The organism is Acinetobacter sp. AR2-3 (assembly GCF_001878775.1).
In the GTDB taxonomy this organism is placed as follows: Bacteria; Pseudomonadota; Gammaproteobacteria; order Pseudomonadales; family Moraxellaceae; genus Acinetobacter; species Acinetobacter lwoffii_D.
The window spans coordinates 1-102,724 of record NZ_MJIQ01000045.1; the positions used below are offsets into that span (position 1 = coordinate 1).

Here is a 102,724-nt window from a genome sequence, read left to right on the forward strand (position 1 = left end):
CTGGCGACAATAGCAAGAGTGAACCACCTGATCCCTTCCCGAACTCAGAAGTGAAACCTCTTAGCGCTGATGGTAGTGTGGGGTTACCCATGTGAGAGTAAGTCATCGCCAGCTCATTATTCGAAATCCCCCTCCGCCAAGGCAGAGGGGGATTTTTTTATGCGTGGAATTTAGTTAAATAAATGTTATTTATGTGCTATTTCGACTGAAACATCACATAAAAATAAAATTGAGAGGCGTATACTGAACCGGTCTATGGAGCGGATATGTCCTCAAATTCATCTTCAAGCCATATTGAATATGGCTCTTCTGCTTTTAAAGCAGTGCTTTTTTCCTTATTCCTTGCTGGCTTTGCCATTTTTTCATCACTGTATTGCGTACAGCCGATGATGCCGATTCTGGCTGATTATTTCCAGGTCAGCCCGACTCAAAGCAGTTTCCCTTTATCTTTTTCTACCATTGCCTTGGCAGTTGGTCTTATTTTTACTGGGCTGATCTCGGACCGATTTGGTCGTAAGCCGATTATGGTCTGGTCTCTATTTTCAGTCTCAGTATTATTACTATTAAGTGCAATATTGCCGATCTGGTCCGTGTTTCTGACCACACGAGTAATGATTGGATTGACAGTCAGTGGTGTCGCTGCGGTCGCGATGACTTATATCGGGGAAGAAATTGCAGAAAAAGATATCGGTTTTGCCATGGGCTTATATATTTCTGGCACAGCGATAGGTGGTATGGGAGGGCGTTTAATTGCCGGAGTTTTAGTTGATTTTATCTCTTGGCAATCTGCTACTTTGTTGATTGGTATTTTAAATCTCTGTATTGCAGGCTTATTTTATTACCTATTACCCGCTTCGCAACATTTTAAAGCCTATCCAATCAAGCTCAATCGTTTTAAAAACTCATTTAGACACAATCTCGCTGATCCGAAACTTCGGGTTTTATTCCTGCAAGGTTTTATCTTGATGGGCTGCTTTGTCTCGGTATTTAATTATCTGAGTTATCGCTTGATCCAAGCGCCATTTGAGTTATCTCATGTCTGGATTGGCGTGATTTCAATTACTTATTTGGCTGGTATTTATAGCTCCCCTCGAGCAGCACATTGGGGACGGCATTATGGCAAATTCAATATATTGGCAGCCATGATCCTGATGATGCTTGTGGGCTTGGCGCTGATGCTGATCAATCAGTTGGTTATTGTTTTTATCGGATTGCTGATTTTTACTTTTTCTTTTTTCGCTGCCCATTCGACTGCCAGTAGCTGGGTGTCGATCCAGTCCTTACAGTATCGGGCAGTCGGTTCGTCGCTGTATTTATTTTGCTATTACCTGGGTTCAAGTGTGTGGGGGAGCTCAAGCGGATTGGTGTGGGAGAACTATGGCTGGATAGGATTAACTGTGTTTATTGCCGCATTATTATTGACTGGTTTGTCATTTAGTTTAAAACTCCGTTCAAATTAGAGATTATTTCCAAGCTTTTCTCCTCATAAATAAAATAAATTTCTTTTTTGATATATTTAAACTTTAGATTCAAGTGATAAATAAAGCGTGATTCAGTTAGTCTCTGATTTTGTATAAATTATAATCAAGCAAGCTAGACCTGATTCATGGTAAAATAATCGGCTTTCATCTTTGATCTTATTTTTAGATCTCCTATCATCTGCCAGCCGAGAATTGCTAGCCATGTCTACTGCTTATACCATGCAGACTGCGCCAAAAGCGTTGTTTGATTACGACAAATATTGGGCGTCTTGTTTTGACCCTGCGCCATTTTTGCCGATGTCACGCGAGGAAATGGATCAACTCGGCTGGGACAGCTGTGATTTTATTTTAGTTTGTGGTGATGCTTATATCGATCATCCATCTTTCTGTTCAGGCATTATTGGCCGTACCCTGGAAGCACAAGGCTTCCGTGTCGGTATTATTGCACAGCCAGACTGGACCAGCGTGGATGCGTTCCGCGTTTTGGGTAAACCAAATATTGCCTGGGGTGTAACAGCAGGGAATATGGATTCCATGATCAACCGTTATACGGCTGACCGTAAAATCCGTTCTGATGATGCCTATTCACCAGACAATCAGCCAAACAAACGTCCAGACCGTGCGGCAACTGTGTATTGCCAGCGTGTTCGTGAAGCTTATCCGGATGTACCAGTATTGCTCGGCGGTATTGAAGCGTCGTTACGTCGTATTGCACATTATGATTACTGGTCAGACAAAGTCCGTCGTTCAGTCTTGATGGATTCAAAAGCCGATCTTTTAATGTACGGTAATGGCGAACGCTCAATCACTGAAATCATGCATCGCTTGGCGCGTGGCGAGAAAATTCACGAGATTACTGATGTTCGCGGTACAGCGTTTATTGTGAATAAACACAACCGTGCCTCTAAAGCCAAGTTTGTGGAAATTGCATCGAATGATGTCGATGCCATTGGCCGTGTTGATCCAATTATTAACCCGTATGTCATGACTGAAGATATCGAGGGTTGTGAGATTGAACAAGGCAAGGATTCTAGCCAGTACCAAGGTTTTCAAAAAGAACATGTCGCTAACCCGATTGTGCGAGCAGGGGATGACTTAGATCCTGATACACAAATTGTGCAACTGCAACCGGCTTCTAAAGCGATTAAACATAAGTTACCGCCGCGCGAATTGGCCGTAATTCGTTTGCCTGCTTTTGAAGAAGTGGCTGCAGATCCAGTGCTCTACGCACATGCCAACCGTATTCTGCATCTGGAAACCAATCCGGGGAATGCGCGTGCCATGGTGCAAAAGCATGGTGAACGTGATGTCTGGTTGAATGCACCGCCAATTCCGTTGACTACCGAAGAAATGGACTATGTGTTTGACCTGCCTTATGCACGTCTGCCGCATCCTGCTTATGGCAATGCACGTTTCCCGGCATTCGACATGATCAAGTTCTCTGTGAATATCATGCGTGGCTGTTTCGGTGGTTGTACCTTCTGTTCAATTACGGAACATGAAGGTCGTATTATTCAGAACCGTTCTGAAGAATCGATTCTGCGTGAAGTGGAAAAAATCCGTGATACCGCACCGGGCTTCACGGGTATTATCTCGGACTTGGGTGGCCCAACAGCCAATATGTATCGTTTGGCCTGTAAAGATCCTGAGATTGAAAAGAACTGTCGTAAACCGTCATGTGTATTCCCGGGCGTTTGTCAGAATTTGCATACGGATCATGCTCCATTGACGCAGTTATACCGTAAAGCGCGTTCTTTACCAGGCATTAAAAAGATTCTGATTGGTTCAGGCCTACGTTATGACCTTGCGGTTTTAAACCCTGAATATGTCAAAGAACTTGTCACCCATCATGTCGGTGGTTACTTAAAAATTGCGCCTGAACATACCGAAAAAGGCCCACTCAATAAAATGATGAAGCCGGGTATTGGGACTTATGACCGCTTCAAGCAAATGTTTGATCGTTATAGTAAGGAAGCAGGCAAGGAACAATACTTAATTCCTTACTTCATCGCGGCGCATCCGGGAACTACCGATTACGACATGATGAATTTGGCGATTTGGTTGAAGAAGAATGGTTTCCGTGCCGATCAGGTACAGACCTTCTATCCTTCACCAATGGCGACTGCAACTACCATGTACTACACTGGTAAAAACCCGCTGGCGAAAGTGGCGCGTTATACTGAAAATGTCGACATTGTGAAAGGTGAGAAGCGTCGTCGTTTGCACAAAGCTTTCTTGCGTTATCATGATTCAAACAACTGGCCGTTATTGCGTGAAGCCCTGAAAGAAATGGGTCGTCAGGATTTGATTGGTAACTCGAAACAGCATTTAATTCCGACTTATCAGCCTGTAGGCAGTGCAGACGGTCAGTATCAATCGGCGCGTAAGAAGAATTCGACGGTTGCCGGTGATTCGCAAAAACGTACCGGTGAGCAAGGGAATCGTAGCAAGGCTGCACAAGCTCAGTCACGTCCTTCAAATACCAAGAAACGTCCTGAGCGTGGTCAAATTCTGACCCAGCACACTGGTTTACCACCACGTGAAACGGGTGATGCCAAAAAACCGTTTGGTGGGCCAAAGCCTAAAGCGAAGCCCAAATCACGTGCATAATTAAGTTAATAAAAAGACACTTCGGTGTCTTTTTTTAGCTCTTGGGTAAAGTAACGTAGCCTGAGCTTGTGCGTTGAAAGTGTAAAAGAATATATTATTTGGACTAAGTTCTTTAAAAAAGTGATATAAAAATAACACTTTGTCGGAATTGTCCTACAGTTGGGCAGATATGTATTGCGATCAATTCCATGGATGTTTTAGAGTGCATTATCAGTACTTTAAATCCACTTTCATTGGCATCCAGAGAGATGTCACTTTAGGTAACACAGAATCCAGTTTTGATACCAGTTGTATGGGTATTTAAACAGATTGGTTGTTAGCTCTATTTAAAATAAAGCGTGGGTTTATACTGCACAACAATAAAACAAAAATGATTATAAGAATGCAAGGATTCAGGCATGACCACCTATATTATGATTGGGAGTTTCCTGCTCTTCTGTGTCGTGCTCATGGCATGGAAAAAGCTCGGAAATAATTCCAAACCACAAGACAGCGCGTTAAAGCAGCGTGCTATTTTTAACCTGAATGAGCAATTGACCTTCACTCGCCTGAGAGAAGTCTTACCTGAATACATTATTCTGGCACATGTTTCCTATGATGCCTTAATAACGACTAAATTTAACCGGACTCGGCATAAGTACCGTAACCTGACTGCAGATTTTGTCATTCTGGATCAGCAGCATCAGATTCTAGCCGTGGTAGGAGTGGATGATCCCTTAATCTTAAAGCGTCCCCAGCAGACGGGTTTTCAGGATGCATTACTAACCATGGCCGGTTATCGGGTGATTCGTTACGATGATGTGCCGGAATATTATCAGTTGCGCCAGGACTTCTTGCAGGAGCAAGCGCAAATGCAGAAAATGCCCAAATATACAGTTAGCAATGATCTGAAAAAATATTATTTATATTCGGATTTAGAGCGCAGTAAAATCAAAGCTGTGGGCTAAAACAAAAAAGCATGCCAGAAGCATGCTTTTTTTATGAGTATCGATCTTGAAACATTATTCTGGTTTAACCGCCACGACAGTCAGTTCGACCAATACCCGTGGATCATAGAGTTTTGCTTCTACACAGGTACGAGGCAGCGCTTCGATATCAGCGACCCAGGCATCCCAGACTTCATTGAAGGCTGCATAATCCTTCTCAATATCTTTCAAATAGATGGTTACCGACATGATGTGACTTTTGTCTGTGCCGGCATCTGCCAGAAACTGGTCAATAATATCTAAAGTCTGTTGGGTTTGCCCTTTAATATCCAGTTCAACATCTGTGGCCAGCTGGCCGGCAAGATGCACCAGATTACCGGCAATAGCAATTTCCGAAAAGCGTTTCGATACGTGTAAACGTTCAACTGTCATGTTGTTCATCCTGAGTTTTGGGCATCAGGGCTGCGACCAGTGCAGTCAGCAGACAACCCACCGCCAGATAGATGGCTACATAATGCCATGAACCATCCGCCCAAATCACCAGTGCCGCTGCAATAAATGGGGTAAAACCACCCCCAATGATGCTCGCCACCTGATAGCCAACTCCGGCACCGCTGTAGCGGTATTCTGTGCCAAACAGGGAGGTGAAAATCGGTTGATGGACACTGACCACCATATCGTGTGCGACGTTCGCCAGTAAAATTGCCCCGACAATGATCATCCAGGTGTTTTGTGCATCGAGCGCCATAAAAAATGGAAAGGCTGAAAGCGCACCAATCAAACCGCCCCAGACACACATTTTCTGATGATTGAATTTATCCGCCAGCCAGGCAAAGAAGGGAATACTGAAACAGCTGATGGCACCGACCATCAGCGTGATATTCAGGAAGAACTGTTTGTCCATGCCTAGGTTGCTGGTGGAATAGTTCAGGGCGAAATTGGTGACCAGATACATGGTCAGCAATTCAGTCAAACGTAAGGCAAGAATATAAAAGAAAGCTTTTGGATGTTTGCTGATCGCCTGCAAGATCGGCAGTTTTTCTGGTTGATGATCAGCTTTCACCACCTTTTCCACAAACTCTTGCGATTCATCCTGATCACGTCGGATCCACATCGCTACAGCTAACAGTACGATGCTGGCCAGAAAGGGAATACGCCATGCCCAGTCCGCAAAAGCCTGTTCGCCTAGGGTCGCAATAATAATGGAGACTGCACCAGTGGCCAATACCAGGCCAACACCATAGCCGACCTGAACCCCGCTGCTATAAAAGGCTTTTTTACCCTTGGGTGCATTTTCAACTGCCATCAGAGCTGCGCCGCCCCATTCACCACCCACGGCAAAGCCTTGCAAGGCACGGCAAAACACCAACAGCACCGGAGCCCACCAGCCAATTGCTTCAAAATTTGGCAGCAGACCAATCCCGACCGTGGAAATTCCCATCAGGATTACCGTAAGTACCAGCATTTTTTTACGGCCGAGCTTGTCACCAAAGTGACCAAATACCACACCACCTAAAGGACGAAACAGGAAGCCGACCCCAAAGGTGGCCAGAGCCGCAAGGGTACCCATGTTCTCGCCAATACTGGGGAAAAACTGATCTTTAAAAATTAAGGCTGCAACAATGCCATAAAGGAGAAAATCATACCAATCGACAACAGCACCAACAAAACTAGATAGCGCAGCTTTACGTGCGCGTTGTTCTTGAACAACAGAAGAATTTACAGAAGACATGCAGGAGGGGATTCCATGAGTTACATCAGAGTTGCCCTGCAATATTCGGATTTGATCGTCACGCTAATCACAGGACATCATGCTGAAAGTAAAGGTGATTTTCAGCATCTCGGCACATACATGGATAATGCATTGCGCAGATAGAGTACTCTAAAAAATCAAAATGTAAAAACAAAGTTGCCGTATTTTTAAACTGATGCCTAAAACATGATCAAAAAAGGTTTAGAGTAGCAATAACTGGGTTTCAGTTTCGGGGACGCTGAGCTGATACACGCCGACGCCGATCAGCCGAAATTGCATCTGCGGAGCAATATGCAGGTCGTCGAGCAGTAAGTCCAAGGCTTGGGCTAATTCCTGTGGGCTACGCAGCACCTGTTTAAAACTTTTACTGTGTTGCATCACCTGAAAATTCTTGAGTTTTAATTTGACCGTAACGCCGCGAGCAGAAAGCTGTTTCTTTTGCAGGCTTTGCCATACTTGTCCAAGTAAAGGCTCCCAATAGGGGCGACATTGGTTCAGATGCAGGTCATCATCAAAAGTGGTTTCTTTGGAAATTTGCTGGCGTTCCCGTTCCACTTCGACCGGTCGTTCATCAATGCCTTGAGCATACAAAAATAGCCGCCGGCCATATTTGCCAAAATGTTGAATTAGTAAGGCTTCATCGATTTGCTGTAAATCGCCTAAAGTTTCTAGATTCAGGCTTTTCAGTTTTTCCTGAGTGACTTTACCGACGCCGGGAATTTTTTTCAGTGGCAGATCCTGGATAAAACGCTGTACCTGCGAAGGTTTAATCACACAGATCCCATTCGGTTTGTGCCAGTCCGAAGCAATTTTAGCGAGAAACTTGTTGGGCGCTACACCAGCAGAAGCGGTTAATCCGGTGGCTTGAAAAATATCCTCACGAATTCGCATGGCGACTTCGGTAGCACTGGGAATCTGCTGTAAATTTTCTGTGACATCCAGAAAGGCTTCATCTAGAGACAGTGGCTCAATCAGGGAAGTATATTGCTGGAAGATCTGATGAATTTGTGCCGATACCTGCCGGTATTTGGCAAAATCTGGCTCAATCACGATAACTTGAGGACACAGTTTGCGCGCCTGCCCCATGGACATGGCAGAACGCAGGCCATAAACCCGTGCCGGATAGGAGGCAGCCGCGACCACCGCCCGAGGATGATGCGAGGCTATCACCACAGGTAAGTCTTTCAGTTCTGGACGTTCACGCAGCTCAACCGAGGCATAAAACGCATCCATATCGATATGAATAATTTTGCGCATGTACGCTATCTTAAGGGGCTTTAATCGGATTGGGAAGCGAAGGCTGAGTTGAGTAAATAGGGCTGCGGTTCGCTGAGCAGGACGACTTTTGTCCCTTGTCTCTCGGCAGCCTGAATCAGAAGTTGCAAACTTTTTGGGGTGTCATCGGCAAGACGGGGTAAAAATTGCAGCGGCTGGTTTAAAGGCTGAAAAAAATCATCCCAATGCACCGGAATCACCACTTTGGGCTTGAGCAGGTTCAGGGTTTCAGCCAGATATTGCTGCTGATAGGCATCGGATTGTCTGGAAAGCTGGGCAATGCCTAAAAACAGGGTATCGACTTTCAGATGCTGCAATTGCTCTGGAATAAATCTGGTACTGGCCTTGACCAGAATCTTATGTCCTGCATGCTCAATCAGGTAATCGAAACTGCCACCTTCCTTAAATTCGGAAAATTTAGCTGGCAGAGCTAAAGGTTGGAGTAACTCTTCGCCTAAATTATCATTTACCGCTGTGGGCGGAGTATGTTGTGAGGGAATTGCCGTGATCTGGAAATGCCCCCATTGCTGTAGTTGCCAAGGTTTAACTGACTGTAATTGCTGTGGAGTAACTTTGGGATTTGCTCGGGCGATATTCAGGGTGCTCGGCGAACCGACGACAGCAGTTTCGGGAAGCATTTCCAGTAAGGCCGGTACATCCAGAACATGGTCATAATGCGAGTGACTGACCAGAATGGCTCGGGTTCGGCTCAATTCATGGTGCTTCACCAGTTGCTCTAGGAGCGCTCTATCACTTTGAATAGGGCGGCTAAGCACTTGCCACAAAGATGGCCGGCTAAAGAAACCATCGATCAGGATCTGATCGTGGCCATCATCGAGTAACAGAGTGGACACACCAAAAAATTTGACTGTAAGCTCGTGAACGGATGTACCGGTTTGCGGCTGCCAGGCTTTAAAGTCACTAACCTTGCCCGAAGCTTGCAACAGATAAGCCAGCATACCCGCGACGAGCAGGAGTAGAATCACCAGACCGAGTAAAACGCCTTTTATCCATTTCAATCTTTTTATTTCCTTGTTGTTTTTATAAAGAACTTGTTTTCAGGCGATCAGCTTTATTTTGCTTGATTCTCAGATGAAGGTACTACAATCGCATTCTTTTTGAGAAAATCCAGCCATTGCTGTTCTGAGCCATAAAAAACATTCAGGTCTACCGGTGTGGTAATACCGGGAATTTTCCCCTGACTGGTATGTTGCCAAAACGTCCATTTAGGCTGATCTTTTAAATCAGGCAGACCTTTGTATTCACGTACCCAGAGTGGTACGTTAGGAAAGTGTCCTGCCAGTACAATATTATAAAAAGCTTTAGAAATATAGAAAATCGGCTGCTTGCCATAATGCTTTTTCAGGGCATCGTGCATCACCTGAATTTCGTTTAAAAGCTGCTCTTTAGAATAGGTATTGATGCATTTGCTGTCATATTCCAGATCAATCACTGGCGGTAAGGCATCCGGTTTATTGGGTACGGAGTCAATAAAATTCTGGGCTTGAATGCTGCCATCGCGGCAGAGGCGGTAGAAATGATAGGCACCGACCAGAAAGCCGCGTTCACGTGCTTTTAACCAGTTTTTCTGAAATTTGGTATCTTTAAAATCACCGCCTTCAGTGGCTTTCAGATAAACAAAATGGTATTTTTCAGGCGAAATCTGCTGCCACTGAATCTCTTTTTGATGATGCGATACATCAAAACCTTGGATTGGGTAATCGGCAGCATGGGCAGAGGGTGCTTTCATCAGGCAGAAATAGACCATAGCGCTAGCGATCACAGTGATCAGCACGCCAAGCCCAATCAAGAGCGATTTATTAACTCTGTTCGGAGCCTGATTTTTTTGCATCTTCAGTCCTTGCCTATATGTGATTTAGCCTAAAACTTACAATCAGCCCAAAGTGAATATATCGCATCAAACCGGGGTATTTTTAGGAATATGCCAGAAAATATAGGCCGCAATAATATTGATACAGCCTAAACAGATCAGTGACACATGAAAAGCAGCCACCAGATTGTCAGCGCCATAATAGGCACTCAGCATGTTCACCAGTGTCCCTGCCAGCGCCACTCCGATACTCATTGACAGCATCATGATCATCGACAGGAAACTGTTGCCGCTACTGGCATCCTGCTGGCTTAAATCCTTTAAGGTCAGGGTATTCATCGACACGAATTGCAGTGAATTTAAAATGCCGAAGATAAAGAAATGAATCGCGCGGAGCCAGATTGGGGTTTCCGCCGTGGTCAGGGCAAAACTGGCAATACATAGACCCACCAGCAAAGTATTGACCAGCAATACCCGGCGATAGCCAAAACGCTGAATGATGTTGCGGATAATCGGTTTGGAGGCCAGCGAACCGAGCACAGTCGGAATCATCAATAAACCGGTAATAAAAGGTTCAAAACCGAAAGCCACCTGTAACATCAGCGGCAGTAAAAATGGAATCGAGTTGCCGCCGAGACGGGCAAAAAAATTACCCAAAATACCAATCGCATAAATTTTATTTTTAAACAGCCGGCTGCGAAATAGGGCATTGCTATGCGTATGTGAATGATAGGCATAAATCAGGGTGGCCAATAAACCGGCTAGAATCAGGCTCAGGCTCCACCACAGCGAGTTTTTTGGACTGGCAAAATTTTCAATTCCCAGACAGAGGCCCACCATCGCCACCACCAGCAAGATAAAGCCCCAATAATCAAAACGGGCGACTGTAGGTTCAAGTACATTCGGCATGGCCTTAAAGGTAATCAGTGCGCCCAGCAAACCAATCGGTAGATTGATCAGGAAAATCCAGTGCCAGGACAGATATTCCACCATCCAGCCACCTAAAGTCGGGCCAATCAACGGACCAATCAGGCCGGCCAGACTCATCAGACTCATGGCGGCCAGAAACTGGGTACGGGGAATGATCTTCAGCATGGCCAAACGGCCGACCGGCAGCAATAGTGCACCACCGATCCCTTGAAAGATCCGGTACACCAATAATTCATTCAGGCTACTTGACCAGGCACAGCCCAAAGAGGCCAAAGAGAAAATAATAATTGCAGCAAAATAGGTATTTCTGACCCCGAACCGGTCTGCCAGCCAGCCACTTAAGGGAATGCAGGCCGCCACAGACAGCACATAAGCCACAACCACACTGTGCATGCGTAGCGGATCTTCCTGCAAATTTTGGGCAATTGCAGGTAGGGCGGTATTAATAATGGTGGTGTCCAGCCCCTGCATAAAAAAGCCAATCGAGACCAACAAGACCAGCAGTCTGAACTCGGGATCTAAGGCTTGATGCGTAGGCGTGGCATTCATAATTCTGGAAAACTGAAAATTTTGAATAGTTTAAAGGAATCAGCCGAGTCTGTCGTATATAAAGCGTGTCAACTTTTATGCGGTGTTGTGTCAAGGAACTGCAACCGATCTGTCATGGCACTGCAATGCTCTGGTTATAAATTGGTCACGAATTCTTCATGATAGATCAACAAAAAAATGAAATTAAAATTAAAGTCATTGATAGTGGCCATGCTGGCTGTGGGGATGGTGGCATGTGGAAGTGAGAATGAAAATGAAACTCCTGTTCCAATCGTTGAGGCTACACCGAACTCGATCGAATTAAGCAAATTAGCCGCTTATGAATCGGGTGTGTTTGCGCAAAGTGCAGCAGAAATTCCGGCCTTTGATGCAGAGAGTCAACGCCTATTCGTGGTCAATGCCAAAGAAGGCGTATTGGATGTACTGGATTTAAGTCAACCTGATCAGCCAAAAAAAATAACCTCTATCACGGTCGATGACATTGCGCCAGAGGCTGAGGTCAACAGTGTCGCGGTACACAATGGCATTGTCGCCATTGCGATTCAGGCTGCTGTGAAAACTGACCCGGGCTATATTGCTTTATATCAGGCCAAAGACTTGACTAAGCTGGCCCACGTACAGGTGGGTGCCTTACCGGACATGCTGACTTTCACACCGGATGGTCAAACTTTGCTGGTGGCCAATGAAGGCGAGCCTTCTGATGATTATCAGGTTGATCCAGAAGGTTCAGTGTCTGTCATTAGTCTGGCCAATTTAAAAGCCCCGATCATTCGTACAGCAGACTTTAAGGCCTTGAATGGACGGGAAGCAGCATTGCGTGAACAGGACGTCCGCATTTTCGGACCAAAGGCCAGCGCAGCTCAGGATTTTGAACCTGAGTACATCACTGTTTCGAAAGATGGAAAAACCGCCTGGGTTGCCTTACAGGAAAATAATGCCTTGGCCAAAATTGATGTGGCTTCTGCCAAGGTGCTCGCTGTTTATCCATTTGGCTTTAAAGATCATGGCATAAATGGTCATGGTATGGATATCAGCGATGCGGATGGTATCGACGGTAAAGGCAAAATCAATATTCAAACTTGGGCCAATGTCCGTGGCTTATATATGCCAGATGCGATTGCAAGTTTCGAGGTCGCGGGCAAAACCTATATTGTGTCTGCCAATGAAGGCGATGCCCGTGCCTGGGGTGAAAACAATCCTGCATATTTCAATAACGATACCAGCCAGGGCTTTGTAGAAGAATGGCGGGTGAAACACTTGGTCCATACCAAAGGTTTTGACCGCCGTCTGGGTGATGATTTGCCAGCTCATCTTCGGGTATTGGCCAAAGGTGCAGAACTTAATCCGGCTAACTTTGCCTACTGCGGTGCTATTGCAGGGGATGCCAAAGACTGCCGTGAAGATCATCTACTGGGCCGTTTAAATATTAGTTGGACTGAAGGCTATCAAAAAAATGCCGATGGTACAGCCAAACTGAATGAACGGGACAATCTGGTCTATGATCATTTATATAGCTTTGGTACCCGCTCGGTCAGTATCTGGGTGGAAAATGATCAGCAGACCGGTTTGGATTTGGTATGGGATTCGGGCGATCAATTTGAGCAGTATATTGCCAAACATCATCCTGAAATTTTCAACTTTAATCATGAAGAAGCCGGACTGGATAATCGCAGTGACAATAAAGGACCGGAACCTGAAGGGGTGACCTTGGGGCAGATTGGCCAAAAAACCTTTGCCTTTATTGGTCTGGAGCGTGTCGGTGGCATCATGGTCTATGATGTGTCTACACCTGCATCACCAGTCTTCGTGCAATATATTAATTCACGTGATTTTAAAGCGACCACAGCGCAGATTGAAATGGGACAAGCTGGTGATTTAGGACCGGAAGGTTTGGTATTTATCCCCGCCAAAGACTCCCCGAATAAGAAACCACTCTTGATGGTCGGCCATGAAGTCAGTGGGAGCACCACGATTTATCAAGTAAATCTCAAGTAACCAAAAGCTTTTAGATTCAGGGCACTTCGGTGCTCTTTTTTGTAAGGTGACCGTATATATGACAGTCTTGTCATTAAAATGAAATAAAACCGTCATAATCTTGGGCCAACTTTTCAGCAGTGCTGAAATCTCCTCGCGTATAGGTTTGTTTTTATGACAATCGAGATTTTGATGGTGATCGGCTTCTGTTTGGCCGCTTACTCTATTGTCGGAAATGATGTACCTCAAACCCTAGGGACATTTATTTCTTCGAATTCACATCGCCCATGGTGGGTGTTGTGGATTTATATCAGCTCAATTTTAATTGTCGTATTGGTCTATGGTTGGTATGCATCTGGGGTGGGTGATGCCTCATACGGTCGTTTAGAAACGATTCCTTTCCCTGAAGGTGGTATTACCTGGCTGTATATTGTGCCGCCAATTCTCCTGTTAATACTGACCAAATACGGGATTCCAGTCAGTACCACCTTCCTGGTGCTTACGATTTTCTCTCCTGCAAGCTTAGGCTCGATGATGGTCAAATCGATGATGGGCTATGCCGTCGCCTTTATTGTAGCGATTGTCATCTATCGTTTTGTGGTCAAGCAGCTGGCACGCCATTTTGCCAAGACACGTCATCAGGAACACTCCAAGGTCTGGATGGGCTTGCAGTGGGTCTCTACCGGTTTCCTGTGGAGTCAATGGTTGATTCAGGATCTGGCTAACATCTTCGTGTATGTGCCACGTCAGGTGCCGTTTGAATTCCTGATGTTTGCGATTACGGTATTCGTGGTCTTGCTGGGTGTGATTCTGTATCAACGTGGCGGGGCTATCCAGAACATTGTTGACACCAAAACCGGTGTGACCGACATTCGTGCTGCAACGATTATCGACTTCATGTATGCCATTATCCTGTTAGTTTTTAAAGAGTGGAGCAACATTCCAATGAGTACCACCTGGGTATTCCTGGGATTACTCGCAGGTCGTGAATTTGCCATGTCGATGATTCTGGATGAAGTCAACAAACATCGTACTTCACGTAATGTCAGTGCAGATGCCATGAAACTGATGTTCGGTCTGGCCATGTCGGTCATTCTGGCAACAACTTTGCCGATGTTTTATGACTTTGTGACGAATTATGGTCAATAAGTCCTGATATTAAAAATCCAATAAAAAAGCGAGCCAGGTGCTCGCTTTTTTCTTAATTGGAACGGTTTAAACCACAAATCTTTGCGGATGGCCTAAATTGGTTAAAGTTGTATAAATTTCTTCTTCGTGTTCGCAAATGATCAGTTTGGCGCGATGCTGTGGCGGTAAAAAACCATCTTCAACGGCGCGGTCCAGCTGCGCAATCAAGGCATCATAGAAGCCATTCACGTTATACAGCATCATCGGTTTCTGGTGCTGGTTTAGCTGACCCCAAGTGGCAATTTCCAGAATTTCCTCAAACGTGCCCAGTCCACCTGGCAAGGCCACAAAGGCACAGGCCCGCTCGGCCATCATAGCCTTGCGTTGATGCATGCTGGTCACCACATGTAATTCGGTGAGCTGGTTATGGGCAATTTCATAATCCAGCATAAATTCAGGAATCACCCCTACAGCTTCACCGCCATGCTGGATCATGGCATCCGCGACCTGTCCCATCAAGCCAATACTGGCGCCACCGTAAACCAGCCCGAAACCATGTTCTGCCAGTCCTTGCGAGAGATGAATGGCTTTTTCTAAATAAACCGGTTTGTTGCCTGCACGTGAACCACAATAGAGAGCCACTAGAGGGCGTGTTGTTTTTGGGGAGTTTTCTTTAAAATAATCTGTCATTTGAATTACGCTTTGCATTTATTTTCTTCACCTTATCATTTTTCTTTCTTGTGACTATAGCTTAATTAATAAATATGACAATTCTGTGAGCAGGGACATTTTCACTGCAATAGGGCTCAGCAAAATTCATCGATAAACAGCTATGAAAACAGGTGAATTTCAAATTGATCTTGATATACTGAAAATTGGTTTCACAACAATAGAACGACGATGGGTAGTGGTAGTTGGCCGTTTAACTTTATAAATCTACGCCAAATAATTGATCTTATTCAATATAAAAAATTCTGTTTTGCTGTGTCACAGCGTCAGGTGATTCCATGCTGCAGTCCTGAGCTTCAGGAGCCAAGCGTATGATCTTTGAATGGATGTCAGACCCTTCAGCCTGGGTCGGTTTACTCACGTTGATTGTTCTTGAGATTGTACTCGGGATCGACAATCTGGTTTTCATTGCTATTTTGGCGGAGAAACTGCCACCAGAACAACGTAATACGGCGCGGATTGTCGGCTTGATGCTGGCCCTGCTGATGCGTTTGATCTTACTGGCCTCGATTGCCTGGGTAGTGACCCTCACTGATCCACTATTCCACATCTTTGATCATGCTTTCTCGGGCCGCGATCTGATTCTATTGTTTGGTGGGGTGTTCCTGCTGTTTAAAGGCACCATGGAACTGCATGAGCGTCTGGAAGCCAAACCCGTCATCAAAGAAGAAAATCCGGTCCATGCGGTATTCTGGATGGTGATTGTCCAGATCGTGGTGCTGGACGCCGTATTCTCATTAGACAGCGTGATTACTGCGGTTGGTATGGTCAAAGACCTGTCAGTGATGATGATTGCCGTGATTATTGCCATCGGGATTATGCTCTGGGCATCCAAAGCTCTGATGGATTTCGTCAACAGACATCCGACCGTGGTGATTCTGTGTCTGGGCTTCCTGATGATGATCGGCTTCTCGCTGGTGGTCGAAGGCTTCGGTTTCCATATTCCGAAAGGTTACCTGTATGCTGCAATTGGCTTCTCGGTGATTGTCGAATTTATTAACCAGACCATGAAACGCAATCAGGAAAAAATGGTGACCACCACCGACATGCGCTACCGTACTGCTTCTGCCGTAATGCGGATGCTGGGTGGTAAACCTGCTCAGGACAATGATTCTTCTGAGCCGGAAGATGTTCTGGCGACACGTGCCTTTGCTGATGAAGTCTTTAATGATGATAACGGTATCTATCACAGTGTCATGGTGCAGGGAGTTTTGGGTCTGTCTGAACGTCCGGTCAAGTCGGTGATGACGCCGCGTCCCGAACTGGAATGGATCGATCTGGACAATGATGCCGACAGCATCAAAGCACAATTGTTGCAGATGAGCCACTCGCGTCTGATCATCGCTCGCGGCGAACTGGACAATATTGCCGGTGTGGTGCTGACCCATAAAGTCCTGAATGAATATATTGAAACTGGGGTGCTGGACTTTGAAAAGCATTTACGTGAGCCAGTCATCGTGCATGAAAATGCTCAGGTACTGATGGTGATGGATCAATTGCGTCAAGCGCCCTTACAGATGGCAATTGTGCTGAATGAATATGGCTCAATTGAAGGGATTGCCACCCCAATTGATATTCTTGAAGCAATTGCCGGTGAATTTCCAGATGAAGATGAGCTGCAAGTGGCAGCAGAAAGTCTGGATGATGGCAGCCTGATTCTGGACGGTTCCACCGATATTCGTCACGTTTCCTTGCTGCTGGATCGTGATCTGGTCAATGAAACTGAAGAATATTCGACTTTATCTGGTTATGTATTGTTCCATATGGCACGTTTACCACATAGCGGTGAAAAGTTTGAAGCAGATGGGCATATCTTTGAGGTCGTGACGATGGACGGTCATAAGATCGATAAAGTGCATATCATTCCGCAGCTTCCTGCACAGGACTAGATTCTAGCCAATGTTTGGCCTGTAAAGTTTGCTAAAATAGCCCGCATTGTCGGGCTATTTTTATGGAACTGAAATGTCAGAAGCATGTCCATGTGGACAAGGCGAATATCACAGTTGTTGTCAGCCACTGCATGTAGGGCAAAAGGTCGCAGAGACTGCACAGCAACTCATGCGTTCCCGTTACAGTGCCTTCGCCAAGCATGAAATCGATTACATCAAAACCACGACTGCGCTGGGTCAGCAACAAGCGCTGGACCTGCAGGCAATTAGTGAATGGAGTAAAGCCAATCAATGGTTAAAGCTTGAAATTGTTCAAGCCAATGAAAAACTAGATAAAAATCATGCCTTGGTCGAGTTTAAGGCACATTATCATGATGGCAAGCAGGCACAGGTGCATCATGAAGCTTCGCATTTTGTGAAGTTTGAAGGTCGCTGGTATTTTCTGGATCCGACTACAGACCATAACATCACCATGAAACAGGCCTGCATTTGTGGTTCGGGGAAAAAATTTAAGCAATGTTGTGCCGGATTCTTATAACTTTCACACAGATTTAGCTTAGAATAGCCGCCATCTCATAGCCTCAGGTGGAAGCAGGGCGATGTTACTGACCGTCATCTATATTATTGCAATTACCGCTGAAGCCATGACCGGGGCACTGTCCGCTGGCCGGCGCAGCATGGACTGGTTTGGCGTGATGATTATTGCCTGTGTCACGGCACTGGGCGGTGGTTCGGTCCGTGATGTTCTGCTCGGACATTATCCCTTGACTTGGGTCAAACATCCCGAATATCTGGTGCTGACCTGTTGCGCCGCCTTCGTCACCATCCTGATTGCCAAATGGATGCGACAGTTACGTAATGTCTTCCTAGTACTGGATGCCTTGGGGCTCATTGGCTTTACCATTATTGGCTGTCAGATTGCCCTGGAAATGGGACATGGTTTTGTGGTCAGCGCCGTTGCGGGTGTCTTGACCGGTGTGTCTGGCGGGATTTTGCGTGATATTTTATGTAATGACGTACCGCTGGTGTTCCGCCGTGAACTGTATGCCAGTATTGCCTTTGTTTCAGTGATCTTTTACTGGCTCTGTAGTCACTACGGCTTGTCGCAGGATCTGACCATTCTGTCTACCCTGATCTTTGGTTTTAGCTTACGTCTGATCGCCATCTATTTTGGTCTGGAAATGCCAAAATTCATTTATAAAGATGATGATGAGCACTCGGCATCTTCCAAAGACGAATCTTAATTTTTAAATGTATGAAGTGCGGCAATAAAAATAGCCGCATTCAACTCAATTCGTAGTATAAAAAATATAAAGCAGCCCACCTGTTGAGAAAGCAGCATCTCCCGTTCCACCTGATCAGAGATTTTTGTTATGGATTTAGTTTCTCGCATACAACGCTTACCGATTGGTAGGTTTCACTACACCTTGCTGGTGGTGATTGGACTGGGCTGGATGTTTGATGCGATGGATACCGGATTGATTTCCTTTATCCTGGCCAAAATGGCTGAAGACTGGCAGATGACTGCCGATCAAAAAAGCTGGGTGGTGTCGATCGGTTTTGTCGGCATGGCGATCGGGGCGATTTTTTCAGGTGGCCTAGCAGACCGTTTTGGCCGAAAAACAGTCTTTGCTGCGACCCTGGTCATTTATAGCCTAGCCACGGCAGCCTGCGCTTTTGCACCGAATCTAACCTGGTTGCTGGTATTCCGTTTTATCGTTGGTTTAGGCTTGGGTGGTCAGTTGCCGGTGGCTGTGACGCTGGTCAGTGAATATATTCCTGCGCATGTACGTGGCCGTTTTATTGTCTTGCTGGAAAGTTTCTGGGGATTGGGCTGGCTGGTCGCGGCGCTAGTATCGCGCTTTATCATTCCTGATTTTGGCTGGCAAACCGCTTTTATGATTGGTGGCCTGCCTGCGCTGTATGCCATCGTGATCTGGAAAATGATACCAGAATCTATTCCCTTCCTGATTAACCGTGGCCGTGTAGAGGAAGCTTCGGCACTGGTGAAAAAGATTGAAGCGAAATGTGGTGTTCAAGTCTATGAAATCTTTGAAGTGAAACCGGTTGCAGAGAAGCAGCATATTTCATTTGCACAGTTATGGTCGGGTATCTTTGCGCGCCGTACGCTCATGCTCTGGCTGATCTGGTTCGGTATTATTTTTTCCTATTATGGCATCTTTACCTGGTTGCCAAGCTTACTGGTCAAAGAAGGCTATAGCATCGTACAGTCATTTGAATATGTACTGATTATGATTCTGGCGCAGTTGCCCGGTTATCTGGTGGCGGCATGGTTGGTCGAAAAGCTGGGTCGTAAGCCGACCTTGGCCGGCTTTATTGGCATGTGCGCGATCTCGGCCTATTTCTTTGGTCAGTCGGGTAGTGTTACTGAAATCGTGATTTGGGGCTGTCTAATGTCCTTCTTTAATCTGGGCGCCTGGGGTGTGCTCTATACTTATACGCCGGAACAATATCCGACCAATATCCGTGCCTTTGGTTCAGGCTGGGCGGGCGCAGTGGGCCGTATTGGCGGTATCGCGGCACCTTTTGCCGTAACACACCTGATGGGCATGCCCAATGGTTTTAGTTATGTCTTCACCATGTTTACTGCGGTTCTGATTGCTGTCGCGATTGTGATTCTGGTCTTGGGTGAAGAAACCAAAGGCAAGACCCTGGAATCGATGGGCTTATAAAGGGAATGATTTTTTAGTTGCTTAGAGTCTATAAAGTGGATATTTTTAGGCCATAAGACACAAATTGTCGCGCTGAGCCATTTGATGCCCTTGTGTCATCTACAGCCACGACTTAGCATAAGAAACATTGATACAAAAACGAATTATTTAGGACTATAGGTTGTTATGACAAGCCTTGCGCATCATGCGACAGAAAACCGCTCCGTAGCAGAATTTACCGAACAAGCTTATCTGAATTACGCCATGTACGTGATTATGGATCGGGCACTCCCTCATATTAGCGATGGCCTGAAACCGGTACAGCGCCGGATTGTCTATGCCATGAGTGAGCTGGGCCTGAAATGGACCAGCAAACCGAAGAAATCGGCACGTACGGTCGGTGACGTACTCGGTAAATATCATCCACATGGCGACTCGGCCTGCTATGAAGCCATGGTGCTGATGGCACAGCCCTTTAGTTATCGTTACCCGTTTATTGAAGGGCAGGGCAACTGGGGATCACCGGATGATCCGAAGTCTTTCGCGGCCATGCGTTATACCGAAGCCAAGCTTTCCCAGTACAGCGAACTGTTGCTGTCTGAACTGGGACAAGGCACCTGTGAATGGCAGGACAACTTTGACGGTTCCATGAAAGAACCGGTGAACTTGCCAGCACGTGTACCGAATATCTTGCTGAATGGGACCACTGGCATTGCAGTTGGTATGGCCACAGACATTCCACCGCATAACCTGCGTGAAGTGGTCAAAGGGACCATTGCGCTGATTCGCAATCCGAACCTGACCGATGAAAAAATCGCAGAATATATTCCTGCGCCAGATTTGCCGACCAAAGCCGAAATTATCACCCCGCCTGCTGAACTGTTAAAAATCCAGACCACAGGGCGTGGCAGCTACCGCATGCGTGCGGTCTATAGCGTCGATAAAAACGAAATTATTATCACTGAATTGCCATATCAGGTCTCAGGCTCCAAAATCATCACCCAGATTGCCGATCAGATGCAGGCCAAAAAACTGCCACTGGTCAGTGATGTACGGGATGAATCGGATCATGCCAATCCAACCCGTTTAGTCATTGTTCTGCGTTCGAATCGTATTGATGCCGAATCGGTGATGAGTCACTTGTTTGCCACCACCGATCTGGAATCCAGTTATCGTGTCAATATGAACATGATTGGTGCCGATGGCCGTCCACAGGTGAAATCAATTCGTCGTATTTTGCTGGAATGGATTGAAATCCGTAAAACCACGGTAACACGCCGTCTGCAATATCATCTGAACAAGATCGAAAAACGCCTACATATTCTCGGCGGTCTAATCATTGCTTATCTGAATATTGATGAAGTGATTCAGATTATCCGTGAAGAAGATCAGCCAAAACCAGTTTTAATGCAGCGTTTTAATATTGACGAGATTCAGGCCGAAGCGATTCTGGAACTGAAATTGCGTCATTTGGCCAAGCTTGAAGAAATGGAAATGCGCCGTGAGCAGGAAGAACTGGAAGCAAAAGCGGCAGTAATTCGTGAACAACTGGCCAATCCAGAATCTTTAAAAAGCCTGATCATTTCTGAACTGAAAGACGATGCCAAGAAATTTGGTGATGATCGCCGTTCGCCAATCGTACAACGTGCCGAAGCTGCTGCAATTAATGAAACTGAAATGTTGCCGGCCGATCCGGTAACGGTGGTGTTATCAGAAGCTGGCTGGATTCGCTGTGCCAAAGGTCATGAAGTCGATGCAGAAAATCTGAATTTCCGTGCGGGTGATCAGTACTTGAGTCATGCACAGGGCAAATCCAATCAACGCGTTTATGTATTAGATGACACTGGCCGTAGCTATGCCTTGGCCATCAACACATTGCCATCCGCACGTGGTCTCGGTGAGCCGCTCAGTTCAAAACTGTCTCCTGGCAGTGGGGTGGGTTTTAAACAGGTTCTGGTGGCAGAGGATGAAACTGAAATTCTAGCGGCAAGTAATAAAGGTTATGGTTTTAAAACCCAGGCCAAGCAGCTGGATACCAGTGCCAAAGCGGGGAAAGCTTTCCTGAATTTATCTGAAGGGGCAGAGGTCATGAACCTGCATCCACTCGATGATGCCACGCATGTTGCACTGCTCAGTTCAGCAGGACGCCTGTTGATTGTCGATTTAGCAGAATTACCTGTATTGAACAAAGGTAAAGGAAATAAATTGATACAACTTGAAGATAGTGATCAAATTTTGTCCATGACAATATTGAAGCTTGATGAAATAATTCAAGTGCTTGCAGGACAACAGCAGTTAAAATTAAAAGGGGATGATTTGCGCAAATATATCGGTAAGCGCGGTGCAAAAGGACAGCTTTTACCACGCGGATATCAAAAAGCAAATAAACTGTTGATTCAAAGATAAGACTAGCATCCATCCTGCGAAATACGTTATATATGAACAACGATTCAACAAGATGGATGCAATATCGCACATATACAAGTCTAAAAATGGCGTGTGATATTGAAAAAAACAGTTGAAATACTAAGGATTATGATTGGAGAGATGGCCATTATGGAAAAAATTTGGTTTGCTGAATACCAAAAAACAGGGATTCCAGAAACAGTAGAATTACCAGCAGAAAATACTTCTCTAGTAGATGTTTTTGAGCGTAATTTCCAAAAATTCGGCTCGCGTGATGCCTTTATCTTTATGGATAAGGCTATGACTTTCAATGAATTGGAAGAGGCGAGCCGCAAGTTTGCAACTTATCTACAAAGCTTGGGGTTGGCAAAAGGTTCACGTGTGGCAGTGATGATGCCAAACGTTCTTCAGTATCCGGTTGTGGCACTTGGGGTGTTCCGCGCAGGTTTGGTACTGGTCAACGTGAATCCACTTTACACATCGCGTGAACTTGAACATCAATTGAATGACTCTGGCGCTGAAGTGCTGGTGATTATTGAGAATTTTGCTTCTGTTTATCAAGCAATTATTGGTAAAACACCAGTGAAGCATGTCGTGGTAGCTTCTGTCGGTGACATGCTGGGTGCCTTGAAAGGAACGTTGGTGAACTTTGTATTGCGTTCTGTACGCAAGCAAATTCCAGCTTGGGATATTCCAGGCCATGTGAGATTCAATGCGGCCTTGTCTAAAGTCAATCCAAGCAACTATAAACGCCCTGAATTGACCCTTAGCGATACAGCAGTTCTTCAATACACAGGTGGTACCACAGGCGTATCTAAAGGCGCTGAACTGACACATCGTAATCTGGTTGCGAACATGTTGCAGTGTGACGGTATCTTCCAGAGTAAATTTGGTGCGCAAGATGGCCAGCCAGATGACCGTATTTTCTGTGCTTTGCCGCTTTATCATATCTTTGCTTTCATGGTTTGTGCACTTTACGGTATGTACAAAGGTCAGGCCAACGTTCTGATTCCAAACCCGCGTGATTTACCTGCGGTAATGAAAGAGCTACGTAAATATCAACCGACTTTCTTCCCGGCAGTGAACACACTTTTCAATGCGCTGGTAAACAATGAAGAGTTTAAGCAACTTGATCATAGTAAACTGAAAATGGCGATGGGCGGCGGTATGGCCGTACTTCCTTCTACTGCAGCAGCATGGAAGAAAGTTACCGGAACCAATATCGTTGAAGGCTATGGTTTGTCTGAAACTTCTCCGGTGGCAACAGCAAACCCACCTGCGTCTGAAGAATTCAGTGGCACTATTGGTATTCCATTACCATTGACTGAAGTGGCTATTCTGGATGATGAAGGCAATGAAGTTCCACTGGGTGAGCAAGGTGAAATTTCAATTCGTGGTCCTCAGGTCATGAAAGGCTACTGGAACCGTCCAGATGAAACTGAAAAAGTCATGGTGAATGGTTTCTTCCGTACCGGTGATATCGGCGTCATGGATTCACGTGGTTATGTGAAAATTGTAGATCGTAAGAAAGACATGATTCTAGTGTCTGGTTTTAACGTCTATCCATCTGAGATTGAAGAGGTTGTAGCAACTCATCCAAAAGTACTGGAAGTGGCTGCGATTGGTGTGCCAGATGAAAAATCAGGTGAAGTGCCAAAACTGTTTGTTGTGAAAAAAGATCCGTCTTTAACCACAGAAGAAGTTTTAGCATTCGCTAAAGAAAACCTGACCGGTTATAAACGTCCACGTTATGTCGAGTTTATGGATGAATTGCCAAAATCCAACGTAGGTAAAATCCTGCGTAAAGATTTACGTAAAACAGCCTAATACCTGTAAGAAAAAAAAGCGCCATCAGGCGCTTTTTTTGATTTGGACTTTTTATTTTTTCATTAACCAGCGATCAAAATAAGGACGACCTACACCAACTACTCCCAAGAAGATAAACATGGTGCCAAACTGGCGAGTAAATCCGGTTTGATTAAAGCTGCCATAACTTAGAATGTTATCGACTAAGCAATACACCAGAATCGCGACCAGCCAGTGCCAGAGAGGCATACGCTTGATACCGACGAAATAAAAGGCAATCCATAAAATGGCAAAGGTGAAGATTGGTGACCAGATATTCATATTGGCACAAATGACAGCCATCAGAAATGCCACAATCGGTAGGACAATTTTTAATACGCGATCCACTTGACGTTGATGCTGGCGTTGTTTCTCGAGGACATCGAACATTTCATTTTGATCAGGCGCGACCATAGTGAATCCTTAACAAGTAATAAAAAGCACTCTATTTAACAAAATTTATTCACGAAATGCCATGCTATGATAGAGATAAAATTTTCATGAGAAAAAACAGATGCACAGCATTAGTGGGATTATTTATCTCATTTTGGCCGCTTGTCTTTTGCCTTATGTGTTTACATTGATTGCAAAAAAATCAGCAGGCTTCAGCAGCAAAGACAATCAGAACCCACGGGCATTTTTAGAAAAGTCTTCAGGCTTGGCCAGTCGCGCGAATGCTGCCCAGCAGAATAGCTTTGAAAGTTTGCCACTCTTTATTGCTGCTATTCTAATGGCGGAATATATGGTGGTGCCGCAAAGTGTAGTGATGACTTTTGGTGTAGCTTATCTGGTTTTTCGTGTGTTGTACGGAATCTGCTATTTGGCCAACTGGGCGACTTTACGCTCTATCGTATGGTTGCTCTCGATGTTATGTCCGGTAGCTTTATTGCTGCTGATCATCAAGTTAGTTTAAGTCATCAGGTCTGCGGACATATTTACAGTTCGATATTTTAAAATCCAAAAAAATCTTTAAAAACCGTTATAATTGTCGCGGTTTTTTAAAAGATATAACTTGTTAAAGAGTGATGCTATGAGCTACAGCAATATCCCAGCGGGTAAAGATGCGCCAAACGATATCTATGTGATCATCGAAATTCCTGCAAATGCAGCACCCATCAAATACGAAATCGATAAAGATTCTGATGCGTTATTTGTAGACCGTTTCATGGGTACAGCAATGTTCTACCCAGCAAACTATGGTTATGTTCCAAACACTTTATCTCTAGATGGTGACCCTCTAGACGTATTGGTTGTGACACCACACCCAGTAGAGCCGGGTTCTGTTATTCGCTGCCGTCCTGTGGGCAAACTGAACATGGAAGATGACGGTGGTGTTGATGCGAAACTGGTTGCAGTTCCACACGACAAATTGACACCGATCTATAAAGATGTTCAGGAATATACTGATCTTCCTCCATTATTGATCAGCCAGATCGAACACTTCTTCCAGCACTACAAAGACTTGGAACCAGGTAAATGGGTTAAGTTAAGTGGTTGGGAAGGTGCAGATGTTGCGAAACAAGAAGTACTAGACTCAATTGCTGCTTATGCAGAAGCAAACAAATAATTGCTTTGCTTTTCCATTTAAGTCTTTAAACTTTTAAAGCTTAAATAAAAAAACCTGCACAATGTGCAGGTTTTTTTGATTTAAAGCATCGTCAGGACATTAGAATAATTTCACCGGGATGTCTAACCAGATACGCCATTCATTTGTTGAGCTGATAGCATTACTTACATAGTTGCCAGAAGCATTATTGTAAGTATCACTTGCGCGCAAGTATGAGTGACGTAAGCGTAAGTTTGCATCTTTGAATGCACCAGATTGAACCGTATATTTCACTTGGTTAAAGAATTCATGTTCTTCAGCTTGGTCGATAATTTGTGCTGGATTATTTATTTCGGCTACATCAATATCCCAACCATAAACGAATGCTGTTGTCCAGTTTAGACCTGGAAGACCATGGTTTTTAAAATTATAGTTGTACTGTAAGCCAACAGATTTTTCATCGTTACCCTTAAAGTCGGATAAGTATGAGTTTGGTACATAAATGCTTTGTAGACCATCTGCGTTGTAAGCATAGTCGTAACCTATGTTGCCCGCATTATCTTGGTATGCAAGCATCAAATTGTGTGCATCTCTGTTATAGCTTGCAGATACACCCCAAATTGAGTTAGTCAATTCTTCAGTTGCACTGCGTGGATCAGTGGTTGCTGCTCCAACTTTCCATTTAGTATTGTAACCCATTGCCTCTAAAGTTACGGTCGCACCATTTGCTGTAGGAAAGCTGTAATTTACATTCCCATAGTGACGATCTAATTTATCTTTAACGTCTACCCCATAATAAGAGGCATTAACTTGGTCGTTAAACTTGTATTTCGCGCCCCAGAAAATAGCACTGTCCAAATTTTGTTGGTCTGAGCTGATATCATTAGACCATTGATTTTTAGTGAATTTACCACCGATTAACGTCAAGTCTTTAATTTCGTTACTTTCAATATAAAGACCAGTGTAGTATTCAGGGGTTAGACGAGCAGTATTACTTGCAATTACTGGAATTTCAGATACTTGCGTACCATATTTAGCCGTTGTGTTTGATACGCGTGCTTTGACATAAGCACCTCCACGTGCCCAATGATCATAGGCATCTTTAGTTCCATCGGCATTATCTTGACTATGCGTTGGGATCATTTGGTTACCAGTATGCCCATTTTTACCGAGTTTAAATGAAGCATCACCAATGATACCTGCACCAAAACCAACAATACCTTTGGTAAAGCCAGAATCTAGATTAATTATTGCTGTTTGAGCTGCAGAGCTTGTATCATCAACACCATTTTTTTTATCACGGCTTAAGTAACCCGTACGGAATAGAACTGTGCCTTCAGCATCTTCTACAAAGCCTTTTGCTTCACTTTGTTCGCTTGCATAAGCTGTAGAGATCAGAGCAGCTTGTACCAACACTGCTAATGTAAGTTTCTTTGCGTTTAACATGGGGAGAGAGCCTCATATATGTTTTTTTGTACTGCATCTGCTTAAAGCACACGCAGAAATTAACCAAATTGTATAATTAATCTGATAAAAAATATCGTTTTTATGACATTCTTTAAACTAAAGTTGAGTTTTTTTAACCTATTATTCACAATCACGCTATAGTTTTTAATATTATTTTTTTCCATAAGGTAAAATTAATATTGAAAACAATGAGATAAAAGTAAAGTTTCTATAATGTAATATTTTTAATAGTGAAGAGTGTGTTTCAGAGCTCATATTGATTTTTTTTAATTTGATGTTATGTAAGGTTAAAACTGATTAAAAGATTCTATAAGCTGTTTTGTCCACTTTAACAATACTTTAAATTTTTCCTTTATACTGCAATTCACTATTTAGAATAGTTCACAGTCATCCATTTTCATTTTTAAACCTTTTGGTAAAACTTTATTATTCACGTTTTTCATATTCTTGCCCCCTTTATTTAAACGTGGTAAATGAGGGCGTGTATGATTCAACTGTCGAAACTCGGTTTGCTTGTGCTGCTTTTTAGCATGACTTCAGATGCTTTTGCTGAAGATACCCAAAATCTATCTAGGGGTGAACTTAGCGCAACTATTGGTGTCGTGAACAAATATATTTATCGTGGTGGTGAGGAAAGTGATGATCCATCGGTACAGTTTGGACTGGAATATACATATAACAGCAGAATATTTCTGTGCTATTGGGGCTCAACCTTAAATTATGATTCTTCTGATGCAAATCAGGATCATGGTTTTGAGCATGACTTTTATATTGGTTATGGCCGAGCGCTGAATGAGAACTGAAGCTACTAATCCTAGATCGTATCTTATTACTATCAAAATGATGGGACAGTTTATAGTAAAGATGGCCCAGATCAGCGTCGTACTACTGATTTTGAGATACTGAATGACGTGTTTTATAACGACCTGAGCTTAGGTTTAGATGTCATGCTGACAGATCTTAACTATGCAAATGCAGAAGATGTTTATCTCAGTGCAGCTTATAGCTATCCATTATCGCAAAACTTTAACCTGAATACGTCAGTAGGTGCTTCCCTGTATAACGCTAGCGGTGATGATCAACTGATTCAGACCACAGAAAGCTTTAGTTCTAATGAAGCACGGATTGGACTAAGTAAAACAGTCGCAAAACGAATTGAATTAAGTCTGGACTATGTCTATGGCGGCAAAGGTTGTGATGACATAGATTTCGATAATCATATTGTCGTAGGTGCAAACTTTAATTTCTAGGTTTTGCTGAAACAGGGATTGCAAGGTGTGTCATATTGATTAAATATTATGCACCTTTTTTATGCATAAAAATTTATCTATATAAAATATAGCTTCAAAAAGTAGCAAGTTGTAAGCGAATATTTAGACATACAGTGGAATAGCGCAAGTACTTTATTTTTCAGTTTTTTCTTAATTTTATCGTTTAACCTAAAACAATTTAAATTTTAATTTTTAATATATATAAATAAAATCAAATATTTATATAAATAAAAAACTTTTATAGCTAATTTGGATTTTCCTTTTTATGGGTTGGCATAGCTATTGCAAAGCCTAAGTTGAGTTTAAAAACACAACTAAAAACGTCTGCGGACGGTTGGGGGAATCTAACAATGAAATTCACTTTAAAAGCTTTAGCAGTTGCAGCAGTAGCTTCAGCATCCAGTTTTACTTTTGCAGATGAGCCTACATCTCCGCACTCAGTATCTGGCAATATCGGTGTGTTATCGAGCTATAACTTGCGTGGTATTACAAATACACCTGAAAATAAAGATGCCACAATTAATGGCGGTTTAGACTATAACCATGCTTCAGGTTTTTATGCAGGCTGGTGGGGATCAACCCTAAGATATGTGAATACAGATGAATTTTTAAATACTGACGGTGTTCCTGTAATTGTTGAAACAGGTGAAGTCACTAATGCTTTCGAAAATGATTTCTATGCAGGCTATAGCGGTTCAATCAATGATGACTGGGGTTATACAGCAGGCGTAACTTATTATTACTATTATGATATTGGTACCAAAGATGCAAATGGCTTTGAAACCATGTTGGGTTTGACTTATAAAGATTTAGGTATCACTGCGCAAACTTTGCTAGAAGATACTCTTTGGGGTAATACAGGCGATACTTATCTAAAAGCATCTTATAGTTATGCATTACCAAAAGATTTTAGTTTGGATACTGCATTGGGCTTATATATTTATGAGGAAAGTGGTGACTTTATTGAAGACTCAACAGAGAGTTTTGGTTTTCGTCATTTCGATATCGGTTTAAGCAAGCCACTTGCTGATACTGGCTTGACTGCAAGTATGAACTATATTTTCGGTGGTTATGACCGTAATGATGTGAAACAAAAAAATAAAGTTGTCTTGGGTCTAGGTTACAGCTTCTAATTGTTTAATAAAAAAAGGCGACCTGAGTCGCCTTTTTTTATTTTTATTATCCAATCGTTTAGCTTTGCTGACCTCGATAAGATAAAGCTTCCGATAAATGCTGAGGCTGAATTTCTGAATTCTCAGCTAAATCAGCTATGCTTCGTGCTACTCGTAATACCCGGTGATAAGCACGGGCTGACAGATTTAGCTTCTGCTGGGCAAGTTCAAACATTTTACTGGTCTGAGCATTTAGTGGCGCAAATTGCTCTAATTCTTTTGGGTTTAATGCCATATTCAGCTTTTTCTGTCTTTGTATTTGCAGTTCGTAGGCAGTTATCACACGTTCCCTAACAGTTGCAGAATCTTCTACCGGTTGTGTAGATTGTAATTCATGAGCTTGCAGAGGAGGCACATCGATATGCAGGTCAATCCGATCCAGTAATGGCCCAGAAATCCGGTTCTGATAACGCTTGATCATTTCTGGAGAACACTGGCAGCGAATATCCTGATTAAAAGCATAACCACAAGGGCAGGGATTCATCGCTGCAACCAGCTGAAAGTTGGCTGGGAAAGTAATTTGTCGAGAGGCACGCGAAATTACAATTTCCTTAGATTCCAAAGGTTGACGTAATACTTCAAGGACTTTCCTGTCAAATTCCGGCAGTTCGTCGAGAAATAATACACCTAGATGTGCCAGCGTAATTTCACCTGGTTTAGGATGCGATCCTCCACCGACCAGGGCAACTGCAGACGCGGTATGATGTGGCGCGCGGAAAGGACGTTGTCCAAAAGTATGACTATTATTGGCAATAGAATAAATACTGGCGACTTCAAGATTTTCTTCAGTATTGAGAGGCGGCAAGATACTGGATAGCCGCGAAGCCAGTAAAGTTTTACCGGTTCCAGGAGGTCCTCTAAATAATAAAGAATGTCCACCTGCAGCAGCAATTTCCAAGCCACGCCGTGGTCGTAATTGTCCTTTTACATCCGCCAGATCAAACTTATAAAAATGGTCTGTATTGAGTGGACTGGCTTCTATTTGCGGTAAGCGCTGCGCTTGGGAAAGATGTTCACACACTTCTTTTAAATGATTGGCTGCAAAGACTTTAAAGTCTGGGAGCTGACAGGCTTCCTGTGCATTGGGGCCAGGCAAAATCAGTTGATGCTGGTCACTTTGACAGGCAATGGCAATACTTAAGGTGCCGCTGACAGGACGTAATTGACCATCGAGGGCCAATTCTCCAATAAATTCAAGATGCTCGGTGCAATTTTCAGGCAGCTGCCCAGAGGCCACTAAAATACCTAAAGCAATCGGTAAGTCCAGACGTGAGCCATCTTTTGGCAGATCTGCAGGGGCCAGATTAATGGTCAGACGTTTGGTTGGAAATTGAAAGCCGCTATTCAAAATGGCAGAACGGACCCGGTCTTTACTTTCACGTACCGCCGCTTCGGGAAGCCCCACTATAGTGAGCGAAGGCATACCCGAACTGACATGAACTTCAACTTCTATTAAAGGGGCATGCAGTCCCAGCAATCCCCGGGTATGGATTTTAGCAAAAGACATTTATTGTTCCATTTTGGTGCGTTATTATTGTTCATTATTTGTCTTTTATGCACTTCACTGGTGCTTATTTTTTGTTCGATATCTTTTCTTCAAGTGATTCAACTTGTTTGAGCAACTCATTTAAACGCTGATTGGCCTGATTTAAGGCTGTACGCTGACGTTCAATTTCCTCTTTTGAAACCAGATCCATTTTACTTACTGCTTCGTTTAATAAAGCCCGAAGATTATGTTCCAGATCTTTTTTTGGTTCTTCGATCTGCTGCAAGATTGCTTGTAATAAAGTTTCAATCATTGTGTGGTCCATAGAGATGGAAATAAGCGCACAGTTTAACACCGCAGCAATCAAGACTATAGTATTTCAGACAAAATATGGGATTAATCGATAATTATTATCATAAAAGACCACATAAAAATGACTAAAATTTGAAGATTCAAAAGATTTATAAGTATAAAATAAGGTATAAATAAACCACATGCCGGGCTTTCTAATTTCCCCCGACCTTAGGAATCTTGGCATGAAATTTGAACGTAAAACCTTACTGGTGAAATAAGCCGAAGGAAAACAAACATGAAGCTCGTAACTGCAATTGTAAAACCTTTTAAATTAGACGATGTTCGCGAAGCATTGTCTGAAATTGGTGTTCAAGGCATCACTGTAACTGAAGTGAAAGGCTTTGGTCGTCAAAAAGGCCACACTGAACTCTATCGTGGTGCTGAATACGTTGTAGATTTCTTGCCGAAAGTCAAAATTGAAATCGCGATTAGCGATGAAATGGTAGACGCGGTGATTGAATCTATTACTCGTGTGGCGAGCACTGGAAAAATCGGTGACGGAAAAATTTTCGTGACCAACTTAGAACAAGTCATCCGTATTCGTACAGGTGAAACAGGTGCAGACGCTGTCTAACTTGGCACGAAGTTTGCTGAGTACCTAATAACTCACAAAAACTTGGTTGGGGGATACGAATGAAAAAAATGCTACTCGCGTTCGGCATGGCCGGCGCTCTTTTTGGTGGTTCTGTTGCATGGGCTGAAGAAGCTGCAACAGCAACAGCACCGACAGAAGAAATTGTGCTTGTTGAAGAAGCAGGCGATACAACAAATACAACAACAGACACGATAGCAGCAATTGCTGAAGTAGCGCCAGTTGAAGCTGCAGCGCCTGCAGAAGAAGAACCAACGCTAGATACCGGCGATACCGCCTGGGTTTTAACCTCTACCGCTCTAGTTTTACTCATGACCATTCCTGGCTTGGCGCTATTTTATGGCGGTATGGTCCGCAAGAAAAACGTTCTGGCGACGATGGCACATAGCTTTATTGCTGCGGCGGTGGTCAGTATTGCTTGGGTGATTATTGGTTATACCCTCGCTTTCGGTGAAGGTAATGCCTTTATAGGCGGTCTGGATAAGTTCATGTTGGCCGGTATTACCACAGAGGCACTTTCAGGCACGATTCCTGAAATCCTGTTTGTGATTTTCCAAATGACTTTTGCCATCATTACGGTTGCCATCATCAGCGGTTCGATTGCAGAACGTATGAAATTTGGTGCTTTCGTTGCTTTTATCGCACTTTGGGTGGTGATCGTCTATGCACCAATTACCCACTGGGTATGGGGTGGTGGCTGGTTAGGTAACGACGGCGCGCTTGATTTTGCTGGTGGTACGGTTGTACATATCAACTCGGGTGTTGCCGGTCTGGTAGCAGCGTATATGCTGGGCAAACGTATGGGCTTGGGCCGTGAATCTATGGCACCACATAACCTGACCCTTACTGTAATTGGTGCATCTTTACTCTGGGTAGGCTGGTTCGGTTTCAACGGTGGTTCTGCATTAGGTGCCAACGGTTCTGCAGGCTATGCTTTGATCGTGACTCAAGTCGCAGCGGCAGCAGCAGCCATTTCTTGGTTAATCACTGAAAAACTGGCACGTGGTAAAGCTTCTGTACTGGGCGGCGTATCGGGTGCAGTTGCTGGTCTGGTGGTCATTACTCCAGCTGCAGGTTTTGTGACTGTAGGCGGTGCATTGGCGATGGGTCTGATCGGTGGTGTGGTGTGTTTCTGGGGGATTACAGCACTGAAACGCGTATTGAAAGCCGATGATTCTTTAGATGCTTTTGGCTTGCATGGTGTAGGCGGTATTGTCGGTGCGATTTTAACCGCGTTCTTTGCTAGCGAATTCATCATGGGTGACAATGCCCCTGCCAATGTCATGCATCAGCTTTGGGTGCAAGTGGAAGGTGTACTGGCGACAATTGCTTACTCTGCGATCATGACCTTCATTATCCTGAAAGTCATCGACTTGATCATTGGAATCCGTGTGGCATCTGATGATGAGCGTATGGGTCTGGATTTAAGCCAACATGGCGAACGTGTCGAATAATAATAAATACACCATAATCAATATATAGTGTAAAACAGCCCGAATGGGCTGTTTTTTTTCTATATGTTGCGTAAAACTCTACAAAGTTTGTAATTTTTGCTACACTCGGAATCCATCTGGATTTGTTCAATTAAACCGCTATGCATTGCCCATTTTGCAATACTGCAGACAGTAAAGTGATTGATTCACGCCTGGCAGCTGAAGGCTGTCAGATTCGTCGTCGCCGTGAATGTGTCAGTTGTAATGAACGCTTCACTACCTTTGAAAGCTATGAAGTGGTGATGCCGCGCGTCATCAAGTCGGATGGCAAAAATGAACCTTTCGATGAAGCCAAACTACGTCGTTCCCTGATGCATGCCTTGCAAAAACGCCCGGTGACCCAGGAGCAGATTGAAACAGTGCTGAGCGATATTCAGCTACAGATTCGCCGTCTGGGTGAGCGTGATGTGAAATCACGTACCATCGGTGAAATCGTGATGCAGTCTTTATTTGCTCTGGATCATGTTGCCTATGTGCGTTTTGCTTCGGTCTATCAGGATTTTCAGGATGTTGAAGCTTTTCGTCATCAGATTGAACAGATGCAACAACGAGAATTACAAGAATAAGCATGGTTGAACTGAATCAAGATCAAGTCTGGATGCGCCGGGCCATTGAATTGGCTCGTCAAGGGCAATATTCCACCAAACCGAATCCGAATGTCGGCTGCGTCATTGTTAAAGATGGTGTGATTGTTGGAGAAGGTTTTCATCCTCAAGCCGGCCAGCCACATGCTGAAGTGTTTGCGTTGCGTCAGGCCGGTGAACAGGCACGTGGTGCAACCGCTTATGTGACTTTAGAACCTTGTGCGCATTATGGCCGTACGCCGCCTTGTGCCAAAGGTCTGGTGGAAGCAGGTGTGGCTAAAGTTGTCGTGGCCTGTCCTGATCCCAATCCGCTAGTGGCCGGAAAGGGCGTACAGATCCTGAAAGATGCGGGCATTGAGGTAGACGTTGGCATCTGTGAAGATGAAGCGCATGAGCTGAATCAAGGTTTCCTGAAAGCCATGGCGACTGGCATGCCTTATGTGCGTTTAAAAATTGCCTCAAGCCTGGATGGCCGTACCGCAATGGCATCGGGTGAATCGAAATGGATTACCGGTGTGGAAGCGCGTCAGGATGTACAGCATTGGCGTGCGATTTCAGGCGCAGTGATCACCGGAATTGATACGGTTCTTGCGGATGACTGTCAGCTGAATGTGCGGCAACTGGATGGGATTGAAGATATCAAGACCGTGGTGCAACCGAAACGAATTATTCTAGACCGTCAGGGGCGTTTACCACTAAACGCAAAAATTTTAGCGCAAGCCGATACCGTAATGGTGATGGGGCCATTTCGTCAGGAGCTTGCAGATCTGGGTGTGCTACACTTACCGGTACAGCCTTTAGCAGAATTATTAAAGCAACTGGTTCAACAACATCAGATTTATGAGGTCTTGGTGGAAGCAGGGGCGACCTTATCTACGGCATTTTTACAACAAAAATTGGTTGATGAACTGATCAGTTACGTTGCACCGACCCTATTGGGTCAGTCTGCGCGTACCATGTTTAATGCAGAATTTAGCCATATGGCCGAACAACTCCGATTTAAGCTGCGCGATGTAACTCGCTTAGGTGATGACGTGCGCTTCAGGCTAATTCCTTTTCAAGAGACACTATGAGTTCAGAGTCTACGGTTTATCATAAACGTCGCCATGCGGCACGTACCACCGATGAATATCTTTTCCATCAGCTGGTTCCTTATCTGGGCAACAAACGCCGTTTACTGCATTTAATTCTGGAAGCGTTGGAAAGTACGGGAACCCTGAATCGTAAAGATGGTCGTGCTCCGATTTTTGCTGACTTTTTTGCAGGTTCAGGCGTGGTCTCGCGCTTGGCCCGTCAGAATGGCTATCGCGTCATTGCCAATGACTGGGAGCCGTATAGCCATGCGCTGAATCATGCGGTACTGGCCTGTACTGAAGCACCGGCATTTAAAGAACTCGGTGGCTATCAGAAAGCGATTGATTATCTGAACCGTTTGCCGGAAGTTAAAGGCTGGGTGACGCATAACCTCTGTCCACGTAATGATGAAATCTATGATCCAGCCCGTGACCGTTTGTTCTTCAAACGTCGTAACGGCATGCGTATTGATGCGATTCGTCAGCAGATTGCCGCCTGGCAGGCACAAGGTGCAATTGATGATGTGGAGATGTCTGCCTTGCTGGCGCCTTTGCTGTATTCCGCCAGTTTTGTCAGCAATACTTCTGGTGTTTTCAAAAGCTTTCACCATGGTTGGGGCGGGAAAACCCAAACTGCGCTGGAACGGATTGAATCTTTATTATGGTTAACGCCAAGTCGTTTTTGCGAGTCGGATCAGAAAAAGGGAATGGCCGCAGAAATGTGGTGTGTCGATGCCCAGCATCTGGCCAACCAGATGAGCGGCTTTGAAGTAGATGTAGCTTATCTGGATCCACCGTATAATCAGCATGCTTATAGCAGTAATTATCATGTGCTGAATGCGCTGACCTTATGGGATCAGGCCGATTTACCGACTCCGGATACCAAGGGCTTTAAGAGCGGGATTGACCGGGCATGGCGCAAAGAGCGTCCGAGCCAGTACAATTCCTCTAAATATGCCAAAGAAGCTTACGAGAGCCTGTTGGCCACCATCAATGCACGTTTCATTCTGACCAGTTATTCAACTGACGGTAATATCAGCGCTACCGATTTGTTACAGGCCAATCTGAAACGTGGCCGGGTGACCTTGCTAACCCAGGATGTGCCGCGTTATCGTGTTAGCAAACAGCGCCAGTCTGAACGTGCCCGCGTGCTGGAATTTATTGTGATTACCGATACCCACGCCAAGTCAGGTCCACCGATCCGTCAATTACTCAGCCAGCTGCATCATTATGCAGAATTGGGTGGTGTGGATACGACCGGCGTTAGTACCCAGTTGGCCCTCTGGTAAAAGAATTGAAAAGGAAATAAAAATGTTTACAGGTATTATCGAAAGCCTCGGCAAAGTCGAAAGTCTGCAAAGCGTTGGTGGTGATGTACGTTTACGCATCCAGACCGATCTGGACATGTCTGATGTACATCTGGGTGATTCTATCGCGACCAATGGTATCTGCCTGACCGTGATCGACTGGGGCGAGAACTGGTATGCGGCTGATGTTTCCCGTGAAAGTCTGAACCGGACCACGCTCGGCACTTGGAAAGCCGGTCAACCTGTCAATGTTGAAAAAGCCATGCTGCCGACTACGCGTTTTGGCGGTCATATTGTGTCAGGTCATGTCGATGCAGTCGGCGAGATCACGTTGGTTCGTGAAGATGCACGTTCGATTTATTATGAAGTGACTGCACCTGCTGAAATTGCCAAATATCTCGCAGAAAAAGGCTCGGTCACAGTCGACGGCATCAGTCTAACGATTAATCATTTGCGTGGTAGCGTGATTAGTCTGAACCTGATTCCACATACTGCTGAACGTACCAATATCGGTACCTGGAAAGTCGGTAGCAAGGTCAATCTGGAAGTGGATGTATTGGCACGTTATATCGAGCGTTTATTGCTCGGTGATAAAGCCGCCCAAACCACTGAACAATCAAAAATCAGTATGGATTTCCTGGCTGAAAATGGTTTCTTAAAATAAGAGAAATGTTGATTTACTGAACAGTCTGATTGAAAAATTAGACTGTTTTTTTATTTTTCGGGATAATCAGCAGTTCAACTTGCAAATATTGCCTTGGTGGACGGGTCGAATGCTCGATTTTTTACTTAACTTGGAACAGTCATTGCCGCTATTGCTCGATCAATATGGGGTATGGATTTATGCAATCCTGTTTCTGGTGATTTTTGCAGAAACCGGTTCAGTGTTTTTCTTTTTCCTGCCCGGCGACAGTCTATTGCTGGCTGTGGGAGCTTTATGTGCCAGCAGCGATCTGGTGACCCTGCATTCGATGGGGCTGTTGTTATTCACTGCTTCGGTGCTGGGCTATAGCGTGAATTATTACACCGGAAAAGTTCTTGGCTTAAAATATTTCAATCAACATTCACGCTATTTTAAGCCGGAATATATGGTGAAAACCAACCACTATTTTATGAAACATGGCGGTAAAACTATTTTAATCGCACGTTTTATTCCCTTTGTCCGCTCATTTGGCCCTTTTGCTGCCGGTTCAGCGCATATGAGCTTTGCCACATTCAGCTTTTATAATATTGCGGGTGGCATCCTCTGGATTGGCACTTTATTAAGCATTGGCTATCTGCTCGGAAATGCTGCCTTTATGCTGGCAGATTTTTTGTAAGATGCGACATAGAAGATAAAAAAGCCCGAATTTTCGGGCTTTTTTAATGTGAAAGGATCATTTAAATATTGCGTGGCTGATCAGAAAATTCAGAATTTTTCAGCATATACTCGATTTCTTCTTTGGCTGCCGCACGCATTTTTTCACGAAGTGCATTCACGGTCTGTTCAATCACGGTTTCTGCCTCAAGTTCCAGACGTAAACGCACACTTTCTAATTCGGATAAAATGGACTGGTCCTCAATCTGGATGCGACCTTTGGCAAAATCAAAAGTCGTCTCAGGATTTTTTGCATAACGTGCGACATAGTGCTGCACTTCAGCCTCTAGATGCGTATTTATTTCAGCAAGCACCTGACTCTGTTCGCTAAATTTACGCTGTTCCTCATGACGTAGCTGTTCTTGATAGGCCTGTTCTTCAGCACGTTTCTCGGCCAAGGCTTTTTCAAGCGCGAGCTGTTTGCGAATACGGGCTTCTTCAATTAATTCGGCCTTGCGCTGTGCATAGGCAGCTTCAATCTTGCGTTCAGATTCTTGCTGTAAGCGCTGGTCGCGACTCTGCCATTCTTCCAAAGACGTTTCTGGTTTTAAAATATCGCAGATCCGAGAGAGGTCATCGATAAAGGTCTGACGTACAGCTTCCGGCACATTTAACCAGCGCTGTTTAAAATCGGGACCTACATTTAATGCCACGTGCCTCTCCTTGTGGATGATATCAGTTAAAGCTTATGGGTGTCCGGTTCAATACCTAAACGACGATATTGCTTGAATTTTTCACGTCCCAGCTGTTTAGCCGTTTCATGGTTTTCAATGATCTCAATAATGTGACTAAATTTTGCGTAAGGTTCAAGTGCTTCCGGATTAAAATTGAAAATAATCCAGTTGGACTGTTCTGGTAGTGTCGCCGAAATACAGACTGTTGACTCAGGCTGGTCAATACCATGTGGAATAAAGCTGCTGGGGTCAAAACTCCACAAACGTTCATCTAGCTGCTGTTGCAATGCTGCATCGGCACATAATAACCAGATCCGCGCCGGCTGACGCAGAATCTTACGGCATAAACGACAAGTGCTGTCCACTTGTCGTTCAGGGCTTTTTTCAAATAAATAAAAGCTGACTTTAGCCATTGCTTTGAACGCGACTCGTCAGGAATTGCATCAATAATGGAACTGGACGGCCGGTCGCCCCTTTATTGGTGCCTGAATTCCACGCCGTACCGGCCACATCGAGATGTGCCCAGCGATATTCACGGGTAAAACGTTGCAGGAAGCAGGCTGCAGTCACAGAACCAGCTTTTGGACCACCGATATTGCCAATGTCGGCAAATGGTGAATCCAGTTGTTCCTGATAGTCTTCCAGTACCGGCATACGCCATACCCGGTCAAAGGAATGCTGGCCGGCAGCTTCTAGTTCTGCTGCCAGTTTATCATCTGGCGTGAACAGACCCGTTAGTACTGAACCCAAAGCGACCACACAGGCACCGGTTAAGGTCGCAATATCAATCACCAAAGCAGGATTAAAACGTTTTACATAGGTCAAGGTATCACATAGGACCAAACGACCTTCGGCATCGGTATTCAGGATTTCAACCGTCTGACCGCTCATGGTCGTTACGATATCACCAGGACGGGTGGCTTTACCTGAAGGCATGTTTTCTGCTGCAGCGATGGTTCCCACCACATGTAGAGGTAAGCGGGATTCACATAATGCACGCATCGTACCGAGTACAGAGGCTGCGCCGCACATGTCATATTTCATTTCGTCCATGCCAGCGCCTGGTTTAAGTGAAATACCGCCAGTATCAAAAGTAATACCTTTACCCACCAAGACTACCGGCGCTTCGCTACGCTCTGACTGATATTCCATGCTGATAATACGACCTGGACGCTCTGAACCTTTACTTACCGCAAGGAAGGCGCCCATGCCTAAATCTGCCATTTGCTGTTCATCCAGCACTGTGACTTTAAGTAGGTCTGGATATTCAGCCGCCAAAGCCACCGCCTGTTCTGCAAGATATTCAGGGAAACAGATATTGCCCGGACGGTTGCCCAGGTCACGTGCCAGATTTTGTCCGCTTTGCACTGCTTGTACCAGTTGCAACTGTTCGGTAGTTAAGACGCTATGAGTGGCAATCAGGTCGATCTGCTCGAGCACAAATTCATTCTTCTTGGATTTATATTCATCATAACCATAGCTGGCCTGAGTCAGGAAGAGCGCAAACAGATAATGGAATTCTTGTGGAAGTTGTGTCAGATCTACAGAAATCTGTTTGAATTTTTTTTGAGTGACTTGAATAATAGTTTGCGCGATTTTTGCAAGTTTTGCCGGTTGCAGTTCAGCGACCTTGCCTAAACCAATTAGTGCTGCATGGCTGGACTGGCTCACCTGACCAATCAGGCTCAGGCTTTCCGCCAACGCTGCCTTGAATTGAGAGGCTTCAATTAATGTGTCTAAATTATTGATTTGATAGGTTGCGGTTGTATTCTGAAGTTGTTCTGAGTCAACTAAAATCAACAAAGATTGACTTGATCCATTCTCTGGGAATGACGTATTAATTGTAAGTTTCATATTCTGTTTTCACGCCTGTCTAGATGGGTAAATCATTCAGTCATTGAAACATTTATCCGAATAGATTTTCAATGGGCAGGGCGGCCTAGGTTTTATATTTTTGCTATTCGGGTAAACTAGCACTCGTTTTATGGACCTTATTTTGGAAGAATTAATTTGATTATTCGGCGTTATCTGGTCAAGCAAGTTGTCTCGACATCCTTGGTGGTGATTGCCTTATTGACCTTGATCATGATGGGCGGTCGACTGATCAAGTATTTTGGTGTCGCGGCGCAAGGCCGTCTGGATGCAGGCATTTTATTTAGCATTATTGGCTACCGTTTGCCTGAATTCTTGACCCTGATTCTTCCGCTCGGTTTCTTTATTGGACTGATGCTGGTGTTTGGCCGTTTATATGTCGACCATGAAATGGCCGTGATGAATGGCAGTGGCGTCAGTCGGCATCAATTGGCGCGTCTACTGGTGCCGATGACCCTGGTGTTTTTGATTGCTCAGGCCGGATTGATGCTCTGGGCTGCGCCGTGGGGCATTCGCCAGTTTGAAGCCCTGACCACCAGTCAGGCGGTACGTACCGGCTTTGACCTGGTGCGACCGAAAGAATTTATCTCCTCTGGGCCCTATACCATTTATGCCGGTGACCTGTCAGAAGACCGTAAAAATTTAAAAGATATTTTCTTTTATCAGCGTGCGGAAAAAGAAGGCAAACCGGATGTGATGATTCTGGCGCAGGAAGCCACCCGAATTGAAGTACCGAATGATGCTGCCAATGTGGTCGATCTGGTTAATGGACGCCGTTATGAGATCTATCCGGGTACACCGCAATATACTCAAGCTGAATTTGAAAGCTATCGTCTGCGCTTAGAAAGCGATGAAGAAGCGCAATTTGCCAGTACTGAAGTTGAGGCCTTACCGACCTCGCAATTGTGGCAGAACCGTCAGGATCCTGTGGTGGCCAGTGAGTTGGGCTGGCGGGTGTTTGTTCCTTTTGCGATTCTGATTGCCCTGATTCTGGCTGTGGCATTGTCTGAAGTGAGTCCACGACAGGGTCGATATCTCAAGTTATTTCCTGCCCTCATGATTTTTGCCAGTCTGATTGTGGCCTTGATGGCAGTGAAGACCCGGATCAGCAAAGAAGAAATGGGCATTTGGGCCTATCCATTGATTCTGATTGCCTATGCAATTGCGGGTGCCTTGTTCTCACGTAAACAGAAATTAGGTCCAAAAATCAAGAAACAGATTCAGCGAGTGAGGTCTTAACAATGTTGGCACGTCGTATAGTTGCAAAACATGTGACCCAAACCACTGCGCTGGCCATGCTGGGTGCAACCGCGGTATTGGCAGGTTTACAGGTATTATTCACTTATCTGGGTGAGCTTGGTTCGCTCAAAGATGGTTATGGTGCCTGGGATGCCTTGAAATATGTGCTTTGGGGCGCACCAAATTATTTATATGAAATCCTGCCGATTTCTGCACTGATTGGTGCAGTTTTAGGTCTTGGTACATTAGCCTCGAATAGCGAGCTGATTGTGATGCGTTCGGTTGGTGTGAGCTTATGGCGCATTGTCGGCTGGGTCATCCGTTCGGCACTCTTGTTGGTGGTGTTGTCATTTGCCCTGAGCGAGTGGGTCATTCCGTATACCAATGAACAGGCCAAAAGCGTAAAAAGTGCCAGTAAAGCGGCTCAACTTGGTGAAGTGCGTGGTTACTGGACTCGGGAAGGGCAGCGCTTTATTTATATCGATTATGCTAACTCGCAAGGTCAGTTGAAAAATGTGCAGATGCTGGACTTTGACCAGAACTATCGTTTGCGCGGTACCTTGCAGGCAGATCAGGGCCAATTTGTTAAAGATGGTTCCTGGACGCTGGACAACACAGAGCAGTTCGATATTCTCCAAAATGGTAATGCCACACTGGTTAAGCAACAACAGCAACCTTTAGCGCTAGCATTACAGCCTAAATATGTGCATATGGTGACGATTGATCCTGAAGATTTATCGCCGAGTCAACTGGTCAGTTTCATGAGCTATATGCATGAATACAGCCAGGTGCCTAAAACCTATCAGCTGGCCTTCTGGCAAAAACTCGGCTCGCCTTTTGCCCTGATTGCACTAGTAGTGATCGCCTGTTCATTTATCTTCGGGCCATTACGTCAGCAATCCATGGGTTTTCGTCTGGTGATAGCTTTATTTGCCGGACTGGGTTTCTTCTATCTGCAGGACTTCCTCGGCTATGCCAGCTTGATTTACGCACCGTCTCCGGCCTGGTTCGTGTTTATTCCGATTCTGATCATGTTTGGCATCGGCGGATACTTGCTGCATCGGGCGCGCTAAGGCACAGGAAAATAGAACAAATCAATCATCATGAGAGGCTTAAACCATATACGGGTCATGGCCTCTTTTTATAAACTTCGCTAAAATAGAGCGATTAATTCGTAGACGAACAGAGTATTTCATTATGACGGATGCAACTGCTGGCAAAATCCCTCACGTTTTGGTGATTATGGATGGTGTGGGTCATCGCGAAGCGGTCGAAGACAATGCGTTTTTAGCAGCTAAACGACCAAATTTAACTGCGATACAGGACAAGCATCCGCATGGTTTGATCTCGGGTTCTGGTGAAGATGTCGGCCTGCCAGATGGCCAGATGGGTAACTCTGAAGTCGGACATATGAACCTCGGCGCAGGTCGTGTGTTATATCAGGACTTCACCCGTATTACCAAAGATATCCGTGCCGGTGCGTTCTTTGAGCATGAAGTACTGATTGATGCGGTAGAAAAAGCCAAAGCATCAAATGGTGCCGTACACATTATGGGCCTGTTATCTGAAGGTGGTGTGCACTCACATGAAGACCATATCGTAGCGATGGCAGAGCTGGCATTAAAACGTGGTGCCAAAGTCTATCTACATGCTTTCCTGGATGGTCGTGATACGCCGCCGAAAAGTGCACAACCATCATTAGAAAAATTAGACGCTGTTTTTGCTCAATATCCAGGTCAAGGCCGTATTGCCACCATGATTGGCCGTTACTTTGCCATGGATCGTGACAACCGTTGGGATCGCGTGGAACAGGCCTATCGGTTGTTGACTGAAGGTGAAGCAGTTCGTACGGCAGCCACTGCAGTAGAAGGTCTTGAACAGGCGTATGCAGCAGATGAATCCGATGAATTCGTAAAAGCGACCCGTATCGGTGATGTGGCTGCGATTCAGGATGGTGACAGCGTAGTCTTCATGAATTTCCGTGCCGATCGTGCCCGTGAATTGACTCGCGCATTTGTAGAAAAAGACTTTGCAGGTTTTGAACGTAAAGTCGTGCCGAATTTGGCGAAGTTTGTCATGCTGACGCGTTATCAAGCCACGATTGATGCACCTGTAGCGTATATGCCTGAAGCGTTGAAAAACTCGATTGGTGAATACTTATCTGATTTGGGTAAAACACAGCTGCGCATTGCGGAAACAGAAAAGTATGCGCATGTGACTTTCTTCTTCAGCGGCGGCCGTGAAGATGAATACCCAGGTGAAAAACGTATCCTGATTCCATCGCCAAACGTAGCCACTTATGACCTTAAACCGGAAATGAGTGCTTATGAAGTGACTGATGAGCTGGTGGCTGCGATCAATTCAGGTGAATTTGACCTGCTGGTGGTGAACTTTGCCAATGGTGATATGGTCGGTCATACGGGTGTATTCGATGCTGCGGTGAAAGCTGTTGAAGCGGTTGATACCTGTTTGGGCCGGGTTTATGAAGCGGTAATGGCGCAAAAAGGTCATATGATTGTGACTGCCGATCATGGTAACGTAGAGCAGATGCAGGACTATCACAGTGGTCAGGTACATACTCAGCATACCACTGAATTGGTTCCGTTTATTTATGTCGGCCCAACTCAGGCCACGATTGCAGAAGGCGGTGTATTGGCAGATGTAGCACCGACTTTATTAAGTCTGATGCAAGTTCCGGTACCTGCTGAAATGCAAGGTCGTAACCTGATTCAGCTTGATGCATAATTTTCGATAAAATTCTAAAAAGGTCAAAGAATGGCAAGAACACGCTGGAAGTCTGTTGTAATACCATGCTTACTGATGTGTTTGAGTCATTCAGCTTGGGGTGTGGGTTCAAATGAGCCGGCATTCGATGATATGGAAATGGATGGGCAGGTCTATTCTGAAATTCCTGTGGCATCCATTCAGGAATTCGTACAAATTTATGGCATTGTAAAAGATAATTATATTCAAGATAAAAATGACGATGCTTTATTCCAGCAGGCCATTCAGGGTCTGGTCAGTGGCTTAGATCGCTATTCCCGTTATTTGTCGCCTGAAGATTATAAGCAGCTGCGTGAATATACCGAAGGGGATCTGGCCAGCATTGATTTCGATCTGCAATTTGACCCGCGGTTGAAGCAATGGGTGGTTCAGGGGCTGAGTGCCGATGCAGATTCAGCCAAGCAGGGACTGCGTAATGGTGTTACGGTTTATAAAATTGACGATCAGATATTAAGTAGCCTGAATCAGGAACAAGTCCGGCAGTTATTGAGCGGAGCCGTTGGCTCTACGCTCACGATCCAGCTTTCCCCGCAAAGTCCGGCCGTTCGTCTGGTCCGCAATACCAAACTAGATACTGAAATTAAATCGAGTTTGCACAATAATCAGGTGTTGGTATTGCAGGTTAAGGTTTTTCAGCAAGATACTGCCAATGAAATCAAACGTCTAATCGAAAGCTATGCCGACAAGCGCTTAAAAGCCGTGCTATTTGATTTACGCAATAATCCCGGTGGCTTACTCTCGGCTGCAGTTGAATCTGCCGATTTATTTTTGAATCAGGGCGTGATTGTGTCGACCAAAAGCCGCGCTGAAGGTAATCAGCAATTTCAGGCCTTGCCGAGTTTTGAGTTTCAGAATCTGAAAGTTGGGGTATTGATTAATAATCGCTCGGCTTCTGCAGCAGAAGTGTTTACAGCAGCCCTGAAAGAACATAACCGTGCCTGGGTGGTCGGAGAAAAGAGCTATGGCAAAGGCGTAGTACAGAAACTTTTTCCTTTAAGCAATGGTTCGGCTTTACAGATGACGGTATCGCAATACTTTAGCCCAAGTGGCCAGATGATTGAAGGGCGGGGCGTACAGCCGCATTTCAATTATCCGTTTAAGCAGGAAATGCGTGAGGAGAGTTATCTGGAACATGTCACAGACTTGCTGCTCCTGCAAAAATAATTATTCGTCTTCTTCGGTATCCAGTCCGAACTTTTTCAAACGATAGCGCAGGGAACGGAATGACATGCCGAGTTTTTTGGCGGCCAGTGTCCGGTTCCAATGGGTCAGATTCAGCGCATTGAGTAAAATTTCTTTCTCGACCTTTTCCAAATATAGTTCTAGACCCTCTTCAGGCAGCTTTTTAGGTGCAATCAGGGTTTCGGTCGCAATGATCTCGCTCGTGAGCGTATTTATCTCCTGAGGGCCGTTAAGCGCCTGACGTAGCGGTGCACTCTGCAAATGCTGAAGATCAATCCGCTCTTCATCACTTAAAGTAATTGCGCGTTCCATAATATTACGCAATTCACGTACATTACCTGGATAATATTGTCCCAATAAGAACTCTTTGCTACGTTCGGTCAGTTTTTTATTGGGAATGCCCCATTCCTGGCAAATCTTCTGAATAAAGTGTTCGGCCAATAACAGAATATCCTGGCCTCGTTCACGTAATGGCGGTAAAGTCAGATCCATTACATGAATACGGAAATATAAATCCTGACGGAATTTGCCTTGTTGCACCAAGGCTTCCAGATCCTGATGCGTGGCACTGATTACACGGAAATCCACATCAATTTCGGTATCTGAACCGAGTGGACGAATACGTTTTTCCTGTACGGCACGTAACAGTTTGACCTGCATGGAAAGCGGTAATTCTGCAATTTCATCCAAAAACAGGCTGCCACCATGGGCAGATTGAATCAGGCCCTGTTTGTCCTGAGCAGCGCCGGTGAAGCTGCCTTTTTTATGTCCAAAGAGTTCACTTTCCATCAACTCAGTCGGAATAGCGCCACAGTTAATCGCAATAAAAGGACCTTCATTACGGTTACTCAGGCGATGGACCAGATTGGCCACGACTTCTTTACCTGTGCCTGATTCACCGGTGATAAAAACCGGTGCTTGGGATCGGGCAATTTTTTGTAAGGTAATACGTAATTGCTGAATCGGTAGGGATTGTCCAATCAGCATTTTATGTTCAAGCGCTTCATTTGGATTATTATGCGAATAATCCACCGGTTTATTCAGGGCTTTTTGTAAGAGTTGTTCCAGATGTTTCTGATTGATCGGTTTGCTGACAAAATCAAAGGCCCCGGCTTTGAGCGCAGCAATGGCGATTTCCATGTTGCCATAGGCGGTCAGAACTGCGACCGGAAGTGCCGGATAGAGGCTGCCAATCCAGTCCAGTAACTCCAAACCATTGCCATCGGGCAGGTTTAGGTCAGTCAGACAGGCATCATATTGATGATTGGCAAGGCATTTTTTAGCATCTTCCAAACGGTGGGCAATGTGCGTACGAATTCCCATGCGCAGCAATGACATTTGCATGAGGGTACACAAATCTTCCTCATCATCCACCAAAAGCACCAGTGGTTGTTGTTCCCCATTCATCTTCCTTGACCCCTTTAAAGCGTAATACGTTGACAGCTGATGCGAAAGCATGCGCCCTGTTCTTGTTGTATATAGTTTAATTGTGCCTGATTTGCTTCGCAAAAACTATGTGATAAATACAATCCTAATCCGGTACCACTAATCGATGTGCTAAAAAAGGGTTTGAACAATAGAGCTTGATCATGTACGGCTACGCCAGAGCCAAAATCCCGTACATCAATCCAGACCCGATGTTCATAAGGATGCACATTCAGCTGAATATAGGCTGCATCTGCTGAATTGTGACGAATGGCATTACGAATCAGATTAATCAGGATTTGCCGGAATTGTGCTTCATCAAACTGAATCACTAGCGGGATATCAATATTAAATTGAATCTGATCGCGAATATCGGCCAGATCTTCCTGGATAAATAACGGGATAAATTCATTGAGATGAATCGGTATCGGGTGGGTTTCTTTATTTTTGACCATATTCAGCGTGTCCTGAATAATCCGGTCAATCCGGGTCGCCTGTCGGCCAATCATCTGCTGGAGTAGCTGTTGCTGTTCAGTTTCTGAGTCCAGATACAAATCATTGGCCTGCACAATGGCCGCCAAGGGGTTACGAATTTCATGGGCAATACTGGCTGAGAGTTGACCCAGTGCAGCAAGTTTAAGTTGCTGCACCTGCTGATTCAGTTTTTTGGCATCCTGTAACACCAGTAGCATTAGAGTCTGATGCGGCACAATCAGTTTTTGCACCTGCACATGAATATTATAGCGACTTTGCTGGGATTCAAACTGAAAGCGCTCACCATTTTCTAGCGTTTCAAAATGGATCAGTTCAAATAAATCTGGCTGTGATTGAGATAAAGTAAATTTCTCATGGCCGTATTTGGACTCAATTCCAAGAAGATTACAGGCGGCAGGATTACTGAGTACCACATGATAGTTTTCATCCAGAACCAGATAACCGGTTTCAATCTGTTCCAGAATATAGCGGTTAATATTCTGTAAGCGATGCAGTTCCAGCGATTGAGAAAAATTCAAATTTTCCAGAATCTGAAAACGGCGCACGGCAATTTGTCCAGTGCCATAAACCACAAAAAACAAAAAGGCCAGCAGGGCGCTATTACTGATATTGCTGAGTGAAGAAAACGCAAAAATACTGCCGATAAAATGCTGATAAATAACACTAATGACTGCAATGAGGGTGACGACCAAGGCCTTTTTTGCATCTAATAATAAAGATGCAGAAAAGATAGTAATCACAAACAGCAGCCCAATTTGCAGATTAGGACCGTCGCTCGCCAAAGTCAGCAAACTTAAAACGCAGACATCGCTAAAGAAAATCATAATCAGCTGCGGCTGGATCAGGCGTCTGATCCATTTCAGCACAAACAGCTGTACGGTATTGATCGCAACCCCGATTCCCAGTGCATAATAATACAGCTGCGGGTATTGATAATCGGTGGTGAGTTCGGGGTAGGTCAGCAGAAAAATCAGTAACAAACCGGTGCTGATCAGCAGACGATAAGCGCTGTACCAGATACCGAGATGGTATTGATTCAGTTCAGCATAGTTTTTTTGTTGTGCCATATGCACCGGAAATCGTTAAAAGCTAAGGTTTAATGAGTCCATAGCGCATGGCCAGATGAGTCAGTTTAACATCGCTATCGATATTCAGTTTTTCAAAAATACGGTAACGATAAGTATTCACGGTTTTAACACTCACAAAGAGCTTGTCGGCAATTTCCTGGGCGCTGATACAATTCACGACCATCATCGCGACTTGCATTTCACGTTCTGACAATGCATCAAAAGGCGATTGTTGTGTATCAGAAAGGTAAGAGCTTGCTAACTGTTCCGCAATGTCTGCACTGAAATATTTGCCGCCTTGCATGACTTTGTTAATCGCACGGACCATTTCCGAAATCGGGGCCCCTTTGGTGATATAACCTTTGGCACCGGCTTTCAATAACAGGGACGGATAAGGCTCTTCTGCCAGACCGCTGACCGCTAGAACTTTGGTTTCCGGCGCACTCTGAAGTAGACGGCGCGTGGTTTCTACGCCGCCAATGCCCGGCATATTTACATCTAACAAAACTACATTAGGATGATGTTGACGAACCAGAGAGATCGCTTCTTCACCAGATTCAGCTTGTCCAATTACCTGAACCTCCGCATGGTCTTCTAGCATTCTGCAAATTCCAGTACGAACTAATTCATGGTCGTCCACAACTAAAACTGTGATCACCTACGCTCTCCCTCTGTTAAAAAAATCATTTTTTTGTTACATAAAGCAAAATAAGCTTGCAATGAAAGTACAAAATTAGCAATCCTATTCGCAAGATTAAATCTGAAACTTATCACACAGTGTCAAGAACAAAAAATGTTCGGCATTGTGTTTAAATGTAAGGCATATTAGAGGTAATACGCAAATCAATCTTACCTCTGTTAGTTGAGTGAAGGAATAGTGAAGAAAATAAACAAGTCTTTAAGGCATCTACTCGGCCTGTCCGTGTTAATCAGCATGAGCACGACAAGTTTTGCTGAAATCATTATGAATTCTGGCACGGCAGAGGGCGGTTCCAGCATTAGTTGGTCTTCTGAAGAAGTTAACCAGTTAATGAGCGATGATTTTAATGCGTCAGCCAATGAGCCTTCGCCACCCGGGTCTGCAACAGTGACCACCACTTTGCGTCAGGCCGGCACAGCAGCGCCAGCAGTAATCAAACCTGCTTATACTGCGCCGCAGATTATTGATACCAATCATTTTAGTAATCAACCTTCTGTCAATGCACGGGCTGCACTGGTCATGGATGCGCAAACCGGTGAAGTGCTGTTTAGCAAAAATACCAATACTGCCTATCCGATTGCATCGATTACCAAGCTGATGACAGCGGTGGTGATTTCTGATGCACGTCTGAATATGTCGGAAAAAATCACCCTGCAACAGGCTGATTTTTCCTGTTCAGGCTGTAAAAGCTCAAGCTCGACTTTAAGAGCAGGGGACAGCATGAACCGTGCTGAAGCTTTACTGTTTGCTCTGATGAAGTCCGAGAATCCGGCTGCAGCCGCTTTGGCACGGACCTATCCCGGTGGTCGATCAGCGTTTATTGCCAAAATGAATGCAAAAGCTAAAGAGCTGGGAATGAACTCCACTCGCTTTATGGAATCAACAGGTTTGCATCCGAGTAACGTGGCATCAGCTCGTGACTTGGGAATCTTGGTAAATACGGCCTCTCAATACGGCCTGATTCGTCAGTTCTCGACCACGCCAAGCTATGACTTTAACTTGGGTTATCGTGTATTGAAATCGAATAATACCAATGCCTTGGTACGTAATGGCGGATGGAATATCAATATTTCTAAAACCGGTTTTATTAATGAAGCAGGGCGCTGTGTGGTGATGCACACCACTCTGAATAACCGTCCTGTGGCAGTGGTACTTTTAGGTGCAAACAGCTCACAGGCGCGTACCAATGATGCGACCCGTTTAATGAGTTGGGTTAGCCAGCAACCTAAACGAATCTAATTGATTGGTTCATAAAAAAAACCCTGCACTTGCAGGGTTTTTTTAATTCTGGCCGAAATTACATATTCGACAGAATAGAGTCTTTAACTTGAGTCATGGTCGCATCAATCGACAGCATCACAGCATCAGCACATTGCTTGATGGCAGTGTCTGGATCTTTCAGACCGTTACCCGTTACGGTACATACGATCACTGAACCTTCAGCAATTTTACCCGCTTTAATGTCACGGATCGCGCCGCCGACAGACGCAGCAGACGCAGGCTCTACGAATACACCTTCATACATAGAAAGCAGACGTTGAGCTTCAAGAATCTCCGCATCAGTCAGTTCATCAAACCAGCCGTTTGAATCACGAACAACCGCTTTAGCATGATTGAAGCTTTGCGGATTGCCGATACGAATCGCAGTTGCAACAGTTTCCGGATTTTCTACTGGACCGCCACGAAGGAAAGGTGCAGCACCAGACGCTTGATAACCTGCCATGATTGGCAATCCTGCCGGTTTAGGACCAGTGAAAGCATCAGTTTCAGCATCGTAAACGACTTGCTCAAATTCTTCTTTCGACTGGTTGGCAACCGCTTCGGTATAACCCATCCAGTGCGCAGTGATGTTACCCGCGTTACCGACTGGCAGGCAGTGATAATCCGGTGCACGACCTAAAGCTTCAACGATTTCATAAGCAATGGTTTTTTGACCTTGCAGACGGTACGGGTTGATTGAGTTTACAATCGTTACCGGTGCCTGATCGGCAACTTCTTTAACCAGACGCATACCGTCATCGAAGTTACCGCGAATTTGCATGGTGATCGCACCATACATCATCGCTTGAGCCATTTTACCCATGGCAATTTTGCCTTCAGGGATGAGCACGAATGCTTTGATGCCAGCACGTGCAGCATATGCCGCCGCCGCCGCAGAGGTGTTGCCGGTAGATGCGCAGATGATAGCTTTAGAGCCTTCTTCAACGGCTTTGGTCACCGCCATAGTCATACCGCGGTCTTTAAATGAACCAGTCGGGTTTAAGCCCTCGTACTTCACATAAATTTCAACATCTTTACCAATAATGCGTGGAATATTCTCAAGCTTGATCAGTGGAGTATTACCTTCACCCAAAGAGATCGCACGAGTAGTTGCAGACACTGGTAAACGGTCGCGATAGCGGTCAACTAAACCAGTATAACGATTGGCATTCGACATGATGATGTTCCAATTGTGTGTAGAGCTTGGCAAGGGGAATCCTCCCCTCAACCCGATTAATTATCAAGCGATTCTAAACGAATTCGTACAATTTCGCCATGAATGACGGGTAATGCTTGAATTTGTGAAAGCGCTGCATCCATTTTTGATTCCTTGACTGGATCAGTCAGAATCACGATAGGAATAAGGTCTTTGGATAAACGTGGTTGCTGCATGATCGCATCAATACTGATGCCGGCACGACTGAGAATCGTGGTCACATCGGCAAGCACGCCCATCTGATCTTCGGCATTAATACGGATGTAATAGCCGGTGGTCATTTGTTCACGACTCAAGATCGGTAAATCACTGAGCGCTTCAAAAGCCAGTTGCGGAATGGTGCCTGCGCCGTCTTCTGTGTAAATAATGTCACGGACAATATCAACCACATCGGCAACAACCGCAGAAGCCGTTGGTCCCGCACCCGCGCCAGCACCATAGTACAGTGTTGGGCCAACCGCATTCGCTTGTACCAGAACCGCATTTTTCACGCCGTTAACATTGGCAATCAGCTGGTCATCTGGAATCAGGGTCGGGTGTACACGGAGTTCAATCCCGGCATCGGTACGGCGTGCAATACCCAGGTGTTTAATCCGGAAACCGAGGTCTTCGGCATATTTCACGTCTTGTGCAGTGACTTTGCCAATGCCTTCAGTAAAGACTTTGTCAAACTGTAGCGGAATACCAAAGGCACATGAGGCCAGAATGGTGAGCTTGTGCGCAGCATCAATACCTTCCACATCAAAGGTCGGATCAGCTTCAGCATAACCCAGTTCTTGAGCCTCTTTCAGCACATCTTCAAAAGCACGGCCTTTTTCACGCATTTCACTGAGAATGAAGTTACCCGTACCGTTAATAATACCGGCCAGCCATTCAATCTTGTTGGCTGCCAGACCTTCACGAATCACTTTAATAATTGGAATGCCACCAGCCACTGCGGCTTCATAGGCAATCTGTACGGCATTGTCTTCAGCCGCTTTAAACAGTTCGTTGCCGTGTTCAGCCAAGAGTGCTTTGTTGGCCGTTACAATATGTTTGCCATGTTCCATGGCTTCCATAATAATTTCAAAAGCAGGATGAATTCCGCCCATGACTTCCACCACGACGTCTACATCAGGTTGACGTACGATGTCCATCAAGTCGGCACTTTGTTTGACCGATTCTGGCAGATCCAGATCAGGACGTGGACGACGGGTGCCTACATGGGTAATTTCAATTTCACGACCGGTGCGACGTTTGATCTCAGCAGCATTTTCTTTTAATAGTTTCAAGGCACCACCACCTACAGTACCAAGACCGAGGATTGCCAGACGAACTGGTTTCACGTCACACTCCAAATATAAACAGTTTTTTACAAGAGCCTAGATCATAGCTAAAAAACCCGCCTGACTCTAGGGTCATTTCAGAATATCTTTATCTATAAAATAAAGTTAAATAACTTATTAAAATGAGTTATTTAAGCCGATTCAATAATTCCGATGTAGACAGGTAACCGCCCAGATAAGTACCTGCTGAATTATAAATGGCAGGGGTACCATTCACACCCATATTCAGACCCATTTGATATTGATCTTGAACAGGATTTTCACACTTCTCTGCACTAATCTGTGCGCCTGAAATCGCCTGGTCAAAGGCACTACGGCGGTCAGCACTGCACCAGATCGCTTCCATGGCCGGCATATGCTGTTCACCACGCGGCCAGGCGATATAACGCACTTCAATGCCTTTGGCATTCATCTCATCCATTTGCTCATGGAATTTATGGCAATACGGACAGCTGACATCGGTAAACACATAGACCACATGCTTGGCTTTGCCTTTGGCTGGATAGACCAGCAAGTCTGCTGGCTTGAGTTCAGCAAAGAGTTTATTGTTGATGCCTGCCTGCAGGTTTTCGCTGACATTGTGTAGCTGTTTGTCACCGAGACGGATCACATCGCCCTGAATCAGGTATTTACCGTCACTGGTGACATAGACCGCAGACATGCCTTCCAGACTCACCCAGTACAGGTTTGGCACTTCAGTGGCTTTAATGTCGGTAATTTTGGCACTGATGCCAGCAGTTTTGAAATGCTTTTCCAGCGTAGAAGCCAGACGCTGTTCTGCATTGCGTTCTGTCAGGGTAGAGGCTTCGCCCGTCGCCGGTGCGCTCGCAGTCAACTCTTGCTTTTTATCGTTGTTAGTGGAATTGGAACACGCAGTCAGACCCAAACCAGCAGCAAGTATGCAAGCCATAAAAATTTTTGAGCGGGCAAATGTCATAAAAAACCCTTTTCTTCTTGGATTAAAAACAGAGCATTAGCATAACAAAAAAAAATACCCACACGTCAAACTTCTCAGTTTATTCCATCCGGATATGTTTTAAGCTCGTGGATGATGGGTGGCATGCAGCTGTTGCATCCGTACCTGTGCCACATGGGTATAAATCTGGGTGGTAGACAGATCACTATGCCCGAGCAACATCTGCACTACGCGTAAGTCTGCGCCATGATTGAGTAAATGTGTCGCAAAGGCATGACGTAAGGTATGCGGTGACAGTTCGGACTGAATGCCGGCCTGCAGCGCATAACGCTTAATCGCATACCAGAAATTCTGCCGGCTCATGATGCCGCCATGCTGGGTCAGAAACAGATAATCGGTCGAAGTCTTATACAGTTGCGGACGGGCTTCGTTCAGATATTTTTCTACCCATTCACAAGCCATTTGTCCCATCGGAACCAGGCGTTCTTTATTGCCCTTACCGACGATACGTAAATACCCCTGTTTTAAGTTGATCAGTTCCAGACGTAAGTTAATCAGTTCGGTCACCCGCAGTCCGCAGGCATACAGCACTTCAAACATGGCGCGATCGCGCAGCCCTAATGCCGTGTTGATATCCGGGGCGTGAATCAGGGCTTCGACATCAGCTTCGGACAAATCTTTAGGTAAGGCTCGGCCCAGTTTTGGGGTTCTATGTGCAGCCACCGGATTGTCACTACGCAGTTTCTGCTCACGTAAAAATTTATAAAATGAACGCAAGGCAGACAGGCAGCGGGCAATCGAACGTGGACTTTTTTGCTGTTTGGTCAGTGCAATCAGCACATCGGAAATATCATCATGATTCCATTCCGGCAGAGGCTTGCTCAGGCATTCTGCACATTGCACCAGGTCGGACAAATAGGCATTGCGGGTATGCGGGCTGACCGTTTGTGCAATCAGATAATCACGAAAACCCTGTAAATAACTGAACGCATCAGGAATCTGGACAGGGGCAGGAATACGGGGTTTTTTATTCAGCATAAGGTGAAAGGATCTGATCTGAAAAAGCGATAATCGGGATTGGTATTCTCCACTGTAGTTTAATTTTATGACAGTGTCGATGTGGTATAAGGCTAAATCGAAATGTAATTAATCTTATTTGTTAATTATTCTCATTTGTTTGTATACTGTACAAAATAGTTTAGGAATTTCACGGTGCGTTTGTCTGATTTAAAAGCAAAACAAATTGCCATCATTCGAAAAGTGAGTCGAACAACTGATGGTGAAAGTGCTCTACACGATGTCGTCGCGAGTCGTTTGGAAACTTTAGGCTTTGTACCAGGTACAAAGGTACAGGTCATTACTAAAGGTATTTTTGGTGGAGATCCCATTTTGATTCAAGTTGGATTCACACGTTTTGCTTTGCGTAAATCAGAAGCAGCCAAAATTGAAATCGAACAGGCGGTGTCGGCATGAGTGATACATTACGTATTGCCCTTGTCGGTAACCCTAACTGCGGTAAAACTTCATTATTCAACCATTTAACCGGAACGCGCCAAAAAGTCGGTAACTATGCGGGTGTGACGGTTGAACGTAAAGTCGGTACGTTTCAGCTTGCCTCAGGCAAAGCGGTACGGGTACTGGATTTGCCGGGAACTTATAGTCTGGATGCAACCAGTCCAGATGAAGAAATCACCCGCAACGTCGTACAAGGTAAAATCGCGGAAGAGCAAGAGCAGGATGCATTTTTGTGTGTGGTAGATGCCACCAATCTGAAATTGCATTTGGGTCTGGTGCTGGAAATGATTGCGCTGGGTCGTCCAGTACTGGTCGTGCTGAACATGATGGATGAAGCACGTCGTCGTGGCATGCAGATCAATACCCAGAAGCTGTCTGAACGTCTGGGCGTGCCTGTGGTAGAAACGGTGGCTGTGCGCAATTCAGGGATTGAAAACCTGAAAAATGCGCTAGATCAAGGCAAGTATTCTGTACCACAGACTGAGCTCAGTGGCTTGAAAGGTGATAGTCACCAGCGCGTAGAAAACATTCTGAATGACGTGGTCAATTTCGTCGATCAGGAAGATAAGCGTACCGATTTTCTTGACAAGATTTTTCTGCATCCGGTATTGGGCTTACTCAGCCTAGCTGTAATGATGTTCGTGATTTTCCAGGCGGTATTTGCCTGGGCTGCGCCGTTTATGGATGGCATCGAAACCTTCTTCGGCTGGCTGGGTGAGTTCCTCGGCGAATATATTTCGCATCCCTTACTGAATAGTCTAGTGGTGGATGGGATTATTGCCGGTGCCGGTGGCGTGGTGGTGTTCCTGCCACAAATTCTGATTTTGTTCTTCTTTATTCTGGTACTGGAAGAATCGGGTTATTTACCGCGTGCAGCATTCTTGCTCGATAAACTGATGTTTAAAGCCGGTTTGTCAGGACGTGCCTTTATTCCGTTATTGTCCAGCTTTGCCTGTGCCATTCCCGGCATTATAGCATCGCGGACCATTAGTGATCCACGAGATCGTTTAACCACGATTTTTGTTGCACCTTTAATGACCTGTTCGGCGCGTTTGCCGGTTTATGCCTTGCTGATTGCGGCATTTGTACCCGCACAAACTGTCTGGGGCTTCCTGAATCTGCAAGGTCTGGTACTTTTCGGTCTGTATATGGCAGGCATCGTAAGTGCTTTGGTAGTGTCTTTTGTGTTGAAATTCTTCCATAAAGATAAATCACAGCACATGCTGCTGATGGAACTGCCAAGCTACCGTTTTCCAGACCTAAAAAACGTCTGGATCGGCTTGCTGGATCGCGGCAAAATCTTCTTGAAACGTGTCGGTGGCATCATCTTCGCCTTATCGATTGTACTGTGGTTCTTGTGTACTTTCCCACAGCCACCAGAAGGGGCAACCTTGCCGGCCATTGATTATTCATTGGCAGGGATGCTCGGTCATCTGATGCAGCCGATCTTTGCACCGCTCGGTTTTAACTGGCAGATCTGTATTGCCCTGATTCCGGCGATGGCAGCGCGTGAAGTGGTCGTTGCAGCACTGGGTACAGTCTATGCGATGTCGGCTGTTGATGAAGATGCGATGTCTGAAGGTCTAGCTGCGCTAATTAGCGGTGGAGGTGATCTGGGCTGGTCAGTTGCGACAGGTTTGTCTTTGCTGGTGTGGTTTATTTATGCACCACATTGTCTGGCGACTCTGGCAACGGTTAAACGTGAAACAGGTTCCTGGAAAACTGTCAGTATCATGACGGTTTACCTGTTTGGTCTGGCATATTTCATGTCATTCCTGACTTATCAAATTGCTTCATATTATTTGGGCTAAATCTTAGATTGGCCTTGGCCAATTGAGTTTGCTGCATTGTATATGTATGGGAGATTGAGATGATTGAAATTCTAATTGTGACAGCATTGGTGCTTTGGAGCATGCTGGTCGTATTCAAAAAGGTGTTTCCTAACACCTCTAACTCAGTCTTCCAGAAGCTGTCTGATGCCTGTGCAGCCCAAGGCTGGCAGCGTCTGGCCAAATGGCTGCAACCGGGTATGGCTGCAGGCTGTGGTGGCAACTGTGCCTGTCCAGTTTCAGAAAAAAGTGTAGAAGAAAAACCAGCCCAACAAGCGGTGAAATGGAAATAATTTCCTTTTCTGGCTGAATTTTAAAAGCCGTCATGATCATGACGGCTTTTTTACGCATGGACACAAAAAAAATGTGCAGAAAGGCCAATCAGAAAAGGCATTCAAAACAGCAAAGTGCTACCATTTCGTCAGTTTCAAAATAGACCAAAATATGGGGCGAAAATGTTAATACAACGTGGTGGGTTAAAAGTCGTTGCAGGACTCGGAATATCAGGTGTTGCAGCAGTCAATTTCTTGCATAGTCAGGGCTACCGCGTTGCAGTAACAGATTCTAGAGCTAACCCGCCCGGACATGACCAGATACCCGCTGAGGTTCAGACCAGTTTTGGTCAGTTTGATGCCGAGCTGTTGCTGTCTGCAGAAGAAATCGTGATCAGCCCGGGGCTTGATCCTAAACTTCCTGAAATTCAGGCAGCGATTAACAAGGGTATTCCGGTGGTCAGTGAAATCCAGATTTTACGCCGTGCTACGGATAAGCCTATTGTGGCGATTACCGGTTCTAATGCCAAAAGTACCGTGACTACCTTGATTGGTTTAATGGCAGCAGATGCAGGTAAAAAAGTCGCTGTCGGTGGTAACTTAGGCCGTCCTGCGCTAGACCTGACTAAAGACGATCCTGAGCTGTATATACTCGAGCTGTCCAGTTTTCAGCTGGAAACCACCTCAAATCTGGCAGCTGAAGTCGCGGTGGTGTTGAACATGAGTGAAGATCATCTAGATCGTCATGGCGATATGATGGGTTATCACACGGCGAAACACCGGATTTTCCAAGGTGTGAAAAAAGTCGTCTATAACCGTGATGACTCTTTGACCCGTCCTCTGGTGCCAGACGTAACACCGATGCAAAGCTTTGGTCTAAATGCACCGGATATGAACCAGTACGGTATTCTCAAGGATACTGATGGCAGTATCTGGCTGGCGCGTGGTCGTGAGCGTCTGCTGAAAAGTACCGAGATGTATATGCAGGGCACGCATAATGTTGCCAATGCCTTGGCCTGTCTGGCGCTGGGTGAGGCGATTGGTCTGCCACTGGACAGCATGTTGAATACCTTGAAGACGTTTAAAGGTCTGGAACATCGCTGTGAATTCGTCAAGGAAGTACAGGGCGTACGCTATTATAACGACTCCAAAGGTACCAATATCGGCGCAACCTTGGCGGCACTGGACGGTCTGGGCATGGCGATTGAAGCCCAAGGCGGTAAGGTTGCGATTATTCTTGGTGGACAAGGTAAGGGCCAGGATTTTAAAGCTTTACGGGAATCACTCGCTAAATATGCCAAAGTAGCGGTATTGATCGGTGAAGATCGTCCCATCATTGAAGCAGCGATTGCGGGCACGACTGAACTGATCCATGCGGACAGCCTGCAGCAGGCGGTAGAAATCTGCCAAAAGCACACTCAGACCCATGATGTCGTGCTATTGTCTCCTGCATGCGCAAGTTTTGATATGTTCTCGGGTTATCCTGAGCGTGGTCGCAAGTTTGTTGCGTATGTGAATGAACTCAATTAAGAATAACAAGGATTCGTGATATGGCTGGGTTTGCTCAGACTACGATCAATAAATTAAATCAATTTTATACGCAGTGGATACCTAGAATACCTGCTGAAGTGAATCCACGGAATGTACTGATTTTCTGTGTATTGGCTTTGCTCTGCATTGGTTCGATCATGGTGGCATCAGCCTCGATGCCCTATGCAGAACGTATGCACGAAAATCCGTTTCACTATATTAGCCGACATGGGATTTCGATTTTTGTCGCTGCCGTAGCAGCTTTTCTGGCTTATAAAATCCCCTTAAAAGTCTGGTTTAATAACACTTTCTTTTTGTGGATTATTACCATCGTACTTTTGGTGGCCGTGCTATTTGTCGGGACGGAAGTCAATGGTTCCAAACGCTGGATTCGGATCGCAGGCTTTACCTTACAGGCTTCGGAAGTCGCCAAAGTGATGATGGCAATTTTTACTGCAGACTACGTGGTGCGCCGTGCGGAAGAAGTACGGAATAATATCAAGGGTCTGGTCCGTTTAAGTGCCATCATGGGTGCTACCGTCGGTTTGATTATTCTCGAGCCTGACTTGGGTGCAACCGTGGTAATTACCTTAACCATGCTTGGCGTGTTCTTTCTGGCGGGTGCGCCGTGGATTCAGTTCGGTGTGGCTTTTATGACCTTGGTCGGCGCATTTGCTGCCGCGATTCTGTTGGAACCGTATCGTCTGCAACGTCTGCTGTCTTTTTCCAATCCTTGGGAAGATCCCTTAGGCACCGGTTATCAGCTTTCTAATGCCCTTATGGCCTTTGGCCGTGGGGAATGGGCAGGGGTAGGCTTGGGGCATAGTATCCAGAAAATGTCTTATTTGCCTGAGGCGCATACCGATTTCATGCTGGCAATTTTGGGTGAAGAATTTGGCTTTTTAGGCATTTCAACCATCCTGATCTTGTCCTTCACCATGCTGGTTTGCTGTATCCGCATTGGACACCGCGCCTTGCAGCATCAATATTTGCGTGCCGGCTATCTGGCTTATGGCATCAGTATCATTTTCCTGTTACAGATTCTGGTGAATGCCGGTATGAATATGGGCATGTTGCCGACCAAGGGTTTGACCTTGCCATTTATTAGTTATGGCGGTTCATCCCTGATTATCTGTGCGGTCATGATCAGTCTGATTCTGAAAATTGATTCGACCACGCGTCAGGTCAATCCAAGCCGCGAAGAATCAAGCTTCTAGATTGGAGTTTCGTCCTGGCTCTGGCTGAGCATGGTCCAGTACCGTGCTCGGCATTGCGGTTCCACAATTGGAACAGGTCACAAAAGCAGTTTTAGGCTTGGAAAGTGGAATCAAAGGTATAAAAAACAAAGAAAAATAATTACGCTGTTGTTTCAGCTCATAGCCCGAACGGGTACGGCAGACCGGACACAGAAACTGGCTTTTCTCAATGGTTTTAGTTTTAGGGCCGACGCCAAAAATAAAAAACATACTCTTCTTCCTATCTATTTTTCATTGTAGAAGTCTAGCTTAAGTGAAAAGCTGTTTTTATAAATAGTGACCTTGTAGCTCAGTTGTATGTGGAATCCGCTCAATGTCCCATTGTACTACCGCCTGTTGCAGCATGCATTGTGGCGTATCTAGATCAACTTCAGCCTGATGCAAAGCATTAAGTGCCTGTTTTAAGAGTTGTGGGGCCTGAGTCAAATCCAGTGCTTGGGCCAGATTCTGTTTTGAGAGTTTTTGTCCCTGATCATTCATCGCCAGGGGTAGATGCATATAATTCAGACGCGGATAACCGAGCAACTGCCCCAGATAGATTTGACGTTCGGTATTGTCCAGCAGGTCAGCACCACGTACCACATGGGTCATACCTTGCAGATAGTCATCGACCACTACCGCCAGCTGATAATTAATAATCCCGTCACGACGTTTTAAGACAAAATCGCCCAGATCTTTCTTCAGCTTTGAGCAGTGTCGACCTTGTAATTGATCTTCAAAACAGATTTCGATATCTTCGACTTTTAAACGGATCGCTTGATTGTCGAATGCCAGAGCTAGGTCACGGCAGGTATCCTGATAGATATGATTGGAACCGAGCATTTTACGGGTACATTGACAGGCATAAACCAGACCCTGCTGACGTAATTGTTCGATCACATCTGCATAAATATCTAAACGGTCTTTCTGGAAAATGATTTCGCCGTCTGGCTCAAGCTGAAAGGCGTCCATGGCACGCAAAATATGCTCTTCGCTGCCGGGATAAATACGAGGAATATCGGTGTCTTCAACCCGAACCAGCCATGTGCCTTGATTGGCTTTGGCATCGCAGTAACTGGCAACTGCGGTAATGAGGGAGCCAAAATGCAAAGGGCCGGTTGGCGATGGCGCGAACCGGCCCACATAAGCCATCCTGTTGTGCCCCTCCTTTTTTAAAGGAGGGGTTAGGGGAGGATTATTTACAGACATGCTTAACCGTTATTTTGCTTCTCTTTGATTTCTGCAAGTGTTTTGCAGTCAATACATAAAGTAGCCGTTGGGCGTGCTTCTAAACGACGCAAGCCAATCTCGATACCACAAGTTTCACAGAAACCATAGTCATCATTCTGGATTGCTTCGATCGACTGTTCGATTTTACGAATCAGTTTACGTTCACGGTCACGGGTACGTAACTCAATCGCAAACTCTTCTTCCTGAGTGGCACGGTCATTCACATCTGGAAGAGCAGTATTTTCGTCTTGCATCGTATTCAGGGTACGATCCACTTCTGACATCAACTCAGCTTTCCAAGCCAGCAAGATTTGGCGGAAATGCTGAAGCTGACCTTCAGACATGTATTCTTCATTTTTTTTAGGTTGATAAGGTTCAATACCAAATAAGCTAGCAGTAGAACCACCGTCAGTCGTTTTAGGCTTAGATTTGCGTACGCGCTTTGCAGCTTTCTCTTCTACAACATCAGTTTGATTGTCTAAGACTTGATTTTGGTTGTCATTCGCCATTTAGGGCATTCCTCATCTATGCGTATGATTGCTACGCAAAAAATATGGTGATATGCAGTTTTTTATCCACCCTGTAGAAAGATTATCCTCCTATGGGGGCCGTCATCATATAGACTTTTTATGCTTATTGATAGTCTTTGATGTCTGGACTATGCATATCACATTTCCTTTGGTTGCAATAAAGTAATGCAAAAAAAACAAATTGAAAAGTTAATAACCTGAAATTTCGGTATTAATATTTTGCTGGCTCAATGCCACCCGTTCAATATAGGTATCAAACTCACCATTTTGTTGCAAATGTAATACACGATAACCTGGTGCCGCCTGATCTAGCGCGAAATCTTCACTTTTAGGTTTAAACTGCACACTGGTCGATGGCGTGGATAAAAAGTAGATGCCATGCCATTCGTTGCAGGAATCCTGATGCACATGACCAAACAGAACCAGCTTGATATTCTGATGCCGAGCCAGCACATCTTTCAAATCTTCAGCATTTTTCAGCCGGTGCTGATCAATCCAGTGCGATTTCATCGCAAAAGGATGGTGATGACAAGCGACAATGACATGCTGATGTTTAAATTCAAGCAATAATTGATCCAATTGATCCAGTTGAGCTTGTTCCACCCAGCCATCCACCTTGCCTTGAACCGCACTATTTAACAGGATTATGGTCCAGGTGCCAAAATGAATGGCATGTACCTGATTCACGTTCTGGTGAAAAGGGAACACCCGAATGTCATCATGGTTACCTGGAATCTGATAATGCGGCACGTTTAAAGACTGAATATATTCCAAATATCGCTGATAAGTCTGTTCGACCGGCACCTGCGCCAGATCACCAGTATGAATCAGTGCATCCATTTGGGGAAAGCGCTGTTGGATCTGCTGCATCACCTCATGAAAACTCTGCTCGGGATTCATCCGGGCAAATTCCAGCTCTTCCCGGTTCATCAAATGGGTATCAGAAATCTGGATCATGGTCCAATCCGGCTGTGTACTTGTACTTGTACTTGACTGCTGAAAACTCATGTCTTTCCCCTTAGACATATTCCTGCAGTATGAATATGTTGTTGCAACCATTGCAAGGCCATAATGACAGGTGCATTTCTTAAGCGACCATTCCTGAGCAAGGCAGGAATGTCGGCATAATCCAGAATATGCAGCTGGATATTTTCCCCTTCATCCGGCATGCCAAAAATACCGCCCTGTTCAGGTAATTCGGTCTGGGCCACATATAAATGGAACAGCTCAGAACATGCCCCGGCGGAAGGATAGAAGCTGAAAATATGCTGTAGCTCATCCAGGCTACAGCCTGATTCTTCGAGTGCTTCACGACGGATACATGTTTCAGGCGCTTCATCGCCATCCAGAACGCCAGCAATCACTTCGAGTTGCCAAGGAGAATCGACATCGTCCAGTCCGCCAATCCGGAACTGTTCGATCAGGCCGAATTTCTGCTGTTGATGGTTGTACATCAGCACACCCGCTGCTTCTGGCCGATGAATCAGCTCACGTTGCAAAATAGGGGTTGAGCTTTCCTGATTAAATAGACGGTGTTTCAGGCTGACTTTTTCGACCTGAATAAATCCCCGATACAAGAATTCACGTGCCTCTACGCGAAAGTCTTTTTTATTATAAGAGGCCTGTTTAATAATATTCATATGCTCAGATAGAATGAATTGATTTATTTTCATCCTATCTGAGTTTTTTTTGAAGACAACTGTTTTTTTTACAGTTTTATAGTTTGTGGTATAAATTTTGACCAGAGTTATGGAAGCTGGCTTTCATCTGATCCATGCCGGCTTCTATTTCGGCCTGAGAGCTTGCTGGCTGATCAGGATTGGCCTGTTGACTGGCATAATCGCGAACATTCTGGCTAATCTTCATTGAACAGAACTTCGGTCCGCACATGGAACAAAAGTGCGCCGATTTATGCGCGGCTTTCGGCATGGTTTCATCATGCATGCTGCGCGCCGTGTCCGGATCCAGACTCAAGTTAAATTGGTCTTCCCAGCGGAACTCAAAACGGGCTTTGGACAGGGCATTATCCCGGGCCTGTGCACCCGGATGACCTTTGGCCAGATCGGCTGCATGTGCGGCAATCTTGTAGGTAATAATGCCATCTTTGACATCTTTTTTATTTGGCAAGCCGAGATGCTCTTTCGGCGTCACATAACACAGCATTGCGGTACCATACCAGCCAATCATCGCAGCGCCGATGGCTGAAGTAATATGATCATAACCCGGTGCAATATCGGTGGTTAAAGGCCCCAAGGTATAAAAGGGTGCTTCTTTACAGACTTCGAGTTGCAGGTCCATATTTTCCTTGATCATATGCATCGGGACATGGCCCGGACCTTCAATTATCACCTGAACATCATGTTCCCAGGCGCGGTGGGTCAGTTCGCCCAAAGTTCGAAGTTCGGCAAATTGCGCTTCGTCATTGGCATCCTGCACACAGCCGGGACGCAAACCATCCCCGAGACTGAAAGACACATCATAGGCTTTCATGATCTCGCAGATTTCATCGAAATGGGTATACAAGAAGTTTTCCTGATGATGTGCCAGACACCACTGCGCCATGATCGAACCGCCACGCGAGACGATCCCGGTTAAGCGATTCGCCGTCAGCGGTACATATCTCAAAAGCACGCCGGCATGAATGGTGAAATAGTCCACGCCTTGTTCAGCCTGTTCAATCAGGGTGTCTTTAAAGATCTCCCAGCTCAGGTCTTCGGCCACACCATTGACTTTTTCCAGTGCCTGATAGATTGGTACGGTTCCAATTGGTACAGGAGAGTTGCGGATAATCCATTCCCGGGTTTCATGAATATTCTGGCCGGTCGAAAGATCCATGATTGTGTCTGCACCCCAGCGCGTCGCCCAGGTCATTTTCGAGACTTCTTCTTCGATACTTGAACCGAGTGCAGAATTACCAATATTGGCATTGATTTTCACCAAAAAATTACGCCCGATGATCATCGGTTCTAGTTCCGGATGATTGATATTGGCCGGAATAATCGCGCGTCCTGCGGCGACTTCCTGACGCACAAATTCTGGCGTGATTTCGCGTAAATTCTGGGCACCAAAATTCTGGCCCGGATGTTGGCGCATATCGACACCTTCATGCTGGCGCAGGTTTTCACGAATGGCGATGTATTCCATTTCCGGGGTGATGATGCCTTGCTTGGCATAATGCATCTGGGTAATGTTGCAGCCACGTTTGGCTTTACGTGGTTTTTGGATATGTGCGAAACGGATCGCGGCTGTGCGGATGTCGCGTAAACGCTGGCGGCCAAATTCAGAACTGAGCTGATCCAGAATTTCGCTATCGTTGCGCTGTTCAATCCAGCTTTCACGAACATTCGGCAGACCTTTGTTCAGGTCAATCGTCACGTTGGGGTCGGTATACACACCCGAAGTGTCATAGACCATCAAAGGTGGATTATGTTCGCCGCCCAGACTGGTCGGGGTTTCACTTAAGGAAATTTCCCGCATGGGTACCTGAATATCAGGACGGGAACCTTGCAGATAGACTTTACGTGAAGCGGGTAGAATTCGCGTTAAATCGCGTGCTTCCTGTTCATGAGCGGAGAGAGAAGTTTCAGAAGAAAGATTCGTTAACTGGTTCATGGCTATGATCCTTATGAATGACATCAACGAATCAAGCACGACCAAAAACGTAGGCAGATTTATCCTGAACAGATAAAGCAAGGGCTGGGTTTTTAGCTGGCTTGATTCCTACGCAGGTATTAACCTGATCAGGTTCAACGGTACTCATGCTCAATTCCTGATAACGATAAAAGGAATCACATGATCTCAGCGAGGCATTACTCGCGCTCCGTCAAGCGAGGCTAAAGCTTAGCTCAGTTTAGGCAGAATAGACAGGTCTAAATCGCTCAACTTTAAACGAGGATTGATTTAGACATGGCGATATTGATTGAAGGTGAAACTGATCCCAACTAGATACAGATAGCATCGGTAAAGCAGTCTTTATCATATTTTTGTGAGGGCGGGCTGATCTGGGCATAGTACAGAATCTGTTCTGCTTCCGAGCGGTTTCTATAATCGGCAGGCAAGACTTGTTGGCGCTGTTCCGGAGTCATGTCCAGAAATTCCAGAAACAGGCGTGCCTGTGTGGACAGCGTTGATTTCTGGCCGTTTGATAGTCCAATAATAGTTTCCAGATGACTGGTATCCACAGCATAACGATCGCGATAATCTTCCGACACCGGGGATTGCTCGGTACCTCTAAACAGGAAATAGGTATATTGCTTCAGCAGATATTCAGCATCGCGTTTATAACTGCTATTCGGATAAGTCTTGAGATAGTCTTCCCAAAGCAGACTGCGGGCTGCAATATCAGCGGCTTCAATCTGCAGGCGTTTTTCCACCAGCACCGGTTCCATATTCTGTTCCGCCAGATTTTCAATAAAGGCTTTTTCAGCGGCCGGTAAATAAGGGGCAAAAATACGCGCCAGATATTCCGGACTGCGGCGATAATGTAAAGTGCCATCTCCCAGATCCAGCAGTTCTACATAAGCCTGCCCCTTGTGTTTTAACAGATACTGGTCACGTGAGGTGAGCTGTTGAAAATGCGCGTGCTGAATGGTCGGATGCTGGGCCATTTCCAGTGCATACTGCTCAAAGGCGCGTTGCTGGAACTCGGTGCGATCCACCTTTAAAAAGCGCTGATACATTTCGGTAGAGCGCTGCATCAGGTGCTTCTGCTCCGCCAAGTCCATCAACGGCAGGCACACTTTAAGATCCTGATTAATCTGCTCCAGCGCAAACGTCGTGCGCTGGTCATTAATCTGGGACATATTTTTTTCAATATTCTGGCACATGAGGCTAAAGTCATTGACTGCACTTTGCGTTTGCTTTGCCTCAGTCTGTTCGACCTGGATCTGTGGATCTGAAGGCTGTTGGCAGCCCCCAAGAAGCAGCACGCTACCAGCAATCAAACAGGCTTTGAATATCGACGGGAATGGCATTAACACTATGCTTCAGGACTCTGTATATAGGTGAATTCAGAAAATAACGGCCTTACTGGGAGGTATATTGTATAGATCAAATTAAAATACTATGTTTAGTATTGTGAATTGCTTTGTTACATTGCAGACAGAGATCTTGAAAATTGAATTAATCGTGAATAAAACGCGATAGTTATATTAAAAAGTTAATAAAAATCATACGTAAAAATTCAAGAGATCTCTTTAGTATGGCTTAGCTTAAAGCGCCAGCATTTTTTGATCTGAATGGCTGTTAGGGATGAACACTATAAAATGAAACTAAAACTCAGTGTCATGGCGGGGATATTGGCAAGTAGTCCGGCAGTTTTTGCACTGGATTTGCAAGAAGCCTATGCGCGCGCCCAGCAAAATGACCCGAACTGGCAGGCGAATGTGTTGCAGTATCAGGCCGATCAGCTCAATCTGGGGATTGCCAGCGGCAATTTGCTGCCGACCGTGACTTTATCTGGAAATGTGACCCGTAAAAACCAGTCCGTCAACAACTCAGAGTCTGAAGGTTTGCCTGCTGAATTTGGTGAGTTGCAAAGTTCCAGTACAACCAGCCGTCAGGTGGCCTTAACCGCACGCCAACCTTTATTTCGCTGGGATGCCTGGCAAGGTTATAAGCAGGTCACAACCTCGGTCGAACTCAGTGAAGTCAGTCTGCGTCTGCAAAAACAGCAGCATATTTTACAGGTGGCCGAAGCCTATTTTAATGTCTTGCGGCAGCAGTCTTTAACCACGGCCTATTTACAGGAAGAGCAGGCACTGTCTGAGCAGTTACGGATGATGAATGCTAAGCTCAAAGAAGGTCTGGTGGCGCGCAGTGAGGTCAGTGAAGCCAATGCCCAGTATCAGAGTGCCCAAGCCAACCGGATTTCGACTCAAGTTCAGCTGGTACTGGCCCAAGAACAGCTGGCACAGTTAATCGGCCCTTATCAGGAAAATCTTGCAGTATTACGCAACGATTTCCAGTTCCAGAAACCGGTTCCAAGTGATATGCAGTCCTGGACCGAATTAGCACAAAGCCAAAATCTGAATATTCTGCAAGCGCGTCTGCAAAAGCGCTATTCTGAAGATGCCAAACGGGTCGAACAGGCTGCGCTCTATCCGCAGGTCGAAGCGGTCGGAACCTATGGCTATTTAAAGCAAAGTCCGGCTACGATCATGTCCAGCAATGGAGATTTCGACCAGATTGGGGTGGAGGTGAACTGGAATGTATTTAGCGGTGGACGCACGCAAAAAAGTATCCGTCAGGCCGGCGTTAATGTGCAAAAAAGTGAAGCGCAACTGGATGCGGCTATCCGTAAAGCCAATACCGATGTGAAACAGTCCTTTATGCAGGTAGAAACCGATCAGGCCAAACTGAATGCACGTAAAGCCGCGATGGACTCTTCGGAAATTGTCTCACAAGCGTCCAGAGCCCAATATCAGGAAGGCTTAAAAACCATGGTCGATGTGTTGCTGGCACAGCGTAATGCCTTTTCTGCCAAGACCGATTATTTGAATGCCAAATATGATTATCTGTTGCATGTGCTGCAATTGCAGGCCTCGGTCGGGCAGTTAACCGAAAAGGAACTGGCAGAGCTGAATGCCTGGCTGATTGAATATGATTCGCCTCAGCCTCTATGAGGCTACTATTGTCATCAAACTTTCATCATGGATATGCTTTAATATGATTTATTATTGATCATTGTCCTCTATCGTTCAGGAGTAGCTTTCCTTGTGTCCAAATAATCCTGTATTAAGTCATCACATTTCTTCGCAATTTAATGAAGAACTGCAGGACGTAAATACCAAATTCATGACGATGGGCGGACTGGTAGAACAGCAGGTAGCTAATGCCATTCATGCCCTATTGGACACAGATGTCTCAATGGCAGTAGATGTGCAGTTTCAAGATAATGTCGTCAATCAGATGGAACGAGATATTGATGAAGCGCTGACCCTGATTCTGGCGCGCCGTCATCCTGCCGCGATTGATTTACGTATGGTGCTTGCCATGTCCAAGGCCAATACCGATCTGGAACGGATTGGCGATGAAGCCTCGAAAATAGGCCGAATTGCACAAAGCTTGTGTGAAGAGGGTAGCTCACCACGCGGTTATATGGAAACCCGGCATATTGGCAACCAGGTGCGGGTGATGATTCATGATGCACTGGATGCTTTTGCGCGTCTGGATGTAGATCAAGCTTTGAAGGTCATGTTGGCGGATGCGGATATTGACCGTGAATATCAGTCAGCCACACGTACGCTTATGACTTATATGATTGAAGACCCACGGCATATCAGTCGTGTCATCAATGTATTGTGGGTGCTGCGTTCACTCGAAAGAATTGGCGATCATGCCCGGAATATTTCGGAACAGGTGATCTATATGGTCAAAGGTTTTGATGTGCGTCATACCAGTGTTGAAGAAATTGAACAGAAAGTTCAGCGTTAAATCTTAAAAAATTAAAATAAAAAAACCTCCGTACCGGAGGTTTCTTTATTGAGATAGAGAAGCTAACTATGAGTTTCTTCCTCGGCATCATCTTCAAAAGTTTTGGCAATTTTTTCAATATTCAGGCTTTTGGCCATCGCATCAAAGATTTCCTTATACACGCCTTGCTGATGATAAAGCTGGTCGTGCTCGCCATGCTCAGCAATCGTTCCTTCTTTCATCACGTAAGTATAATCCGCATCAATAATCTGCGACAGGCTATGCGAAATGATGATCACGGTACGGCCTTGCTTGATCTGGTCCAGACTGTGTTTAATCTGTTCCGTGGCAATTGCATCTAGACTCGCCGTCGGTTCATCTAGAAAAATAATCGGTGGATTTTTCAGGAACATCCGTGCCAAGGCAATCCGTTGCTGCTGGCCGCCAGACAGCATCAAGGCATCGTTATCATAACCATCCGGTAACTGTAAAATCTGCTCATGAATCGAGGCTTTTTCTGCTGCCTCAATTACATCCTCCATTGAGGCAGTAGTTTTACCATAACGGATATTGTCAAAGATGGTGCCCTGAAAAATATGATTTTTTTGTAAGACCAGACCAATATGATCGCGTAGATATTGGGTGTCATAATCTTTCAGGTCAATGCCATCCAGTTTGATCTGACCTTGCTGTGGTTCATAAAATTTATCCAGCAAACTGATGAGGGTAGATTTTCCGGCACCCGATAAGCCCACCAAGGCGGTAATTTTATTGGGGCGAATTTCCATATCAATATCTTTCAGGGCATGGTGGCCGTTTGGATAATAAAAATTCACGCCACTCAGTTCAAATTTGCCTTGGACAATCGGTTTCTGCTGACCGCTTTGTTCAATTTCATCATCGGCCTCCAGAATTTTGAAAAAGCTTTCTGAATAGATCATGGCATCATTCACTTCATCATAAATCCGGTGCAGGGATCGAATTGGGGCAGAGACATTATTAAATAGCAGCACATGAAACATGATCATACCGATACTCATCTGGCCATCCAGCACAAAGTAGGAGGTTAAAATAATGATCAGTACAATCCCGATCTGTTCCAGAAAAGTTTTCAGGCCATCAAACAGGAAACTGGTCTGGCGGGTTTTCATCTGATTGTCGGTCAGTTCACGCTGTAAACCGAGCTGCTTTTCCGATTCAATCGATTCGCGGTTAAAAGACTTAATCACGGTAATCGAGTTGATGATACTGAGAATGCCCTGACTTTTTCTCTCCCGACCATCGCGAAGACTGCGGCGCCAGCCCCCGAGTTTTTGTGCCTGCTTATAGGTCAGCCAGAAATAGATAGGAACAATAGCAGTCGCGACCAGACCGACATACACATTGGCATAGTACATTAGCCCCAAAGCCACAATGGCACTGGTAAATAACGGTAAAATATCAATAAAGAAAATTTGCACCAGACGGGTCAGTGAGCCAATGCCACGGTCAATCCGGGTCTGTAATTTACCGGCCTGGTTATTTTCCTGATTAAAAAATTCCAGCCGATATTTTAAAAATTTTTCAATAATCCCTTGGGCCAGATCCTGAGAGACAAAAATCCGCAGTTTCTCTCCATAGAACTTCTGCCCGAACTGGACAAAGGCATTGATAATTTCTTTGCCGAGCAAAATCGCCGAAATCGTGATCAGAATATGCCAGCCTTGTTCCAGTCCTTGACCGGTTTCGAGTAGCGAATTGATGCTGTCGACCGCATATTGCAAGGTAATGGCATTGACCTGTGCGGTGAATGAGCCAATCAGGGTCAGAATCAGCGTGGCAATCACCAGCAACCGGTAAGGCTGAACAAAGGGACGAAGTTTCTGAAACAGCTGCCATAAGTTCATAAAAGGATTATTTTTATTGTGAAAGTTGAATTCAGTCTAGGCAGGAATTAGGCTAGCCACAAGCATAAATGTTGTAGTCATTTGTGAAGAGCAGTTGTAATCCTTTAGGTCGAATGTCAGTATTTTCATGTGGATACTGGATTGAATTGATATGACTCTCGATTTATTTGCACCCCAGCCGCAAGCCAATGTATTACCTTTTGATGGGGTAGTGGAGGATTATGGCCTGATTTTGGATCAGGAACAAAGCCAGCAGTATCTACAGCATTTTCTCAGTCAGCTGGCCTGGCAACATGATGAAGTGCATTTATTTGGCAAGCACCATGTCACAGGTCGCCAGGTGGTCTGGTATGGCGATGAACATTATCAGTATCGTTATTCTGGTACGCTCAAACAAGCTCAGGTATGGACACCCGGATTATTCCGTTTAAAGCAGCATATTGAAATTCTGGTCGGTCATCCCTTTAATTCCTGTCTGGCCAATTTGTATGAAGATGGTTCCCAAGGCTTGGGCTGGCATAGTGATGATGAGCCGGCGTTATATACAGGTACCTCTCGGGAAAATGTCATCGCTTCTCTAAGTCTGGGAGCTACCCGTAAAATGAGCTTTAAGCATAAAATTCACAGCGATAAAGTCGATGTGCTGTTACACAGTGGACAACTGATTGTGATGCGTGGCGCGACGCAGCAGCACTGGAAGCACAGTATCAGCAAAACCAGCAAAGTTTTAACACCGAGAATTAATCTGACTTTTCGTTATTTTTATCCTTAAGAAGCATTTTGGAGTGTAAAAAAGCACCCTAAAGGATGCTGATTTAAAAAAATTTAAAAACAGATTAAGGCGTGATTCCGGCAGGATGGCGATACCAGCTTTCAATCAACAAGGCAGCCGCAATACTGTCCGCAGAGAGTTTCTTGCCTCGACCTTGAGCTTGGTAATGATCCAGTTCATCGCGTGCTTCACGGGTGGTCAAACGTTCATCCACCATCCAGGTTTCAATATTGGTCTGATGACGTAAACGGCGGGCAAATTTTCGCGCCCGTGTCGACAGCTCCGATTCACTATCATCCATATTCAATGGTAAGCCGACCAGAAATAAATTGGGTTGATGGCTTTTCACGATTTTGAGTAGTTCATCCCAGTTGGGAATACCATCTTTCATGGGAAATAAGGGTAGGGGATTGGCACTAGCAATCAGGGATTGTCCGACCGACATTCCCATTTTTTGTGTACCAAAATCAAACGCCATAATGGTTTGTGGCGCGTTTACATCAGGCATGTCCAATCTCGGAAGATAACCAGTTGCGGTCTACCCCCATTTTTTTATAGGCAGCGTCCCAACGGTCGTTATAAGGTAAATTAAAAATCAGATCCATATCGGAATCACAAATCAGCCAGTCACCACGAGCAATTTCCTGTTCCAGCTGGTGTTTGCCCCAGCTGGCATAGCCAAGTGCAATCTGATAGCGACCAACGCCTTCATTATGCGCAATGGCATCCAGAATATCTTTCGATGTGGTAATACAGACATTCTCGCCTACGGCAATAGACGAATGCCAGGTCGGCTGACCGGTATGCAGGACAAAGCCGGCCTCAGGGCGTAATGGACCACCTTGCAATACTTCATGCGGATTGACATTGTCTGCTTCAATATCAAGATCATTCAGCAATTCTTTAATTTGAATGCCGGCAGGTCGATTGATAATGATGCCTTGCGCACCATCTTCATCATGCCGTGCGAGATAAATGACCGTCTGGGCAAAAAAATCATCATTCGCATGCGGCGGTGCAATCAGACAACGATGTGTCAGAAACTGTTTGGTCACCTGAGCAGTTCTCCTTAAAATTAATTTCTTCGCAGAGAAATCCTATGATCCTAATAGCTACGTTACTAGAGCTTCTTGGATTCACCAAATTTTATTTGTCCAGATTGTAAATATTTAAGCCTGCTGAAATTTCAGCTGACGTAACTGACGGGCATGTTGCAAGGTGGTTTCACTAATCTCTACACCACCTGTCATTCTTGCAAGCTCCTGAATTATTTCATTTTCTTCAAGATTGATAATCGTGCTGCTGGCAGGATCAGTCTGCTGTTTTTTCACCAGTAGGTGCTGATCAGATTGTGCTGCAACCTGCGCCTGATGGGTAATACACAGAATCTGTACATGTTGGGCCAGATCGGCCAGTAAACGCCCGACAATCTCTGCGGTACCACCACTGATCCCGACATCAATTTCATCAAAGACCAGCACTTCCGCTTCGGTTTTTTCCGCATTCATGACTTGCATCACCAACGCAATACGCGAAAGCTCACCACCTGATGCAACCCGGGCCAAAGGCTGTGCCGGAATGCCTTTATTGGCAGTAAAAAGTAGCTGGATAAAGCTCAGGCCTTCGCTAGATGGATGTTCCAGAGGCTCAAACTTAAACTCAAAATGTGCTTCAGGCAGTGCCAGCTGTTTGACCTGCTCAGTGAGCTGCTTGGCCAAAGGTGCTGCGGCTTCACGGCGAATCTGATCCAGATGTTGGGCTTTATCCAGAAATTCCTGATAAGACACTGCTACCTGTTCAGCCAGTGTTTCCGGATCTTCCAGTTGATGTAACTGTTCCAGTTCACTTTGCCAGGCTTCATATTCTTCTTTCAGTAATTCTGGCTGGGTACGATATTTACGTGCCAGACGATGGAAGATTTCTAAAGTTGAATTCAGTACTTCCATGCGTTCAGGATCAAAACTCTGCCGATCCATAAACTGGCGTAAATTCGCTGCTGCATCTTCAAGTTCGCTTTGAGCATTCAGTAGGGAAGTATAAATCCCGGAAAGCTGTTCACTGCGTCCGGCATGCGACTCAACCCGACGCATAATTGATGCCAGTTCCTGAGTGATATTCTGTTCAGCTTCATCCAGCACATTCAGGCTATAGACACAGTCCTGCATAATGGCTTCATGATGCGAGAGCCGATCAAATTCCTGTTCAATTTCAGGATAATCCGTCTGAACAATTTCTTCCAGTTCTTCGAGTTGCAGCTCAAGGGTTTCCAGACGCTGCTTGCGTGTCGCTTGTGCATCCAAAGCTGCCTGATGCTGGCGAATATTTTTTTGCCAAGTGCTATACGCATCACGTACTGCTTGAGCCGGCGCATAAAAATGATAATAACGATCCAGCCAGTGCTTCGGATAAGGCGGTTCCAGAAGTTGCTGCTGACTATGCTGGCTATAGAGTTGTACCAGTAAACGCCCAATTTCTTTCAGTTCAGACAGGCTGCTCGGACGTCCATTGATCCAGGCCTTGCTGCGGCCGGTAGCAAAAATCACCCGGCGTAAATGAATTTCACCTGATTCGTCATCCAGCTCATGTTCTTTTAACCATGCGGCTTCAGGACTGTGTTCCTGATAGCTGAAACTGGCAGTGACATCGGCTTTTTCTGAGCCATAACGTACATAATTGGTATCGGTTCGCTCACCCAAACAGGCAGACAATGCATCCAGTAAGAGGGATTTACCTGCACCGGTTTCACCGGTTAAAACGTTAAAACCTTTATCAATATCAATAGCAAGATGTTCAGCTAAAGCAAAATTGATCAGAGTTAAATGTGTCAGCATAAACGCATCCGGGCTGCGAAAAGTTTGATTGAAATAGCCTGATGTCGGATTGGGGTCGCAACATGGCTGTGATTATTATAAATCAGGACGAATCAATTTCATTCTATCTTAAATTTTAGCGATTTATATATGCTTATTTCACTGTATTTTCGCAAGAAGCTGACTCAGAAGTCCGTTAATGCACTGCTGATTTTCATATTTTTGACATCCCCAATCTTTAAATTAAAGACTCAATTGAGCCTGTTTTTAAAAGAGCGCGTGCAGATCGAAACTTAAGTTTATCTATCAGCAAAATACAGGCCAAAACATGCTGTAAATAGAAGGGGTTCAGGTGATACAGAATATTTGATCGACGCCGACAAACTTCGATTGATTAGTTGAGGGTGCACATTTAAACTACAGCAATCAAAATATTACAAAATGCTTTATCTGGAGAAATCGCATGTCAGCTCAGTTTGATCATGTATCTGTACTTAAAAAATCTAATGTATATTTCGGCGGGTTGTGTATTAGCCACATTGTACAATTTGAAGACGGGACCAAAAAAACTTTGGGTGTCATTCTGCCATCAGAAAATGCCTTGACCTTTGAAACACATGTTCCTGAGCGTATGGAAATTGTTTCAGGTGAATGCCGTGTTCAGATTGGCGATAGCGAAGAAAGTGAGCTGTTCCGTGCGGGGCAGTCTTTCTATGTGCCGGGCAATAGCCGTTTTAAAATCGAAACCGATGATGTGCTGGACTATGTCTGCCATTTTGAAGGTTAAGTCCAGATTCAAGATCAGTGTAAACCGGGCAAGAAATTTCAGTGCGAATCGGTTAAACTAATCAGCTATAGAAATCCTGTGAAGTCAGCTTTACGGGATTTTTCTTTTGTATATAACTAATCTAGAGGTCGTTCATGGCAAAACCTGAATATTTTTATGGCGTACATTCAGTGGAGTCATTGTTAGAGCTTGAGCCTGAACGTGTCTTGACATTATTCACTCTCAAAGGACGCGATGATCAGCGTTTAAAGCGTGTACTGGAACTGGCTGAACCGTTTGGGATCAGTGTGCAGCAAGCCAGCCGTGACAAACTGGAGAAACTGGCCGGGCAACCGTTTCATCAGGGGGTCGTAGCCGCAGTTCGTGCTCATCCAACCCTGAATGAAAAAGATCTTGAATCCTTGTTGAGTGCGAATCCTCAAGCGTTGTTATTGGCCCTCGATCATATTACCGATCCGCATAATCTCGGTGCCTGTATCCGTACAGCCGCTGCAATGGGCGTTGAGGCAGTGATTGCGCCACGTGATCGTTCTGCAACGTTAACCCCGACTGCACGTAAAGTGGCTGCAGGTGGTGCGGACAAAGTCAAATTCATTCAGGTCACCAATCTGGCGCGTACTTTGGGTCAAATCAAAGAAGATTTTAATGTTCGTGTTGTCGGAACTATGCTGGATGAAAAAGCGCTGCCGATTCAAAATTTTGATTTTACCGGTACTGGCGTCTGTATCGTGATGGGTGCGGAAGATACTGGCCTACGTCCAATTACGCAAAGCCAATGTGATCAGACCGTGTATATTCCGATGGCAGGTAATCTACAAAGTCTGAATGTCAGTGTGGCTACAGGCATGGCGCTGTATGAAGCCTGCCGTCAACGTAACCTTTAATTGATGATGGCATTGTCAGACCGTACCCAAGGCTATGTTTTTTTAGTTGTTACCATGTGCATCTGGGGCGGTTTTACTTTAACAGCCCGCCTGAATGCGCTGTGGCAGATCAGTGCTTGGGATATTGTGGCCTTGCGTTTTTCTTTGGCCTTCCTGATTCTGATGCCGATCTTGCTTTATCGTAAAGAGGCCGCTTTTTTACTGAAAAAAGAGCCTTTTATTTTAGCTATGATTGGCGGGGTGATTTATTGCCTGTTTGCCTATAGTGCTTTTCACTACGCACCTACCGCCCATGCTGCAATTTTCTTGAATGGCTGTATTCCGATCTGTACCGCGATCATGGCTTTTTTTCTGATGGGGCAGGCTTTTGATAAACATACCTGGGCCAGCCTGATCATTATGATCGTCGTACTATGTCTCATGAGTATGCTGATGTATCGGGAAACTGGTGTAGCCTTTGGGGCAGGGGACGGGCTGTTTTTTATCAGTGCCATACTTTGGGCGATTTTTACTGTTTTATTGCGTAAATATCAGCTAACTGCATGGCAGGCAATGTGTGGTGTCGCGATCTGGTCGGCAGTGATATATGTGCCGATTTATCTGCTATTTTTACCGAAAAATTTGAGTGTGCCTGAACCCAAGCATTTACTGTTTCAGACCATTTTTCACGGCATATTTGTGGTGATTATTGCTACTTTAAGCTATGTAGAAGCCATCAAGCGTCTTGGTGCATTTAAGGCAGGCAGTATTACCAATCTTGCACCTTTTATTGCGGCAATTCTGGCTGTACCTTTATTAAATGAAACTTTAAGTCTGGCCATGGTGTGTGGCCTGATGGGTATGGCCGTCGGGGCCTTACAGCCGTGGCGCTGGTTACAGCATCAGGACAGTCTGAGCCGAAAATTAGCAGAACAAAAAAAGCAGTCTTAATCAGACTGCTTTTTTTATGCTTCAGCTGGCTGCCATGTTTAAATATTTTTGATGTAATGGTCTGAGATGAGCATAGAGATGATCCAGATGACCATCATTTAGGACAATATCATCGGCCATGGTCTGCTTTTGTTCGCGGGACATTTGGGCGGCAATGATATTGCGAATTTGTTCGATATTCTGGCCATCACGTTGTGAGGCCCGCTCAATTTGCAGTTCGATGGTGGCATCAATCAGTAAGGTATGCTGAGTGAGTTCGTGCTGATTGGTTTCAAATAAAAGTGGTGAAACCAGAATGGCATAGGGACTTTGCGCAGCATGTAGTTGCTGGATAATGGAAGTGCGAATTGCCGGATGGGTAATACTTTCCAGGGTCTTGCGTGCTTCAGGAGACTGGAAGATATATTCACGCAAGGCACGACGATTCAGTGAGCCATCGGCAAGCAGTACCCAATCGCCAAAAGCCTGCTGGATCTGGGTAAGTGCAGGCTGCCCAATTTCGACCACTTCACGCGCTACCACATCGGCATCGACTACCGTGATCCCTTGTGCTTCAAACCACTGACTGGCAGCAGACTTGCCACTGCCAATCCCGCCGGTTAATCCGAGTATAAATTTCACTTTATTGACCTAAATACACTTTCATAATCTGCTCGCCCCACAAAAAAGCAATCCAGCCGGCAATCGCGATATAGGGACCAAAGGCAAAAGGCTGATTTTCCTTGCGGACTTTCAGTAGGATAATCCCGATAATCGCACCAACCAGAGAAGACAGCAGCACAATTAAAGGCAGTAATAAAGGCCCCATCCAGGCACCCAGGGCGGCAAGCAATTTAAAATCGCCATAGCCCATACCTTCCTTGCCGGTAACGATTTTAAATGCATAATACACCACCCACAGACACAGGAAACCAATAATATAGCCCCAGATGGCAGCACCGGGTAAGGTATAAAGTGCATAACTATTTACCCCCAAACCTAGCGCGGCCAAGGGTAAAGTATAACGGTCAGGCAATAACTGGGTGTCAAAATCAATAAAAGTGAGTGCGATCAGCACATAAGTCAGGATCAGGCCAAACAGCATTTGTAGGGTAGGGCCAAATACTGCTACGACAAGGAGTGCACAAACTGCCGTCAGAATTTCAACCAAAGGATAACGGATGCTGATCGGATTCTGGCAGTTGCTACATTTTCCGCGCAGGACCAGCCAGCTAATGACGGGAATATTCTGGTACCAGCGGATTGGCTGATGACACTTGGGGCAAGCTGAAGCGGGTTTGCTTAAACTTAACTTAGTTTCATCAATCACCGGCTGTTCCGGATGCAGGAACATCTGGCAATCAGTACGCCATTCCTGTTCCATCATCTTGGGAGTGCGGTAAATCACGACATTCAGAAAGCTGCCGATACATAAACTAAAAAGCCCAACTGCGATATACAACGCCGTTGGGTTTTGAATAAAATATTGAAGAAAATCGTGCATTAAACCACAGAACCCATTTGGAAAATTGGAAGGTACATGGCAATCACCAGACCACCGACAAGCACACCGAGAACAGCCATAATGAGCGGTTCCATCATCGAGGTTAAGCCGTCAACTGCATTGTCGACTTCATTTTCATAATGTGTGGCTACTTTGTCTAGCATGGCATCTAGTGCACCAGATTCTTCACCAATCGCGACCATTTGTACTGCCATGGATGGGAATTTGTTGGTCACGCGCATGGCAAACTGTAGTTGTTGACCTGTGGCGACATCTTCACGGATTTTCATCACGGCATCTTCATACACGACGTTATTGGTAGCGCCGGCAGTGGATTCCAGTGCATCAATCAAGGGAACACCAGCTGCGAAAGTCGTGGCCAAAGTGCGGCTATAACGTGCAATAATCGCTTTATACACCAGGTCACCAAAAATCGGGGCTTTGAGTGCGGCCTTATCCAGAAAATCGCGGAATTTCTTGCTGCGTTTTTTCGCTTCAAGAAAAGCGGTAATCACGGCCCCAATGGCGATAATCAGCAGGAACCAATACTTTTGCATCCATTCCGACATATTGACCACCATTTTGGTAAAAGCCGGTAAGTCCGCACCAAATGAAGAGAATAAATCCTGGAAAACCGGGACCACTTTGACCATCAGAATGATGGTAACAATTAGGGCGACTACAACCACCGCAGCAGGATATTTCATGGCTTTTTTGATTTTTTGCTTGAGTAGTTCGCTTTTTTCTTTGTAAATCGCAACGCGATCTAGCATGGTTTCTAAAGCACCAGATTGTTCACCAGATTCGACCAGTGAACAGAATAGGTTGTCGAAATATTGTGGATATTTGCGCAGTGCTCCGGCAAAAGTATTACCGCCTTCAACCTCACCTTTAATTCCTAGTACAACTTCACGCATCGCCGGATTTTCCAGACCTTCTGCGACAATTTCAAAGCCTTGTACCAGTGGTACCCCGGCTTTCATCATGGTCGCCAACTGTCGGGTAAAAATTGTAATATCCAGTGTTGAGACTTTTTTCTTCATCAAGCCTTCAAGGATATTTTTTTTCTTTTCCCGAATGGTCTTGATGCTGATGCCTTGTTTCCGAAGGGTGACCTTGGCCAGAGCCATATTTTTTGCTGGCAATTCCCCCTTGATCTTTGCCCCTTTACGATCAATTCCTTCATAGCTGAAGATCGGCATCATCTGGCCTTTCTTTACTGCTGCCATACCTTTATCCTTATTTTAGATCAGCGCCCGATCATTCGCTGGTGACACGATTGACTTCCTGTAAAGAAGTCACCCCCTGCATCACCTTGATTAAACCTGACCGGCGTAAATTGTTAAAACCTGCACGTGCGGAAGCATCTGCAATTTCAAGTGCATTGCCGTCCTCCATAATAATTCTGGAAATTTCGGGTGTTACTTTCATAACTTCATAAATACCTACACGACCCTTATAGCCTTCACGACATTCATTGCAGCCCACCGGTTCATAAATTTGGAACTCAGGTTGCTGCAAGTCGGTTTCGGTAAAGCCCATCTCCAGTAAGCTTTGTTGCGGAATATCTGCAGGTTTCTTGCATTGTGAACACAAACGACGCGCCAACCGTTGTGCAATGACCAGGTTTACTGAAGTGGCAATATTGAAAGAGGGCACCCCCATGTTTCGTAAACGGGTCAAGGTCTCAGGCGCACTATTGGTATGCAAGGTCGACATCACCATATGACCGGTCTGCGCCGCTTTAATCGCAATCTCGGCAGTTTCCAGATCCCGGATCTCACCGACCATTACGATGTCCGGGTCTTGACGTAAGAAGGACTTCAGTGCGGCAGAGAAGGTAAGACCAACTTTATTGTTGACGTTGACTTGATTAATGCCTTGTAAGTTAATCTCGACCGGATCTTCCGCTGTCGAAATATTGGTATCTTCACGATTGAGGATATTCAGACCGGTATACAGTGAAACGGTTTTACCGGAACCTGTTGGACCAGTGATCAGGAGCATGCCTTGCGGTTTGTCCAGCGCTTGCATAAAAAGGTCTTTTTGTTCCGGTTCATAACCTAGTGCATCAATTCCCAACATCGCGCTGGAGGGATCCAGAATTCGCAGTACCAGCTTCTCACCAAACAGGGTAGGGAGAGAGTTGACACGGAAATCAATGGCTTTATTTTTAGAAAGTTTTAATTTAATACGACCATCTTGCGGTACCCGTTTTTCAGAAATGTCCATTTGCGACATGACTTTAAGACGCGAAGACAAGCGATTTGCCAGCTGTAGTGGTGGTGTTGCAATCTGGCGTAATACCCCATCTACCCGGTAACGTACCCGATAGATTTTTTCATAAGGTTCAAAATGTAAGTCTGAAGCCCCCATACGGATCGCATCAATTAGTAATTTATTAATATATTTGACAATCGGTGCTTCTTCACCCTTGTTACTGTCATCCTCTTCTTTATTCGGATCAGCAGATTCGACATCAACATCCAGATCAAAGTCTTCATCGAATTCAAAGGTACTTTCTTCGGTAAAATTCTGCTCGATCAGTTTTTCAAGTTTATTGTGTTCAACAATAATGGTTTCAATATTGAGTTTGGTGGAAAAGCGGACTGCATCAATCGCTTCGATATTGGTCGGGTTACTGGTCGCAACATATAAAATACTGGAATTTCTAAAAATCGGCAGAATGCGATGCTTGGTAATCAGCTTTTCATCAATCGCATCCCGAAGAATTTGAGCAGGATCATAGGCACTGATATCAAACAGCGGTTCGCCAAATTCGACTGAAATCGTTTCAGCAATGACGGTTGGAGAAAGTTGCTGCTGGTTAATTAACTCAGCCACAATATCGATTTTTTCTTGTTTGGCATGCGCTAATGCACTGCGCATATCTTCAGCCGAGATGACGCCTTCCTCGACCAAACGACGAATAAATCCGGTAAATCTTGGCGACCCCTGTAATGCTGTCATGCTATAAATGCCTACTCATCAAATTCTTTTAATTGCTATACTAAAATTATACGTTTGTTACGTAAAAATACCATAGCCAAGAGTGCTGCTAGCTTCCTCATCTCCAGTAAAAGCATGAACTGGTTGGAAGAAGTCCCCATTTTTTTAAGTGATAACAAAAAATAACCATTTTGGATAGTCTAAACTGAGAAGGAGTGATAAGAAAACTATTCTTTTAATTTTCCAATTCCGTGTAGAATGTGCCCAATTCAAAATATGTAAATGAAATAGGTTAATTATGTCGGTTTCGACGATTACCCCTTGGGTGATAGGTAACTGGAAAATGAATCCGGTGCAGGCAGATGCATTGAGCTTGGTGCGTGGTATTAAGAATTTGCTGGAAACTGCGCCAATTGCCGAAGATCAATGTCATTTAGGTGTGGCACCGATTGCCATTGCCTTAAGCCAGATTCAGGCAGAGCTGTCATCTGCGGTTCGTCCGATTTATACCGTAGCACAAGATGTTTCACGTATTTCTGGAACAGGTCCCTACACTGGTGAAGTCAGTGCTGAATTGTTGGCCGATAGTCAAATTCACTATGTACTAGTGGGTCATTCTGAACGCCGTGAAATATTTGCGGAAAATGCTGATATTTTAAATGCGAAAATCAAGAATGCCTTAAGTGCCGGTTTGACCGTGATTTATTGCGTTGGTGAAAGCCTGGAACAACGTGAAGCAGGGCAGGCAGAAGCTGTAGTGCTACAACAGATTTGTGATATTGCTGCTGTGGTTGAAGCTGAGCAATGGAAAAATATCGTGATTGCCTATGAACCGATCTGGGCAATTGGAACTGGTAAAACTGCTTCTCCTGAAGATGCACAGGCCATGCATGCACAAATCCGTCAAGGTTTAAGCCAGATCACTGGTTATGGCGCGACGATGGCGATTTTATATGGTGGTAGTGTCAAGCCGGAAAATGCAGTAGAGTTAGCAGCCTGCCCAGATATCAACGGGGCATTGGTCGGTGGTGCATCACTCAATGCTGAGTCGTTCCATAAAATTGCTCATGCATTTGCAAATACACAATAATTAGGAGTTCAGCATGCAAACTTTTGTGCTGGTAGTACATATTATCTTAGCTGTTTTGATGATTGTCTTGATTTTGGTTCAGCATGGTAAAGGTGCAGATGCTGGTGCCTCTTTCGGTGGCGGTGGTGCAGCGACAGTATTCGGAGCATCGGGTTCGGGTAATTTCATGACCCGTTTGACTGCAATTTTTACTGCACTGTTTTTCGTAACCAGTCTGACTTTGGCGATTTTAGCCAAGCAACAAACCTCGAATGCCTATAGTTTGGGATCGGTTCAGTCTGCGCCGACCACACCTGTACAATCGAATGAAACTTCACCAACTGCACCAGAAACGACCGAATAGTTTTAATTAATCCTTTCTTTTTTTCAGTGATACGACTAGAATGCGTCACAGCTGCGGTGGTGGTGGAATTGGTAGACACGCTACCTTGAGGTGGTAGTGCTTTCGGGCGTGGGGGTTCAAGTCCCCCCTTCCGCACCAACTTATAATCCAGAAATTTAAGTTGGTGTATGCAGCTGAAAAAACTTCTGTTGATGCGGGATGGAGCAGTCTGGTAGCTCGTCGGGCTCATAACCCGAAGGTCGTTGGTTCAAATCCAGCTCCCGCTACCAATCAATCCTTTTTAAAGGCGCAAACTTTCAAGAGGCAGCTTAAACAGGTTTTAAGTTGAGAAAATTAATTTGCATGTTGTTGCGGGATGGAGCAGTCTGGTAGCTCGTCGGGCTCATAACCCGAAGGTCGTTGGTTCAAATCCAGCTCCCGCTACCAATCTTTTAAAGATGCAAACTTTAAAAGCAGTTTAAGTTTTTTAAACTGAATGTTATTTGTACGCTGATGCGGGATGGAGCAGTCTGGTAGCTCGTCGGGCTCATAACCCGAAGGTCGTTGGTTCAAATCCAGCTCCCGCTACCACTTTTTCAGCGACAGATGACAAATATGCAGAATGATGTGGTTTTGATTGAAAAGTTCTCATCTTTTGTATATAATTTTTGCACGTTGATGCGGGATGGAGCAGTCTGGTAGCTCGTCGGGCTCATAACCCGAAGGTCGTTGGTTCAAATCCAGCTCCCGCTACCAAGTTTCTAAAAAGAGGCTCACAACAAGGTGGGCCTTTTTGCACAGTGGGATTTGAAAAAATCTTAAATTGTGCATTAATTGGGGCGATTTACGCCCTTTTTTATTGGCTATCGTGTAGTGTCGACATTATTTGGTCAAATCTCCATGTTTCACTACTACTATAGTTTGTATTGGTTTGTAGTGGTCAAATAGATCATAAAATCGCACCAGATGACGAGAGTAAATGAAGCTATCAAATAAAACTCAAGCACTTCAGGACTTGATTGCACCAGCAGTTGAAGCCTGTAATGTAAACCTTTGGGGGATTGAATTCCTGCCACAGGGTAAATGTTCGTTATTACGTATCTACATCGACAAGCCAGTCGATGAGAGCGTTGCACCAGCAATCAATGAAGATGGTGAAGAAGAGCAGGGGCGTGGTATTGGCGTTCAGGATTGTGTGCGTGTCACGCAGCAAGTGGGTGCAATGCTGGATGTTCATGATCCGATCTCGGGTGAATATTCACTTGAAGTATCTTCGCCAGGCTGGGACCGTCCATTCTTCCAGCTCGAGCAGATGTCAGGCTATATCGGTCATACCGTAGCACTACGTTTGATCAGTGCGGTAGATAACCGTCGTAAATTCCAGGCCAAACTGGTTGCTGTCGATCTTGAAAATGAAATGATTCAGGTTGAAGTAGAAAAGCAACAGGTATTGGAGATCGACAGTCACAATATCGATAAAGCAAATTTGGTCTTCCAAGATTAATTTAATAAATAAAAATTTAACGAATAGGTGACGTATGGCACGTGAAATTCTGACCGTCGTTGAAACGGTTAGTAACGAAAAAGGTGTACCTCGTGAAGCGATCTTTGAAGCGCTTGAGCAAGCTTTAGTTGCTGCGACAAAGAAAAAATTCTACGAAGGAACACATTCGGAAGAAGCACGTTTACGTGTGGAAATCGATCGTAAAACAGGTGACTATCGTACTTTCCGTCAGTGGGAAGTGGTTGCAGACGAAGACCATGAAATGCCAGCTTGTCAGGATGCCATCTCTGATGTTGATCCGGCAAAATGGTCGATTGGCGACATTCGTGAGCTTGAAGTTGAATCGATTGACTTCGGTCGTATTGCAGCGCAAATTGCCAAGCAAGTGATCGTACAGAAGATCCGTGAAGCAGAACGTGCACTCGTAGCCGATGCTTACGAATCTAAAGTCGGCGAGCTGATCTACGGTGAAGTGAAAAAACAAACCAAAGACGGCTTTATCATTGACCTAGGTGACAATGCTGAAGCGTATCTTGCTCGCGAAGAAATGATTCCGAAAGAAATCCTTCGTCCGAAGCAACGCGTGAATGCGATTCTATTCAATGTCAACCGTGAAGGTCGTGGTGCGCAGTTACAACTGTCACGTGCTAAACCGGATATGCTGATTGCATTGATGAAGAAAGAAATCCCTGAGATTTCTGAAGAAATTATTGAAATTAAAGCGGCGGCTCGCCAACCAGGCGTTCGTGCTAAAATTGCAGTGAAAACCAATGACCACCGTATTGACCCGGTGGGTGCTTGTATTGGTATGCGTGGTACCCGTATTCAAGCTGTACAGCAAGAGCTCAATGGCGAGCGTATTGATGTGGTAGTTTGGTCGGATGATCCTGCGCAATATATCGCAAGTGCATTGGAACCAGCAGATGTATCGAGTATTGTCATCGATGAAGATGCACGTACTGCAGATATCATTTTCGCAACCAGCGATCAGTTGGCACGTGCGATTGGTTCACAAGGTCAGAACGTTCGTCTGGCATCTGAATTGACTGGCTACAAGCTGGACATGATGCTGGAAGAGGAATACTACGCCCGTCAACAAAACGAAGCGCAACAATATTTAGACATGTTTGTTACCCGTCTGGATATCGCGGAAGATTTGGCGATGGCATTGGTAGAAATGGGCTTCACCTCGCTTGAAGAAATTGCTTATGTTCCTGCAGAAACGTTTGATGAAATCGAACTGGATGCGGAACTGGTTGAACTACTGCAAAGCCGTGCGAAAGAAATTGCACTTGCTGATGCATTACAACAGCAAGAGAACATACAAGCGCCAAGTGAAGAACTTGTTGCAATGGAAGGCATGACAGTAGAGATCGCGCAAGCGCTAGCAGCTCGTGGTGTGGTAACAGTGGATGATTTAGCAGATCAGGCGACTGACGATATCGAAGATATTGAAGGTTTGGGTGCTGAGAAAGCAGGTCAACTCATTATGAAAGCGCGCGAATCATGGTTTAACTAGGAGGTAGTATATGACGGACAAGTCGATTAAAGAGTTAGCCCTCAATGTGGGTAGTCCAGTTGAGAAGCTCCTAGAGCAGGTTCGTGAGGCAGGTTTACCACAGCGTAAAGCTGACGATATTATTACCACCGAACAACAAGATAGCTTGATGAGCCATGTGAAAAAGTCACAGGGTTCAGAAAGCCAAGCAGGGCAAATCACGTTGAAACGTAAAACGACTAGTACGGCTAAAGTAGCCAGTACTTCAGGTAAGGCGAAAACGATTAATGTAGAAGTTCGCAAGAAGCATACATTTGTTAAGCCGGATCCAGAGCAGATCAAAGCAGAAGCATTGGCGAAAGCCAAGGCTGAGCAACAGGCCAAAGCTGCGCCTGAGCAGAATACAGCACAAGCTGCTTCTGCTGAAGCTCCAAAAACTGGCGTAAATAACGCGAATAAAGCTCTAGAAGCGATGCGTGCTGCTGCAAAGCAAACCAGCGACAAGCAAGAAGTTTCTAAAGCTGCAGTTGTGGTAAAACGCAAATCAACCAACAAGCCGATTGTGAAGCAAGTTGTTAAACCAACTGAAACCGCTGAACAGAAAAAGGCACGTGAAGCAGAAGCAGCAAAATTAAAAGCTGTTGAAGAAGCAGCACGTCGTAAAGCGGCTGAAGAAGCGCAGCAACGTACGCTTGAACAAATGCGTCAAATGGCGTCTAAGTACACCGCGGAAGATACTGCTGCAACGATTCGTGTTGTTGATGATTCTCCTCTGGCTGCCGGTCTTGTTGGTCAGGCATATGAAGACTCATTTGCGAAAGAAGACCGCGAAATCAAACGTGGTACGAATACGCCGAGCGCGCGTGCACCGAAAAAAGGTGGTCGTCGTGGTCAGGAAGAGCAAAGCTTCAGCAAACAGCCTAAGCGCGGTTTAAAAACCAGTCAAGGCAACAAGCACGGCTTCGAAAAACCTGTGAAAAAACAGGTTTACGATGTTGAAATCGGTGAAACGATTGTCGTTGCTGACTTAGCTGCGAAAATGGCAGTTAAGGTTCGTGAAGTGATTAAATCACTCATGAAAATGGGTGAATTGGTTACTCAGAACCAGGCGATTGATCAAGAAATTGCTGCACTTGTTGTGGAAGAAATGGGCCATAATCCGGTACTGGTTTCTGATACACAAGCTGAAGATAACTTGCTTGAAGCAGCTGAAGAAGCACGTGGTGCGCAATCTACGCGTGCGCCTGTTGTTACCATTATGGGTCACGTTGACCATGGTAAAACATCGCTGCTTGACCGTATTCGTCGTGCAAAAGTGGCTGCTGGCGAAGCGGGCGGTATCACACAGCATATCGGTGCTTACCATGTAACTACTGATAAAGGTATGATTACATTCCTTGATACTCCGGGACACGCAGCATTTACTGCAATGCGTTCACGTGGTGCGAAAGCAACAGATATCGTGGTTCTGGTTGTTGCAGCAGATGATGGTGTAATGCCACAAACTGCAGAAGCAATTGACCATGCACGTGCTGCAGGTACACCAATCATTGTTGCAATCAACAAGATGGATAAAGAATCTGCTGATCCAGATCGCGTATTGAATGAATTGACTGTGAAAGAAATCGTGCCAGAACAATGGGGTGGTGACGTTCCAGTGGCAATGGTTTCTGCACATACTGGTCAAGGCATTGATGAACTTCTTGATATTATTTCGATTCAAGCTGAACTTCTAGAGCTTAAGGCATCTGAAGAAGGTGCTGCACAAGGTGTCGTAATTGAAGCACGCGTAGATAACAGCCGTGGTGCAGTAACATCTATTCTGGTTCAAAACGGTACATTGAAAGTAGGTGATCTTGTTCTTGCCGGTTCATCTTATGGTCGCGTTCGTGCGATGACGGATGAAAATGGTCAGCGTATCAAATCTGCAGGTCCTTCGATTCCAGTGGAAATTCTGGGTCTTCCAGAAGCGCCAATGGCAGGTGACGAAGTTCTTGTGGTCAGCGATGAGAAGAAAGCACGTGAAGTTGCCGATGCGCGTATGGATCGTGAACGTCAAAAACGTCTTGAGCGTCAATCTGCAATGCGTCTTGAAAACATCATGGCGTCTATGGGCAAGAAAGATGTGCCTATCGTAAATGTTGTGTTGAAAACTGACGTACGCGGTACCTTGGAAGCCTTGCATGTAGCACTTGCTGAGCTTGCGACTGATGAAGTTAAAGTACGTATCATCGGTTCTGGTGTAGGTGCGATCACTGAGTCTGACGTGACACTGGCTGAATCTTCAGAAGCAGTTCTACTCGGCTTTAACGTACGTGCGGACAACGCTGCGCGTCAAAAAGCAGATGCAGACAGTATCGACATTCGTTACTACTCAATCATCTATCAATTGATTGATGATGTGAAAGCAGCAATGAGCGGTAAGCTTGCACCAGAACATCGTGAAACGATTCTGGGTGTTGCACAAGTACGTGAAGTATTCCACTCAAGTAAGTTTGGTGCGGCTGCGGGCTGTATGGTACTTGAAGGCGTATTGCATCGTAACAAACCGATTCGCGTATTACGTGATGATGTGGTTGTGTTCCAGGGCGAGCTTGAATCTCTTCGTCGCTACAAAGAAGTGGTTGAAGAAGTTCGTGCCGGTATGGAATGTGGTCTTGCGGTGAAAGGCTATAAAGACATCAAAGCACTTGATAAGATCGAAGTGTACGATGTTCAACTGATTAAACGGAGTCTTTAATGGCGGGTAGTCAACGTCTGAAGCGTATGGCGGATACAGTACAACGCGAGTTGTCAGAACTGATCCGTCAGGAGCTGAAAGATCCACGCTTAGGTGGTCTCGTGACCATCTCTGCGGTGAAGGTGAGCCCAGACCTGGGATATGCGGAAGTTTATGTCACTGTGATGGGACGTGAACTTGGCGATGAGCAAAGCCAAGAAGCCAATAAAGAAACTTTGGATGTGTTGAACAAAGCATCTGGTTTCTTGCGCCATGAGCTGAGTCGTCGTATCAAAACCCGTATTACGCCTCGTCTACGTTTCCATTATGATAAGACCAATGCATATGGTAACTATATGTTTGGTCTGATCGCTGAAGCAGTGAAGGACTTACCTGAAGCTGAAGCAAAAAAAGATGATGAATAAGTCTTAGGACTAAAAAAGCTACCTTCGGGTGGCTTTTTTTATCTCTAGATTTTTTTAGATTTAAAAGAACTTGAATTGCTTGCTCAATTAATCGAAATCATCATTACGATTGATTTTCTTTTCATAAAAGGTACGACGGCGTGAGCGCTGCCAAGGCAGAGGGCGTTCCAGCGTTTCCGGAACCTCGCCACTCAAAGAGCGTAAACGCAAATGTAATGCAGCCTGTGCCATCAGATTGGCAGATACCGGTGCGGTAATGAAGGCGAACAGGGTGATGAGCACTTCAGCAAAACCGAAACGGCCATATATGGCCGAGAACAGAATTGAGGCCATCAAAAAGCTGCCCAGGCCCAAAGTACTGGATTTGGTCGGGGCGTGCAGACGCATAAACAGATCAGGCAGACGGACCATACCGATCCCGCCGACCAACATAAAGAAAGCACCAATCAATAAAAAAATCGACACCAGTATTTCTAAAATTAAGGACATTTAAAAACTCCTAGTCGATCACATGGCCAGTGGTGAAATAACGTGCCAAGGCTGTAGTCGAAACAAAGCCAAGCATCGCAACCAGTAAGGCCCCTTCAAACAGGAAGCTGCTACTCCAGTAAATCCCTAAAATGACAATCAGACAGGTGGCATTCAGGAACAGGGTGTCGAGTGCCAACAGACGATCCACGATAGAAGGGCCAGTGATGAGTCGGATCAGGCAGAGTAACATCGAGACAGTGATAGCACCTAGGCAAATCATTAATGCATAAGGCAGAATAGTCATGCTTTTTCTCCTGTCTGTGCGCTGAAAATTTCAATCAGAGGCTGTTCGTAGCGCTGTTTGATTGTTTCGATTTCTGCTGCTTCATCCTCTGTGCTTAAGGCATGAACCAGAATATCACCACGATCCTGATCAATGCCTGCAGATACTGTACCGGGCGTTGTGGTAATGATCATTGCCAGCAAGGCATTGACTTCCTCATGCTCGGTTTCCAAAGGCACGCGAAACCATTTTGGATGCAGGTTCTTGGTTGGACCAAGTACCAGTTTTGCGACTTTAATATTGGCTACTACAATATCCCAAACCACGACAAAGAAAAGGCGCACGGCAGGAGCCCACTGGATATTCGGGGTATAGTCAATAAAAGGTGCAACCATTTTCGGAATGACAATCGCCAGAACCAGCGCGAAAAGCAATGTTCCAGCTTCCAGATTATGTGCCAGTAGAATCCAGCTTAGCCCAACGATCACAGAAACTAGCGGATGCGGGAACCAACGTTGCAGGAATGATACAGCCATTAAGGTCCCTCCACCGGTTTAAGTTGATTATCATCATATCTGTTTTGTTCAACATACTGCTGATCAATCTGGCGTTGCTTGAATTCAGAAATATTTTCACCTTCCAGAGTGGCTTCCGAAATCGTATAAGGAACCAGATGTGCATTCGGATCGACTGTCTCACCACCGTACTTGGTTTCAGGTAAATAGCTTGGATCAAAAGGTTGCACACTAATAAACTGGCCTTCTGCATCGCGTTTTAACAAGGCAGCTTCATAAACCGGATTATTTTTAATCTGTTCCGCAGTCTGATAATTATATTGATAGATCGGTCCGGCAAACACCACATAGGCAGTCAGGCCAGCAAGCAATAGATAGATTACACGATCATTACGTGCCGGTGCCTTACTTGGTAAAGCTTCATATTTGTGAAAATCTTCAGAATTAAGGTCATCCTCAGGTCTGGTCGAACGCCAGAACAGCACGAAACCAACCCTGGTAAAGGCCAGAATACTGAGGAAGCTTACCAATAAAATGGTCAGGATAATAATCATCTGATAGTCTGAATTGGCAGAAGCCTGCAAAATAAAGACTTTACCGAAGAAACCACTAAACGGTGGCAGGCCTGCCATCATCAAGGCAATGATGAAATAGACAATCGAAACCAGCTTGTTCTGTTTCATCAGTGGCGCGATTTTAAAATGATCCTTAAATTCGCCGCGCTGTGAGGTAATCCAGCCTGACAGGATATAAAAGGCTGCGCCAATCAGGGTACTGTGCACCATATAATACAATGCACCGGCCCAGGCTGCAGTCGTATTCATACCGATTGCTACCAGAATTGTTCCGACTGAAGACAGCACCATAAAGCCGATAAAACGGCGCAGACGTTCTGTGCCGATTGCACAAATCACGCCATAAACCGACGTAATCAGACCAATCACCAGCAGGCAATTCATCAGAATCTGGTGGCTGTATTCATCATCAAAAACAGTTCCATTAATCCGTAAAATTGCATACACCCCGACTTTGGTCATAATGGTAAAGAGTGCTGCCACAGGTGTGGTGGCTACGGCATAGGTTTTGGGTAACCAGAAGCCGAGCGGTAACATCGCTGCTTTAATTCCAAACACGACAAACAGCATTAATCCACCAGCAACCGCCAGCTTGTGCTGATCTTCAGCGAGGGTAGGCATCAAGCGGGCCACATCTGCCATATTCAGACTGCCGACACTGCCATAAATCATCCCGAGTCCAATCAGGAACAGGGCAGAAGCAAACAGGTTGATGGTGACGTAATGGATTCCCAGCTGGAAACGGGCCTTGCCTTGTCCATGTAGCAGTAGTACATAGGATGCCATCAACAATATTTCAAAAAACACGAACAGGTTAAACAGGTCACCGGTCAGGAAGGCACCGGTCAAACCCATGAGCAGGAAATGCACCATGGCATGGAAATAACGCCCACGCATATCCCATTCTTTACTGGCATACCAGAGCACCGGCACTGCAAGGGCATAGGTCAAAACCAGCATCATCGCAGAGAGCTGATCGAGAACCAGTACAATACCAAAAGGTGCGACCCATTCGCCCAGCGTATAAACATTGATCTGACCCTGACTACTGTCTACTAAATAGCTGACAGCAATGATCAGGCCCAAGATACTTGAGACATAGCTGATACCCCGACGCCAGGGCTGACGCCAGTCCGTCGCCAGAGAGCCTGAACCCGGGTTGCCTAAAAGAACCAGGACAAAAGCGGTAAAGGCCGGTAAAAGAATACTGAAAATAGGGGTATGTTGATTCCAGAAATTGAGAAGATCAGTCATTAAGGCTCATCCTCGCGCGGGTCAAGATTTGGTATTTCTTCTTTGGAGTCAACGTGGTCTGTTCCTGATTCGTAGCGGCTACGCAATGCCAGTTGGACAATAAAGGCAGTGGTGGCAAAGCCAATCACGATGGCTGTCAGCACCAGTGCCTGAGGAAGGGGATCGGTCACTTTCGAGGCTTCAGTCAATACTGCAGGCGAATTCATCTGAATTCGGCCCATGGCAAATAAAAACAGGTTGACTGCATAACCAATCATGGCGAGACCCAACACTACCGGGAAGGTACGGGCACGTAGGATCAGATAAATGCCTGTGGCCGTCAGCAGGCCAATCGCAGAGGCTAATAAAAATTCTAAACTGATCATTCTATTATCCTCTTGGTACAGGGCCAGTCATGCTTGAGTGACGTGAATCGCCCAAGACTGAAATCATCAGCATCGTTGCACCCACAACAGTGACATAGACGCCAACATCAAACAGCGCAGCCGAAGCCAAATGCATTTCTCCAATCATTGGCGGAGAGACATAAATATGTGCACTGGTCAGGAATGGACGTGACCAGAACCAGGCTGCGATTCCAGTCAATCCTGCAATCGTTAAGCCGATCCCGATCCAGATTTCATACAGGCGACCGGATTTGGCGCCAAGCAACTGTTCGGTTTTGTCCTGTCCCACTGCGATATATTGAATAATAAGTGCCAGTGAAGTCACTAGTCCGGCAATAAAACCACCGCCCGGCAGGTTATGGCCACGCATAAAGATATACAGGCTGACTACCAGCGCGACCGGCAAAATCCAGGATGCGGTAATACGCAACATCAGCGGGGATGGGTTAAAACGATAGGTCAGGCCCTGGGTCATGGTGGTGCCATGCGCACGCATGCCATCCATCAGGCTGAGTACACCAATCGCTGCAATGCCGAGTACAGTAATTTCGCCGAAGGTATCGAAACCACGGAAATCGACCAGAATTACATTCACGACATTGGTTCCGCCGCCCAGTGGAATCGACTGTTGCAGGAAGAACCATGAAATGGAATTGTGATCACGGGTCATGATCAGCCAGGCAATTGCCGCAATCCCGAGACCGCCGCCCAAGGCAATAATGGCATCACGCCAGCGACGGGTCGGACTCGATTCATACGGTGTTAACTGAGGCAGTAAAGATAAACTCATCAGTAGTAGAACCGTGGTGACCACATCGACCGTAATCTGGGTCAATGCCAGATCGGGCGCCGAGAAGCCGATAAAGACCATGGTGACGACCAGGCCGACTGCACCGCTAATCAGTACCGCTTTAATCCGCTCATGATGGAACCACAGCAGCATCCAGCAGGCAGAGAACAGCAGTAACCACAAGATAATCGCCAGGGCAGGGGCATGGGTCAGCTCGCGTGTACCCGTACCCACTGCATTGCTGAGTAATGGGAACCCCACCAGCCCGACGGTAAAAATTACAATCCACAATAAATAGCTTTGCAATTTGCCATTTTCAGTGGCACGGCGGAAACGGCGTGAATTCAGCAGCAAATTTTTCAAAAACAGGTCGAACAGCACTCGGCCCTGTAAGCGGCCCAGTTTTGGATCCAGGTCGATTTCACGTAAGGCGCCACCTTTGGCGAGAGAAAAGTAAAAGATTATTCCGCCGAGCAGAGAAATCACACTCATCAGAAGGGGCAGGTTGAAACCATGCCAAAGCGCCAGATGAGTGCCTTCAAAGGCAAAATTCTGGGTGGTGGCTTGAGTAGTGCTGTTGACAATTTTTTCCACCAGAAGAGCCGGTAATAGACCGACTAAAATACATAAAATTGCTAACAAAGTGGCCGGTGCGCGCATACCAAAGGCAGGTTCATGTGCATCTTTATTCGGGACCTGCTTGCCTAGCGGACCATCGAAAAAGACTCCATGCACCAGTCGAATGGAATAAGCCACCGCAAAAATCCCGGCCAGTGTCGCGACAATAGCAGAGCCGACCATAAGTGGACCACTTAAACTGGCGACCAGTTCGGTAAAGAACATTTCCTTAGACAGGAAACCATTGGTCAACGGTACACCCGCCATGGATGCTGCCGTGATCATGGTCAGCGTGGCGGTAAATGGCAGTAATTGCCATAGGCCAGACAGTTTACGTAAGTCACGAGTCCCGGATTCATGATCGATGATGCCGGCAATCATAAACAGTGCCGCTTTAAAGGTGGCATGGTTAATAATATGGAAAATCGCTGCTGCAACAGCCAATGGTGAACCAATCCCGAGCAGACACATGATCAGACCTAAATGGCTGATGGTGGAATAGGCGAGCAAGCCTTTCAGGTCTTCCTTAAAAATGGCAAAGAAGGCGGCCATGCACAGGGTAAACAGACCAACAAAGGTCACAATATTATGAAACAGTGCAGCACCGGCAAAGATCGGGAGCAAACGTGCTACCAGGAATAAACCGGCTTTGACCATGGTGGCCGAGTGCAAATAGGCAGAGACCGGTGTCGGTGCAGCCATGGCATTGGGCAACCAGAAGTGAAACGGGAACTGCGCACTTTTGGTAAAGGCGCCGAGTAAAATCAGCAACAAGGTTGGAACAAATAAATGATGGGACTGAATCTGTTCAGTCATCATCAGGATTTGATCAAGCTGATAGGTGCCGGTAATTTGACCGAGCAGGACAAAACCGCCCAGCATCGCCAGACCACCCATTCCGGTAATGGTCAGGGCCATACGTGAGCCACGTTGTGCCGCTTCGTAATTGCTCCAGTAACCTACCAGCAAGAAGGAGGAAATACTGGTTAGTTCCCAGAAAACCAATAAGATAATCAGGTTATTCGACAATGAAATTCCGAGCATCGCCGCCATAAACAGCATCAGCAGGAGATACAGTTTGCTCAGTGAATTTTTTGGATTAAGGTAATAATAGGCATAAATATAAATCAGGGTACCAATTCCGCTGATCAGCAAGGCAAACAGCAGTCCCAGAGAATCCAGGCGAAAACTGAAATCGATGCCGAGCTGGGGCAGCCAGGACCAGGTCTGGGTCATCACTGCGCCGTCAAATATGGCAGGCGCCTGACTCAATAATAATAAGAAACTGCTGAGGCTGACACCAATTGCCCCTAAAGCCGTTACCCCGCGCGAAAATTGCTTCAGCCACGAGACAAGGGTTGTGCCTAATACTAACGGTAACAATATAATAATCGGCAGCACACTCGTATCCATTGTCATGATTTAGGTTTTGACCAACCTAAGGTGAATCTTTATCTTTCAAGGACTACAGAACCACAAGGAGCGACCCAAACTTCTCAATCTTGAAAGCCAAAAGAATATTCAAAAAGAATATAAAACAGTTGTATTGCGCAACTTATAAACGATAGCAAATTCCGATTTTACAATGAAATTCGCAAATAAAACCGATCATATTACAGGATAACAACAACATCAACGTTTTTATGTAGAACTTATAAATTATACGCCGGCTCGGTTTTAACAGGCGCTGCATGCTTAAACAGATCATCCAGAAGTGACCGAAAATTAAGATTAAATTGCAGGCATTGATTGTAAATTTGACTCAAAATAGTTTAATCAGGGCAAAAAGAGAATGCTGAAAAGGCTTCCTTGTTTACTCAAACAGTCGCTCTTATTTTTTTGAATCTGTTTAGAGCGACTGAGGTAGCGTCGGATGATGCTCCTGAGCAAGTAAAGCGAGCAATTCTTGTTGCTGTTCCGGATTTAACTGTTGTTGAATCATTTGCAATACAGCAAGCGGTGTGATGGGTTCGGTGACCGTTTCCAATAAAGTATCTTCGGGCGAGATATCTTTATTTCGCTGCAGTTCCAGCTCTGCGTAGATCTGATCAAACTGGGTTTTCATACTTTCAAGATGAATGGGGTGCAGCTGTTTATTTTCCAGTTTCAGACATTGAAAGGCGTGTGCCTGTTCCAGTAATTCAGGCCGGTTGCCGGTCGCAATAATCTGCAAGTTAGGAAAAGCCTGATGCAGGCGTGACAGGATTACTGCTGCCATCTCCTGATCCAGTTGATGATCAATCGCATCAATCAGTAAAACACCTGTACCTTCCTGACATGGAAATAAACTATTGGGATTCAATAGACAAAGACGCCGCACAATATCACCCACCAGCGCAATCCAGTTGCGGATACTGTTGGGCAGTTGCTGGAAGCTAAAGGTCTGTTGCTGATAGGTTACCATCAGTTGCAGCTTGGGCTGGTATTTTAAATATATCTGGCTGACTTCTGGCATGATCAGCGACAGGGCCTGTTTTAAAGCGGTGAGATTTGGTGCATGCAGATGTGCCTGGGCTTTCTCGATCTGCCGAGCCAGTTCATCTCCGCGACTGTTTTCAGGCTGCTGCAAGGCACGCGCCAAAATCTGGTCCATAATCTTGGCACTTTGCGCATTTTCAATATCACTGATTTCACGAAACCATTCAAAAAAACGAGCAAAGGTGGTGAAAGGAATCGCAGCGATTTCATAAGCATGTGCGGACTGGAGAATGGCCGGGTTATTTTTGCTGAGCAGATTGACTTCATTGGTAAAGCGTTCAGCAGGATAATAGGCAATTAGCGGCAAACCGAGCAGGGGATCGTGCAAGCGGGCTTTGTGATACAGGCTGAGCATGCTTTCAAGCTGTGAGGTTTCTGCTTTGCTAAAACCCAGACCCTGACTGTTTAGGGTCTTGTAGATTTGCCATGAACAGCTTTGTAGGTTTGCAGGCTCAGACTGACTGGATTCTGGCAAGCTGCCCATCTCTTCAGGAAAACCAATCCGGATGTCAATTTTGGATTGCAGCCGGTTTTGCATGATGTCCTGATCTTGCATCACAAGACCGGCAGCACGGCTGTCGCGATAACGGGCTGCAAACCAGGTCAGTGCCTGATAGCTAAAACGTAAAAGCGTAGTTTTGCCAGTTCCCTGATTGCCCAGAATCAAGGTGACCGGGCATTGCGGATAATTAAACTGAAGCTGAATGTCGGAAAAATGCAGGGTATGTTTCAGTTGAAACGCTTGGATGTGCATAGATCACCTGTCCTATGAGGTTTACATCCATGCCATGCACTTTAACCGACTGCCTGCCGAAGCGACTGTGGCATTTTGATCTTCAGTTGCTGAATCAGGTCATAAATGTGATGAATATTTAAACTCACTTTAGCACGTGTACAGGCCACGTAAAGTAATCTTAATTCTTCATCACTAATTTTATGGTCTTTTACATTCAGCTTAAATTGATAGTCATCTTCAATATGAACCCGATCCCATTCCAGACCTTTGGCCTTGTGTGCCGTGGAAATAATATAATCGGCTTGGGCAATTGGGGTGATTTTAGCCAGGGCTTTCTTTAGTGGATCAGTCCCATGTTCGTCCACCAGTTTGACCAGTGGCTTGATGTCACTACCTTCATTGGTTTCACAATATTCATGGACATCATGCCAGGAGTTGAACCAGGCTAGTTCCGGCACATCAACCACACGTTTGCCCTGTTTCAGCATGGCAGCCGCATCGACAAAACGATTCAGTTTGACATGGTCGGCTTGCAGGCTGACTTTATCACCACGAACTAAACCCGCTAATAACAATTCCATGGCGCGGGCATTGGTCCGGCATAAAATTGCATCGCGCATTTTGGTATGCGGTTTATTCACGACTTTAGAGTCTAATTGCGGATTGCCGAGTAAAGGCACAGTTTCATTTAAGGCACCTAAAATGGCATTGGCATTCAGGGCAATTTCAGGACCGAAACGAAATGAGGTGGTCAGACGTGATTCTGGTAAGGGCAGTTGCTGCATGGCATTGACTGCACCACGCCAGGCATAAATCTGCTGATGCGCGTCTCCGACATAAATCACCTGGGTGCTGCGCTGTTTCAGCAAAATCCCCAGCATTAAGGGATCGGCATCCTGTGCCTCATCGAATAGCACATAATCGGCCGGGATATTCGGTTCAGACAGCGCCCAGAGTTTCAGGTAAATGTCATGACCGATGCCGGCCTGATGATTTGGATCAATCGACTCTAACCAGCGTCGCTCGACTGCCGGATAAAGTTTCTTCTGTAAAGTCTCGATATCATCCGAATGCAGCCAGCTTGGCGCCTGAATATGCCGCGGGGCAGGATACTGCGAACTGGTCGAGCAGAAATAGCCGACCGCATTGGCAACCAAACTTGCCAGACGAGAAGGCATCAATACATATTTTTCATAACGCCCACCCATCATACGGCGCATGGTCATCGGTTCAAGCCGGTATTCTTTGGCAATAAAACTTGGACTCAAGCGTGGCAAGCGCAGTTTGTCAGTGACTCCACGTGGAACACTGCGAAACGCCAGCGAGTGAAAAGTGCGGCAATCGACACCTCGGTGAAACTTGGCCTGCGCTTCACTGGCAATGGCCTTGTTAAAAGCCAGATACATGCCACGTCTTTGTGGCATGGCATCACTGATCATTTGCAGGGTAGTGGTTTTACCTGTGCCCGCATAGGCAATCACCTTAAAGGATTTACCCAGACGTGCGTTATCAATGGCAGTGGCCTGCTCATAGGTCGCGGTCGGTTTTTTTAAATCAGACACAGATGAATTCAAGGCTTAATGCTGACGGTTGGCTTTTTCAACCAGGCCGGATAAGCCTTGGCGACGTGCCAGTTCATTTAATACCAATTGCACATCCAGGTCGAAATAGCCGAGCATGACGATAGTATGGAACCACAGATCTGCCACCTCATAAATCAGATCATTTTTATTGTCTTCAGAGACCTGAGCGTTGAAATCTTTGGCAGCCAGCACGGTCTCAAAGCTTTCTTCACCGACTTTTTCCAGAATCTTGTTCAGGCCTTTATGGTACAACTTGGCCACATAAGATGAATCTGGATCGGCCTGTTTGCGTTCTGCCATCATCTGACCCAGATAGGACAAGACTTCGACCTGTTCAGATTGGGCGGTTGACGCTTCCATCGCCAGCGTATGCGGATTCGTGGATTTTTCGCCATAAATCGCAGAGGGATCTTTCAACTGTGCATCGACAATTTCCCAGCCATTTGGCGTGAGTTTGCGATAGAAACAGGATTCGCGACCGGTATGGCAGGCAATGCCGCCATGCTGTTCAATTTGCAGCACAATTACATCGGCATCACAGTCCAGACGGATTTCATGTACCGTTTGAAAATGTCCTGATTCTTCGCCCTTATGCCATAACTTGCTACGTGAACGGGAGAAATACACGGCTTGGTTTTTCTCAGCCGTCAGTGCCAGCGCTTCACGATTCATCCAAGCCACCATCAAGACACGACCAGTTTGATGATGCTGGGCAATGGCAGGGACTAATCCTTGTTCGTTAAATTTTACTTCATCGAGCCATTGCGCGTTGTTCATAAGGGTTTCCATCATTTCAATCAAAATATAAAAATACGGATAGGAAATATCCGCAGATAGTGTACGTGATCTCGCAGCATTTGCGGCAAAAATCTGTGTCGATAAAGACAGGCTATGTCGTGTGTGATCCAGATGAGCTTGCTTTCACCTAGAGATTTAAAACTGAGACATCAAAAAAGCCGCCCGATCGGCGGCTCGTATTTTCAGGAAATTATCCCAGTAAAAATTACCAGTGTTCGCCCGGGAACAGCCGTGCATATGCTTTTTGCACCAAATTTAATTTTTGTGGTTGACCCACAGAGGCACTTGAACTTGGGAACAGGTTATAACCAATCGACATCAGAACATTGTTGATATCCGGAGCAATCGAATAAGTAATCGAGGCCAGACGACCCAAACCGGTCGCAACTTTCTTCGGACGTTTCACGATGGCATAGGCAATCAGGTCAGCTGCCTGTTCCGGAGAAAGTGTCGGGACGTATTTATAAATTTTGGTTGGTGCAATCATCGGAGTGCGTACCAAAGGCATATAGATCGAGGTGATGGCGATTTTATGCGAATGTACTTCTGCAGACAGACAGCGACTAAAGGCATCCAGCGCAGCTTTTGAAGCAACATAGGCCGAAAAACGGGTGGCATTGGCCAGTACGCCAATCGAACTGATGTTAATGATATGACCCGCGCGACGAATCATCATTTGCGGCAGGATATTCATGACCAGACGCACGGCGCCGAAATAGTTCAGCTGCATGGTTCGTTCAAAATCATGGAAGCGGTCGACCGATTCATGCACGGCGCGACGAATCGAACGACCCGCATTATTGATCAGAATATCAATATGATCGACTGAGGCAATGATCTGTTTGGAGACCTCATCAATCGCCTCCATATTGTTTAAATCGCATGGAAAGATTGAGGCTTTGCCGCCTTTGGCTTCAATGTCTGCTTTTACTTGTTCTAGGGTTTCTTGAGTACGGGCCACCAGTAAAACATGCGCACCTGCATCGGCCAGTTGATGTGCCGTCGTTAACCCAATACCGCTGGATGCGCCGGTGATCAGGACGGTTTTACCTGCAACAGATTTTTCCAGTTGTTTGTGTAGTCTAGTTTTCACATTTGTTATCCCTAATTTGAAGTCAGCGTTCAAATTATTTTTATTAAAGGTCTATGGCGCTCTAACAGAAGATGAGAGCGAAGGTGAGTCCAGATATGATAACCAATTCTTCAGGAAAATCTATAAATTAAACTATTGAAATTAAAATAAAAATTAGAGTAATTGCTCTATTTGTGTTCACTCTTTCATTTAACTTTTAACATGAAAATAAAAAGCAAAGCAAGTGGCTGTTTTAGAAAATAAATAAAAAAACCTCACCAAAATGATGAGGTTTCGAATCGGCTCGGGCACCGTTTTTAAACGGTCGCCAGCGCCTGTTCCAGATCGGCAATCAGGTCATCAATATGTTCAATACCAATGGAAAGACGAACCATATCTTCACTGACACCGGCAGATTTCAGTTCTTCAGCATTCAACTGACGATGCGTAGTAGTCGCCGGATGGCAGGCCAGACTTTTAGCGTCGCCGATATTGACCAGACGGGTGAACAATTGCAGGGCATCAATAAAACGTGTGCCGCCTTCGAGACCATGTTCTACCCCAAAGGTCAGAATGGCAGACGGTTTACCTTTCACATATTTTTGTGCCAAGGCATGCTGTGGATGATCTTTCAGGCCAGCGTAATTGACCCATTTCACTTTCGGATGTTTTTGCAGATATTCAGCGACTTTCAGTGCGTTTTTGGTATGACGTTCCATCCGTAGGCTTAAGGTTTCCAGACCTTGCAGAATCAAAAACACATTCTGCGGACTGATCGCAGCGCCGGTATTGCGTAGCGGCACCACACGGGCACGAGCGATATAAGCAGCTTCACCCAAAACCTCGACGTAGTTGACGCCGTGGTAGCTTGGGTCAGGCGTATTCAGGGCAGGGAAACGTTCAGGGTATTTACCCCACGGGAATTTACCGCTATCCACAATGATGCCGCCAATGGAATTGCCATGACCACCGATATATTTGGTCAGGGAATGCACTACAATATCCGCACCGAAATCGAAAGATTTTTGTAGTACTGGGGTGGCAACAGTATTGTCGACAATGACCGGCACGCCATATTCATGTGCAATTTTAGCAATGGCTTCCAGATCAATAATATTACCCAGCGGGTTACCAATCGATTCGACAAAGACCAGTTTGGTTTTTTCATCAATCAAGTCACGCAGACTTTCCGGTTGTTCATAATCAAAGAAACGGACTTCAATACCCTGTTTTGGCAGGGTATGGGCAAACAGGTTATAGGTACCGCCGTAAAGCGTTGACACAGAAGCAATGTTGTCACCGGCTTCAGCAATGGTTTGAATCGCATAAGTAATCGCAGCCATGCCAGAGGCCAAAGCCAGGGCGCCAATTCCACCTTCAAGCGCTGCAACACGTTGTTCCAGAACCGCAGTGGTCGGGTTCATAATTCGGGTATAGATATTGCCCTGAACCTTTAAATCAAAGAGATCGGCCCCATGTTGAGTATTGTCAAAGGCATAAGACGTGGTTTGGTAAATCGGTACTGCCACAGCTTTGGTGGTTGCTTCAGGGGTATAACCTGCATGAATCGCAAGGGTTTCTGCTTTATAGCTCATTCTGTTTGATCTTCTTGTTTAAGTTTATGGCTTGAGTGTAGCATTTTCACATATGAGTAAAAGTGCAATTTTATTGAAATAAATAGATCTCTTGCGAAAGTA

Annotated in this window: 93 protein-coding genes, 5 tRNA genes, 1 rRNA gene and 1 riboswitch; of the genes, 52 read left to right on the forward strand and 47 right to left on the reverse strand. The window is 45.4% G+C overall.

Features of this window, described 5'->3' with window-relative positions; translation table 11 throughout:
* From rrf to BFN00_RS08250, 4 genes are all read left to right on the forward strand, one after another.
* Positions 1-114, forward strand: a 5S ribosomal RNA gene (gene rrf / locus BFN00_RS08235).
* Positions 115-266: 152 nt separating this feature from the next.
* Entirely contained in the window at positions 267-1,460 is a 1,194-nt protein-coding gene (locus BFN00_RS08240; protein ID WP_071851097.1) for an MFS transporter, read from the forward strand.
* Positions 1,461-1,682: 222 nt separating this feature from the next.
* Complete coding sequence (locus BFN00_RS08245) at positions 1,683-4,091, forward strand: YgiQ family radical SAM protein (protein ID WP_004644879.1); 2,409 nt, start codon at positions 1,683-1,685, stop codon at positions 4,089-4,091.
* 398 nt (positions 4,092-4,489) lie between these two features.
* On the forward strand, positions 4,490-5,038 hold the full coding sequence (locus tag BFN00_RS08250) for a DUF2726 domain-containing protein (RefSeq protein ID WP_071851098.1): 549 nt from the start codon (positions 4,490-4,492) through the stop codon (positions 5,036-5,038).
* A 54-nt stretch (positions 5,039-5,092) separates the two neighbouring features.
* Here BFN00_RS08250 and BFN00_RS08255 read toward each other — a convergent pair whose 3' ends face one another.
* Both BFN00_RS08255 and shiA read right to left on the reverse strand, forming a co-directional pair.
* Complete coding sequence (locus BFN00_RS08255) at positions 5,093-5,449, reverse strand: RidA family protein (protein WP_005101539.1); 357 nt, start codon at positions 5,447-5,449, stop codon at positions 5,093-5,095.
* Complete coding sequence (gene shiA, locus BFN00_RS08260) at positions 5,439-6,749, reverse strand: shikimate transporter (RefSeq protein ID WP_071851100.1); 1,311 nt, start codon at positions 6,747-6,749, stop codon at positions 5,439-5,441. The genes BFN00_RS08255 and shiA overlap by 11 nt, the downstream gene beginning before the upstream one ends.
* Positions 6,750-6,764: 15 nt before the next feature.
* Here shiA and BFN00_RS16250 point away from each other — a divergent pair, with 15 nt between their 5' ends.
* Complete coding sequence (locus BFN00_RS16250; protein ID WP_004644884.1) at positions 6,765-6,893, forward strand: hypothetical protein; 129 nt, start codon at positions 6,765-6,767, stop codon at positions 6,891-6,893.
* A 78-nt stretch (positions 6,894-6,971) separates the two neighbouring features.
* Here BFN00_RS16250 and dinB read toward each other — a convergent pair whose 3' ends face one another.
* The 4 genes from dinB to mdtD all read right to left on the reverse strand — a co-directional run bounded on the left by dinB (position 6,972) and on the right by mdtD (position 11,355).
* Complete coding sequence (gene dinB / locus BFN00_RS08265; RefSeq protein ID WP_004281020.1) at positions 6,972-8,027, reverse strand: DNA polymerase IV; 1,056 nt, start codon at positions 8,025-8,027, stop codon at positions 6,972-6,974.
* Between the two features lie 20 nt (positions 8,028-8,047).
* Positions 8,048-9,064, reverse strand: a complete 1,017-nt coding sequence (locus BFN00_RS08270) for an MBL fold metallo-hydrolase (RefSeq protein ID WP_071851102.1) — start codon at positions 9,062-9,064, stop codon at positions 8,048-8,050.
* Positions 9,065-9,117: 53 nt separating this feature from the next.
* Positions 9,118-9,897, reverse strand: coding sequence for a glycoside hydrolase family 25 protein (locus BFN00_RS08275; protein WP_071851104.1), 780 nt, complete (start codon positions 9,895-9,897; stop codon positions 9,118-9,120).
* A gap of 66 nt (positions 9,898-9,963) precedes the next feature.
* Complete coding sequence (gene mdtD / locus BFN00_RS08280; protein WP_071851106.1) at positions 9,964-11,355, reverse strand: multidrug transporter subunit MdtD; 1,392 nt, start codon at positions 11,353-11,355, stop codon at positions 9,964-9,966.
* A gap of 177 nt (positions 11,356-11,532) precedes the next feature.
* Here mdtD and BFN00_RS08285 point away from each other — a divergent pair, with 177 nt between their 5' ends.
* Both BFN00_RS08285 and BFN00_RS08290 read left to right on the forward strand, forming a co-directional pair.
* Positions 11,533-13,350 (forward strand): choice-of-anchor I family protein, encoded by a 1,818-nt coding sequence (locus tag BFN00_RS08285; RefSeq protein ID WP_071851108.1) that lies wholly within the window; start codon positions 11,533-11,535, stop codon positions 13,348-13,350.
* A gap of 153 nt (positions 13,351-13,503) precedes the next feature.
* On the forward strand, positions 13,504-14,478 hold the full coding sequence (locus tag BFN00_RS08290) for a hypothetical protein (RefSeq protein ID WP_005101524.1): 975 nt from the start codon (positions 13,504-13,506) through the stop codon (positions 14,476-14,478).
* Positions 14,479-14,544: 66 nt separating this feature from the next.
* Here the strand turns inward: BFN00_RS08290 and BFN00_RS08295 are convergent, their stop codons facing one another.
* Positions 14,545-15,165 (reverse strand): LOG family protein, encoded by a 621-nt coding sequence (locus tag BFN00_RS08295; RefSeq protein ID WP_004281026.1) that lies wholly within the window; start codon positions 15,163-15,165, stop codon positions 14,545-14,547.
* Positions 15,166-15,497: 332 nt separating this feature from the next.
* Between BFN00_RS08295 and BFN00_RS08300 the strand changes: the two genes are divergently transcribed.
* The 6 genes from BFN00_RS08300 (at position 15,498) to BFN00_RS08325 (ending at position 23,980) form a co-directional block, all read left to right on the forward strand.
* Entirely contained in the window at positions 15,498-17,075 is a 1,578-nt protein-coding gene (locus tag BFN00_RS08300; protein WP_071851110.1) for a TerC family protein, read from the forward strand.
* A gap of 73 nt (positions 17,076-17,148) precedes the next feature.
* Entirely contained in the window at positions 17,149-17,613 is a 465-nt protein-coding gene (locus tag BFN00_RS08305) for a YchJ family protein (RefSeq protein ID WP_005263978.1), read from the forward strand.
* Between the two features lie 61 nt (positions 17,614-17,674).
* On the forward strand, positions 17,675-18,319 hold the full coding sequence (locus BFN00_RS08310; RefSeq protein WP_004644893.1) for a trimeric intracellular cation channel family protein: 645 nt from the start codon (positions 17,675-17,677) through the stop codon (positions 18,317-18,319).
* A 129-nt stretch (positions 18,320-18,448) separates the two neighbouring features.
* A complete protein-coding gene (gene niaP / locus BFN00_RS08315; RefSeq protein WP_071851112.1) occupies positions 18,449-19,768 on the forward strand; it encodes a niacin transporter NiaP in 1,320 nt (439 codons plus the stop codon).
* A 165-nt stretch (positions 19,769-19,933) separates the two neighbouring features.
* A complete protein-coding gene (gene parC / locus BFN00_RS08320) occupies positions 19,934-22,153 on the forward strand; it encodes a DNA topoisomerase IV subunit A (RefSeq protein WP_071851114.1) in 2,220 nt (739 codons plus the stop codon).
* 150 nt (positions 22,154-22,303) lie between these two features.
* Positions 22,304-23,980 (forward strand): long-chain-fatty-acid--CoA ligase, encoded by a 1,677-nt coding sequence (locus tag BFN00_RS08325; RefSeq protein ID WP_005101517.1) that lies wholly within the window; start codon positions 22,304-22,306, stop codon positions 23,978-23,980.
* Between the two features lie 51 nt (positions 23,981-24,031).
* On the opposite strand, the gene BFN00_RS08330 is transcribed toward BFN00_RS08325, so the two are convergent.
* A complete protein-coding gene (locus tag BFN00_RS08330) occupies positions 24,032-24,412 on the reverse strand; it encodes a hypothetical protein (RefSeq protein ID WP_005108436.1) in 381 nt (126 codons plus the stop codon).
* 100 nt (positions 24,413-24,512) lie between these two features.
* Between BFN00_RS08330 and BFN00_RS08335 the strand changes: the two genes are divergently transcribed.
* Both BFN00_RS08335 and ppa read left to right on the forward strand, forming a co-directional pair.
* On the forward strand, positions 24,513-24,911 hold the full coding sequence (locus BFN00_RS08335) for an MAPEG family protein (RefSeq protein ID WP_005249654.1): 399 nt from the start codon (positions 24,513-24,515) through the stop codon (positions 24,909-24,911).
* 117 nt (positions 24,912-25,028) lie between these two features.
* Positions 25,029-25,565 carry an inorganic diphosphatase gene (gene ppa / locus BFN00_RS08340; RefSeq protein WP_004281037.1) on the forward strand — a complete coding sequence of 179 codons (537 nt, stop codon included), beginning with the start codon at positions 25,029-25,031 and terminating at the stop codon, positions 25,563-25,565.
* Positions 25,566-25,664: 99 nt separating this feature from the next.
* On the opposite strand, the gene BFN00_RS08345 is transcribed toward ppa, so the two are convergent.
* On the reverse strand, positions 25,665-26,990 hold the full coding sequence (locus tag BFN00_RS08345; RefSeq protein WP_004810184.1) for an OprD family outer membrane porin: 1,326 nt from the start codon (positions 26,988-26,990) through the stop codon (positions 25,665-25,667).
* Positions 26,991-27,496: 506 nt separating this feature from the next.
* Here BFN00_RS08345 and BFN00_RS08350 point away from each other — a divergent pair.
* The 3 genes from BFN00_RS08350 (at position 27,497) to BFN00_RS08360 (ending at position 29,415) form a co-directional block, all read left to right on the forward strand.
* On the forward strand, positions 27,497-27,814 hold the full coding sequence (locus BFN00_RS08350; RefSeq protein ID WP_071851116.1) for a TorF family putative porin: 318 nt from the start codon (positions 27,497-27,499) through the stop codon (positions 27,812-27,814).
* 144 nt (positions 27,815-27,958) lie between these two features.
* Entirely contained in the window at positions 27,959-28,261 is a 303-nt protein-coding gene (locus tag BFN00_RS08355) for a hypothetical protein (RefSeq protein WP_071851118.1), read from the forward strand.
* Between the two features lie 371 nt (positions 28,262-28,632).
* Complete coding sequence (locus BFN00_RS08360) at positions 28,633-29,415, forward strand: TorF family putative porin (RefSeq protein ID WP_071851120.1); 783 nt, start codon at positions 28,633-28,635, stop codon at positions 29,413-29,415.
* A gap of 58 nt (positions 29,416-29,473) precedes the next feature.
* Here the strand turns inward: BFN00_RS08360 and BFN00_RS08365 are convergent, their stop codons facing one another.
* Together BFN00_RS08365 and BFN00_RS08370 are read right to left on the reverse strand one after the other, a co-directional pair.
* Positions 29,474-30,961: a YifB family Mg chelatase-like AAA ATPase gene (locus BFN00_RS08365; protein WP_071851122.1), complete on the reverse strand. Its 1,488-nt coding sequence runs from the start codon at positions 30,959-30,961 to the stop codon at positions 29,474-29,476.
* A gap of 64 nt (positions 30,962-31,025) precedes the next feature.
* Positions 31,026-31,253 carry an accessory factor UbiK family protein gene (locus tag BFN00_RS08370; protein WP_004810171.1) on the reverse strand — a complete coding sequence of 76 codons (228 nt, stop codon included), beginning with the start codon at positions 31,251-31,253 and terminating at the stop codon, positions 31,026-31,028.
* A gap of 276 nt (positions 31,254-31,529) precedes the next feature.
* Between BFN00_RS08370 and glnK the strand changes: the two genes are divergently transcribed.
* The 7 genes from glnK (at position 31,530) to BFN00_RS08405 (ending at position 37,662) form a co-directional block, all read left to right on the forward strand.
* Positions 31,530-31,868 (forward strand): P-II family nitrogen regulator, encoded by a 339-nt coding sequence (glnK, locus tag BFN00_RS08375; RefSeq protein WP_004281042.1) that lies wholly within the window; start codon positions 31,530-31,532, stop codon positions 31,866-31,868.
* A 59-nt stretch (positions 31,869-31,927) separates the two neighbouring features.
* Positions 31,928-33,340: an ammonium transporter gene (locus tag BFN00_RS08380; RefSeq protein ID WP_005108440.1), complete on the forward strand. Its 1,413-nt coding sequence runs from the start codon at positions 31,928-31,930 to the stop codon at positions 33,338-33,340.
* 140 nt (positions 33,341-33,480) lie between these two features.
* Entirely contained in the window at positions 33,481-33,945 is a 465-nt protein-coding gene (nrdR, locus tag BFN00_RS08385; RefSeq protein ID WP_004281044.1) for a transcriptional regulator NrdR, read from the forward strand.
* Between the two features lie 2 nt (positions 33,946-33,947).
* Positions 33,948-35,036 (forward strand): bifunctional diaminohydroxyphosphoribosylaminopyrimidine deaminase/5-amino-6-(5-phosphoribosylamino)uracil reductase RibD, encoded by a 1,089-nt coding sequence (gene ribD, locus BFN00_RS08390; protein WP_071851124.1) that lies wholly within the window; start codon positions 33,948-33,950, stop codon positions 35,034-35,036.
* Positions 35,033-36,325: a DNA adenine methylase gene (locus BFN00_RS08395; protein ID WP_071851126.1), complete on the forward strand. Its 1,293-nt coding sequence runs from the start codon at positions 35,033-35,035 to the stop codon at positions 36,323-36,325. The genes ribD and BFN00_RS08395 overlap by 4 nt, the downstream gene beginning before the upstream one ends.
* Positions 36,326-36,347: 22 nt before the next feature.
* Entirely contained in the window at positions 36,348-37,007 is a 660-nt protein-coding gene (locus tag BFN00_RS08400) for a riboflavin synthase (RefSeq protein ID WP_004644909.1), read from the forward strand.
* A gap of 109 nt (positions 37,008-37,116) precedes the next feature.
* Positions 37,117-37,662, forward strand: coding sequence for a VTT domain-containing protein (locus BFN00_RS08405; protein ID WP_004281049.1), 546 nt, complete (start codon positions 37,117-37,119; stop codon positions 37,660-37,662).
* 61 nt (positions 37,663-37,723) lie between these two features.
* On the opposite strand, the gene blhA is transcribed toward BFN00_RS08405, so the two are convergent.
* The 3 genes from blhA to BFN00_RS08420 are packed head-to-tail and all read right to left on the reverse strand — an operon-like array spanning position 37,724 to position 40,228.
* Positions 37,724-38,353 (reverse strand): cell division protein BlhA, encoded by a 630-nt coding sequence (gene blhA / locus BFN00_RS08410; RefSeq protein ID WP_004281050.1) that lies wholly within the window; start codon positions 38,351-38,353, stop codon positions 37,724-37,726.
* Positions 38,354-38,379: 26 nt separating this feature from the next.
* On the reverse strand, positions 38,380-38,787 hold the full coding sequence (locus BFN00_RS08415; RefSeq protein ID WP_005108444.1) for a DNA polymerase III subunit chi: 408 nt from the start codon (positions 38,785-38,787) through the stop codon (positions 38,380-38,382).
* Positions 38,780-40,228, reverse strand: a complete 1,449-nt coding sequence (locus tag BFN00_RS08420) for a leucyl aminopeptidase (RefSeq protein WP_035341999.1) — start codon at positions 40,226-40,228, stop codon at positions 38,780-38,782. The genes BFN00_RS08415 and BFN00_RS08420 overlap by 8 nt, the downstream gene beginning before the upstream one ends.
* Positions 40,229-40,384: 156 nt before the next feature.
* Here BFN00_RS08420 and lptF point away from each other — a divergent pair, with 156 nt between their 5' ends.
* The 4 genes from lptF (at position 40,385) to BFN00_RS08440 (ending at position 45,433) form a co-directional block, all read left to right on the forward strand.
* On the forward strand, positions 40,385-41,485 hold the full coding sequence (gene lptF / locus BFN00_RS08425) for an LPS export ABC transporter permease LptF (RefSeq protein ID WP_004281053.1): 1,101 nt from the start codon (positions 40,385-40,387) through the stop codon (positions 41,483-41,485).
* A 2-nt stretch (positions 41,486-41,487) separates the two neighbouring features.
* A complete protein-coding gene (gene lptG, locus BFN00_RS08430; protein WP_004281054.1) occupies positions 41,488-42,558 on the forward strand; it encodes an LPS export ABC transporter permease LptG in 1,071 nt (356 codons plus the stop codon).
* Between the two features lie 124 nt (positions 42,559-42,682).
* Positions 42,683-44,230, forward strand: coding sequence for a 2,3-bisphosphoglycerate-independent phosphoglycerate mutase (gene gpmI / locus BFN00_RS08435; RefSeq protein ID WP_071851128.1), 1,548 nt, complete (start codon positions 42,683-42,685; stop codon positions 44,228-44,230).
* 30 nt (positions 44,231-44,260) lie between these two features.
* The gene (locus tag BFN00_RS08440; RefSeq protein ID WP_071851131.1) at positions 44,261-45,433 is read left to right on the forward strand and encodes a S41 family peptidase; all 1,173 of its coding nucleotides are present in this window, start codon (positions 44,261-44,263) and stop codon (positions 45,431-45,433) included.
* On the opposite strand, the gene BFN00_RS08445 is transcribed toward BFN00_RS08440, so the two are convergent.
* Genes BFN00_RS08445 through gacA form a run of 3 tightly spaced genes read right to left on the reverse strand, consistent with a single transcriptional unit; the run spans position 45,434 to position 49,096 of the window.
* Complete coding sequence (locus BFN00_RS08445) at positions 45,434-46,858, reverse strand: sigma-54-dependent transcriptional regulator (RefSeq protein ID WP_071851133.1); 1,425 nt, start codon at positions 46,856-46,858, stop codon at positions 45,434-45,436. It abuts the gene before it with no gap.
* Positions 46,859-46,872: 14 nt separating this feature from the next.
* Positions 46,873-48,438, reverse strand: coding sequence for a sensor histidine kinase (locus BFN00_RS08450; protein WP_044108981.1), 1,566 nt, complete (start codon positions 48,436-48,438; stop codon positions 46,873-46,875).
* A gap of 22 nt (positions 48,439-48,460) precedes the next feature.
* A complete protein-coding gene (gene gacA, locus BFN00_RS08455; protein ID WP_005108454.1) occupies positions 48,461-49,096 on the reverse strand; it encodes a response regulator transcription factor GacA in 636 nt (211 codons plus the stop codon).
* A gap of 219 nt (positions 49,097-49,315) precedes the next feature.
* On the opposite strand from gacA, the gene BFN00_RS08460 reads away from it, so the two are divergent.
* A complete protein-coding gene (locus BFN00_RS08460) occupies positions 49,316-50,377 on the forward strand; it encodes a serine hydrolase (protein ID WP_143115420.1) in 1,062 nt (353 codons plus the stop codon).
* A 58-nt stretch (positions 50,378-50,435) separates the two neighbouring features.
* Here BFN00_RS08460 and thrC read toward each other — a convergent pair whose 3' ends face one another.
* The 4 genes from thrC to xerD all read right to left on the reverse strand — a co-directional run bounded on the left by thrC (position 50,436) and on the right by xerD (position 54,893).
* Positions 50,436-51,575, reverse strand: a complete 1,140-nt coding sequence (gene thrC, locus BFN00_RS08465; RefSeq protein ID WP_005248423.1) for a threonine synthase — start codon at positions 51,573-51,575, stop codon at positions 50,436-50,438.
* Positions 51,576-51,631: 56 nt separating this feature from the next.
* On the reverse strand, positions 51,632-52,939 hold the full coding sequence (locus tag BFN00_RS08470; protein WP_071851137.1) for a homoserine dehydrogenase: 1,308 nt from the start codon (positions 52,937-52,939) through the stop codon (positions 51,632-51,634).
* A gap of 127 nt (positions 52,940-53,066) precedes the next feature.
* Positions 53,067-53,876 carry a DsbC family protein gene (locus BFN00_RS08475; RefSeq protein ID WP_071851139.1) on the reverse strand — a complete coding sequence of 270 codons (810 nt, stop codon included), beginning with the start codon at positions 53,874-53,876 and terminating at the stop codon, positions 53,067-53,069.
* A gap of 99 nt (positions 53,877-53,975) precedes the next feature.
* Entirely contained in the window at positions 53,976-54,893 is a 918-nt protein-coding gene (xerD, locus tag BFN00_RS08480; protein ID WP_005248421.1) for a site-specific tyrosine recombinase XerD, read from the reverse strand.
* A gap of 174 nt (positions 54,894-55,067) precedes the next feature.
* On the opposite strand from xerD, the gene BFN00_RS08485 reads away from it, so the two are divergent.
* The 5 genes from BFN00_RS08485 to ftsW all read left to right on the forward strand — a co-directional run bounded on the left by BFN00_RS08485 (position 55,068) and on the right by ftsW (position 60,218).
* Entirely contained in the window at positions 55,068-55,328 is a 261-nt protein-coding gene (locus tag BFN00_RS08485) for a FeoA family protein (protein ID WP_004281065.1), read from the forward strand.
* A complete protein-coding gene (feoB, locus tag BFN00_RS08490) occupies positions 55,325-57,181 on the forward strand; it encodes a ferrous iron transporter B (RefSeq protein ID WP_071851141.1) in 1,857 nt (618 codons plus the stop codon). Before BFN00_RS08485 ends, feoB begins: the two co-directional genes overlap by 4 nt.
* Before the next feature lie 59 nt (positions 57,182-57,240).
* Positions 57,241-57,492, forward strand: coding sequence for a DUF6587 family protein (locus BFN00_RS08495; protein WP_071851143.1), 252 nt, complete (start codon positions 57,241-57,243; stop codon positions 57,490-57,492).
* 162 nt (positions 57,493-57,654) lie between these two features.
* Positions 57,655-59,001 (forward strand): UDP-N-acetylmuramoyl-L-alanine--D-glutamate ligase, encoded by a 1,347-nt coding sequence (gene murD / locus BFN00_RS08500; RefSeq protein WP_071851145.1) that lies wholly within the window; start codon positions 57,655-57,657, stop codon positions 58,999-59,001.
* Positions 59,002-59,021: 20 nt separating this feature from the next.
* Entirely contained in the window at positions 59,022-60,218 is a 1,197-nt protein-coding gene (gene ftsW / locus BFN00_RS08505) for a putative lipid II flippase FtsW (protein ID WP_004281069.1), read from the forward strand.
* On the opposite strand, the gene BFN00_RS08510 is transcribed toward ftsW, so the two are convergent.
* The 7 genes from BFN00_RS08510 to BFN00_RS08540 form a co-directional block, all read right to left on the reverse strand.
* A complete protein-coding gene (locus tag BFN00_RS08510; RefSeq protein WP_071851147.1) occupies positions 60,207-60,467 on the reverse strand; it encodes a zinc ribbon domain-containing protein in 261 nt (86 codons plus the stop codon). The two genes, ftsW and BFN00_RS08510, sit on opposite strands and share 12 nt — an antisense overlap.
* A gap of 57 nt (positions 60,468-60,524) precedes the next feature.
* Complete coding sequence (gene gluQRS, locus BFN00_RS08515; RefSeq protein ID WP_071851148.1) at positions 60,525-61,445, reverse strand: tRNA glutamyl-Q(34) synthetase GluQRS; 921 nt, start codon at positions 61,443-61,445, stop codon at positions 60,525-60,527.
* A 2-nt stretch (positions 61,446-61,447) separates the two neighbouring features.
* Positions 61,448-61,975 carry an RNA polymerase-binding protein DksA gene (gene dksA / locus BFN00_RS08520; RefSeq protein ID WP_004281072.1) on the reverse strand — a complete coding sequence of 176 codons (528 nt, stop codon included), beginning with the start codon at positions 61,973-61,975 and terminating at the stop codon, positions 61,448-61,450.
* 210 nt (positions 61,976-62,185) lie between these two features.
* Complete coding sequence (cpdA, locus tag BFN00_RS08525) at positions 62,186-63,004, reverse strand: 3',5'-cyclic-AMP phosphodiesterase (protein WP_071851151.1); 819 nt, start codon at positions 63,002-63,004, stop codon at positions 62,186-62,188.
* Positions 63,001-63,636 carry an NUDIX domain-containing protein gene (locus BFN00_RS08530; protein ID WP_071851153.1) on the reverse strand — a complete coding sequence of 212 codons (636 nt, stop codon included), beginning with the start codon at positions 63,634-63,636 and terminating at the stop codon, positions 63,001-63,003. Before BFN00_RS08530 ends, cpdA begins: the two co-directional genes overlap by 4 nt.
* A 76-nt stretch (positions 63,637-63,712) precedes the next feature.
* The gene (thiC, locus tag BFN00_RS08535; protein ID WP_071851154.1) at positions 63,713-65,608 is read right to left on the reverse strand and encodes a phosphomethylpyrimidine synthase ThiC; all 1,896 of its coding nucleotides are present in this window, start codon (positions 65,606-65,608) and stop codon (positions 63,713-63,715) included.
* 88 nt (positions 65,609-65,696) lie between these two features.
* Positions 65,697-65,829, reverse strand: a riboswitch (TPP riboswitch).
* 108 nt (positions 65,830-65,937) lie between these two features.
* The gene (locus BFN00_RS08540; protein ID WP_071851156.1) at positions 65,938-66,969 is read right to left on the reverse strand and encodes a hypothetical protein; all 1,032 of its coding nucleotides are present in this window, start codon (positions 66,967-66,969) and stop codon (positions 65,938-65,940) included.
* Between the two features lie 291 nt (positions 66,970-67,260).
* Between BFN00_RS08540 and abuO the strand changes: the two genes are divergently transcribed.
* Positions 67,261-68,619: a multidrug efflux outer membrane protein AbuO gene (gene abuO, locus BFN00_RS08545; RefSeq protein WP_071851158.1), complete on the forward strand. Its 1,359-nt coding sequence runs from the start codon at positions 67,261-67,263 to the stop codon at positions 68,617-68,619.
* Between the two features lie 91 nt (positions 68,620-68,710).
* Positions 68,711-69,430: a phosphate signaling complex protein PhoU gene (gene phoU / locus BFN00_RS08550; protein WP_004281079.1), complete on the forward strand. Its 720-nt coding sequence runs from the start codon at positions 68,711-68,713 to the stop codon at positions 69,428-69,430.
* Between the two features lie 62 nt (positions 69,431-69,492).
* Here the strand turns inward: phoU and BFN00_RS08555 are convergent, their stop codons facing one another.
* Positions 69,493-71,295, reverse strand: a complete 1,803-nt coding sequence (locus tag BFN00_RS08555) for an ABC transporter ATP-binding protein (protein WP_004281080.1) — start codon at positions 71,293-71,295, stop codon at positions 69,493-69,495.
* A gap of 151 nt (positions 71,296-71,446) precedes the next feature.
* On the opposite strand from BFN00_RS08555, the gene BFN00_RS08560 reads away from it, so the two are divergent.
* Entirely contained in the window at positions 71,447-72,067 is a 621-nt protein-coding gene (locus BFN00_RS08560; RefSeq protein ID WP_004281082.1) for an alpha-ketoglutarate-dependent dioxygenase AlkB family protein, read from the forward strand.
* Between the two features lie 64 nt (positions 72,068-72,131).
* Here BFN00_RS08560 and ruvX read toward each other — a convergent pair whose 3' ends face one another.
* The 3 genes from ruvX to recN all read right to left on the reverse strand — a co-directional run bounded on the left by ruvX (position 72,132) and on the right by recN (position 74,898).
* Positions 72,132-72,575, reverse strand: coding sequence for a Holliday junction resolvase RuvX (gene ruvX, locus BFN00_RS08565; RefSeq protein ID WP_004281083.1), 444 nt, complete (start codon positions 72,573-72,575; stop codon positions 72,132-72,134).
* Complete coding sequence (locus BFN00_RS08570) at positions 72,568-73,122, reverse strand: YqgE/AlgH family protein (RefSeq protein ID WP_004281085.1); 555 nt, start codon at positions 73,120-73,122, stop codon at positions 72,568-72,570. The genes ruvX and BFN00_RS08570 overlap by 8 nt, the downstream gene beginning before the upstream one ends.
* Before the next feature lie 114 nt (positions 73,123-73,236).
* On the reverse strand, positions 73,237-74,898 hold the full coding sequence (gene recN / locus BFN00_RS08575) for a DNA repair protein RecN (RefSeq protein WP_004281087.1): 1,662 nt from the start codon (positions 74,896-74,898) through the stop codon (positions 73,237-73,239).
* Between the two features lie 442 nt (positions 74,899-75,340).
* On the opposite strand from recN, the gene ppnP reads away from it, so the two are divergent.
* The 3 genes from ppnP to BFN00_RS08590 all read left to right on the forward strand — a co-directional run bounded on the left by ppnP (position 75,341) and on the right by BFN00_RS08590 (position 77,478).
* Entirely contained in the window at positions 75,341-75,664 is a 324-nt protein-coding gene (ppnP, locus tag BFN00_RS08580) for a pyrimidine/purine nucleoside phosphorylase (RefSeq protein WP_004281089.1), read from the forward strand.
* 134 nt (positions 75,665-75,798) lie between these two features.
* Positions 75,799-76,548, forward strand: a complete 750-nt coding sequence (gene rlmB / locus BFN00_RS08585; RefSeq protein WP_004281091.1) for a 23S rRNA (guanosine(2251)-2'-O)-methyltransferase RlmB — start codon at positions 75,799-75,801, stop codon at positions 76,546-76,548.
* Positions 76,549-76,554: 6 nt separating this feature from the next.
* The gene (locus BFN00_RS08590; protein WP_004644926.1) at positions 76,555-77,478 is read left to right on the forward strand and encodes a DMT family transporter; all 924 of its coding nucleotides are present in this window, start codon (positions 76,555-76,557) and stop codon (positions 77,476-77,478) included.
* A gap of 21 nt (positions 77,479-77,499) precedes the next feature.
* Here BFN00_RS08590 and coaE read toward each other — a convergent pair whose 3' ends face one another.
* The 4 genes from coaE to pilB are packed head-to-tail and all read right to left on the reverse strand — an operon-like array spanning position 77,500 to position 81,931.
* Positions 77,500-78,099, reverse strand: a complete 600-nt coding sequence (gene coaE, locus BFN00_RS08595) for a dephospho-CoA kinase (protein ID WP_004281093.1) — start codon at positions 78,097-78,099, stop codon at positions 77,500-77,502.
* 1 nt (position 78,100) lies between these two features.
* Positions 78,101-78,961, reverse strand: coding sequence for a prepilin peptidase (locus BFN00_RS08600; protein WP_004281094.1), 861 nt, complete (start codon positions 78,959-78,961; stop codon positions 78,101-78,103).
* A complete protein-coding gene (locus BFN00_RS08605) occupies positions 78,961-80,190 on the reverse strand; it encodes a type II secretion system F family protein (protein WP_004281096.1) in 1,230 nt (409 codons plus the stop codon). The genes BFN00_RS08600 and BFN00_RS08605 overlap by 1 nt, the downstream gene beginning before the upstream one ends.
* 31 nt (positions 80,191-80,221) lie before the next feature.
* A complete protein-coding gene (pilB, locus tag BFN00_RS08610; protein WP_004281098.1) occupies positions 80,222-81,931 on the reverse strand; it encodes a type IV-A pilus assembly ATPase PilB in 1,710 nt (569 codons plus the stop codon).
* 277 nt (positions 81,932-82,208) lie between these two features.
* On the opposite strand from pilB, the gene tpiA reads away from it, so the two are divergent.
* The 11 genes from tpiA to BFN00_RS08665 all read left to right on the forward strand — a co-directional run bounded on the left by tpiA (position 82,209) and on the right by BFN00_RS08665 (position 89,468).
* Positions 82,209-83,000 carry a triose-phosphate isomerase gene (gene tpiA, locus BFN00_RS08615; RefSeq protein ID WP_004281100.1) on the forward strand — a complete coding sequence of 264 codons (792 nt, stop codon included), beginning with the start codon at positions 82,209-82,211 and terminating at the stop codon, positions 82,998-83,000.
* Between the two features lie 13 nt (positions 83,001-83,013).
* Complete coding sequence (gene secG / locus BFN00_RS08620; RefSeq protein ID WP_004281101.1) at positions 83,014-83,343, forward strand: preprotein translocase subunit SecG; 330 nt, start codon at positions 83,014-83,016, stop codon at positions 83,341-83,343.
* Positions 83,344-83,396: 53 nt separating this feature from the next.
* A tRNA-Leu gene (locus BFN00_RS08625) sits at positions 83,397-83,481 on the forward strand.
* Between the two features lie 54 nt (positions 83,482-83,535).
* A tRNA-Met gene (locus BFN00_RS08630) sits at positions 83,536-83,612 on the forward strand.
* 80 nt (positions 83,613-83,692) lie between these two features.
* Positions 83,693-83,769 (forward strand) — tRNA-Met (locus BFN00_RS08635).
* 67 nt (positions 83,770-83,836) lie between these two features.
* Positions 83,837-83,913: transfer RNA gene (locus BFN00_RS08640), tRNA-Met, on the forward strand.
* An 88-nt stretch (positions 83,914-84,001) separates the two neighbouring features.
* Positions 84,002-84,078: transfer RNA gene (locus BFN00_RS08645), tRNA-Met, on the forward strand.
* A gap of 223 nt (positions 84,079-84,301) precedes the next feature.
* On the forward strand, positions 84,302-84,826 hold the full coding sequence (gene rimP, locus BFN00_RS08650) for a ribosome maturation factor RimP (RefSeq protein ID WP_004281103.1): 525 nt from the start codon (positions 84,302-84,304) through the stop codon (positions 84,824-84,826).
* A gap of 34 nt (positions 84,827-84,860) precedes the next feature.
* Positions 84,861-86,345 (forward strand): transcription termination factor NusA, encoded by a 1,485-nt coding sequence (gene nusA, locus BFN00_RS08655; protein WP_004281105.1) that lies wholly within the window; start codon positions 84,861-84,863, stop codon positions 86,343-86,345.
* A 10-nt stretch (positions 86,346-86,355) separates the two neighbouring features.
* Positions 86,356-89,064 carry a translation initiation factor IF-2 gene (gene infB / locus BFN00_RS08660; protein ID WP_004281106.1) on the forward strand — a complete coding sequence of 903 codons (2,709 nt, stop codon included), beginning with the start codon at positions 86,356-86,358 and terminating at the stop codon, positions 89,062-89,064.
* Positions 89,064-89,468 (forward strand): ribosome-binding factor A, encoded by a 405-nt coding sequence (locus tag BFN00_RS08665; RefSeq protein ID WP_004281108.1) that lies wholly within the window; start codon positions 89,064-89,066, stop codon positions 89,466-89,468. The genes infB and BFN00_RS08665 overlap by 1 nt, the downstream gene beginning before the upstream one ends.
* A gap of 87 nt (positions 89,469-89,555) precedes the next feature.
* Here BFN00_RS08665 and BFN00_RS08670 read toward each other — a convergent pair whose 3' ends face one another.
* The 11 genes from BFN00_RS08670 to BFN00_RS08720 form a co-directional block, all read right to left on the reverse strand.
* Entirely contained in the window at positions 89,556-89,957 is a 402-nt protein-coding gene (locus tag BFN00_RS08670) for a Na+/H+ antiporter subunit G (RefSeq protein ID WP_004281110.1), read from the reverse strand.
* A gap of 10 nt (positions 89,958-89,967) precedes the next feature.
* Entirely contained in the window at positions 89,968-90,243 is a 276-nt protein-coding gene (locus tag BFN00_RS08675; protein ID WP_004281111.1) for a monovalent cation/H+ antiporter subunit F, read from the reverse strand.
* Positions 90,240-90,758 carry a Na+/H+ antiporter subunit E gene (locus tag BFN00_RS08680; RefSeq protein WP_004281112.1) on the reverse strand — a complete coding sequence of 173 codons (519 nt, stop codon included), beginning with the start codon at positions 90,756-90,758 and terminating at the stop codon, positions 90,240-90,242. The genes BFN00_RS08675 and BFN00_RS08680 overlap by 4 nt, the downstream gene beginning before the upstream one ends.
* Positions 90,758-92,566: a monovalent cation/H+ antiporter subunit D gene (locus BFN00_RS08685; RefSeq protein WP_004281113.1), complete on the reverse strand. Its 1,809-nt coding sequence runs from the start codon at positions 92,564-92,566 to the stop codon at positions 90,758-90,760. The genes BFN00_RS08680 and BFN00_RS08685 overlap by 1 nt, the downstream gene beginning before the upstream one ends.
* Entirely contained in the window at positions 92,566-92,931 is a 366-nt protein-coding gene (locus tag BFN00_RS08690) for a Na+/H+ antiporter subunit C (protein ID WP_004281114.1), read from the reverse strand. The genes BFN00_RS08685 and BFN00_RS08690 overlap by 1 nt, the downstream gene beginning before the upstream one ends.
* 4 nt (positions 92,932-92,935) lie before the next feature.
* Positions 92,936-95,773, reverse strand: coding sequence for a monovalent cation/H+ antiporter subunit A (locus BFN00_RS08695; protein ID WP_005101423.1), 2,838 nt, complete (start codon positions 95,771-95,773; stop codon positions 92,936-92,938).
* 436 nt (positions 95,774-96,209) lie between these two features.
* Positions 96,210-97,592, reverse strand: coding sequence for an ATP-binding protein (locus BFN00_RS08700; protein WP_005263922.1), 1,383 nt, complete (start codon positions 97,590-97,592; stop codon positions 96,210-96,212).
* A gap of 41 nt (positions 97,593-97,633) precedes the next feature.
* The gene (locus tag BFN00_RS08705; RefSeq protein WP_071851160.1) at positions 97,634-99,136 is read right to left on the reverse strand and encodes a UvrD-helicase domain-containing protein; all 1,503 of its coding nucleotides are present in this window, start codon (positions 99,134-99,136) and stop codon (positions 97,634-97,636) included.
* Between the two features lie 15 nt (positions 99,137-99,151).
* Complete coding sequence (gene hisIE, locus BFN00_RS08710; protein WP_005263919.1) at positions 99,152-99,934, reverse strand: bifunctional phosphoribosyl-AMP cyclohydrolase/phosphoribosyl-ATP diphosphatase HisIE; 783 nt, start codon at positions 99,932-99,934, stop codon at positions 99,152-99,154.
* Positions 99,935-100,160: 226 nt separating this feature from the next.
* Positions 100,161-101,048: an SDR family NAD(P)-dependent oxidoreductase gene (locus tag BFN00_RS08715; RefSeq protein ID WP_044108999.1), complete on the reverse strand. Its 888-nt coding sequence runs from the start codon at positions 101,046-101,048 to the stop codon at positions 100,161-100,163.
* 296 nt (positions 101,049-101,344) lie between these two features.
* Positions 101,345-102,622: an O-acetylhomoserine aminocarboxypropyltransferase/cysteine synthase family protein gene (locus BFN00_RS08720; RefSeq protein WP_044109001.1), complete on the reverse strand. Its 1,278-nt coding sequence runs from the start codon at positions 102,620-102,622 to the stop codon at positions 101,345-101,347.
* Positions 102,623-102,724: the final 102 nt, after the last annotated feature.

Coding starts and splice junctions, on each gene's coding strand:
- ruvX (WP_004281083.1), bottom strand. CDS start 72,575: ATGCCTGATGTAAACGCGCCACAAACCATTATGGCGTTTGATTTTGGT.
- BFN00_RS08540 (WP_071851156.1), bottom strand. CDS start 66,969: ATGCCATTCCCGTCGATATTCAAAGCCTGTTTGATTGCTGGTAGCGTG.
- rimP (WP_004281103.1), top strand. CDS start 84,302: ATGAAGCTATCAAATAAAACTCAAGCACTTCAGGACTTGATTGCACCA.
- BFN00_RS08255 (WP_005101539.1), bottom strand. CDS start 5,449: ATGACAGTTGAACGTTTACACGTATCGAAACGCTTTTCGGAAATTGCT.
- rlmB (WP_004281091.1), top strand. CDS start 75,799: ATGGCAAAACCTGAATATTTTTATGGCGTACATTCAGTGGAGTCATTG.
- BFN00_RS08680 (WP_004281112.1), bottom strand. CDS start 90,758: ATGGCTGTATCATTCCTGCAACGTTGGTTCCCGCATCCGCTAGTTTCT.
- gpmI (WP_071851128.1), top strand. CDS start 42,683: ATGACGGATGCAACTGCTGGCAAAATCCCTCACGTTTTGGTGATTATG.
- nrdR (WP_004281044.1), top strand. CDS start 33,481: ATGCATTGCCCATTTTGCAATACTGCAGACAGTAAAGTGATTGATTCA.
- xerD (WP_005248421.1), bottom strand. CDS start 54,893: ATGCTGAATAAAAAACCCCGTATTCCTGCCCCTGTCCAGATTCCTGAT.
- tpiA (WP_004281100.1), top strand. CDS start 82,209: ATGTCGGTTTCGACGATTACCCCTTGGGTGATAGGTAACTGGAAAATG.
- dksA (WP_004281072.1), bottom strand. CDS start 61,975: ATGGCGAATGACAACCAAAATCAAGTCTTAGACAATCAAACTGATGTT.
- BFN00_RS08360 (WP_071851120.1), top strand. CDS start 28,633: ATGAAATTCACTTTAAAAGCTTTAGCAGTTGCAGCAGTAGCTTCAGCA.
- BFN00_RS08300 (WP_071851110.1), top strand. CDS start 15,498: ATGATCTTTGAATGGATGTCAGACCCTTCAGCCTGGGTCGGTTTACTC.
- BFN00_RS08685 (WP_004281113.1), bottom strand. CDS start 92,566: ATGACTGATCTTCTCAATTTCTGGAATCAACATACCCCTATTTTCAGT.
- BFN00_RS08675 (WP_004281111.1), bottom strand. CDS start 90,243: ATGACTATTCTGCCTTATGCATTAATGATTTGCCTAGGTGCTATCACT.
- BFN00_RS08440 (WP_071851131.1), top strand. CDS start 44,261: ATGGCAAGAACACGCTGGAAGTCTGTTGTAATACCATGCTTACTGATG.
- BFN00_RS08325 (WP_005101517.1), top strand. CDS start 22,304: ATGGAAAAAATTTGGTTTGCTGAATACCAAAAAACAGGGATTCCAGAA.
- BFN00_RS08405 (WP_004281049.1), top strand. CDS start 37,117: ATGCTCGATTTTTTACTTAACTTGGAACAGTCATTGCCGCTATTGCTC.
- hisIE (WP_005263919.1), bottom strand. CDS start 99,934: ATGAACAACGCGCAATGGCTCGATGAAGTAAAATTTAACGAACAAGGA.
- BFN00_RS08380 (WP_005108440.1), top strand. CDS start 31,928: ATGAAAAAAATGCTACTCGCGTTCGGCATGGCCGGCGCTCTTTTTGGT.
- thiC (WP_071851154.1), bottom strand. CDS start 65,608: ATGAACCAGTTAACGAATCTTTCTTCTGAAACTTCTCTCTCCGCTCAT.
- abuO (WP_071851158.1), top strand. CDS start 67,261: ATGAAACTAAAACTCAGTGTCATGGCGGGGATATTGGCAAGTAGTCCG.
- BFN00_RS08690 (WP_004281114.1), bottom strand. CDS start 92,931: ATGATCAGTTTAGAATTTTTATTAGCCTCTGCGATTGGCCTGCTGACG.
- BFN00_RS08475 (WP_071851139.1), bottom strand. CDS start 53,876: ATGACATTTGCCCGCTCAAAAATTTTTATGGCTTGCATACTTGCTGCT.
- BFN00_RS08305 (WP_005263978.1), top strand. CDS start 17,149: ATGTCAGAAGCATGTCCATGTGGACAAGGCGAATATCACAGTTGTTGT.
- pilB (WP_004281098.1), bottom strand. CDS start 81,931: ATGACAGCATTACAGGGGTCGCCAAGATTTACCGGATTTATTCGTCGT.
- ftsW (WP_004281069.1), top strand. CDS start 59,022: ATGGCTGGGTTTGCTCAGACTACGATCAATAAATTAAATCAATTTTAT.
- nusA (WP_004281105.1), top strand. CDS start 84,861: ATGGCACGTGAAATTCTGACCGTCGTTGAAACGGTTAGTAACGAAAAA.
- BFN00_RS08365 (WP_071851122.1), bottom strand. CDS start 30,961: ATGTCTTTTGCTAAAATCCATACCCGGGGATTGCTGGGACTGCATGCC.
- BFN00_RS08665 (WP_004281108.1), top strand. CDS start 89,064: ATGGCGGGTAGTCAACGTCTGAAGCGTATGGCGGATACAGTACAACGC.
- BFN00_RS08310 (WP_004644893.1), top strand. CDS start 17,675: ATGTTACTGACCGTCATCTATATTATTGCAATTACCGCTGAAGCCATG.
- dinB (WP_004281020.1), bottom strand. CDS start 8,027: ATGCGCAAAATTATTCATATCGATATGGATGCGTTTTATGCCTCGGTT.
- mdtD (WP_071851106.1), bottom strand. CDS start 11,355: ATGAATGCCACGCCTACGCATCAAGCCTTAGATCCCGAGTTCAGACTG.
- thrC (WP_005248423.1), bottom strand. CDS start 51,575: ATGTCGAATGCCAATCGTTATACTGGTTTAGTTGACCGCTATCGCGAC.
- BFN00_RS08350 (WP_071851116.1), top strand. CDS start 27,497: ATGATTCAACTGTCGAAACTCGGTTTGCTTGTGCTGCTTTTTAGCATG.
- BFN00_RS08250 (WP_071851098.1), top strand. CDS start 4,490: ATGACCACCTATATTATGATTGGGAGTTTCCTGCTCTTCTGTGTCGTG.
- secG (WP_004281101.1), top strand. CDS start 83,014: ATGCAAACTTTTGTGCTGGTAGTACATATTATCTTAGCTGTTTTGATG.
- BFN00_RS08290 (WP_005101524.1), top strand. CDS start 13,504: ATGACAATCGAGATTTTGATGGTGATCGGCTTCTGTTTGGCCGCTTAC.
- parC (WP_071851114.1), top strand. CDS start 19,934: ATGACAAGCCTTGCGCATCATGCGACAGAAAACCGCTCCGTAGCAGAA.
- BFN00_RS08700 (WP_005263922.1), bottom strand. CDS start 97,592: ATGCACATCCAAGCGTTTCAACTGAAACATACCCTGCATTTTTCCGAC.
- BFN00_RS08415 (WP_005108444.1), bottom strand. CDS start 38,787: ATGGCTAAAGTCAGCTTTTATTTATTTGAAAAAAGCCCTGAACGACAA.
- BFN00_RS08355 (WP_071851118.1), top strand. CDS start 27,959: ATGCTGACAGATCTTAACTATGCAAATGCAGAAGATGTTTATCTCAGT.
- niaP (WP_071851112.1), top strand. CDS start 18,449: ATGGATTTAGTTTCTCGCATACAACGCTTACCGATTGGTAGGTTTCAC.
- BFN00_RS08495 (WP_071851143.1), top strand. CDS start 57,241: ATGATTGAAATTCTAATTGTGACAGCATTGGTGCTTTGGAGCATGCTG.
- BFN00_RS08245 (WP_004644879.1), top strand. CDS start 1,683: ATGTCTACTGCTTATACCATGCAGACTGCGCCAAAAGCGTTGTTTGAT.
- murD (WP_071851145.1), top strand. CDS start 57,655: ATGTTAATACAACGTGGTGGGTTAAAAGTCGTTGCAGGACTCGGAATA.
- BFN00_RS08335 (WP_005249654.1), top strand. CDS start 24,513: ATGCACAGCATTAGTGGGATTATTTATCTCATTTTGGCCGCTTGTCTT.
- BFN00_RS08330 (WP_005108436.1), bottom strand. CDS start 24,412: ATGGTCGCGCCTGATCAAAATGAAATGTTCGATGTCCTCGAGAAACAA.
- BFN00_RS08395 (WP_071851126.1), top strand. CDS start 35,033: ATGAGTTCAGAGTCTACGGTTTATCATAAACGTCGCCATGCGGCACGT.
- BFN00_RS08445 (WP_071851133.1), bottom strand. CDS start 46,858: ATGAATGGGGAACAACAACCACTGGTGCTTTTGGTGGATGATGAGGAA.
- BFN00_RS08530 (WP_071851153.1), bottom strand. CDS start 63,636: ATGAATATTATTAAACAGGCCTCTTATAATAAAAAAGACTTTCGCGTA.
- BFN00_RS08560 (WP_004281082.1), top strand. CDS start 71,447: ATGACTCTCGATTTATTTGCACCCCAGCCGCAAGCCAATGTATTACCT.
- glnK (WP_004281042.1), top strand. CDS start 31,530: ATGAAGCTCGTAACTGCAATTGTAAAACCTTTTAAATTAGACGATGTT.
- infB (WP_004281106.1), top strand. CDS start 86,356: ATGACGGACAAGTCGATTAAAGAGTTAGCCCTCAATGTGGGTAGTCCA.
- gluQRS (WP_071851148.1), bottom strand. CDS start 61,445: ATGTCTGTAAATAATCCTCCCCTAACCCCTCCTTTAAAAAAGGAGGGG.
- BFN00_RS08600 (WP_004281094.1), bottom strand. CDS start 78,961: ATGCACGATTTTCTTCAATATTTTATTCAAAACCCAACGGCGTTGTAT.
- BFN00_RS08510 (WP_071851147.1), bottom strand. CDS start 60,467: ATGTTTTTTATTTTTGGCGTCGGCCCTAAAACTAAAACCATTGAGAAA.
- ppa (WP_004281037.1), top strand. CDS start 25,029: ATGAGCTACAGCAATATCCCAGCGGGTAAAGATGCGCCAAACGATATC.
- BFN00_RS08275 (WP_071851104.1), bottom strand. CDS start 9,897: ATGCAAAAAAATCAGGCTCCGAACAGAGTTAATAAATCGCTCTTGATT.
- BFN00_RS08240 (WP_071851097.1), top strand. CDS start 267: ATGTCCTCAAATTCATCTTCAAGCCATATTGAATATGGCTCTTCTGCT.
- BFN00_RS08285 (WP_071851108.1), top strand. CDS start 11,533: ATGAAATTAAAATTAAAGTCATTGATAGTGGCCATGCTGGCTGTGGGG.
- BFN00_RS08720 (WP_044109001.1), bottom strand. CDS start 102,622: ATGAGCTATAAAGCAGAAACCCTTGCGATTCATGCAGGTTATACCCCT.
- ppnP (WP_004281089.1), top strand. CDS start 75,341: ATGTCAGCTCAGTTTGATCATGTATCTGTACTTAAAAAATCTAATGTA.
- BFN00_RS08420 (WP_035341999.1), bottom strand. CDS start 40,228: ATGAAACTTACAATTAATACGTCATTCCCAGAGAATGGATCAAGTCAA.
- lptG (WP_004281054.1), top strand. CDS start 41,488: ATGTTGGCACGTCGTATAGTTGCAAAACATGTGACCCAAACCACTGCG.
- BFN00_RS08345 (WP_004810184.1), bottom strand. CDS start 26,990: ATGTTAAACGCAAAGAAACTTACATTAGCAGTGTTGGTACAAGCTGCT.
- BFN00_RS08295 (WP_004281026.1), bottom strand. CDS start 15,165: ATGCAAAGCGTAATTCAAATGACAGATTATTTTAAAGAAAACTCCCCA.
- BFN00_RS16250 (WP_004644884.1), top strand. CDS start 6,765: ATGAGTTACATCAGAGTTGCCCTGCAATATTCGGATTTGATCGTCACG.
- BFN00_RS08590 (WP_004644926.1), top strand. CDS start 76,555: ATGGCATTGTCAGACCGTACCCAAGGCTATGTTTTTTTAGTTGTTACC.
- ribD (WP_071851124.1), top strand. CDS start 33,948: ATGGTTGAACTGAATCAAGATCAAGTCTGGATGCGCCGGGCCATTGAA.
- BFN00_RS08670 (WP_004281110.1), bottom strand. CDS start 89,957: ATGTCCTTAATTTTAGAAATACTGGTGTCGATTTTTTTATTGATTGGT.
- BFN00_RS08400 (WP_004644909.1), top strand. CDS start 36,348: ATGTTTACAGGTATTATCGAAAGCCTCGGCAAAGTCGAAAGTCTGCAA.
- BFN00_RS08370 (WP_004810171.1), bottom strand. CDS start 31,253: ATGATTGAAACTTTATTACAAGCAATCTTGCAGCAGATCGAAGAACCA.
- BFN00_RS08450 (WP_044108981.1), bottom strand. CDS start 48,438: ATGGCACAACAAAAAAACTATGCTGAACTGAATCAATACCATCTCGGT.
- BFN00_RS08695 (WP_005101423.1), bottom strand. CDS start 95,773: ATGGATACGAGTGTGCTGCCGATTATTATATTGTTACCGTTAGTATTA.
- feoB (WP_071851141.1), top strand. CDS start 55,325: ATGAGTGATACATTACGTATTGCCCTTGTCGGTAACCCTAACTGCGGT.
- BFN00_RS08605 (WP_004281096.1), bottom strand. CDS start 80,190: ATGGCAGCAGTAAAGAAAGGCCAGATGATGCCGATCTTCAGCTATGAA.
- shiA (WP_071851100.1), bottom strand. CDS start 6,749: ATGTCTTCTGTAAATTCTTCTGTTGTTCAAGAACAACGCGCACGTAAA.
- recN (WP_004281087.1), bottom strand. CDS start 74,898: ATGCTGACACATTTAACTCTGATCAATTTTGCTTTAGCTGAACATCTT.
- cpdA (WP_071851151.1), bottom strand. CDS start 63,004: ATGAGTTTTCAGCAGTCAAGTACAAGTACAAGTACACAGCCGGATTGG.
- BFN00_RS08555 (WP_004281080.1), bottom strand. CDS start 71,295: ATGAACTTATGGCAGCTGTTTCAGAAACTTCGTCCCTTTGTTCAGCCT.